This is a genomic window from Mycobacteroides abscessus ATCC 19977 (genome assembly GCF_000069185.1).
Lineage (GTDB): Bacteria > Actinomycetota > Actinomycetes > Mycobacteriales > Mycobacteriaceae > Mycobacterium > Mycobacterium abscessus.
Window position 1 is genome coordinate 1,132,664 of sequence record NC_010397.1, and the last position, 112,584, is coordinate 1,245,247.

Annotated in this window: 113 protein-coding genes and 2 tRNA genes (2 of these 115 only partly in view); 57 read left to right on the forward strand and 58 right to left on the reverse strand. The window is 65.1% G+C overall.

Translation table 11 applies throughout. The annotated features are described in order from the left end of the window. On the reverse strand, nt 1-1,232 hold the 5' portion of the coding sequence (locus tag MAB_RS05840) for a dolichyl-phosphate-mannose--protein mannosyltransferase (RefSeq protein WP_005109948.1). It extends 313 nt beyond the left edge of the window; the window shows 1,232 of its 1,545 coding nt (coding positions 1-1,232); the start codon lies at nt 1,230-1,232; the stop codon falls past the left edge of the window. Between the two features lie 48 nt (nt 1,233-1,280). Here MAB_RS05840 and rsmI point away from each other — a divergent pair, with 48 nt between their 5' ends. After that, entirely contained in the window at nt 1,281-2,117 is an 837-nt protein-coding gene (gene rsmI, locus MAB_RS05845; protein ID WP_005114051.1) for a 16S rRNA (cytidine(1402)-2'-O)-methyltransferase, read from the forward strand. On the opposite strand, the gene MAB_RS05850 is transcribed toward rsmI, so the two are convergent. From MAB_RS05850 to metG, 5 genes are all read right to left on the reverse strand, one after another. Continuing rightward, nucleotides 2,101-3,354, reverse strand: coding sequence for an aminodeoxychorismate synthase component I (locus MAB_RS05850; RefSeq protein ID WP_005092857.1), 1,254 nt, complete (start codon nt 3,352-3,354; stop codon nt 2,101-2,103). The genes rsmI and MAB_RS05850 overlap by 17 nt on opposite strands. Nucleotides 3,355-3,358: 4 nt before the next feature. Beyond that, nucleotides 3,359-4,177: a GNAT family N-acetyltransferase gene (locus MAB_RS05855; protein WP_005109951.1), complete on the reverse strand. Its 819-nt coding sequence runs from the start codon at nt 4,175-4,177 to the stop codon at nt 3,359-3,361. Nucleotides 4,178-4,218: 41 nt separating this feature from the next. Further along, a complete protein-coding gene (locus MAB_RS05860) occupies nt 4,219-5,124 on the reverse strand; it encodes an RNA polymerase sigma-70 factor (RefSeq protein WP_005109953.1) in 906 nt (301 codons plus the stop codon). 2 nt (nt 5,125-5,126) lie between these two features. Continuing rightward, nucleotides 5,127-6,284 carry an NAD(P)/FAD-dependent oxidoreductase gene (locus MAB_RS05865; protein ID WP_005109955.1) on the reverse strand — a complete coding sequence of 386 codons (1,158 nt, stop codon included), beginning with the start codon at nt 6,282-6,284 and terminating at the stop codon, nt 5,127-5,129. Nucleotides 6,285-6,374: 90 nt separating this feature from the next. After that, nucleotides 6,375-7,946, reverse strand: a complete 1,572-nt coding sequence (metG, locus tag MAB_RS05870; protein WP_012296388.1) for a methionine--tRNA ligase — start codon at nt 7,944-7,946, stop codon at nt 6,375-6,377. Between the two features lie 41 nt (nt 7,947-7,987). On the opposite strand from metG, the gene MAB_RS05875 reads away from it, so the two are divergent. The 3 genes from MAB_RS05875 (at nt 7,988) to rsmA (ending at nt 10,958) form a co-directional block, all read left to right on the forward strand. Continuing rightward, the gene (locus tag MAB_RS05875) at nt 7,988-8,887 is read left to right on the forward strand and encodes a TatD family hydrolase (protein WP_005115795.1); all 900 of its coding nucleotides are present in this window, start codon (nt 7,988-7,990) and stop codon (nt 8,885-8,887) included. Between the two features lie 83 nt (nt 8,888-8,970). After that, complete coding sequence (locus MAB_RS05880) at nt 8,971-10,098, forward strand: resuscitation-promoting factor (protein WP_005082874.1); 1,128 nt, start codon at nt 8,971-8,973, stop codon at nt 10,096-10,098. Beyond that, nucleotides 10,071-10,958, forward strand: coding sequence for a 16S rRNA (adenine(1518)-N(6)/adenine(1519)-N(6))-dimethyltransferase RsmA (gene rsmA / locus MAB_RS05885; RefSeq protein ID WP_005066428.1), 888 nt, complete (start codon nt 10,071-10,073; stop codon nt 10,956-10,958). The genes MAB_RS05880 and rsmA overlap by 28 nt, the downstream gene beginning before the upstream one ends. Nucleotides 10,959-10,993: 35 nt before the next feature. Here rsmA and MAB_RS05890 read toward each other — a convergent pair whose 3' ends face one another. The 4 genes from MAB_RS05890 to MAB_RS05905 are packed head-to-tail and all read right to left on the reverse strand — an operon-like array spanning nt 10,994 to nt 16,685. Continuing rightward, nucleotides 10,994-12,478, reverse strand: coding sequence for an amino acid permease (locus tag MAB_RS05890; protein ID WP_012296389.1), 1,485 nt, complete (start codon nt 12,476-12,478; stop codon nt 10,994-10,996). A gap of 19 nt (nt 12,479-12,497) precedes the next feature. Further along, nucleotides 12,498-13,301, reverse strand: a complete 804-nt coding sequence (locus tag MAB_RS05895) for a serine/threonine-protein kinase (protein ID WP_005092864.1) — start codon at nt 13,299-13,301, stop codon at nt 12,498-12,500. A gap of 46 nt (nt 13,302-13,347) precedes the next feature. After that, nucleotides 13,348-16,293 carry an MMPL/RND family transporter gene (locus MAB_RS05900; protein ID WP_012296390.1) on the reverse strand — a complete coding sequence of 982 codons (2,946 nt, stop codon included), beginning with the start codon at nt 16,291-16,293 and terminating at the stop codon, nt 13,348-13,350. Further along, nucleotides 16,290-16,685, reverse strand: a complete 396-nt coding sequence (locus MAB_RS05905) for an MmpS family transport accessory protein (protein WP_005118317.1) — start codon at nt 16,683-16,685, stop codon at nt 16,290-16,292. The genes MAB_RS05900 and MAB_RS05905 overlap by 4 nt, the downstream gene beginning before the upstream one ends. 238 nt (nt 16,686-16,923) lie before the next feature. Between MAB_RS05905 and MAB_RS05910 the strand changes: the two genes are divergently transcribed. Continuing rightward, on the forward strand, nt 16,924-17,580 hold the full coding sequence (locus tag MAB_RS05910; RefSeq protein ID WP_005084166.1) for a TetR/AcrR family transcriptional regulator: 657 nt from the start codon (nt 16,924-16,926) through the stop codon (nt 17,578-17,580). A 24-nt stretch (nt 17,581-17,604) separates the two neighbouring features. On the opposite strand, the gene MAB_RS05915 is transcribed toward MAB_RS05910, so the two are convergent. After that, nucleotides 17,605-20,646: an MMPL family transporter gene (locus tag MAB_RS05915; protein ID WP_012296391.1), complete on the reverse strand. Its 3,042-nt coding sequence runs from the start codon at nt 20,644-20,646 to the stop codon at nt 17,605-17,607. A gap of 141 nt (nt 20,647-20,787) precedes the next feature. Continuing rightward, nucleotides 20,788-21,675 carry a bifunctional helix-turn-helix transcriptional regulator/GNAT family N-acetyltransferase gene (locus MAB_RS05920; RefSeq protein WP_005109964.1) on the reverse strand — a complete coding sequence of 296 codons (888 nt, stop codon included), beginning with the start codon at nt 21,673-21,675 and terminating at the stop codon, nt 20,788-20,790. A gap of 49 nt (nt 21,676-21,724) precedes the next feature. Between MAB_RS05920 and MAB_RS05925 the strand changes: the two genes are divergently transcribed. Next, nucleotides 21,725-22,708 (forward strand): 4-(cytidine 5'-diphospho)-2-C-methyl-D-erythritol kinase, encoded by a 984-nt coding sequence (locus MAB_RS05925; protein ID WP_021269012.1) that lies wholly within the window; start codon nt 21,725-21,727, stop codon nt 22,706-22,708. Nucleotides 22,709-22,943: 235 nt separating this feature from the next. Next, nucleotides 22,944-24,593 carry a fatty acyl-AMP ligase gene (locus MAB_RS05930; protein ID WP_005084171.1) on the forward strand — a complete coding sequence of 550 codons (1,650 nt, stop codon included), beginning with the start codon at nt 22,944-22,946 and terminating at the stop codon, nt 24,591-24,593. Between the two features lie 97 nt (nt 24,594-24,690). Here MAB_RS05930 and MAB_RS05935 read toward each other — a convergent pair whose 3' ends face one another. The 6 genes from MAB_RS05935 to MAB_RS25295 form a co-directional block, all read right to left on the reverse strand. Continuing rightward, the gene (locus MAB_RS05935) at nt 24,691-25,713 is read right to left on the reverse strand and encodes a beta-ketoacyl-ACP synthase III (protein ID WP_005109965.1); all 1,023 of its coding nucleotides are present in this window, start codon (nt 25,711-25,713) and stop codon (nt 24,691-24,693) included. A 30-nt stretch (nt 25,714-25,743) separates the two neighbouring features. Then, nucleotides 25,744-26,334 carry an aminoacyl-tRNA hydrolase gene (pth, locus tag MAB_RS05940; protein WP_005059133.1) on the reverse strand — a complete coding sequence of 197 codons (591 nt, stop codon included), beginning with the start codon at nt 26,332-26,334 and terminating at the stop codon, nt 25,744-25,746. A gap of 12 nt (nt 26,335-26,346) precedes the next feature. Further along, nucleotides 26,347-26,994, reverse strand: a complete 648-nt coding sequence (locus tag MAB_RS05945; protein ID WP_005092871.1) for a 50S ribosomal protein L25/general stress protein Ctc — start codon at nt 26,992-26,994, stop codon at nt 26,347-26,349. Between the two features lie 163 nt (nt 26,995-27,157). Beyond that, nucleotides 27,158-28,042: an oxidoreductase gene (locus MAB_RS05950; protein WP_005109967.1), complete on the reverse strand. Its 885-nt coding sequence runs from the start codon at nt 28,040-28,042 to the stop codon at nt 27,158-27,160. A 51-nt stretch (nt 28,043-28,093) separates the two neighbouring features. Next, nucleotides 28,094-28,738 (reverse strand): LpqN/LpqT family lipoprotein, encoded by a 645-nt coding sequence (locus tag MAB_RS05955; protein WP_005084181.1) that lies wholly within the window; start codon nt 28,736-28,738, stop codon nt 28,094-28,096. Beyond that, nucleotides 28,731-28,862, reverse strand: a complete 132-nt coding sequence (locus MAB_RS25295; RefSeq protein ID WP_005092874.1) for a hypothetical protein — start codon at nt 28,860-28,862, stop codon at nt 28,731-28,733. The genes MAB_RS05955 and MAB_RS25295 overlap by 8 nt, the downstream gene beginning before the upstream one ends. Nucleotides 28,863-29,013: 151 nt before the next feature. On the opposite strand from MAB_RS25295, the gene MAB_RS05960 reads away from it, so the two are divergent. Beyond that, a complete protein-coding gene (locus MAB_RS05960; RefSeq protein ID WP_005084183.1) occupies nt 29,014-29,358 on the forward strand; it encodes a hypothetical protein in 345 nt (114 codons plus the stop codon). 22 nt (nt 29,359-29,380) lie between these two features. Here MAB_RS05960 and MAB_RS05965 read toward each other — a convergent pair whose 3' ends face one another. From MAB_RS05965 to MAB_RS05975, 3 genes are all read right to left on the reverse strand, one after another. Further along, nucleotides 29,381-30,367, reverse strand: a complete 987-nt coding sequence (locus MAB_RS05965; RefSeq protein ID WP_005059141.1) for a ribose-phosphate diphosphokinase — start codon at nt 30,365-30,367, stop codon at nt 29,381-29,383. Between the two features lie 156 nt (nt 30,368-30,523). Continuing rightward, nucleotides 30,524-31,972 carry a bifunctional UDP-N-acetylglucosamine diphosphorylase/glucosamine-1-phosphate N-acetyltransferase GlmU gene (gene glmU / locus MAB_RS05970; RefSeq protein ID WP_005084184.1) on the reverse strand — a complete coding sequence of 483 codons (1,449 nt, stop codon included), beginning with the start codon at nt 31,970-31,972 and terminating at the stop codon, nt 30,524-30,526. Nucleotides 31,973-31,988: 16 nt separating this feature from the next. Beyond that, nucleotides 31,989-32,060, reverse strand: a tRNA-Gln gene (locus MAB_RS05975). 148 nt (nt 32,061-32,208) lie between these two features. Between MAB_RS05975 and MAB_RS05980 the strand changes: the two genes are divergently transcribed. The 7 genes from MAB_RS05980 to MAB_RS06010 all read left to right on the forward strand — a co-directional run bounded on the left by MAB_RS05980 (nt 32,209) and on the right by MAB_RS06010 (nt 34,956). Continuing rightward, the gene (locus MAB_RS05980; protein ID WP_005084186.1) at nt 32,209-32,802 is read left to right on the forward strand and encodes a TetR/AcrR family transcriptional regulator; all 594 of its coding nucleotides are present in this window, start codon (nt 32,209-32,211) and stop codon (nt 32,800-32,802) included. 74 nt (nt 32,803-32,876) lie between these two features. After that, nucleotides 32,877-33,110 (forward strand): hypothetical protein, encoded by a 234-nt coding sequence (locus tag MAB_RS05985; RefSeq protein ID WP_005109971.1) that lies wholly within the window; start codon nt 32,877-32,879, stop codon nt 33,108-33,110. A gap of 93 nt (nt 33,111-33,203) precedes the next feature. After that, nucleotides 33,204-33,500, forward strand: a complete 297-nt coding sequence (locus MAB_RS05990) for a hypothetical protein (protein ID WP_005090863.1) — start codon at nt 33,204-33,206, stop codon at nt 33,498-33,500. Nucleotides 33,501-33,602: 102 nt separating this feature from the next. Continuing rightward, nucleotides 33,603-33,851: a hypothetical protein gene (locus MAB_RS05995; RefSeq protein ID WP_005122107.1), complete on the forward strand. Its 249-nt coding sequence runs from the start codon at nt 33,603-33,605 to the stop codon at nt 33,849-33,851. A 96-nt stretch (nt 33,852-33,947) separates the two neighbouring features. After that, entirely contained in the window at nt 33,948-34,217 is a 270-nt protein-coding gene (locus MAB_RS06000) for a hypothetical protein (protein WP_005109974.1), read from the forward strand. A gap of 94 nt (nt 34,218-34,311) precedes the next feature. After that, on the forward strand, nt 34,312-34,611 hold the full coding sequence (locus MAB_RS06005; protein ID WP_005066452.1) for a hypothetical protein: 300 nt from the start codon (nt 34,312-34,314) through the stop codon (nt 34,609-34,611). A gap of 33 nt (nt 34,612-34,644) precedes the next feature. Then, nucleotides 34,645-34,956: a hypothetical protein gene (locus tag MAB_RS06010; RefSeq protein WP_005084192.1), complete on the forward strand. Its 312-nt coding sequence runs from the start codon at nt 34,645-34,647 to the stop codon at nt 34,954-34,956. On the opposite strand, the gene lysA is transcribed toward MAB_RS06010, so the two are convergent. Then, entirely contained in the window at nt 34,953-36,299 is a 1,347-nt protein-coding gene (gene lysA / locus MAB_RS06015; protein ID WP_005109975.1) for a diaminopimelate decarboxylase, read from the reverse strand. The two genes, MAB_RS06010 and lysA, sit on opposite strands and share 4 nt — an antisense overlap. Nucleotides 36,300-36,517: 218 nt before the next feature. Between lysA and mfd the strand changes: the two genes are divergently transcribed. The 4 genes from mfd to efeB (MAB_RS06035) all read left to right on the forward strand — a co-directional run bounded on the left by mfd (nt 36,518) and on the right by efeB (MAB_RS06035) (nt 44,626). Next, complete coding sequence (mfd, locus tag MAB_RS06020) at nt 36,518-40,168, forward strand: transcription-repair coupling factor (protein ID WP_005109976.1); 3,651 nt, start codon at nt 36,518-36,520, stop codon at nt 40,166-40,168. Beyond that, on the forward strand, nt 40,165-41,217 hold the full coding sequence (locus MAB_RS06025) for a nucleoside triphosphate pyrophosphohydrolase (protein WP_005109977.1): 1,053 nt from the start codon (nt 40,165-40,167) through the stop codon (nt 41,215-41,217). The genes mfd and MAB_RS06025 overlap by 4 nt, the downstream gene beginning before the upstream one ends. Nucleotides 41,218-41,330: 113 nt before the next feature. Then, nucleotides 41,331-43,382, forward strand: a complete 2,052-nt coding sequence (gene efeU / locus MAB_RS06030; RefSeq protein WP_005109978.1) for an iron uptake transporter permease EfeU — start codon at nt 41,331-41,333, stop codon at nt 43,380-43,382. Nucleotides 43,383-43,399: 17 nt separating this feature from the next. Then, complete coding sequence (gene efeB, locus MAB_RS06035; RefSeq protein ID WP_005109979.1) at nt 43,400-44,626, forward strand: iron uptake transporter deferrochelatase/peroxidase subunit; 1,227 nt, start codon at nt 43,400-43,402, stop codon at nt 44,624-44,626. A gap of 5 nt (nt 44,627-44,631) precedes the next feature. On the opposite strand, the gene efeB (MAB_RS06040) is transcribed toward efeB (MAB_RS06035), so the two are convergent. The 3 genes from efeB (MAB_RS06040) to efeU (MAB_RS06050) are packed head-to-tail and all read right to left on the reverse strand — an operon-like array spanning nt 44,632 to nt 47,958. Continuing rightward, nucleotides 44,632-45,891 (reverse strand): iron uptake transporter deferrochelatase/peroxidase subunit, encoded by a 1,260-nt coding sequence (gene efeB / locus MAB_RS06040; protein ID WP_005073925.1) that lies wholly within the window; start codon nt 45,889-45,891, stop codon nt 44,632-44,634. A gap of 25 nt (nt 45,892-45,916) precedes the next feature. After that, nucleotides 45,917-47,071 carry an iron uptake system protein EfeO gene (efeO, locus tag MAB_RS06045; RefSeq protein ID WP_005090880.1) on the reverse strand — a complete coding sequence of 385 codons (1,155 nt, stop codon included), beginning with the start codon at nt 47,069-47,071 and terminating at the stop codon, nt 45,917-45,919. Further along, nucleotides 47,068-47,958, reverse strand: coding sequence for an iron uptake transporter permease EfeU (efeU, locus tag MAB_RS06050; RefSeq protein WP_005084203.1), 891 nt, complete (start codon nt 47,956-47,958; stop codon nt 47,068-47,070). Before efeU (MAB_RS06050) ends, efeO begins: the two co-directional genes overlap by 4 nt. A gap of 210 nt (nt 47,959-48,168) precedes the next feature. Between efeU (MAB_RS06050) and MAB_RS06055 the strand changes: the two genes are divergently transcribed. The 7 genes from MAB_RS06055 to MAB_RS06085 all read left to right on the forward strand — a co-directional run bounded on the left by MAB_RS06055 (nt 48,169) and on the right by MAB_RS06085 (nt 54,251). After that, nucleotides 48,169-48,888, forward strand: a complete 720-nt coding sequence (locus tag MAB_RS06055; RefSeq protein WP_005066466.1) for a lytic transglycosylase domain-containing protein — start codon at nt 48,169-48,171, stop codon at nt 48,886-48,888. Between the two features lie 47 nt (nt 48,889-48,935). Next, nucleotides 48,936-50,228 carry a phosphopyruvate hydratase gene (eno, locus tag MAB_RS06060; protein ID WP_005084206.1) on the forward strand — a complete coding sequence of 431 codons (1,293 nt, stop codon included), beginning with the start codon at nt 48,936-48,938 and terminating at the stop codon, nt 50,226-50,228. 109 nt (nt 50,229-50,337) lie between these two features. After that, the gene (locus MAB_RS06065) at nt 50,338-50,892 is read left to right on the forward strand and encodes an FtsB family cell division protein (RefSeq protein ID WP_005066469.1); all 555 of its coding nucleotides are present in this window, start codon (nt 50,338-50,340) and stop codon (nt 50,890-50,892) included. Then, nucleotides 50,889-51,371 carry a DUF501 domain-containing protein gene (locus tag MAB_RS06070; protein ID WP_005109980.1) on the forward strand — a complete coding sequence of 161 codons (483 nt, stop codon included), beginning with the start codon at nt 50,889-50,891 and terminating at the stop codon, nt 51,369-51,371. Before MAB_RS06065 ends, MAB_RS06070 begins: the two co-directional genes overlap by 4 nt. Next, entirely contained in the window at nt 51,368-52,312 is a 945-nt protein-coding gene (locus MAB_RS06075; RefSeq protein ID WP_005109982.1) for a Ppx/GppA phosphatase family protein, read from the forward strand. Before MAB_RS06070 ends, MAB_RS06075 begins: the two co-directional genes overlap by 4 nt. A gap of 206 nt (nt 52,313-52,518) precedes the next feature. Beyond that, nucleotides 52,519-53,397 (forward strand): alpha/beta fold hydrolase, encoded by an 879-nt coding sequence (locus MAB_RS06080; RefSeq protein WP_005090884.1) that lies wholly within the window; start codon nt 52,519-52,521, stop codon nt 53,395-53,397. After that, nucleotides 53,394-54,251 (forward strand): sulfite exporter TauE/SafE family protein, encoded by an 858-nt coding sequence (locus tag MAB_RS06085; protein ID WP_012296394.1) that lies wholly within the window; start codon nt 53,394-53,396, stop codon nt 54,249-54,251. The genes MAB_RS06080 and MAB_RS06085 overlap by 4 nt, the downstream gene beginning before the upstream one ends. On the opposite strand, the gene MAB_RS06090 is transcribed toward MAB_RS06085, so the two are convergent. From MAB_RS06090 to MAB_RS06105, 4 genes are all read right to left on the reverse strand, one after another. Next, nucleotides 54,196-55,365 (reverse strand): MAB_1171c family putative transporter, encoded by a 1,170-nt coding sequence (locus MAB_RS06090; protein ID WP_005059168.1) that lies wholly within the window; start codon nt 55,363-55,365, stop codon nt 54,196-54,198. The genes MAB_RS06085 and MAB_RS06090 overlap by 56 nt on opposite strands. Continuing rightward, nucleotides 55,362-55,880 carry an ImmA/IrrE family metallo-endopeptidase gene (locus MAB_RS06095; protein ID WP_005084215.1) on the reverse strand — a complete coding sequence of 173 codons (519 nt, stop codon included), beginning with the start codon at nt 55,878-55,880 and terminating at the stop codon, nt 55,362-55,364. The genes MAB_RS06090 and MAB_RS06095 overlap by 4 nt, the downstream gene beginning before the upstream one ends. Before the next feature lie 2 nt (nt 55,881-55,882). Beyond that, the gene (locus MAB_RS06100) at nt 55,883-56,362 is read right to left on the reverse strand and encodes a hypothetical protein (protein WP_005059170.1); all 480 of its coding nucleotides are present in this window, start codon (nt 56,360-56,362) and stop codon (nt 55,883-55,885) included. 83 nt (nt 56,363-56,445) lie between these two features. Then, nucleotides 56,446-58,287 (reverse strand): AMP-binding protein, encoded by a 1,842-nt coding sequence (locus MAB_RS06105; protein WP_005114064.1) that lies wholly within the window; start codon nt 58,285-58,287, stop codon nt 56,446-56,448. A gap of 319 nt (nt 58,288-58,606) precedes the next feature. Here MAB_RS06105 and MAB_RS06110 point away from each other — a divergent pair. Both MAB_RS06110 and MAB_RS06115 read left to right on the forward strand, forming a co-directional pair. Further along, nucleotides 58,607-58,680, forward strand: a tRNA-Leu gene (locus MAB_RS06110). A 69-nt stretch (nt 58,681-58,749) separates the two neighbouring features. After that, entirely contained in the window at nt 58,750-60,072 is a 1,323-nt protein-coding gene (locus MAB_RS06115; RefSeq protein WP_005109985.1) for an acetyl-CoA hydrolase/transferase family protein, read from the forward strand. A 2-nt stretch (nt 60,073-60,074) separates the two neighbouring features. Here the strand turns inward: MAB_RS06115 and MAB_RS06120 are convergent, their stop codons facing one another. Then, nucleotides 60,075-60,395 (reverse strand): DUF3060 domain-containing protein, encoded by a 321-nt coding sequence (locus MAB_RS06120; protein WP_307784791.1) that lies wholly within the window; start codon nt 60,393-60,395, stop codon nt 60,075-60,077. Nucleotides 60,396-60,893: 498 nt separating this feature from the next. Here MAB_RS06120 and MAB_RS06125 point away from each other — a divergent pair, with 498 nt between their 5' ends. Then, nucleotides 60,894-61,277 (forward strand): hypothetical protein, encoded by a 384-nt coding sequence (locus MAB_RS06125; protein WP_005092894.1) that lies wholly within the window; start codon nt 60,894-60,896, stop codon nt 61,275-61,277. Nucleotides 61,278-61,304: 27 nt separating this feature from the next. Here the strand turns inward: MAB_RS06125 and MAB_RS06130 are convergent, their stop codons facing one another. The 4 genes from MAB_RS06130 to MAB_RS06150 form a co-directional block, all read right to left on the reverse strand. Continuing rightward, complete coding sequence (locus MAB_RS06130; protein WP_005084245.1) at nt 61,305-61,919, reverse strand: LGFP repeat-containing protein; 615 nt, start codon at nt 61,917-61,919, stop codon at nt 61,305-61,307. 158 nt (nt 61,920-62,077) lie between these two features. Further along, nucleotides 62,078-62,554 carry a hypothetical protein gene (locus MAB_RS06140; RefSeq protein ID WP_005059284.1) on the reverse strand — a complete coding sequence of 159 codons (477 nt, stop codon included), beginning with the start codon at nt 62,552-62,554 and terminating at the stop codon, nt 62,078-62,080. Further along, nucleotides 62,547-63,134: a hypothetical protein gene (locus MAB_RS06145; protein ID WP_005073961.1), complete on the reverse strand. Its 588-nt coding sequence runs from the start codon at nt 63,132-63,134 to the stop codon at nt 62,547-62,549. Before MAB_RS06145 ends, MAB_RS06140 begins: the two co-directional genes overlap by 8 nt. A 212-nt stretch (nt 63,135-63,346) precedes the next feature. After that, nucleotides 63,347-63,829, reverse strand: a complete 483-nt coding sequence (locus MAB_RS06150; protein ID WP_005088665.1) for a lipoprotein LpqV — start codon at nt 63,827-63,829, stop codon at nt 63,347-63,349. A gap of 144 nt (nt 63,830-63,973) precedes the next feature. Here MAB_RS06150 and MAB_RS06155 point away from each other — a divergent pair, with 144 nt between their 5' ends. Both MAB_RS06155 and MAB_RS06160 read left to right on the forward strand, forming a co-directional pair. Beyond that, complete coding sequence (locus tag MAB_RS06155) at nt 63,974-64,546, forward strand: cysteine dioxygenase (protein ID WP_005073964.1); 573 nt, start codon at nt 63,974-63,976, stop codon at nt 64,544-64,546. Next, nucleotides 64,543-64,911 (forward strand): rhodanese-like domain-containing protein, encoded by a 369-nt coding sequence (locus MAB_RS06160; RefSeq protein WP_005059289.1) that lies wholly within the window; start codon nt 64,543-64,545, stop codon nt 64,909-64,911. The genes MAB_RS06155 and MAB_RS06160 overlap by 4 nt, the downstream gene beginning before the upstream one ends. 159 nt (nt 64,912-65,070) lie before the next feature. On the opposite strand, the gene MAB_RS06165 is transcribed toward MAB_RS06160, so the two are convergent. From MAB_RS06165 to MAB_RS06190, 6 genes are read right to left on the reverse strand one after another with little or no spacing between them, the layout of a single operon-like run. Beyond that, entirely contained in the window at nt 65,071-65,568 is a 498-nt protein-coding gene (locus tag MAB_RS06165; protein WP_005059290.1) for a MarR family winged helix-turn-helix transcriptional regulator, read from the reverse strand. Between the two features lie 4 nt (nt 65,569-65,572). After that, nucleotides 65,573-66,355 (reverse strand): enoyl-CoA hydratase, encoded by a 783-nt coding sequence (locus MAB_RS06170; protein WP_005066501.1) that lies wholly within the window; start codon nt 66,353-66,355, stop codon nt 65,573-65,575. Next, nucleotides 66,352-67,233 (reverse strand): 3-hydroxyisobutyrate dehydrogenase, encoded by an 882-nt coding sequence (gene mmsB / locus MAB_RS06175; RefSeq protein WP_005088663.1) that lies wholly within the window; start codon nt 67,231-67,233, stop codon nt 66,352-66,354. Before mmsB ends, MAB_RS06170 begins: the two co-directional genes overlap by 4 nt. Continuing rightward, nucleotides 67,230-68,261: an enoyl-CoA hydratase/isomerase family protein gene (locus MAB_RS06180; RefSeq protein WP_005109991.1), complete on the reverse strand. Its 1,032-nt coding sequence runs from the start codon at nt 68,259-68,261 to the stop codon at nt 67,230-67,232. Before MAB_RS06180 ends, mmsB begins: the two co-directional genes overlap by 4 nt. Next, a complete protein-coding gene (locus tag MAB_RS06185; protein WP_005084251.1) occupies nt 68,258-69,406 on the reverse strand; it encodes an isobutyryl-CoA dehydrogenase in 1,149 nt (382 codons plus the stop codon). Before MAB_RS06185 ends, MAB_RS06180 begins: the two co-directional genes overlap by 4 nt. 10 nt (nt 69,407-69,416) lie before the next feature. After that, complete coding sequence (locus tag MAB_RS06190) at nt 69,417-70,922, reverse strand: CoA-acylating methylmalonate-semialdehyde dehydrogenase (RefSeq protein WP_005109992.1); 1,506 nt, start codon at nt 70,920-70,922, stop codon at nt 69,417-69,419. A gap of 314 nt (nt 70,923-71,236) precedes the next feature. Here MAB_RS06190 and MAB_RS06195 point away from each other — a divergent pair, with 314 nt between their 5' ends. Beyond that, nucleotides 71,237-72,082: a Bax inhibitor-1/YccA family protein gene (locus MAB_RS06195; protein WP_005084253.1), complete on the forward strand. Its 846-nt coding sequence runs from the start codon at nt 71,237-71,239 to the stop codon at nt 72,080-72,082. Nucleotides 72,083-72,138: 56 nt separating this feature from the next. Here MAB_RS06195 and purT read toward each other — a convergent pair whose 3' ends face one another. From purT to MAB_RS06210, 3 genes are all read right to left on the reverse strand, one after another. Further along, the gene (gene purT / locus MAB_RS06200; protein WP_005084255.1) at nt 72,139-73,347 is read right to left on the reverse strand and encodes a formate-dependent phosphoribosylglycinamide formyltransferase; all 1,209 of its coding nucleotides are present in this window, start codon (nt 73,345-73,347) and stop codon (nt 72,139-72,141) included. Between the two features lie 133 nt (nt 73,348-73,480). Further along, nucleotides 73,481-74,698, reverse strand: a complete 1,218-nt coding sequence (locus MAB_RS06205) for an acetyl-CoA C-acetyltransferase (RefSeq protein WP_005066508.1) — start codon at nt 74,696-74,698, stop codon at nt 73,481-73,483. Between the two features lie 50 nt (nt 74,699-74,748). Next, nucleotides 74,749-75,756, reverse strand: coding sequence for an SGNH/GDSL hydrolase family protein (locus MAB_RS06210; RefSeq protein WP_005066509.1), 1,008 nt, complete (start codon nt 75,754-75,756; stop codon nt 74,749-74,751). Nucleotides 75,757-75,944: 188 nt separating this feature from the next. Between MAB_RS06210 and MAB_RS06215 the strand changes: the two genes are divergently transcribed. The 4 genes from MAB_RS06215 to MAB_RS06230 all read left to right on the forward strand — a co-directional run bounded on the left by MAB_RS06215 (nt 75,945) and on the right by MAB_RS06230 (nt 80,438). Continuing rightward, a complete protein-coding gene (locus MAB_RS06215) occupies nt 75,945-77,030 on the forward strand; it encodes an alpha/beta hydrolase (protein ID WP_005110002.1) in 1,086 nt (361 codons plus the stop codon). An 81-nt stretch (nt 77,031-77,111) separates the two neighbouring features. After that, on the forward strand, nt 77,112-78,521 hold the full coding sequence (locus MAB_RS06220; protein WP_005084259.1) for a cystathionine beta-synthase: 1,410 nt from the start codon (nt 77,112-77,114) through the stop codon (nt 78,519-78,521). Between the two features lie 108 nt (nt 78,522-78,629). Then, nucleotides 78,630-79,202, forward strand: a complete 573-nt coding sequence (locus MAB_RS06225; RefSeq protein WP_005084261.1) for an RDD family protein — start codon at nt 78,630-78,632, stop codon at nt 79,200-79,202. A 63-nt stretch (nt 79,203-79,265) separates the two neighbouring features. Further along, on the forward strand, nt 79,266-80,438 hold the full coding sequence (locus MAB_RS06230) for a cystathionine gamma-synthase (protein WP_005084263.1): 1,173 nt from the start codon (nt 79,266-79,268) through the stop codon (nt 80,436-80,438). Here MAB_RS06230 and MAB_RS06235 read toward each other — a convergent pair. Together MAB_RS06235 and MAB_RS25140 are read right to left on the reverse strand one after the other, a co-directional pair. Beyond that, entirely contained in the window at nt 80,435-81,106 is a 672-nt protein-coding gene (locus MAB_RS06235) for a GOLPH3/VPS74 family protein (RefSeq protein WP_005115227.1), read from the reverse strand. The genes MAB_RS06230 and MAB_RS06235 overlap by 4 nt on opposite strands. Next, nucleotides 81,067-81,282, reverse strand: a complete 216-nt coding sequence (locus MAB_RS25140) for a hypothetical protein (protein ID WP_005110006.1) — start codon at nt 81,280-81,282, stop codon at nt 81,067-81,069. Before MAB_RS25140 ends, MAB_RS06235 begins: the two co-directional genes overlap by 40 nt. On the opposite strand from MAB_RS25140, the gene ilvA reads away from it, so the two are divergent. Both ilvA and MAB_RS06245 read left to right on the forward strand, forming a co-directional pair. Further along, complete coding sequence (ilvA, locus tag MAB_RS06240) at nt 81,244-82,392, forward strand: threonine ammonia-lyase (protein WP_005110008.1); 1,149 nt, start codon at nt 81,244-81,246, stop codon at nt 82,390-82,392. The two genes, MAB_RS25140 and ilvA, sit on opposite strands and share 39 nt — an antisense overlap. 122 nt (nt 82,393-82,514) lie before the next feature. After that, the gene (locus MAB_RS06245) at nt 82,515-83,423 is read left to right on the forward strand and encodes an endonuclease domain-containing protein (protein ID WP_005092905.1); all 909 of its coding nucleotides are present in this window, start codon (nt 82,515-82,517) and stop codon (nt 83,421-83,423) included. 32 nt (nt 83,424-83,455) lie between these two features. Here MAB_RS06245 and greA read toward each other — a convergent pair whose 3' ends face one another. Next, nucleotides 83,456-83,950: a transcription elongation factor GreA gene (gene greA / locus MAB_RS06250; RefSeq protein WP_005059312.1), complete on the reverse strand. Its 495-nt coding sequence runs from the start codon at nt 83,948-83,950 to the stop codon at nt 83,456-83,458. A gap of 265 nt (nt 83,951-84,215) precedes the next feature. After that, entirely contained in the window at nt 84,216-84,635 is a 420-nt protein-coding gene (locus MAB_RS06255) for a DUF4307 domain-containing protein (protein WP_005059315.1), read from the reverse strand. Nucleotides 84,636-84,733: 98 nt separating this feature from the next. Between MAB_RS06255 and mca the strand changes: the two genes are divergently transcribed. From mca to MAB_RS06280, 5 genes are read left to right on the forward strand one after another with little or no spacing between them, the layout of a single operon-like run. Then, nucleotides 84,734-85,603, forward strand: a complete 870-nt coding sequence (mca, locus tag MAB_RS06260; protein ID WP_005059316.1) for a mycothiol conjugate amidase Mca — start codon at nt 84,734-84,736, stop codon at nt 85,601-85,603. After that, nucleotides 85,600-85,890 (forward strand): hypothetical protein, encoded by a 291-nt coding sequence (locus MAB_RS06265; RefSeq protein ID WP_005073999.1) that lies wholly within the window; start codon nt 85,600-85,602, stop codon nt 85,888-85,890. Before mca ends, MAB_RS06265 begins: the two co-directional genes overlap by 4 nt. Further along, nucleotides 85,880-87,856, forward strand: a complete 1,977-nt coding sequence (locus MAB_RS06270) for a thioredoxin domain-containing protein (RefSeq protein ID WP_005084267.1) — start codon at nt 85,880-85,882, stop codon at nt 87,854-87,856. Before MAB_RS06265 ends, MAB_RS06270 begins: the two co-directional genes overlap by 11 nt. An 11-nt stretch (nt 87,857-87,867) precedes the next feature. Next, a complete protein-coding gene (locus MAB_RS06275) occupies nt 87,868-88,242 on the forward strand; it encodes a nuclear transport factor 2 family protein (protein ID WP_005084268.1) in 375 nt (124 codons plus the stop codon). Between the two features lie 28 nt (nt 88,243-88,270). Then, on the forward strand, nt 88,271-88,852 hold the full coding sequence (locus MAB_RS06280; RefSeq protein ID WP_005084269.1) for a hypothetical protein: 582 nt from the start codon (nt 88,271-88,273) through the stop codon (nt 88,850-88,852). A gap of 7 nt (nt 88,853-88,859) precedes the next feature. Here MAB_RS06280 and trhA read toward each other — a convergent pair whose 3' ends face one another. Further along, nucleotides 88,860-89,600 (reverse strand): PAQR family membrane homeostasis protein TrhA, encoded by a 741-nt coding sequence (gene trhA, locus MAB_RS06285; RefSeq protein WP_005084270.1) that lies wholly within the window; start codon nt 89,598-89,600, stop codon nt 88,860-88,862. A gap of 98 nt (nt 89,601-89,698) precedes the next feature. Here trhA and MAB_RS06290 point away from each other — a divergent pair, with 98 nt between their 5' ends. Further along, the gene (locus MAB_RS06290; RefSeq protein WP_005059325.1) at nt 89,699-90,481 is read left to right on the forward strand and encodes an isoprenyl transferase; all 783 of its coding nucleotides are present in this window, start codon (nt 89,699-89,701) and stop codon (nt 90,479-90,481) included. Here the strand turns inward: MAB_RS06290 and MAB_RS06295 are convergent, their stop codons facing one another. Genes MAB_RS06295 through MAB_RS06330 form a run of 8 tightly spaced genes read right to left on the reverse strand, consistent with a single transcriptional unit; the run spans nt 90,482 to nt 97,356 of the window. Continuing rightward, on the reverse strand, nt 90,482-91,336 hold the full coding sequence (locus tag MAB_RS06295; RefSeq protein ID WP_005114066.1) for an SDR family NAD(P)-dependent oxidoreductase: 855 nt from the start codon (nt 91,334-91,336) through the stop codon (nt 90,482-90,484). Then, complete coding sequence (locus MAB_RS06300; protein WP_005110013.1) at nt 91,336-92,583, reverse strand: cytochrome P450; 1,248 nt, start codon at nt 92,581-92,583, stop codon at nt 91,336-91,338. Before MAB_RS06300 ends, MAB_RS06295 begins: the two co-directional genes overlap by 1 nt. Before the next feature lie 5 nt (nt 92,584-92,588). Continuing rightward, nucleotides 92,589-93,146, reverse strand: a complete 558-nt coding sequence (locus MAB_RS06305; RefSeq protein ID WP_005084274.1) for a Cif family virulence factor — start codon at nt 93,144-93,146, stop codon at nt 92,589-92,591. A gap of 11 nt (nt 93,147-93,157) precedes the next feature. Next, nucleotides 93,158-93,358: a ferredoxin gene (locus tag MAB_RS06310; RefSeq protein ID WP_005059330.1), complete on the reverse strand. Its 201-nt coding sequence runs from the start codon at nt 93,356-93,358 to the stop codon at nt 93,158-93,160. Then, a complete protein-coding gene (locus MAB_RS06315) occupies nt 93,358-94,719 on the reverse strand; it encodes a cytochrome P450 (protein WP_005088630.1) in 1,362 nt (453 codons plus the stop codon). Before MAB_RS06315 ends, MAB_RS06310 begins: the two co-directional genes overlap by 1 nt. Beyond that, entirely contained in the window at nt 94,716-95,543 is an 828-nt protein-coding gene (locus MAB_RS06320) for an SDR family oxidoreductase (protein WP_005059332.1), read from the reverse strand. Before MAB_RS06320 ends, MAB_RS06315 begins: the two co-directional genes overlap by 4 nt. After that, entirely contained in the window at nt 95,543-96,772 is a 1,230-nt protein-coding gene (locus MAB_RS06325) for a cytochrome P450 (protein WP_005110014.1), read from the reverse strand. The genes MAB_RS06320 and MAB_RS06325 overlap by 1 nt, the downstream gene beginning before the upstream one ends. Beyond that, nucleotides 96,769-97,356: a TetR/AcrR family transcriptional regulator gene (locus tag MAB_RS06330; RefSeq protein WP_005092909.1), complete on the reverse strand. Its 588-nt coding sequence runs from the start codon at nt 97,354-97,356 to the stop codon at nt 96,769-96,771. Before MAB_RS06330 ends, MAB_RS06325 begins: the two co-directional genes overlap by 4 nt. Nucleotides 97,357-97,526: 170 nt before the next feature. Between MAB_RS06330 and MAB_RS06335 the strand changes: the two genes are divergently transcribed. The 12 genes from MAB_RS06335 to MAB_RS06390 all read left to right on the forward strand — a co-directional run bounded on the left by MAB_RS06335 (nt 97,527) and on the right by MAB_RS06390 (nt 109,577). After that, entirely contained in the window at nt 97,527-99,005 is a 1,479-nt protein-coding gene (locus MAB_RS06335) for an aldehyde dehydrogenase (RefSeq protein ID WP_005084280.1), read from the forward strand. 19 nt (nt 99,006-99,024) lie between these two features. Next, entirely contained in the window at nt 99,025-99,777 is a 753-nt protein-coding gene (locus MAB_RS06340) for an SDR family oxidoreductase (RefSeq protein WP_005084281.1), read from the forward strand. Further along, nucleotides 99,774-100,640 carry an NAD(P)-dependent oxidoreductase gene (locus tag MAB_RS06345; protein WP_005084282.1) on the forward strand — a complete coding sequence of 289 codons (867 nt, stop codon included), beginning with the start codon at nt 99,774-99,776 and terminating at the stop codon, nt 100,638-100,640. Before MAB_RS06340 ends, MAB_RS06345 begins: the two co-directional genes overlap by 4 nt. Further along, the gene (locus MAB_RS06350) at nt 100,633-101,016 is read left to right on the forward strand and encodes a carboxymuconolactone decarboxylase family protein (protein WP_005084283.1); all 384 of its coding nucleotides are present in this window, start codon (nt 100,633-100,635) and stop codon (nt 101,014-101,016) included. The genes MAB_RS06345 and MAB_RS06350 overlap by 8 nt, the downstream gene beginning before the upstream one ends. Continuing rightward, nucleotides 101,009-102,232 carry a hypothetical protein gene (locus MAB_RS06355; RefSeq protein ID WP_005088617.1) on the forward strand — a complete coding sequence of 408 codons (1,224 nt, stop codon included), beginning with the start codon at nt 101,009-101,011 and terminating at the stop codon, nt 102,230-102,232. The genes MAB_RS06350 and MAB_RS06355 overlap by 8 nt, the downstream gene beginning before the upstream one ends. A 31-nt stretch (nt 102,233-102,263) precedes the next feature. After that, a complete protein-coding gene (locus tag MAB_RS06360) occupies nt 102,264-103,760 on the forward strand; it encodes a carboxylesterase/lipase family protein (RefSeq protein ID WP_005110016.1) in 1,497 nt (498 codons plus the stop codon). 95 nt (nt 103,761-103,855) lie between these two features. Beyond that, a complete protein-coding gene (locus tag MAB_RS06365) occupies nt 103,856-104,443 on the forward strand; it encodes a DUF5701 family protein (RefSeq protein WP_005110017.1) in 588 nt (195 codons plus the stop codon). A 144-nt stretch (nt 104,444-104,587) separates the two neighbouring features. Beyond that, the gene (locus tag MAB_RS06370; RefSeq protein ID WP_005110018.1) at nt 104,588-105,235 is read left to right on the forward strand and encodes an ABC transporter permease; all 648 of its coding nucleotides are present in this window, start codon (nt 104,588-104,590) and stop codon (nt 105,233-105,235) included. After that, nucleotides 105,228-106,388 (forward strand): ABC transporter ATP-binding protein, encoded by a 1,161-nt coding sequence (locus MAB_RS06375; protein ID WP_005110021.1) that lies wholly within the window; start codon nt 105,228-105,230, stop codon nt 106,386-106,388. Before MAB_RS06370 ends, MAB_RS06375 begins: the two co-directional genes overlap by 8 nt. Before the next feature lie 11 nt (nt 106,389-106,399). After that, the gene (locus MAB_RS06380) at nt 106,400-107,185 is read left to right on the forward strand and encodes an ABC transporter permease (protein WP_005110024.1); all 786 of its coding nucleotides are present in this window, start codon (nt 106,400-106,402) and stop codon (nt 107,183-107,185) included. Nucleotides 107,186-107,202: 17 nt separating this feature from the next. Next, nucleotides 107,203-108,144 carry a glycine betaine ABC transporter substrate-binding protein gene (locus tag MAB_RS06385; RefSeq protein ID WP_005110025.1) on the forward strand — a complete coding sequence of 314 codons (942 nt, stop codon included), beginning with the start codon at nt 107,203-107,205 and terminating at the stop codon, nt 108,142-108,144. Between the two features lie 35 nt (nt 108,145-108,179). After that, entirely contained in the window at nt 108,180-109,577 is a 1,398-nt protein-coding gene (locus MAB_RS06390; RefSeq protein ID WP_005110026.1) for a hypothetical protein, read from the forward strand. Here the strand turns inward: MAB_RS06390 and MAB_RS06395 are convergent. Continuing rightward, a complete protein-coding gene (locus MAB_RS06395; protein WP_005084293.1) occupies nt 109,560-110,471 on the reverse strand; it encodes an oxygenase MpaB family protein in 912 nt (303 codons plus the stop codon). The two genes, MAB_RS06390 and MAB_RS06395, sit on opposite strands and share 18 nt — an antisense overlap. Nucleotides 110,472-110,595: 124 nt before the next feature. On the opposite strand from MAB_RS06395, the gene MAB_RS06400 reads away from it, so the two are divergent. Then, entirely contained in the window at nt 110,596-111,030 is a 435-nt protein-coding gene (locus tag MAB_RS06400; protein ID WP_005084294.1) for a hypothetical protein, read from the forward strand. A 73-nt stretch (nt 111,031-111,103) separates the two neighbouring features. On the opposite strand, the gene MAB_RS06405 is transcribed toward MAB_RS06400, so the two are convergent. After that, a protein-coding gene (locus MAB_RS06405; protein WP_005084295.1) for a GMC oxidoreductase crosses the window boundary here: on the reverse strand, nt 111,104-112,584 show its 3' portion. The gene runs 202 nt beyond the window's last position; only the last 1,481 of its 1,683 coding nucleotides appear in the window; the start codon falls outside the window, past its right edge; its stop codon occupies nt 111,104-111,106.

The window sequence follows — 112,584 nt, forward strand, 5'->3', positions numbered from 1 at the left end:
CAGTCCCGGCGGACCACGGTCGCCCACGTGGCCCACAACAGCACCGGAACCGCCAGCCACCAGATTGCCGGTGTGCCGACCAACAACACCGCGCGCACACAGGAATTGGTGCCGCACCCGGAGATGTTCTTGTCCTCGATGGCGTACAGCAGCGGCCGCAGCGACATCGGCCAGGTCCACGGTTTGGACTCCCACGGATGGTGGTTGCCGTTCGAGTTGGTCAGCGTGGAATGGAACGTGTAGACGCTGTGGGTGTAGTACCAGAGCGAGCGCAGGGCATCGGGCATCCATCCGCCGACCCCGATCTGCCGACCTTCGGCATGCCGGTTGATGCCCGTCTCGGAGGCGAACCACGACCAGTACGAGGCCATATACACCAGGAACGGGATGATCAGTAGTGCGTACAAGGCGGGGCCCAGATCGCGCACCGCCGCACCGGCCCAGGGGCGCTGCACGCCGTAGGCGCGGCGTGCAGCGATATCGAACGCGATGCATAGCACGCCGAAGAATGCGATGAAGTACAGCCCCGACCACTTTGTGCCGCAGGCCAATCCGAGCAGGATGCCGGCCCCGAAACGCCACCAGCGCACACCCAGGCGAGGGCCCCACGGCGTGTCGCCGATGCGCCCCTCGAGATACGCGTTGTAGAGGCGCTGCCGGACCTGGTCCCTGTCGACGATCAGCGCGCCGAAGGCGGCCACCACGAAGAGCGCCTGATACACGTCCAGCAGCGCGGTGCGGGCGGTGACGAAGCTGACGCCATCGGCGATCAGCAGCACGCCGGCGATGGCGCCCACCATGGTGGACCGGCTGATGCGTCGCGCGATCCGGGCGACCAGCATGACCAGGATGGTGCCCGAGAGGGCCGCCGCGAACCGCCAGCCGAATGGGTCGTATCCGAACAGCCATTCGCCGATGGCGATCATCTGTTTGCCGATCGGCGGATGCACCACGAGCCCGTAGCCGGGGTTGTCCTCGACGCCGTTGTTGGTGACGACCTGCCAGCCCTGCGGCACGTAGTGCTTCTCGTCGAAGACGGGAGTGCCGCGATCGGTGAGCGCGCCAAGGTTGATGAACCGGGTCAGTGCCGCTATCGCTGTGATGACGGCGGTCATCACCCAGCCCCGGAAACGGTCGGTGGGCCCGAAGTCCGCGGGCGGTATCCGGGGCCCGGGAGACTGGAGATCCGACTCGGCTGCCGAGGTCGGCGGCAGGGTTGCGGGCGCGGTCACACGGTCGATCGTAGGGGAGGAGCCTGCTCGGCCATCTAAGCTGCCCGGATGGGGAACTTGCTGCTGGCGGCGACGCCGCTGGGTGAGCCGGCGGACGCCTCGCCCCGATTGCGTGAGGCGCTGGCCAAGACATCGGTGGTGGCTGCCGAGGACACGCGTCGTGTGCGGGCCCTCGCGAAATCACTGGACGTGCAGATCAGCGGCCAGATCATCAGTTTCTACGATCAAAACGAGGCCAGCCGCATCGAGCCGCTGCTGGCGGATCTGGAGGCCGGATACGACGTGCTGGTGGTGACCGATGCGGGTATGCCCTCGATCAGCGACCCGGGGTATCGCTTGGTCGCCGCATGTGTGAGACAGGGCATACCGATCACGTGTCTGCCCGGACCGTCTGCGGTGACGACGGCGCTGGCGGTCTCGGGGCTACCGGTAGACCGCTTCTGTTTCGAGGGCTTTGCGCCCCGTAAGCAAGGAGCGCGGAGCCGGTGGCTTTCCGAGTTGGTCGCCGAGCCGCGCACCTGTGTGTTCTTCGAGTCGCCGCGGCGGCTTGCCGAGACACTGGCCGATGCGGTGCAGGTGCTGGGCCCGGAGCGCCGAGTGGCGGTGTGCCGTGAGTTGACCAAGACGCATGAAGAGGTGCTGCGGGGAACGCTGCGCGAGTTGGCGGCGTGGGCCGAGGGCAACGAGGTGCTCGGGGAGATCACGGTGGTGCTCGACGGCGGTCGTCCCGCGGTCCCCGAGATCGAGACCCTGGTGGCCAGGGTCGAGGAATTGATGGACGACGGGATGGGGTTGCGTGAGGCCTGTGCGACGGCCATCGGGGAGTCCGGCGCCACGCTGTCGCGGCGCGACCTCTACGACGCGGTGGTCAAAGCGCGGGATTGAGTTCCGCGATCGCGGTGAGGCCGATGGTCGCGGCGGCCTTGTGCAGACATTCCTGCCATTCGGCGTCGGCGTCGGAGTCGGCGGTGATGCCGCCGCCCACGCCCAGCACGGCGCTGCCGTCCGGTGCGATTTCGACGGTGCGGATCGCGACGTTGAGTTCCAGGCCGGCCGCGGGTGAAAGCATGCCGATGGTGCCGCAGTACACCCCGCGGTGCTCTGCTTCCCATTGTCGAAGTAGTTGGCGTGCACGGGTTTTCGGGGTGCCTGTCACTGAAGCGGGTGGGAATGCGGCCGCGAGCAGATCGCCGGCGGTGGCCTCGTCGGGCACCTTGGCCGCCACGGTGGACACCAGATGCCACACGCCGGGCGCCGGATGGACGGCCAGCAGCTCCGGGACGGTGACCGTGCCGGTATCGGCGATGCGTCCCAGGTCGTTGCGCACCAGATCGGTGATCATCACGTTCTCGGCGACGTCCTTGATCGACGTCAGCAGCGCGGCAGGGTCTTCCGTCGCCGCCAGGGTGCCCTTGATGGGGCTGGAGCACACATCGGTGCCGTTGCGTCGCAAGAACAATTCGGGAGATAGCGAGGCGACGGCGCCCCAGATGCCGGCGAGGTAAGCGGCGCGGGCCGGTGCTGTCCGAGTGACGGCATCGGCGAAAAAGTCCAGCGCTTTCCCGGTCAGCGAGCCACGGAACTGCGTACATACGCAGGCTTGGTACACCTCGCCGGCCGCGATGGCTTCCAGGCAGCGGCCGACCGCGCCGCGGTGATGCTCACGGTCCGGGGCGGTCCAGTCGATGGACCACGGTGCGGGCTCGCAAGGGTGTGTCAATGCGTGCAGTATCCACTCCGGGCATTCTTGATCCAGAAGGCTTTCGTACCACCAACATTCGTCCTCGTCGAGACGCAGTACCGCGTTGGTCCAGCCGCCGGCCGCGGCCGGAAGCCGTTGAGCCCGCCCGGTTGCCGCCCGGTCTGGATATCCCAGATAGCCGATCCAGCCGCCGCCCACGGCGCCCGGCGCAACGGTGCCTACATGAGAGGCCTTGCCGCCGAATGCTTGTCGAGGCAGCACGGGGCGCGTAGCCAAGGACGGTGCGATGATCGCCCGCGAGCCATACCAAGAACCGATCAGTGCGGCGGGAGCCGGACGCTGCGTGTCGCGTGCGGCGGCGGCCAGCGATCGCAGCACGGCCGGCGGGTCGCCGAGATCGCCGAGCTGCTGGACGTGCATCGATCTAGTTTCGCAGACCCTTCACCAGTATCGCGCGGGTGTACAGCAGTGAGAAGCCCTGGCGCTGGGTATTCTGCTGGGATTTCGACCCCGGCTGGGTGGTGACAACCGCGAGATCTGCGCCCTCGCGCGCGGCTTCGTGAAGACGAGTGGTCAGCAGCGCGGTCTGGATGCCACGGCGGCGGTGCGGTGCGGCGGTTGCCGCGCCGTTGAGCTGGGCCACTCCGTCGAGCAGGCGCATGCTCGCACCCCCGGCGACGGCGCCGTCGCGCAGTGCGACATACCGCTGTTCGCCTTCCACCGTCGCCAGCGCACCGATCGCGCGGGAAAGCACCTCGCGGGGAAACGATTCGTGTGAGGGCACACCCTGCCCATCGGGTGCGGCGAACCCCTCGACCACCACATCAAGCCACGCCGTCAGTTCGTCGGTCCCGCTGTGACGCACCGTGATGCCGTCCGGAACCACGGGTGCGGGGGCTTGGGCCAGGGGGCGCCCGAGAACATCCTCGAATGACACGAGCAAGTACCCCCGGGCCGTCAGCAACTCGCAGATCGTGGGATCTGCCAGGCTGGCGACCTCGGCCTGCACCGGGGTGTCGCGCGCGGCGAATTCACGCTCGATGTCCGCAAGATCGGATTCACTGGGGACGCCGCCGAACCCGAGCCCGGCGATCTTGTTCATGGGGGAGTCCGGTCCGGCGTACGACGCGACACCGCCGGCCAACGGGAGCACGAGCCCGTCATCACACCTGGCAGTGCCGGCGGCAATGGTGTCGGCCTCGGCGCGTTCGATGCGCGCGGCCGTGTCGATATCACAGAACACGCCGGTGATTGTGTCCGATGACCCGCCGGGGCCGCCACCGGTTATCTGCTGATATGGCGTGTGATTTCGGCGGTGGCCAATTTGTCGGGGTTGCGGATGGCGAAGATGTGTTCCACCTTGCCATCCTCGATCGAGACGGCGAGCACCACGTCTAGGCGCCCTTCGGTGTAGATCAGCAGTGCCGGCGTGCTGTTGAACGTGCTGAATTCCATCCGCACATCGGGGAACTCCGCGGCGGCACGCGATAGCCCGATCGCCACGCGGGCCACCCTGTCGGCGCCGTATACGGGCCGTCGCGCCGCACTGACCTTGCCGCCGCCGTCGGACGTCCAGACAGCGTCCGGGGCGAGCATCTCGACCAGCGCGTCGACATCGCCACCGGCGGCGGCGAGCAGAAACTTGGTGGTCAGCTCCTCGGCCTGCCGATCGGTGGGCGTGAATCGGCGTCGCCGTGATTGCACATGCGCGCGGGCACGGTGCGCCATCTGGCGCACCGCAACCTCGGATTTGCCTACCGTCGAGGCGATTTCGGAGTAGTCGAAGCCGAACACTTCGCGCATCACGAACACGGCACGCTCGTCCGGGGCCAGGGTTTCCAACACGACGAGCATGGCCATGGAGACCGATTCGGCCAGCACCACATCGGTCGAGGCGTCCTTGTCGCTGTCGTCGTAGGCCACCCGTACTGGCTCGGGCAGCCACGGCCCCACATACTCCTCGCGACGACGGCTGTTGGTGCGCAGGGTATTCAGGGCCTGGCGGCTGACAATTTGTGCCAAATAGGCCTTGGTGTCGGTCACGGTGTCCAGGTCCACCTGCGCCCACCGCAGATAGCTCTCCTGCAGTACATCATCGGCTTCCGTTGCGGAACCGAGCATTTCGTATGCGATGGTGAACAGCAGCGGGCGCAGGTGGGTGAACAGCTCGGCATGATCGGTGCCGGACACCGCTACACCTGTGCTCTGAGTGCCTCGGCACGCTTGCCGCCCTGCGGCCAGTAGTACCAGGTGGGGTGTTTGGCCGCGGTTGCCAGGATGGAAAGTGTTCCCTTGCAGACCATTTCCTTGATGGCGGCGCCGGTGCGTCCGCCGATATACAGCGTGCGCGGCGTGTCGTCGGTATGGCCTACCTGGATGACCGCCGCGCGGCGGCCGATGCTGACGTTTTGCCCGGTGAAGATTTGTGTGCGCGCCTCGGGCCGCAGACCGTCGACCAGGGCGAGCACCGTCTTGACGGCGCGAGCGGCCAGCGGCCCCGCGGCCTGGCAGCTCATCCGCAACGGCACCCCCGACGGGCTGGCGGCGTCTCCGGCGGCGATGATGCGGGGGTTGTCGAGGCTCACCAGGGTTTCATCGGTGAGCAGGCGGCCCAGGGCATCGGTGCGCAGCCCGCTGTCGATGGCCAGTCGCGGCACGCCGAAACCCGCGGTCCACACCGTCAAAGCGCTCGGTAGTACCCGGCCGTCGGACAGGGTCACCGAATTCTCGTCGACCCGGATCGCCGTCGCCGGCGCCTGTACGTCGACGCCGAGCTTGCGCAGTCGCTTGGCCGCCGCCCGCCGGGCTGGTTCGCCGACGGACGGCAACAGCTGCGTGCCGCAGATGAGGGTCACCCGGCGCCCGGCTTCGGCGAGTTCACCGGCCAGCTCGACACCGGTCAGGCCCGCGCCGACCACCACGATGGGCGCGTCCGGCGCCAGCCTTTCGTATCGCGTACGCACCTGTTGGGCATGCTCGAACTCGTTGATGGACAAGGCGTATTCGGCCACTCCAGGGACATCGGGGGTGCTGGTGGTGCTCCCTACGGCGTAGACCAGATAGTCATAGGGCAGCACCGCGCCCGAGGCGAGTTCCAGTTTCTGGGCGCCGGCATCGATGTAGGTCACCTTGTCGACGACGAGGCTGACCGCCGGATTGAGCAACTTGTCGTAGCCGGCGGTAGCGGTGGCATTACCGGCGACCAGTTGGTGCAGGCGAATCCGTTCCACGAAGTGCGGCCGGGGGTTCACGAGGGTCACGGTCAGGTTTTTGTTGGCCAGCAATTGGTTGGCCGCCAGGGTTCCCGCGTAACCCCCGCCGATCACGATCACTGTGGTGTTCTCGGTCATTTCGGTGACTTCCTTTCCGTCGCTGATGCCCTTAAGACACCGGGGCGACGAAATCTGTGACGGACCGTGACCGGGCTCACATTCGGCGGCCTACTTGGGCACCTGATATTTCGGGAACACACCCGTCGGCGCGGGCAGGCTCACGCCGGGCTTCAACCGTGTTCCGATGGCCGCGAAGTCCCGCTGATCGTCGGCCTGGCCCAACAGATCCAGCAGCTTGGCTGCCGACTCGGGCATCACCGGCTGCACCAACAGCGCGACAATTCGAACCACTTCCAGCGTGGTGTACAGCACGGTGCCGAAGCGCTCTTGGTCCGCCGCGGATCCGTCTGTCTGGAAGCTCTTGGCCAGCACCCAGGGCTCCTGTGCCGAGAAGTACCGATTGCTCGCCCCCAGCACCTGCCAGATCGCTTCCAGCGCCAGATGCATGGCGGGCACCTCGAAATGCGTCCGGGCCTGCTCCAGCAGCGTGTCGGCGGCGGCGAGGAGTTCGGTGTCCTCGGGGGCGAATTCACCCGGCTCCGGCACGATTCCGCCCAGGTTCTTGGCCACCATCGACAGTGACCGCTGCGCCAGATTGCCCAGCTCGTTGGCCAGGTCGGCGTTGATCCGTCCGATCAGGCCTTCTTCGGTATAGCTGCCGTCCTGCCCGAACGGCACCTCGCGCAGCAGAAAGTAGCGCACCTGATCCAGGCCAAAGGTGTTGACGAGGTTGATGGGGTCGACGACGTTGCCGATCGACTTGCTCATCTTCTCGCCCTTGTTGGTCAGGAAGCCGTGCGCGAAGACCCGCTGGGGCAGCGCGATCCCGGCAGACATCAGGAAGGCGGGCCAGTACACGGTGTGGAACCGGATGATGTCCTTGCCGATCATGTGGATGTTGGCGGGCCAGTACCGCCCGAACAGCTCCGAATCGGTATCCGGGTAGCCGACCCCCGTCAGGTAGTTGGTCAGCGCGTCCACCCACACGTACATGACATGTTCGGGGTTGTCGGGGACCGGCACGCCCCAGTCGAAGGTGGTCCGTGAGATGGACAGGTCGCGCAGCCCGCCGGAGACGAAGCTGACCACCTCGTTGCGTCGCACATCGGGGCCGATGAACTCGGGATGTGCCTCGTAGTGCGCCAGCAGCTTGTCCTGGTACGCCGAGAGCCTGAAGAAATAGGAATGCTCCTCGGTCCAGTCGACCGGAGTCCCCGTCGCGGTGGCGGTGCGGGTGCCGTCGGGGGCCACCGTGGTCTCCGCGTCGGTGTAGTACGCCTCGTCGCGCACCGAGTACCAGCCGGAGTAGGTGTCCAAATAGATGTCACCGTTATCGGCCATCTTGCGCCAGATGGCCTTCGAGGCCTCGTAGTGATCCGGGTCGGTCGTGCGGATGAACCGGTCGAAGGAGATGTTGAGTGTGCGCTGTAGCGCCTCGAACACATCGGAATTGTGCCGGGCCAGCTGCGCGGTGGGGATTCCGGCCGCGGCGGCCGTCTGCGCCACCTTCAAACCGTGCTCATCGGTGCCCGTGAGATAGCGCACGTCGAAGCCGTCCAGCCGTTTGAAGCGGGCGACGGCGTCGGTCGCGACGTACTCATATGCGTGTCCGATGTGCGGTTCGCCGTTCGGATACGCGATGGCGGTGGTGATGTAGAACGGATCCAATGATTCAGGCATGGTGGGAGCAACTGTATCTATCCAAATAGAATGGATACCTGATGACGCCCGGCAATAACAGGCAGGCCCCACCCGACCGCATTCGTTCCCGCCCACCCGACCCTGAGCCGCTCGCGCCTCTCATTGACGCCCACACCCATTTGGACGCGTGCGGCGCCGTCACGGCAGCGGATGTGCGCGCCATGGTCGACCATGCGGAGTCCGTCGGTGTCGGACGAGTCGTCACGGTCGCCGACGACCTGGACTCGGCCCGGTGGGCGGTCTCGGCGGCGGCCGCCGATCCACGTGTCTATGCCGCGGTGGCGTTGCATCCCACTCGCGCGGGGAACCTCACCGACGAGGCCCGTGCCGAATTGGAGACGTTGGCGGCTCATCCCCGGGTGGTGGCGATCGGGGAGACCGGTCTGGACCTGTATTGGCCGGGTCGTTTGGAGGGGTGCGCGGAGCCGTCGATTCAGCGCGAGGCATTTGCTTGGCATATCGAGCTGGCTAAGCGGACGGGCAAGCCGCTGATGATTCACAACCGTGATGCGGACGCGGACGTCCTCGATGTGCTCAAGGCGGAGGGCGCGCCAGGCTCGGTTATCTTCCACTGCTTCTCGTCGGATGCTGACATGGCGAAAAAATGCATCGCTGAGGGCTGGATTCTGAGCCTGTCAGGGACGGTCAGCTTCAAGAACGCCCGCGCTCTGCAAGAGGCTGCCGCTCTCATTCCCGACGAACAACTGCTGGTAGAGACCGATGCGCCCTATCTGACACCCCACCCGCACCGGGGTGCGCCCAACGAGCCGTACTGCCTGCCGTACACCGTTCGCGCCCTGGCGGAAATAACTGGGCGAACCGCTGACCGGTTAGCGGAAGCCTCGTCTACTACCGCAATCGCGGTGTTCAAGATCGTTGATGAGTTGCCCCCACGCGATGCTTTCGTTACCGTGTCGTGATCAATGAGGATGATTATCAGCCGAATTTCGCCGTGTGAAATCCGGTATCGAGGCTCCGAAACGAACGCAGGAAACCCCTACTCGTGAATGCACTGACGAAGCTCAACGCAACGCGATCGCCCTTGCTACGCGCCCTCGTGGCCGCCCTGCTGGTGGTGATCGGCGCGGGCGGCGGCTACGCCATCGCTGCGCACAAGACGCTGACTCTCAACGTCGACGGAAACGCCATGACGGTCACGACCGTGAAATCGCGGGTGTCCGAGGTCCTCGCAGACTATGGATACGCGCTGTCCGACCGTGACGATGTCGCCCCCGCCAAGCACGATTCGGTGCGTGACGGCGACACCATTGTTCTGAAGCGTTCACGTCCGCTGGACATCTCGGTGGACGGGCAGGACACCCAGCAGGTGTGGACCACCGCCAGCACGGTGAACGACGCGCTGTCGCAGTTGTCGATGACCGATACCGCGCCGACCGCCGCCACCCGCGGCAGCCGCCTCCCGTTGGAGGGCATGTCGCTGGCCGTGGTGAGTGCCAAGACCGTCCAGCTCAACGACGGCGGCGTGATCAGCACCCCGCGTATCGCCGCCCCCACCGTGGGTGCGCTGCTGGAGGCCACGGGTAACCCGCTGCAGCAGTTCGACACCGTCGATCCGGCGCCGAGCACTCCGGTGACCGCGGACATGCCGATCACCGTGACGCGCATCCGCGTCAGCAAGGTGACCGAGCAGGCCCCGCTGGCGCCGACCCCGCAGAAGATCGAAGACCCCGAGATGAACATGAGCCGCTCGGTGGTTCAGGATCCGGGCGCCCCCGGTACCCAGGACATCGTCTACTCGGTGCTGTCGGTCAACGGCCGCGAGACCGGCCGCATGCCGGTGTCCAACAACGTGCTGACCCCGGCGCGCGACTCGGTGCTGCGTGTGGGCGCCAAGCCCGGTACCGAGGTACCGGCCGTCACGCGTGGTTCGGCCTGGGATGCGCTGGCGCAGTGCGAGGCCGGTGGCAACTGGGCCATCAACACCGGCAACGGGTTCTACGGTGGCGTGCAGTTCGACTACGGCACCTGGCTGGCACACGGCGGCGGCAAGTACGCGCCCCGCGCCGACCTCGCGACGCGCGAGGAGCAGATCGCGATCGCGGAGAAGACACTGTCGGCGCAGGGGTGGGGCGCTTGGCCGGTATGCAGCGCGAGAGTTGGTGCCCGCTGACCATCAGGCTGCTCGGCCGTACCGAGATCCGACAACTGGCCAAGGATCTCGATTTCCGACCGACGAAGACGCTGGGCCAGAACTTTGTTCATGACGCCAACACCATTCGCCGGATCGTGTCGGCCTCGGGTGTGGGTAAGGGCGACCACGTCATCGAGGTCGGGCCCGGGCTCGGCTCGCTGACGCTGGGTCTGCTCGATAAGGGCGCCGCGGTGACCGCTGTCGAGGTCGATCCCGTGCTGGCGCGGCGCCTTCCGACCACTATCAAGGAACACTCGCACAGCGAGTTCAACCGATTCTCGGTGATACACCAGGACGTGCTGAACCTCACGCCCGCCGATATTCAGGGCGAGCCGACGGCGATGGTGGCGAACCTCCCGTACAACGTCGCGGTGCCCGCGCTCCTGCGAATCCTGACCGAATTCGACTCGGTGAAAACCATTTTGGTGATGGTTCAGTCCGAGGTCGCCGATCGCCTGACCGCGGAGCCGGGTTCGCGGATCTACGGGGTGCCCAGCGTCAAGGTGCGCTACTTCGGCAAGGTGAAGCGTCTGGGCACGGTGTCGCCGGCGGTGTTCTGGCCGATCCCGCGGGTGTACTCGGGACTGGTACGCATCGATCGCCACGCGGATGCGGCATGGCCCTCCGACGCCGGGTTCCGCAAGGAGCTCTTCGATCTCATCGATATCTCGTTCGCGCAGCGCCGCAAGACATCTCGTAATGCCTTCGCCGAATGGGCGGGCTCGGGTGACGAGTCGGCGCGTCGGCTGCTGGCGGCCAGCATCGACCCCGCGCGCCGCGGCGAGACGCTGGATGTCGCCGATTTCGCGCGGCTGCTGGAACGTTCGGCAATCAGCTAATTCCCGCCCGTCATCTCTCGGCGCTGAGTGGCGGGCTATTTGTCGCCGAGATTGGGCGGGTCGTCCATCATCGGGGTCTCCGCGATGACGGGGTACGCGCCGGTGTAGCCCACCCGCTCCTGCGCGAGCCGCATCACCCGGTCCCGCTGCAGGTACCAGCCGATGATGAGCAGTGGCGTAAAGATCCCGATGGCCACCAGGTTCCAGTAGTTTTCGTAACACATGAGAAGTAGCACGGCGATCAGGAAAACGACCGTGGCGTAGCCGGTGTAGGGAGCACCCGGCATCTGGAACTTGCCGCGCTTCAAGATGCCGTGTCGTGACCACTGATAGAGCCGCAACTGACAGATCACGATGGTGGCCCAGGACGCCAGAATGCCGAGCGCGGCGACATCGAGCGCGGTCTCGAACGCGCGGGCGGGGATGACCATGTTCATGAACACACCCAGGACGGTGAACGAGCCGGTGAGCAGGATGCCCGGATAGGGCACGCCGCCGGAGGACATCCGTGAAAGAAATGACGGCGCACTGCCGTTCATGGACATCGACCGCAAGATGCGCCCGGTGCTGTACAGGCCGGCGTTCAGGCTGGACAGCGCCGCGGTGAGTACCACGAAGTTCATGACGTCGCCGGCGTGGGGAACTCCCACCCTGGCGAAGAAGGTGACGAACGGGCTCTCGCCGGCCTTGTATGTGGTGTATGGCAATAGCAATGCCAGCAGTACGAGCGAGCCCACGTAGAAGATGGCGATGCGGAATACGACGGCATTGATGGCCTTGGGCATCACTTTTTCGGGGTTCTCGGTCTCGCCGGCAGCGGTGCCCACCAGTTCCACTGAGGCATAGGCGAACACCACGCCCGAGGTGATCAGCACCATCGCGAGCAGTCCATTGGGGAACAGGCCACCGTTGTCGGCGATCACGGAGAGGCCCGTGGTAGAGCCGTCGACGGTGAAACGTCCGGCCAGGAAGACGATGCCGAAGATCAGGAAAGCTACCAGGGCAACGACTTTGATCAGTGCTGCCCAGAATTCCATTTCGCCGAAGAGCTTTACGCTGATCATGTTCATGGTCAACACGATGATCAGGGCGATGAGCGCGATGACCCATTGCGGCACCGCCTTGAAGGCTCCCCAGTAGTGCATGTACAGCGCCACCGCGGTCACGTCCACGATCGAGGTAGAGGCCCAGTTGACAAAACACATCCAGCCCGCGACGTATGCGGCCTTCTCTCCGAGGAATTCACGAGCATAGGAGACGAAGGAGCCGGAGGAGGGGCGGTGCAGCACCAGCTCGCCGAGCGCGCGCAGCATGAAGAAGACGAACAGGCCACAGATCGCGTACACCACGAACAGTCCGGGCCCGGCACTGTGTAGGCGGCCGCCGGCGCCCATGAACAGGCCGGTGCCGATGGCGCCGCCGATGCCGATCATTTGGACTTGGCGGTTCTTCAAGCCTTTGTGATACCCCTCGTCCTCACGAGTGAGGGCCGACACATCGTAATTAGCTGGAGACGCCATGGAGCGACGGTACCGGGGATTAGGTCATCGCGTGTGTCAAAAGTGTTATGAACTCCGTACATGTCGGGTAGCGACTTAACGGATCCTTGGACATTGCCTTGGCGACGATGGAATCGAAAGCACGGGGGATGTATTTATGGCGGTATGAGATTGGCCACGGCGCGGCGTTGAGGTGCATATCGGCGAGTTTGAGCATGGTGCGCGCGGTGAACGGAGGTTTGCCATCGAACAGTTCCACCGCGGTGCAGGCCAGCGCATACTGATCGGTGGCGGCCGTCACAGGTTGCCCGCGCAGTACCTCGGGTGCCGCGTAGGGCAGCGATGTCTGCACAACGGGCCGCCGTGGCCCATCGGCATGGGCGAGTTCCTGGGCGATGCCGAAATCGGTGAGTACGGCGCTGCCCGAGCGCGTGCGCATGATGTTGGACGGCTTGACGTCGCAATGTACGACCTGTTCGTCGTGGATGAAGTCCAGGGCTCCGGCGATTTGTTGCAGCAGAGTCAGTTTCAGAGGGATGATCCAACTCTGGTTCGTGCCCACCAGGTCCTTGGCGGAGCCGCCGGTGAGCGCCTCCATGGTCAGCCAATCCTGGCCGCGTTCGAAGACCGTGACGATGCGCGGATGTGAAAACCGTTGGGCCAAATCGAATTCCCGGTGCAGCCGGTCAATGTTCTCCGGGTTCCGATGCCGCAGTTCGAGCACCTTCAGGGCAACCTCAAATCCGTCGTCGACGCGGTGTGCGAGATACACCTGCGCCGTCCCGCCACGGCCCGCGAGGGAACCGACGACATAACCGTGGAACTCTTCACCCGGAACCGGCATGTACCGAGGGTGTCACGAATCGCCCAGCCTGGTGGAGTGGTTCGGTCTAGTACGACGCTCTGGGGAACTCCGTTGTCGCCGGATCCGGTCCCGCGCCGACGGGTGCCGGGGCCGGGGGAGGCGGTGTGGTGTCCGGCTGCGGAGTTCTCGGCGGTGGCAGCGGCCGGGTACGCACATTCAGCGGCCACCAGAACCAGCGACCGAGGATGGTCGCGATGGCCGGCGTCATGAACGATCGCACCACCAGGGTGTCGAACAGCAGACCGAGGCCGATCGTGGTGCCCACCTGACCGATGATGGTCAGGTCGCTGATCGCCATGGCCATCATGGTGAAGGCGAAGACCAGGCCGGCCGAGGTCACCACGCTGCCGGTGCCGCCCATCGCCCGGATCATGCCCGTCTTCAGGCCGCCCGGGAGTTCTTCCTTGAGCCGGGAGACGAGCAGCAGGTTGTAGTCCGAGCCGACGGCCAACAGCACGATGATCGCCATCTGCATGACCATCCAGTGCAGTTCCTTGCCCAGGATGTATTGCCAGATGATGACCGATAGGCCGAATGATGCTCCCAGGGAGAGCAACACGGTTCCGACGATCACCAGCGAGGCCACGAAGCTGCGGGTGATCAACAGCATGATCAAGAAGATCAGGCACAGCGCGGAGATGCCGGCGATCATCAGGTCGTAGCGGGCGCCGTCGGCCATATCGTGGAATGTCGCTGCGGTGCCGCCGAGTTCGATCTTGGCATCTTCGAGCGGCGTACCTTTGACCGCCTCGATGGCCGCTAGCTTGATCGGCTCGATATGCGAAAGACCTTCCGGCGATGTGGGATCGCCGCGGTGGGAGATGATCATGCGCAATGTCTTGCCGTCAGGCGACAGGAACATCTTGAGGCCGCGCTTGAAATCCGGGTTGTCGAAGATCTCCGGCGGTAGATAGAACGAGTCGTCGTTCTTGGCCTTGTCGAATGCCCGGCCCATGGCGGTCGAGTCCTTGCTGGTCTCGTCCTGCAGGTCGTACATGCCGGCCATGGTGCTGTGCATCGTCAGCATCATGTTTTGCATCGACTCCATGAGCGGGATCATGTCGCGCATGTCCTCGACCATCTTGGGCATGATGACGTCCATCTGCTCCATCGAGACGATCATGCCGTCCATGTTCTCGGTGAGTTCGTCGATCTTGTCCAGCACCTCGAAGATCGACCGGAACGCCTGACACACCGGGATGTCGAAGCAGTGCTTCTCCCAATAGAAGTAGTTCTTGATGGGGCGGAACCAGTCGTCGAAGTTCTCGAGACTGTCGCGCATGTCGTGGATGGTGCCTTGCAGGGTGTGCATGTCGACGATCATCTGGTGCATCACGCCGGTGAGCTCGGTCATGTTGGCCAGCATCTTCTTCATGGTGGTTACCATGACGCCCATCTGATCGGCCTGGACCTTCATATCGGCCATGCGATCCTTCATCAGCTTCAGGTTCTGCACCTGGCCGACGCCTTGGGCGCTGATGAGGAACGGGATGGAGCTGTGCTCGATCGGTGTGCCCTGGGGGCGGGTAATCGCTTGCACGCGTGCGATTCCCGGCACGCGGTAGACAGCCTTGGCGAGCTTGTCGATGACCAGGAAGTCCGCGGAGTTCCGCATATCGTGATCGGACTCCAGGATCAGCATTTCCGGATTCATCCGGGCCGGATCGAAGTGCCGGTCGGCGGCTTGGAAGCCCTGATTGGCGGGGATGTCCTTGGGGATGTACTTCTTGTCGTCGTAGCTGGTCTTGTAGCCGGGCAGGGCGGCCAGACCGATGATGGCGATGGCCATCGACGCGGCCAGGATGGGGCCGGGCCAGCGCGTGATGGCGGCGCCGATGCGGCGCCAGGTGCGAATGCGCATGGCGCGCTTGGGTTCGAACAATCCGAACTTGCTGCCGATGGTGATCAGCGAGGGGCCCACGGTGAGGGCGACGGCGACCGCAGTCAGGACCGCGACGGCACAGGGCACACCCAATGTCTGGAAGTACGGCATGCGGGTGAAGCTCAGGCAGTACATGGCGCCCGCGATCGTCGACCCGGTGCCCAAGATGACATGCGCTGTGCCGTGGAACATCTCGTAGTAGGCCGCCTCGCGATCGAGCCCGTTGACTCTCGCCTCCTGATACCGCCCGATCAGGAAGATGGCGTAGTCGGTTCCGGCCGCGATGACCAGGACCACCAGGAGGTTCACCGCGAAGGTGGACAGCCCGATGATGTGGTTGTCGCCCAGCACCGAGATCATTCCGCGTGCGGCGCCCAGCTGGATGCCCACCATGAGCAGCACCATCAGCACGGTGAAGATCGACCGGTAGAAGAACAGCAACATGATGATGATGACGATGAACGTCAGCCCGGTGATCTTGAGCATGCTGCTGTCGCCGGCGTGGCCCATGTCGGCCTGGAGGGCGGCAGCGCCGGTGACGTACACCTTGAGGCCGTCCGGCATGGCCTTGGGATTGCCGTGTTCGTCGGTCGTGAGTTTCTTGACGATGTCGCGGACGGCTTCGATCGATTCGTTGGCAAGCGTCTCGCCCATGTCACCGGAGAGGTTCACCTGGACGTAGGTGGCCTTGCCGTCGGTGCTTTGTGCGCCGGACTCCGTCAGCGGATCGCCCCAGAAATCCTGAACGTGCTGAACGTGTTTGGTGTCGGCACGTAGTTGCGACACCATCTCGTCGTAGAACTTGTGCGCGCCGGGTCCCAGCGGTTGGTCGCCTTCGAGCACGATCATGGTGACGCTGTTGGAGTCGGACTCCTGGAACAGCCGCCCCATGTTCTTCATCGCCTTCATGGAGGGCGCGTCGGAGGGGCTCAGCGAGACGGCGTTTTCCTGGCCCACCTGTTCGAGCTGGGGAGCCGCCAGGGCGAGGATGACGACGAGTGCTACCCAGCCGACGACGATGGGGACCGACAGGCGGCGGATCCATTTGGCCACGAAGGTGGGCTCTCCGTTTGCGTGCGACCCGCTCATGCGGACTTCACAAAGCAGTAGACGTAGGCGCTCACCTCGTTGGTATACCTCTCGTCTTTTTTCTCGTCATTGGCCGTGATGCGGCAACCCAGCCCGTCGGCATTGCGCGTCTGGGCCAAGATGTTGCCCGTCATCGACGGCGCGGTGGTGATGATCTCGATCGACCACGGTAGCGTCGCCCCGTTGATTTGGTGGGGCTCCCCTTCCTTGTCGATGTAGTTGATGTCCGCAATGGTGCCGGGCGGGCCGAAGATCTCGTAGAGGACATGCTTGGGCTTGGAGTTGTTTTTGTCGTCGGTCATGCTGCCGGCGTAGGTGGGCAGCTGATGCGAACCGAAGATGCCGCGAATCCGCCATACCGCGAAGCCCGCGATGACCAGGACCAGGACCATGACCACCGGGATCCACGCCCGCTTCAGAACGCCAAAAATCGCAGGACCCCTTCACCCGTTGCTGTAGATCAGATCGCTTACTGCGGACTAGCTGAACAGCAATGCTTCACCTGCAGGGCATGCTGACCAAAAAACATATGAAGCATTCAATTCTTAACGCATGGCATGTGCGTTATGGGCAACCTACCAGCGGGTTCATGTGCCCGCAAGTCACACGCCGTGCGTTATCTTGGGGGAGATGACATCCCTGAGTTTTCGGCGCGCCCGCTCCGAGGAAAACAAGCGTCAACGTGCGGCGACGATCGTGGAAGCCGCACGTGCCTTGGCGCTGGAGTCGGGTGTCGCGTCGGTCACTCTCACGGGATTGGCCAATCGTGCGGGTGTCCACCACTCCGCCGTGCGCCGTTACTTCAGCTCCCATAAAGAGGTGCTGCTGCGGCTGTCGACCGAGGGCATGGCGGCGCTGGCCGAGTCGGTCTGTGCGGCGCTGGAGGGCTCGCAGGAGCGATCGCCTATCGAGGTCGGCGCCATACTTTCGGGCGCCCTGGTGGATGCGCCACTGTTTTGCGACCTGTTGGGCAGTCACTACGTCCACTTCGAGCATGAGGTGGTGATCGACCACGTCCGCGAGGCCCAGCGGGTGAATCAGGCGGCCGCGATGACCATCGTCGAGGCGATCGAGCGGTCGGCACCGCAGATCGATCGCGAAGGTGCGCTCGACATCGTCATATCGTCCTTCGCGCTCGCGGCGATGTTGTGGCAGTTCGCACATCCCCCGAAGGGGCTCGAACACGACTTCAGTAACGAACCCGGCATTCCCGACGACTGGGACACCGACTTTGGCAGCACCCTCACCCGGCTGCTGACCGCGACGTGCATTGGTGCGGCCAAGTAGCCCTGTCCGCGATTGAGACGGCAGCTATAGCGTGCTGGGCCACCAGATTTTGTTGCCGATGATCGACATTGCCGCCGGAACCAGGACGGTGCGCACGATGGTGATGTCGAGTAGCAGTCCAACGCCGATGGTGAAGCCGATCTGTAGCAGGTTGATCACGCTTCCGCTCATCAGTGCGAACATCGTCAGGGCGAAGACGAGCCCCGCGGTGGTGATCTCGCTCCCGGTGCTGCCGAAGCCGCGGAGAATGCCGCGGACCATGCCGTCGTGCGACTCCTCTCTGATTCGGGCCGCGAACAGCATGCTGTAGTCGGCGCCTACCGCGATCAACGCCATGAACGACACCGGGAAAACCGACCAGTCGACGTCGACTCCGATGATGTGCTGCCAGAACAGGATTGTGATGCCGGCGGCCGCGGCGAACGACAACGTGACCACGGCCACCATGAACAGTGGTGCGAGCAGGCTGCGCAAGAGGACGGCCAGCACCAGGAACACTCCGAGCATGGCTACGACACCATAAGTGGCGAAATCGCGCCACACCTGATCACGCATGTCCGCAGACAGCGATGCCAATCCTGTGCTTGCAAATTGCGCGTTCCGCAGGCTCGTGCCGACGGCGGCCTGGGTGGCGGCCGAGGCAAGCTGATGTGCGGTATTCAATGCCCGATAGCTGTCGGGTTCGACGTCGAATACCACGAGCATCCGGGCGGTCTTGCCGTCGGGAGAGAACAACAGTTCCTGCCCGGCGACAAACTGTTTGTCGGTGAAGCCTTGTGGCGGTAGATAAAAGCCGGCCCCAGGACCGGCGGAGGTATGCGCGCCGATGTTATTGAGGTAGCCCGAGGCTTCCTCCAGCCCGTTGTTGAGTTCACCGGTGAGACCGGAGATTTGATCGACGCCGCCCTTGACCTGGGCGATGCCGCCGGAGAGTCGCGATACTCCTTGAGCGAGTGTCGCCGCTCCCTGGACCAGTTCGTCCAGCTGTTTGCGAACTTGCGCCGGCGATTGACTTCCGAGTTGCTTGGACAGCGATTGGAGCCGAGCGAGGGCGTCTTTGACCCGAGGCAAAGCCAACCGTGCGCTCTGAATGCCTTCCTGGGGGACGGCCGTCGACGCCAGGAATTGTCGCAGCACCCGGGTAGTGGCGCCGTTGGAGATCGAGTCGAGTTCGTCGAGCTGCGCCCGGGCGTGTGCGCAGATCGGGTTGGTGGTGCATGCCGGAATCGGTTCTGGAGTCAGTGCGGGACCGAGCACCGATCCGAGTGTATTCACCGCATCTGCCGTGAACGCATTGGCGCTCAAGGCTTGTAAGGAACGATCGAGAACGTCCACCAGCCCGGTCAGGTCGGCAAGCGTCTGTGGGATATCGGCCGTGCTGTTTGTCGCGGTCGATAGGGCTTGTCCCGCCGACTCATAGCTGCTGATGATGGTGCGTGCGAGTTCGACGACCTGTCTGGTACCCGCCACCAGTCGTGGCGCGTTGGCCGCCGCAGTATCGGCTCCGCCCTGCAGCTGTGCCAGCCCGGATGCCAGTCGCCCCAGATCGGGGCGGGACTGGGCAATACGCTGCTGTGCTTCCTCCAGGCGTTTGCCGATGACACCGGCCTGATAGCCGGTGGTCGTCTCCGTGAGGGGCTTGCCTGCGGGCCGCGTTATCGATCGGACGTAGGCGATATCGGGCAGCGTGGATATGGCAGTGGCGATGTGCTCGAGGGCTGCCAGGTCGTCGGTGTTGCGCATGTCCGTGGCAGAAGTGACGACCAGGTATTCGGGGGCGGCGTCGTTCACCCCCCAGTGGGCGCGCACCTTTGCGTACCCGGTGGTGCTTTCGGTGTCGTTCAACAGCATCGAACTCTCGCGGAAATTCACGCGGAAAGTGGCGACGACCGAAGCGGCGGCGAGCAAGAAGACTACGCACGCGGCACTGAGCGCCCCGGCATGGCGGATAATCCTCGCGCCTGTGCGTCGCCACCTGAGCTCGTTGAGGTGCCGAGGTTCGGCGTACCCGCGTGTGCCCAGGATCGACAGAATCGCGTACGGCACAGTCAGGGACACGGCGAGTGCCAACACGATGGCGATGGCGATCGGGGGGCCCGCGGCTTTGAACATGCCCAGCTCGGTAAAGGCCATGGCAGACGCCGCTACAGCGATGGTCAATGCGGACGCGGCGAGGATTCCGTTGACCTTGCTGCTTCCGTGACGCAGGGCCTGCGAAACGGAGAGCTTTGCTCGGCGTCCCTCGTGGTAGCTCGCGACGATGAAAATCGCATAGTCGGTGGCGGCGCCGAGTAGTAGTGCTGTCATCAGCGAGATCGTGAAATTCGATACCAGCAGAACTCCATGCTCACCGAGCAGCGATATCACCGGGCGCGCCACGCCGAGGGCGATGCCGATGGTGATCAGCGGCACCATCGCCGTCACCAGCGAGCGGTACACCGCCAACAGCACCAGCGTGATCAGGACTATCGAGACGGCGGTGATCACCAATAGCGAGGAGTCCATCGCGCTGAACATGTCGGCCAATGTCGGTGAGGGCCCGGTGAGATAGATGTCGAGCCCCGGCGGTTTGGGCAGACCGTCAATCATCTGACGGATGCGCACGGTGTTCTCGTGGGCTTTCGTCGTTCCGATGTCGCCGGTGCCGGCGAGGGCGAGGTTGATCGCCTTGCCGTCCGGGCTCAACCCAATATCACGCAGATTTTCGCTGGTGTACGCGTCGAGCATGTACGCGACGTTCTCGGTATCCGCGCGCAGGGCATCAACGAGCTGTCTGTACACCCGCCGATCGCCTTCGTTGATGCCTTGCTCATCTACCAGCACGATGCTGCCGATGGCCGAGGAGGCCGGCACGCCAAAACGTTCCGACATGTACTGAAAGGTGTGTGCAGCTTGGGTGTTGGACGGCATGAAGGGCGCGGAGTGCTTGGCTACCGTCGTTTCGAGCTGGGGTATCCCGAGGTTCAGGATGACGAGGACCGCCAACCAGGAGCCGATGACCAGCCAAGGACGCCGCCACGAGAACCGGCTGACCGTGCGAAGCGCCGGGTGATCACTGTGCGCCATATAAGCCACCTTCGTTGCGACACCCCAGGGGGTAGACCGATCGGTATACGTGGGCAGCATATAGACCGATTGATCTATTGCCAAGCCTGGTGCCGTGCGCGGTGTGCAGATGCCTGAACAGCGGAGCAGGCTCGATGGCGGTCAGCTCAGCTGTTTCTGGAACCAGAAATGTGCGTACTTCTCCTGGTTGAACGCGGCGACTTCGTCATAACCCGCCGACCGGTACATGGCGATCGCCTCGGTGAGTGCCCGATTGGTGTCCAGGCGAATCGTGTGAGCACCGTGATCCACCGCTAGCCGCTCCAGTTCGGCGAGAATTCGCTTTCCGAGTCCCAGGCCGCGGACATGGGGGGCGATCCACACGCGTTTGATTTCGGCCGTATCGGTGTGTGGAGGCAGCTTCAGCCCGGCGCACCCGACAGGCTCCTCGTGCAGGGCGGCGACCAGAAACAGGCCGGCGGGGGCGCAGAGCTCAGCATCACCGGCCGGCAGGGTGAGTGCGGGATCGAATCCGTCCTCAAACCTCGCGGAGATCTCCTCGAAGTAGGCGCGAATGCAATACCGGGCTTCGGGCGTACGGGTATCCATGACGGCGATCTGAACCTGCGAGGCGACGAAGAGCCTCTCGACCTCGGCCATGGCGTCGGCCAGCCGTTGCCGCTGATTCACGCTCAGGGGTTCGAGGATCGAATGCGCCAGGTCATCGGAGCGGCGGTCGAGCTCGGCCAGTTCGGCGCGCCCGGCCGCGGTGAGGCGGGCGGTGCGCACCCGGGTGTCGCCGTCGGCCGCGGTGACCTCGATCAGCCCGGCGCCCTCCAATGCGCGCAGCAGCCTGCTGAGATACCCCGAGTCCAGGCCCAAGCGCGCCCGCAATTCTCGGATATCGCAGCCGCTGTCCCCGATTTCCCACAACACCCGCGATTGCCCGAGTGGGCGGTCCCGGGCGAGGTATTCGCTCTCCAGGACTCCTATCCGCTGTGTGACGGTGCGGTTGAAGCTGCGCAGGCCATCGACCAGGGCATCGGTCATTTCCCTGACTTTAGTCAGAGAAGGCCTCGATGTCTGCGTTGTGTGATGGATGAGCGCCATTCGCGCCGCAGAACGTACCCTCAGGGGCGTGTCCGAGACCGTCTCCGATTGGGTTCCTACCGGCGCGGTGACTGTCCGGGCACCCGGCAAGGTCAATCTGTACCTGGCCGTAGGTGACCTCCGTGACGACGGCTATCACGAGCTGACCACGGTTTTTCACGCCGTTTCGCTGGCCGACGACGTGACCGTGCGGGACGCCGACGTGTTATCGATCGATGTGGTCGGGCAGGGCGAGGGCACGGTGCCCACCGACGAACGCAATCTCGCCTGGCAGGCCGCCGAGCTTTTCGCCGATCACGTGGGCCGCGCCCCCGACGTCTCGATCTTCATTAACAAGGACATCCCCGTCGCGGGCGGTATGGCCGGCGGATCCGCCGATGCCGCTGCGGTGTTGGTGGCGATGAACGAGCTCTGGCATGCCGGTGTGCCGCGCCGGGACCTGCACCACCTGGCCGCTCAACTGGGCAGCGATGTCCCCTTTGCCTTACATGGCGGCACCGCGCTGGGCACTGGCCGGGGTGAGCAGCTGGCGACCGTATTGGCGCGCAATGTCTTTCATTGGGTGTTCGCCTTCGCCGACGGGGGACTGGCGACGCCTCAGGTCTTCAAGGAGATCGACCGGTTGCGTGAGAACGGCGATCCGCCGCGGCTCGCCGAGGCGGATGAGCTTTTGGGTGCGCTCGCCGCCGGGGACGCGCGCCGGCTGGCGCCGCTGCTCGGTAACGAATTGCAGGCCGCGGCGGTCAGCCTGAACCCCGAATTGCGGCGCACGCTGCGGGCAGGGGAGTCGGCCGGCGCCCTGGCTGGAATCGTCTCCGGATCGGGCCCCACCTGTGCGTTCTTGTGCACCTCGGCCGACGATGCGGTGCAGGTGAGTGCGGAGCTGGCGGGCGCGGGGGTGTGCCGCACCGTGCGGGTGGCCAGCGGACCCGTGCACGGCGCACAGGTCATCCAGGGCCGCAGTGACGGCTGACCCGACACGCCCGCGACCGCGACACGCCGAATACCAAGATCACGGTGGGTTTGGCCGATGATTAAGAAAAGCCTAAGATGCTAGCGGATTGTTAGAAGGCATCCGGACTGTCACCTGAACGATACGAATCCGCTGCTACAGGCTCCGCGCGCGCCTACCGCACGTCGCGGCCTAGGTGGCGGACCATCCGATAAGGAAGCGTGACTCGCCCAGCAGGCCTAGGCCAGGAGGAACTGTGAGCAGGTTTACCGACGAGCTGTACGCCAACGCGCTGTCAAGCAGCAAGGGCATGGTCACCGGCGAACCCGATACTCCGGTCCGGCATACCTGGAAGCAGGTCCACGAGCGCGCCAAGCAAGTTGCGGGTGGACTCGCTGGAGCTGGGCTTGGCCCTGACGATGCCATCGGCATGTTGGTCGGCATGCCCGTGGAGATCGCTCCGGCGATCCAGGCCGTGTGGATGCGCGGTGCCTCGCTGACAATGCTGCACCAGCCGACCCCGCGTACCGACCTCGCCGTATGGGCCGAGGACACCCTCAAGGTCGTCGACATGATCGGCGCCAAGGCCGTCATCGTGTCCGCTCCGTTCGACGCCGCCGCTCCGGTTCTGGAGGAGAAGGGCGTCATCGTCGTGCACATCAAGGATCTGTGGGACGCCGACCCGATCGAACCCCTCGAGGCCGATGAGGACTCCGTCGCCCTCATGCAGCTGACGTCCGGCTCGACCGGATCTCCCAAGGCCGTCAAAATCACCCACCGCAACCTGTACGCCAACGCGCACGGCATGTACGTCGCCTCCAAGTACAAGCCCGAAATCGACGTCATGGTCAGCTGGCTGCCGCTATTCCACGATATGGGCATGGTCGGCTTCCTGACGGTGCCCATGTTCTTCGGCGCCGAGCTCGTGAAGATCACCCCGATGGACTTCATGCGCGATGTTTTGTTGTGGGGCAGGCTGATCGACAAGTACAAGGGCACCATGACGGCCGCTCCGAACTTCGCGTACTCGTTGTTCGCCAAGCGGCTGCGCAACCAGGCCAAGCCGGGCGACTTCGACCTCTCGACGCTGCGGTTCGTGCTTTCCGGTGCCGAGCCGGTGGACCCCGCCGTGGTCGAGGACCTATGTGATGCTGGAAAGCCGTTCGGCTTCAAGCCTTCTGCGATGGTGCCCGCCTACGGCATGGCGGAAACCGCGCTGGCCGTGTCCTTCTCGGAGGTCGAGGCCTCCGGTCTGGTTGTCGACGAGGTCGACGCCGATCTGCTGGCCGCCCTGCGGCGAGCCGTTCCCGCCACCCGTGGCAACCTGCGCCATTTGGCCACGCTGGGCCCCCTGCTGCCCGGTATCGAGGCACGGGTTGTCGACGAGGACCTGAACGTGCTGCCTGCGCGCGGCGTCGGTGTCATCGAACTGCGTGGCGAGTCGGTGACTCCCGGTTATGTGACCATGGGCGGATTTTTGGCCGCGCAGGACGAAAACGGTTGGTACAACACCGGCGACCTCGGCTACCTGACCGAGAAGGGCCACGTTGTGGTGTGCGGTCGCGTCAAGGACGTCATCATCATGGCGGGCCGCAACATCTACCCGACCGATATCGAGCGTGCCGCAGGCCGCGTCGACGGGGTGCGCCCCGGCTGCGCCGTCGCCGTGCGGTTGGAGGCCGGTGTGGACCCCAAGAACCAGCGCGAGACCTTCGCGGTTGTGGTGGAGTCCAACGCCTTCGAGAATCCGGACGAGGTGCGGCGGATCGAGCAGCAGGTTGCCCACGAGGTGGTCGCCGAGGTAGACGTACGGCCCCGCAACGTGGTGGTGCTCGGCCCGGGCAGCATCCCCAAGACCCCGTCGGGCAAGCTGCGCCGCTCGACGTCGGTGGCGCTCGTCATCTAGGGCCTACCGCAAGGCGTCGAACGACCAACGCCGAACGTAACGCCACGCACTGAATCGACGCAGATCGTATGTGTGCGGTTACATTCGCGCAGCGACATCACTCGAACGGCACAGGAGGCATCCTGACCACCTGTGCGGCGTAGCTGAGCCCGGCGCCATAGCCGATGAGCAGCGCCAGATCGCCCGGCTTGGCGGCGCCGGTGGACAGCAGTGTCTCCATGGCCAACGGCACCGATGCCGCCGAGGTGTTGCCGGTGTGCTCGATGTCATTGGCAATGACCGCATCCGCGCGCAGGTGCAGATTCTTGGCCAGCAGCTCGTTGATCCGGGTGTTGGCCTGATGCGGTACGAAGACATCGATCTGCTCGGGCCCCACCTTCGCGGCTTCCATGGCTCGCTGTCCGACCTTACCCATTTCGAATGCGGCCCAACGGAATACCGACGTACCCTCGATACGTAAGTAGGGGCGCGGGCCCTCCGGATCGGGTGCCGCCGCGAAGTCCATCCAGTCGATGTCCTGCCGAATGGCGTTGGATTGGCTGCCGTCGCTACCCCACACGGTGGGGCCGATACCTTGTTCGGCGGTCTCGCCGACGACAACCGCGCCGGCCCCGTCGCCGAAGATGAAACAGTTGCCGCGATCGGTCATATCCAGTGCGGGGGAGAGTTTTTCCGAGCCGATCACCAGCACCTTGCTGGCGCTGCCGCCCCGGATCATGTCGCCCGCCACGCCCACGGCGTATCCGAATCCGGCGCAGCCGGCCGACAGGTCGAAGGCGGGGACACCTTGGGCGCCCAGCGCGGTGGCCACGGCCGGGGCCGAGGCCGGCGTCTGCAGGTAGTGCGTGCTGGTGGCGACGATCACCGCGTCGATCTCGGCACCGGTCAGCAAGGCATTGGCGATCGCCTTGCGCCCGGCCTCGATGGCCAGCGTCTGAGCGGTTTCCTCATCGGCGGCGAACCGCCGGGTTTTGATGCCGGTGCGGGTGTAGATCCACTCGTCCGAAGACTCGATGCGCTCGCAGATCTCGTCGTTGGTGACCACGCGCTCGGGTCGGTACGCCCCCAGGCTGAGTAGGCCGATCTTGTTGATGCCGGTGATCTCCGCGATATCGGTCATGAGGAGACCATAGCGGGCACATCCAGGGATCTAACCCCAGGCATGCACCTGATTCTGTGCTGCCTCCAGACCGAGGCGAATCAGCAGCTCGGCGGCGTCTGCGCCCTGCTCGCACAGCAGCGGAACCTGATCGGTCTCCGCCTTGGCAAAGTTCTCCAGCACAAAGGCCGCCGGGTCCTTACGGCCGGGCGGGCGTCCGACGCCCAGCCGAACCCGTAGATAGTCCTTGGTGCCCAGCGACTGCGATACCGAGCGCAGCCCGTTGTGGCCGCCCTCGCCGCCGCCGAGCTTGAGTCGCACGGTGCCGAAATCCAGATCCAGCTCGTCGTGCATGACGATGACGTTCGCCGGCGGTACCGAAAAGAACTTGGCCAGCGCGGCGACCTGCGGGCCGGAGGTATTCATGAACGTGCGCGGCTTGGCCAGATTTACGGCCCGGCCGCCGAGGCGAATCGTTGTCGCCTCGGCGCCGGACTTCTTGTGCGGCTTGAAGGTTGCGCCGTCTTTGGCCGCCAACAGATCGGCGACCATGAATCCGAGATTGTGCCGTGTCTTGGCGTAGTTCGGCCCGGGATTGCCCAGGCCGACCACGAGCACGGCGTCGTCGGATAAAACCGGCACGGAGTGCTCCGCCTACTCTTCGGTGGAGCCCTCGGCGGCCTCGTCGGCGGGAGCCTCGGCACCCTCCTCGCCGGCGCCCTCGGACTCGAGGTCGGCTGCTGTCGGCGCGGTGACGACGTTGACGACGAGGGTCTCCGGGTCGGAGATCAGCGTGACGCCCTTGGGCAGTTCGATCGAACCGGCCGTGATCTGGGTACCGGCCTCGAGGCCCTCGACCGACACAGTGAGGCCTTCGGGGATCGACAGCGCCTCGGCCTCGATCTCCAGGGTGTTGGCGTCCTGAGTCACCAGGGTGCCGCTGGCGGCGTCGCCCTCGATGTGGACGGTGACCTCGACGGTGACCTTCTCGCCCTTGCGCACGACGAGCAGGTCGGCGTGTACCAGGTTGCGGCGGATCGGGTGGATCTCGATGGTCTTGGTGAGGGCCAGCTGCTCGCGTCCCTCGATGTTCAGGGTCAGGATCGCGTTGGTGCCCGAGTGGCGCAGTACGGCCGCGAAGTCGTGGGCGGGCAAGTTCAGGTGCTCGGGGGTGGTGCCGTGGCCGTAGAGAACGGCGGGAACCTGGCCGTCGCGGCGAGCGCGGCGGGAGGCGCCCTTGCCGGTGTCCGTGCGGACGGTCACATCGAGGTTGTTGCTGGTGGGGGTGTTCTTCTTGGACATTCGGTCAACTCCTTGCGGTCTCGTGAGGCACGGCGCAGGGAGGACATCGCAGGCATTCCAGAGGAAATCCATGATCCCGTCGATAACGGTGGGAGACCCACCCTCGCCGTGACAGCCTGCTCAGGGTAGCCGAGCGTGAACGCAAAAGGCCAATCAGCGCTGGTTAAAGCGGGAAAGAAACCCCGGTGAGCTGCTCGGACAGCCGCCAGAGGCCCTTGGCGGTCTCGGTGTCCTGCGCCCGACCGCTGCGGCCCACCCTCGTGGGGTAACCCTTGGCCTCGAACGGCCCGTCGGGCCCGATGTATGTGTCTCCCGGCAGGTCTTGGGAGGCGGCGTACAGCGTCGGGAGGGCGCCGTGCGCGGCATTCTGGGCGAAGAGGTTGCCGGTCTTCAACGCCAGTTCGAAGATCGGGTTCCCGCTGTGCGACTGCAGCTCGGTGGCGGCGACTCCGGGATGGACTGTCAGTGCGCGTACCGGTGATCCGGCTGCGCTCAGGCGGCGCTGTAACTCCTTGGTGAACAGCAGATTGGCCAGCTTCGAGGCGCCGTAGGCGCCCGCGCGGGTGTATCGGCGGCGCTCGTAGTTGAGGTCGGTCAGGTCGATTTTCCCGGCACGATGCGCGACGGACGACACCGCGATCACCCGGTCGGTGAGCTTGGGCAGTAGCAGGTTGGTGAGCGCGAACGCGCCGAGATGGTTTGTCCCGATTTGGCTTTCGAAGCCATCGACAGTTTTCGCCGGTGGCACCATCATGATGCCCGCGTTGTTCACCAGGATGTCGGCGCCCTCCACGGTGTCGGCGAAGGCGCGCACCGAAGCCAGATCTGCCACGTCGACCTGACGCACCTCGGTGCTTCCCTTGATCGAAGCCTGGGCGGCGTTGCCCTTCTCGGTGTTGCGCACCGCCATGATGACGTGCGCGCCCACACGTGCGAGCTCGCGCGCGGTCTCCAAGCCGAGTCCGCTATTGGCTCCGGTGATGATGACGGTGCGGCCCTCGAATGAGGGCAGCTTGGCGGCACTCCATGTGGCAGTTGACTTACTCACGGGAGCTGACCCTAACGGTCGGGGCCATCACCGTCGAGAGGCTGAGCGGCTTCAGCGCTTCGTGATCTTCAGGCCGCCGGTGAGCGCGGCGACATCCTGGGACAGCGCCGCGGACTGGGCCTCGGTGGTCGTCACGGTGAACTGCACCAGGTAGTGCAGCGGCCCATCGGGCACGATCACGTCCCGGTTCCAGGCGTGCACCCGCACACCCTGGTTCTCGTAGGTGCCTTCGATGGCAGCCGATGGGTATCCCTGGTAGTCGTCGAGGGACGAGGCGATCTTCTGAAAGTTCTGGGTGTTCTGCGCGTCGGCGAATCCATGTTCGGAGATGACCTTGCGGGCATCCAAGGGGCCGCCCAGTTTGATGAGATAGACCACCGCGCTGGGCGTTCGGCCCTGATCGGCACCGCTGGGCTTGTCGGCGATCAGATAGGCGGGGTCGAGTGCGCCCAGATTCTCCCAGCCCTGGGGTAGTGGTACGTCGACCCGCACATTAGCCGGGCTCTCCGGTGACACCGGGGTGACCGTGACGCCGACGCTGTGCAGGTACTCGTTCATCGACGCGGGCTTGGCGGGAGGTGCCGCCGATTCTGGCGTGCTGCTTGCGGAACCGGTGGGTTGCCCGGGGTTGTGACTCCCGCATCCGATCATCGCGAATGCGGCCACCGCTGCGGCCGCCAGCGCGGCGCTACGCATTCTGGCCGAGAAGTGCTGTCACCGAATCGTTCTCGAAGACCTCGCAGATGGTGCCGACCCTCGGTAGCACGCGGGGACCCCCTGCCGGCTGGACGGGCGGTGGTCCTTGCAGCGCTTTGGTCACGGAACCGACCCTATGGGTTGTCACGCCCGTTCGCCAGAATCGGTCGAACGACCCGCCGACGCTGGTGGGCAATTGGCGCAATGGTTTTGGATGTTGAAAAGCACACAGATTTTCATGTTCACATCCATGGAAACCCCTGTACCTTTACTGAATGCTACTTGTGAAACTTTCAAGAACACGAGCGGTTGCGCATCGTTTCTTGCCGGCGCTTGGTCTCGTCGTCTTCGGTGCTGTCGGACTGGGTTCCGCGGAGGCGACGGCGGTTGCCGATCCGCTTGCCCCCGCTGCCGTGATCTCGGATGCGCCCGTCAATCCGGGTGATCCCGGCGATGACGGTCCCGACTCGGATATCTCCGGTCCCGAGGACACCGATACCGACAATGTCGCACCACCGGCCCCCGCCAGCGGCACCGGGGCCGAATGCGAGAACGCGGGTACGGCGTGCGGCGGAGATGAGAGTGGAACCGTCCTGACGTCGGACAACGACGAGGTCTAAGCTCGATCGGTTCGGGGCAGGGCTAGGCGTTTCCGTCGAAAAGCCCTGTCACCGAACCGTTCTCGAAGACCTCGCGGATGGTGCTGGCCAGCAGCGGTGCGATCGACAGCACGGTCAGCTGCGGGAACCGCTTCTCCTCGCCGATCGGCAGGGTGTTGGTGACCAGCACTTCACGGGCGCCGCAGTTGGCCAGACGCTCGGCGGCGGGGTCGGAGAGCACGCCGTGAGTGGCGGCGATCACCACGTCCTTGGCGCCCGCCTCGTGCAGCAGGCCGACCGCACCGGCGATGGTGCCGCCGGTATCGATCATGTCGTCGGTGATGACACAGGTCTTGCCGGTCACGTCGCCAACGACGCGATTGGCCTTGACCTGATTGGGCACTCGCGGATCACGGGTCTTGTGGATGAAGGCCAGCGGCACCCCACCAAGGGAGTCGGCCCACTTCTCGGCAACGCGCACGCGGCCGGAGTCGGGGGATACCACCACGACATCTTCACCATTGCTCACGTAGTGCTCGGCGATGTAGCCGCACAGCAGTGACTGGGCGCGCATGTGGTCCACCGGTCCGTCGAAGAAGCCCTGGATCTGGTCGGTGTGCAGGTCGACGGTGACGATGCGGTCGGCGCCGGCGGTCTTGTACAGGTCGGCCACCAGGCGGGCCGAGATGGGCTCGCGACCGCGGTGCTTCTTGTCCTGGCGGGCATAGGGGTAGAACGGCAGGATCGCGGTGATGCGCTTGGCGCTGCCCCGCTTGAGGGCGTCGATCATGATGAGCTGTTCCATCAGCCAGGTGTTCAGCGGCGCCGGGTGCGATTGCAGGACGAACGCGTCGCAGCCGCGCACCGATTCCTCGAACCGCACGAAGATCTCGCCGTTGGCGAAATCGCGAGCGGTTTGCGCGGTCACCTGCACGTCGAGTTCCTTGGCGACCTGTTCGGCCAACTCGGGGTGTGCACGACCCGAGAACAGCATCAGATTCTTGCGGTTGTCCGTCCAGTCGGTGCTCACGGCGCAGCTAGTCCTCTTGGTTTGGGTCGTATCGTGGGCTTTGAATCGGGCGGATCGGGTACCGCCCGTCGGGGTAATGGTACGGACCTTTCCCGGAAGACCGGGAGGGGGTTGCCGGAATTTGAACGCGAGATGTCCAACCTGGGTTCCCGACGGTCAGGAACCCTTGGATGCTTCCTCGGCGGCCTTGGCCGCGTCCGAGCCCGGACGCTTCTGCGCCACCCAGCCTTCGATGTTGCGCTGGCGTCCGGCGGACACCGCCAGCGCGCCCGGCGGCACATCCTCGCGGATGACGGTCCCGGCGCCGGTGTAGGCGCCGTCGCCCACGGTGACCGGTGCCACGAACATGGTGTCCGAGCCGGTTTTCACGTGCGAGCCAATCACGGTGCGCCGCTTGGTCTCTCCGTCGTAGTTGACGAAGACGCTGGAGGCGCCGATGTTGCTGTGTTCGCCGATGTCGGCATCGCCCACGTACGTCAGATGCGGCACCTTGGTGCCCCGGCCCACCGTTGAGTTCTTCACCTCGACGAAGGCGCCGAGCTTGGCGCTTTCGCCGGTGACGGTGCCGGGCCGCAGATAGGTGAACGGTCCGATGACCGATCGTGCACCGATGGTGGAACCTTGACCGTGGGTGCGGATCACCGTCGCCGAGTCGCCGACGGTGACATCGATGAGGGTGGTGTCCGGGCCGATGTGGCAGTGGCCGCCGATCACGGTGGCCGAGTGCAGCTGGGTGCCGGGGGCGATGGTCGCGTCCTGGCCGATGTGGACGTCGACGTCGATCCAGGTGCTCGATGGGTCGATGATGGTGACGCCGTTGCGCTGATGGTGGCGGATGATCCGCCGGTTCAGTTCGGCACCGAGCTCGGAGAGCTGCACGCGATCGTTTACCCCGGCCACGAGTGCGCTGTCGTCAACATGATTGGCGTGCACCACTTTTCCGCTCTCGCGGATGATGGATACGGCATCGGTGAGGTAGAGCTCGTGCTGTGCGTTGTTTGAGCGCAGCCGCGAGAGGGCCGCGTGCAACGGCTCGATGTCGAAGGCGTACACCCCGGCGTTGACCTCGCCGATGGCGCGCTGACTCTCAGTGGCATCGGTCTGTTCGACGATCGCGATAACCTCGCGGTCCTGGGTGCGCAGGATGCGTCCGTAGCCGGTGGGATCGGTCAGTGTGGTGGTCAGCAGAGTGGCGGCGGCGGGCTCGCTGGTGTGGCTGCCGATCAGACCGGCCAGGGTGCCCCCGTCGAGCAGCGGGATGTCGCCCGAGGTGACGACGACGGTGCCCGCGAAACCCGCGGGCAGCGCCTGCAGGCCGCAGGCCACCGCATGTCCGGTGCCCAATTGCTGTTCCTGGACCGCGATCTCGATTCGCCTGCCGAGGGACTCGGCGAGGATGTCGACGGCGGTGGCGATCCGCTCGCGTTCGTGCCCCAGCACGATCACCAGATGCTCGGGATTCACGCTGGCTGCCGCGTATACGGCGTGTGCCAGCATGGAGCGGCCCCCGAGGGTATGCAGCACCTTGGGGATATCCGAGCACATGCGCGTGCCGGCGCCCGCGGCCAGCACGATTACGGCGGTCCCAGCGGTATTGCCTGGCATTTCCTACTCCCTACTGCTCCGTCGCCAGGACTCGAACCTGAACTATCTGAACCAAAATCAGAGGTGCTGCCGATTACACCACGACGGACTGTTACAGAATGAAGACTGTAGTCGACCACGGAGCAAGGCTTGTCCGGGCGACTCGGCAGGCTGGCGCGAGGCGCGTCGTAGGAAAGTGATGGCAGATGGCGGTACCTAGTAGGCCGGATGTCCCCGGGCGGACTCCGCGGGTCCGGATGGCTGGCTCCGAGCGTCGCCGTCAGCTGATCGATGTGGCACGGTCGCTCTTCGCCGAACGCGGGTATGAGGCAACCTCCATCGAGGAGATCGCTCAGCGCGCGGGGGTGTCCAAGCCGGTTGTGTACGAACATTTCGGCGGCAAGGAGGGGCTTTACGCCGTTGTGGTGGATCGCGAGATGTCGGTGTTGTTGGACGGCATCACCTCGTCGTTGACGAGTTATCGCTCGCGGGTCCGGCTCGAGCAGGTGGCGTTGGCGCTGCTGAGCTACATCGAAGAGCGCACCGACGGCTTCCGGATTCTGATTCGGGATTCGCCGCCCGGGGTCAGCTCGGGTACCTATTCGAGTCTGCTCAACGATGCGGTCAGCCAGGTGTCGAGCATCCTTGCGGGCGACTTCCAGCGCCGCGGTCTGGACGCCGAGATGGCGCCGCTGTACGCGCAGGCTCTCGTCGGGCAGGTGTCGATGACGGCCCAATGGTGGCTCGATGCCCGCGAGCCCAAAAAGGAAGTCGTTGCGGCCCATATCGTCAACCTGTGCTGGCATGGGTTGAAGCACCTGGAAGCCGATCCGCAGCTGCACGAGGAATGACGCCCCGCGCAGGAACATCTGCGCACTGCGGACCGTTCGACTTAACGGATGGTTCGTAAAGGTGGTGGTCGGTTGTGACCGGGTCTCGAGTGTTTGTTGGTGTGGCCGCTGTGCTGGCGCTCGGTGTCCTCGGCGCACCTCCCGCGGCGGCCGACAACTGCAGCGGACCGCTTACCGCGCGGGTGTGTGTGAAGCCGGGCAACGCCGAATTGCATTCCACGCCGAATCGGCAGTTCATCCCGGATGTGCCGCAAGCGTCGCCGTGGCTGGTGGTCGGCGGCACCGGCTCGGGCATCTGGCTTCCGTGACCGGACGCGCTGTCAACCCGAACCAGCGCGTGACATGCGTCGATCACCTAGAATTTAAGTTGTTGGGGTTGACCACAAGGTGAGGTGTTTGTCATGACGTCAGTAGTTGTGCGATGGGCTGTGGTTGGTGCCGCAGCAGCCGCGCTGGGCGCGTTGCCCGTGTCGCTGGCGCCGGTCGCCGGGGCGGAACCGCAGTGTGCCGACCCGGCCATGTGCCAGTCGGAGCCGGCCAACCCCGAGGATTGCAACGGTGGACCCGACGACATGGTGTGCACCCGTGCGGGGGACGCGGAACTGCATTCCTCGCCCAACCCCGCGGACATTCCCGAGGTGCCGCAAGCCGAGCAGCCGCCCTGGGTGGTTTTCGGTAATCCCGGCATGGGGCACTAGTCCCTCGTCGCCTGGCGTAACACCCCAGGTAGTTGCTTTCAGATCCTAATGAGTCTAATTTTGACTTGTTAGGAAATCTAAGCAGTTAAGGGGTGTTGTGCCATGCCTGGCCTTCGGTACGCCATGGCGGTGGTGACAGCGGGTCTGCTGGCGGCGGTTCCGGTTGTCCTTGATACGGGGGATGTGGGGGTTTCGGCGGCGCCTGCTCATGGCGGGCACGGTCATTGCGTGCAGCCTCGGACCGGTTCTGAGGTGTGTGTGACGCCGGGCGACGCGGAGCTGCGGTCCTGGCCCGATCCGGCCGATCTCCCAACCCCTCCCGACGTTCCGGTGCGCCCCGACAACTTGTGAGCCGGCTTGGCCGAAAAGCTGTGAACTCGCTGTGTGCCGTGCGCAAAGCGCCTAAAATCATGCCCCTGGGGCTGATTGATAGGCGAGGTGTTGGTCATGACGTCAACAGTGCCGAGGTGGGTGATCAGCGCCGCGTCCGCGGCCGCTCTGGTCGCGATGCCCGTCGTCCTGATTCCGGTGGCAGGAGCCGAGCAGCCGTGCGCGGATCCGGCCATGTGCCAGGCCCCGCCGACGCCGGCGCCGGTCCACGAGGATGCCGAACTGCACTCCAAACCCGATCCCAATGTCATACCGCAGGTGCCCCAGAGCGGGATGCCGCCGTGGCAGGCGATCAACGCTCCCGGCGAGGCGCGGAATCATCCCTGAACGCGAAGCGGGCTCGTGCAACGGTCCGTTGAGTGCCGCTGTGAATTCGCTGGGAAGTGGTGCCAGGCCACACAATCGGGCTTATCGTCGGCTCATGATGTTCGTCCTGATGCGCCGCGCCGCATTGCTGGTTGCTGTCGGCGTCACCGTCGGTACGCCGCTGGCACTTGGCGTGTCGCACGCGGATCCACCCTGTGCACCGGGTGCGGCCGCGTGTGCGTTGCCCACCGCGGTGGTGCCGCCGGCCGGAGCGCACGAGAAGTGCAGTGCGCCCAAACCGGGTGAGCAGGTCTGCTCCGAGCCCGGGGACGCCGAACTGCACTCCACCCCGACAGCCCACATTCCGGCGCCGCCGCTGACGGTCGCGCCGACCAAGGGCGGTGCCGCGCTCTAGACGGATGCGTGCGGTGGCTTCTACGGTGGGGTAATGCGCTTGTCGCTGACGCGCGCCGCGGTGTCGGTAGCGGTGACGGGCCTCGTGGTCGGAGGTTCGGTGGTGATCGGTGCCTCATACGCCGATCCGTGTGCACCGGGTGCGGCTACCTGCTCGTTGCCGACGACGTCGGAGGCGCCGCCGACGAGCGGCCGTCCTGCCTGCCGGGAACCCGCTCCCGGTCAGCAGGAGTGCTCGAAACCGGGAAATGCCGAGATCCACTCGACTCCCGATCCCGAGCATGAGGCCACACCGCCGCTGACGGTAGAACAGACCAAACCCATGCCCACCGCTCACTGGCCCTAGCGCGCGCCGCGGTCCCGCGAGAGCAGATCGGCAATCGTCTCGCGGCGTACCAGCTCGCGCACGCGTCCATCGCGTACGGCGACCACGGGCGGACGCCCGACCAGGTTGTAGGACGAGGCCATGCTGTGGTGGTACGCGCCGGTGCAGGCGACGGCAAGAACGTCGCCGGGGCGCACATCGGAGGGCAGACTGACATCCCGGGCGATCTCATCGCCGGATTCGCAGTGCCGCCCGGCCACCGTCACCAGCTGTGGCGGGGCGGACGGGTGGCGGTTGGCCAGCGCGACACTGTATTTCGCGCTATACAGGGAAACGCGGGGGTTGTCACTCATGCCACCGTCGACGGCGACGAAGGTGCGGCCACCGGGCTGGGTCTTGACCGATACCACCCGGTAGAGCGTGACGCCCGCGCGTGCGGAGATCGCGCGGCCGGGCTCGACGACCACACGCGGGCGCGGGAAGCGCTCGGCCGCGCAGGCGGCGTCCAGGGCGTCGTCGATGAAGTCGCGCAGCTCGGCGAGATCGAGTTCGGGGTCGCCCGAACGGTAGGGAACGCCGTGGCCGCCACCGATATTGAGCTCACCCAGGATCACGCCGTGCCTGGCCCGGATGTCGGCCATCGCCGCGATCATGCGGCGGATGGTCTCGCCGTACAGCGCACAGTCGGTGACCTGCGAGCCGATGTGGCAGTGCAGGCCCACCAGGTTCAGCAAGGGCTGATCCAGCACGCGGCGGGCAGCTTCGATGGCGTGGCCCTCATGCAGCGGGAAGCCGAACTTCTGATCCGTGACCCCCGTCGTCACCGCCGCATGTCCGTGGATGTCGATATCGGGGGTGACCCGCACCAGCACGCGCTGGCGCTTCGCGAGGCGGGTCGCCAGGAACATGATCTCGGTGTAGGAATCCACCACGATCCGGCCCACGCCCACGGCAGCCGCGTCACTGAGTTCATCGGGGGTCTTGGCATTGCCGTGCATGATGATTCGTTCCGGATCGAAACCGCCCGCGAGGGCGGTGGCCAGCTCGCCGGAGGAGCAGACATCCAGTGACAGGCCCTCTTGTGCCACCCAGCGCGCGATATCGGCCGTCAGCAGCGCCTTGCCGGCGTATGCGACCTCGATCTCGCGCAGGGTGCTGCGGTAGCGGCGGGCGCGATGACGGAAATCCTCCTCGTCGAGCACGTACGCGGGGGTGCGGAATTGGTCGGCGATCTCCGAGAGCGCCGTCTCTCCGACGCACATCCGGCCCTGCTCATCCAGGTGTGTGGTGACCGGCCACACGGCCGGGTCGACGCGTGGGCGAGCCACATTGTGTAAGGACGGCAGGAGGTCCAGAAGTGTCATGCATCCACCGTGCTCTCGTGGCGACCTGGTGCGGAGTTTCTTGACGTGGCCTTGACGGCGATGGGCCCGATTTTGTCGGGATCTGGGCGCCGTAGCCCTATGCGCCGACACGCCGTGTTTGGCGGCGCCGACTCGCAAAATGCATCAAAAACCGTAGTCTCGACGGCTCGAGCCCGCCCAGCAGCCGGCCCGGTGGCTGCCGATAGAATGGGTGCACCATGACTGCGACTACCCCGCCTCTCGCCGGGGTGATCCGGACAGCCTTGCGGGATCCCGCATTCGATGTTCTTGCTCCGGCTATCGCCGCCAAGACCGGCCTCGATCTGACCGCTCCGACATGTGCACGCGCATTTGTCGTGACGGGTATGGCCGATGCGAGCGATGCGCCCGTCTTGGTTGTGACGGCCACCACCCGCGAGGCGCAAGATCTCACCGCCGAGCTACGCGACGTGTACGGCGACGCGGTGACGCTGCTGCCGTCCTGGGAGACGCTCCCGCATGAGCGATTGTCACCCGGGGTGGACACGGTGGGCGCGCGGCTGCAGGTGCTGCACCGGTTGGCCCATCCGGAGGATTCGCGTATGGGGGTACCGCTGCGCGTGGTGATCACCACCGTGCGCTCGCTGCTACAGCCGATGTCTCCCGAGCTGTTCGACCTGGAGCCGGTGGAGCTGGCCGTCGGGGCCGAGCTGGAGTTCGACGGGGTGATCGCGCGTTTGGTCGAGCTCGCGTACACGCGGGTGGATATGGTGGCTGGCCGCGGTGAGTTCGCGGTGCGCGGTGGCATTCTCGACGTGTTCAGTCCCACTGCCGACCATCCGGTGCGCGTCGAGTTCTGGGGCGACGAGGTCAGCGAGATGCGCTATTTCTCCGTCGCCGACCAGCGTTCGATCCCGGAGCTGCAGGTCGACTCCGTGCTCGCTATGCCCTGTCGCGAACTGCTCCTCACCGACCAGGTGCGGGCCCGGGCGGCCGAGCTGGCCTCCGCCGCCGGAGTTTCCGGTAGCGAGGAGGGGCACCGGCTCGGCGCCGGGGTGGGGGAGATGCTCGCCAAACTGGCAGACGGAATCTGTGTCGACGGGATGGAATCGCTTCTGCCCGTGCTGCATTCGGGTAAGCTCACTATGCTGGTCGACCATCTGCCAGACCATGCGCCAGTTCTGGTCTGTGACCCCGAGAAGGTTCGGACGCGCGCGGCGGACCTGGAACGCACCGGCCGGGAGTTCCTGGAGGCGTCGTGGTCGGTTGCCGCGATCGGTTCGGATGCGCCGATCGATGTTGAAGCACTGGCAGATTCGGGATTCCGCGAACTCGACGACGTCAAGCACGCGGCCGGTGAGGCCGGATATCCGTGGTGGTCGCTGAGCCCGTTGGGCATGGACAACGATCAGGCGATCGGGCTGGCGGTGCGGCCGTCGCCCTCCGCGCGTGGCCATAAGGAGGGCGCGGCGGAGATCTTCGCGATGCTGCGTGCCCATGTGATGACCGGCGGGCGGGCAGCGGTGGTCGCCGCCGGAGCCGGAACCACACACCGGATCATCGAACAGTTGGCGGAAACCGAAACTCCCGCAACGCTGTTGGAGCCGGGTGCGGAACCCGCCGAGGGCGTGGTCGGAGTGCTGCGCGGTCACCTCACCGACGGTGTCGTGCTCACCGGGGCGAACATCGTCATCGTCACCGAGACGGATCTGACCGGTAGCCGGGTCGCGGCCACCGACGGTAAGCGGCTGCCGGCCAAGCGCCGCAACCAGGTTGATCCGCTGGCGCTTTCCGCGGGTGACCTGGTGGTGCACGATCAGCACGGTATCGGGCGATTCGTGGAGATGGTGGAACGCACGGTCGGCGGAGCCCGCCGGGAGTACTTGGTGCTGGAGTATGCCTCCGGCAAGCGCGGCGCCGCGGCCGGTGGGCAGAGCGACCGCCTGTACGTGCCGATGGATTCCCTGGATCAGCTGTCCCGGTATGTGGGTGGTGAATCGCCCGGCCTGAGTCGGCTGGGCGGTAGCGACTGGACCAACACGAAGACCAAGGCGCGCAAGGCGGTTCGTGAGATCGCGGGCGAACTCGTTGCACTGTATGCGGCGCGCCAGGCCGCGCCCGGACATGCCTTCGCTCCGGACACCCCATGGCAGCGCGAGATGGAAGACGCGTTCGGATTCGTCGAGACCGTCGATCAGCTGACCGCCATCACCGAAGTGAAATCGGATATGGAAAAACCGGTCCCGATGGACCGCGTGGTGTGCGGCGATGTGGGTTACGGCAAGACCGAAATCGCGGTGCGTGCGGCGTTCAAGGCCGTCCAGGACGGTAAGCAGGTGGCGGTGCTGGTGCCCACCACGCTGCTCGCCGACCAGCATCTGCAGACGTTCACCAATCGCACCGCCGGCTTTCCGGTGAAGGTGGCGGGCCTGTCGCGGTTCACCGATCCGTTGACCTCGAAGCTGGTCGTCGAGGGAATGGCCGACGGTTCGGTCGACATCGTCATCGGCACGCACCGGCTACTGCAGACCGGCGTGCGGTGGAAAGACCTCGGCCTGGTGATCGTCGACGAGGAACAGCGGTTCGGCGTGGAGCACAAGGAGCACATCAAGGCGCTGCGCACCCATGTGGACGTGCTCACCATGAGCGCGACCCCGATTCCACGCACCCTGGAGATGAGCCTGGCCGGTATCCGCGAGATGTCGACCATCTTGACCCCGCCCGAGGAGCGTTATCCGGTGCTCACCTATGTGGGCCCGCACGACGACAAGCAGGTGGCAGCGGCGCTTCGTCGTGAGTTGTTGCGCGATGGCCAGGCGTTCTACGTGCATAACCGGGTAAGCACCATCGACAAGGCCGCCGCGCGCATACGCGACCTCGTTCCGGAGGCCAGAGTCGTTGTCGCACATGGCCAGATGCCGGAAGAGATGCTGGAGCGCACCGTACAGGGATTCTGGAACCGGGAATACGACATCCTGGTGTGTACCACCATCATCGAGACGGGGCTGGACATCTCCAACGCCAACACCCTGATCGTGGAGCGGGCCGACATCTTCGGTCTGTCCCAGCTACACCAGCTGCGTGGTCGTGTCGGCCGCAGCCGCGAACGCGGGTACGCCTATTTCTTGTATTCACCCGAGGTGCCGCTCACCGAGACCGCGTACGACAGGCTTTCCACGATCGCGCAGAACAACGATCTGGGTGCCGGCATGGCGGTGGCCATGAAAGACCTGGAAATCCGTGGCGCCGGCAATGTGCTCGGTGTCGAGCAATCCGGGCACGTCGCCGGGGTGGGTTTCGATCTGTACGTGCGTCTCGTCGGCGAGGCCGTCGAGGCGTATCGCGCTGCCGCCGACGGGAAGACGGTGCTGACCGCCGAGGAGCCCAAGGAGGTGCGCATCGATCTTCCGGTCGACGCGCATCTGCCCACCGACTACATCGGCAGCGATCGGCTGCGGCTCGAGGCATACCGTCGGCTGGCGGCTGCCGCGGACGCCGCACAGATCAATGCCGCGGTCGAGGAGCTCGCCGACCGCTATGGACCGCTGCCGCTGCCCGTGCAGCGGCTGGTCGCGGTCGCTTCGCTGCGTTTACTGTGCCGCGAGATGGGAATCACCGATCTTTCCGTGGTCGGTACCAATATTCGGATACAACCGTTGCCACTTCTTGATTCGGCGCAGCTGAGGCTGAAGCGTTTGCATCCGGCCGCGCAATATCGCGCGACGACTTCCGTTGTGCAGGTGCCCATCCCGCGTGCCGGTGACGGCGGTGTGGGTTCGGACCGGATTCGGGACCTAGAGCTTGTGCACATGATCGCCGAGCTGTTGGTCGCGTTGTCCGGGCGCCCGGCGGGCAGTGTTGATATAACACCACTGGAGGTGAGCAAATGACCGTCATACTCGTCGACCCACGCCATCCGTCGATGGTTCCGGTCGAGGCGGTCGCGTTGCTCGCCGGTGATCTGCAGTACACGGAGGAACTGCCGGTGCGGCTGGCGTGGTCGCTGTCGACGGCGCGCCCGGTGTACATCGGCGAGGACGCTCCCGCCCTGTTGTCCTCGGATCCAGACCATCCGGAGGTGCGCGCGCGGGTCAAGGCGGGCGCCGCGGTCATCGCACCGCCGGCACGGCAAGGTGAAAAGCTCATCGACGCGGTAGCGGTGATGGACAGGCTGCGGACGAACGGGCCGTGGGAGAGCACTCAGACGCACGATTCGTTGCGTCGGTATCTGCTCGAGGAGACCTACGAGCTTTTTGATGCCGTGCGCACCGGGGACGCCGACGAGCTTCGTGAGGAATTGGGCGATGTATTGCTACAGGTGCTCTTTCACGCGCGTATCGCCGAGGACGCCCCGGAGCACCCGTTCAATATCGACGATGTGGCCGAGACGCTGCTGAGCAAACTGGGCAACCGCATCCCGGTCCTGCTCGGTGCCGGTGGTGATTCCGCCTCGATCTCACTGGAAGAGCAATTGGCGCAGTGGGAAGAACGCAAGGCCGAGGAGAAGAAAGACCGGGACTCCTGCCTGGATGGCATATCCAGTAGTCAACCCGCGCTTGCGCTTACTCAGAAGGTGCTGGGCAGGGTGACGGCCGCGGGTCTGCCCGCGGAGCTGATTCCCGCACAACTGTTGTCGGTGCGCATCGACCCCGACGGTGACGCCGAAAACCAGCTCCGTGCCGATGCTTTGGAATTCATGGACACCGTGCGGCGCGCCGAGAAGGACATCCTGCGGGGACGTCGCGGCGACGACGTGGCCTCTGAGCTGGATGTCAGCGATCTGCGCGAGGTGAGCACGGAGGAATGGCGCGCGCACTGGCGGCAGGCCCCCGCAGACCCCGCGGCGGCCACGGAGACGGATCTCACCGCTGAAGAGCAGCAGCCTGACGTGCATGACGACGAGGAAGCCGCGGATTCCGGCCGGCCGAAGAGTGCCTAGCTCCGGTATCTGTAGCTAAATTCACGGCGGACGGGACTTTATGCCCGTCGTGTCGGGACCATTGCCCGTGAGGGTATTTGCACTGCGTATTAGGGGTGCCATACCTTATCTGCGTGGTCTTGTCAGACGCGATTCCCAACTTGCTCATCGGCCTGCGCGAGGGGCTTGAAGCCGGACTGGTGGTGAGCATTTTGCTTGCCGCCGTCCATCGATCCGCGCTGGCGGAGCAGGGCCGTCGCGTCACTGCTCCGATATGGCTGGGTGTGCTCGGCGCTCTCACGGTGTCCGCCAGCTTCGCGGCAGTACTCAACTCCACCACCAGTTCCCTGAGCGCCATCGGCCAGGACGTGGTGGGCGGGTTGCTCAGCATCCTGGCGGTCGGACTCGTCACCGCGATGATCTTCTGGATGTCGCGCACCGCGGCCAACCTGTCGGGTGAACTGTCCGGAAAGGTAGAGCATGCCCTGGTCCTCGGCGCGGGGGCACTCGCGCTGACCGCGTTCCTCGCGGTTGCCCGCGAGGGCCTGGAGACCACCCTGTTCTTCTGGACCGCGGCCAAGGCGGCCGGCGAGACCACTGGCCCGGTGGTCGGTGGCGCCCTCGGTCTGGCCATTGCCGTGGTGCTGTGCTGGCTGCTGTACCGGCGCGCGGTTCGCCTGAATCTCAGGGTGTTCTTCACTCGGACCGCCATCGTCCTGATCGTGATCGCCGCGGGCATCCTGGCCTACGGTGTGGGGGATCTGCAGACCGCGGGCTGGCTGCCCGGACACTCCTGGTACGCCTTCGATCTGAGCCCACGGATATCCGCGGACTCCTGGTGGGTAACCATCATCACCGGCATCACACAGCTCACGCCCAGGATGACGGTGCTTCAGGTGCTGGCCTGGGTCGGATACCTGGTCATGGTCATTCCGGCGTTCATGAGGGTCTCGCGGATGGCGCCCTCACCCGCCGGGCCTGAGGAGGACCAGGCGCCATCGGCCTTTGCGCGCCTGATCGGCCAGCGTCCCGTCGCTGTCGCGGCTGCCATTGTGGTGGTGCCCGCGCTGTTGGCCGCGGCCGTTATCGCGATCTTGCCCGCGGCCAACCACGATGCCGGCGCCCAGGTGACGGTGACCGCCGAGGGCTGTGCCGATGACTGGAAATCGGCACGGTCCGGCTTGCAGACGTTCACCGTGATGAACAGGTCAGGCAAGACGGGGGAGATCAATCTCGTCGATACCAATAACGCGGTCGTTGCCGAGATCGAGACTCTGGGCCCATCCACGAGCGCTACTATGACGGCCGCGTTGTCGAATGGAACCTACAAATTCGTGTGCCTCATGGCCGGTGAGCCCGCCAAATACTCTGCGGCTCAACAAGTCAGTGGCGATTCGGTCCCCGGCGCTCCGCAACCGGTGGTGCGTGTGACCGACGAAGATCTCGCGGTGCCGATGGCGGCATACCAGCGGTACGCCGATGGCTTGCTGGGTGTTCTCGGTGGTCAGGTCCGGGCCGTGCGCAACGACCTGGGGTCCGGCAACATCGAGGCCGCCAAGAAGGATTGGGTGCCGGCGATTTTGACCTGGAACCGGATTGGCGCCGCCTACGGCAGTTTCAAGGACTACGGAGACGCCATTGCCGGGCTGCCCCACGGGCTGCCCGACGGGGTCGACGATCCCGATTTCAAAGGCTTGCGCCGCCTGGAATATGGGTTGTGGCATGGTCAGTCGGCGTCCACGCTGACTCCGGTCGCGGACGAGCTGGGGGCCACCATCGATACGTTGCGTGCCAACCTGTCGGATGTGATGACCGATCCGGCCGACCAGACCAAGCGTCCTCACGAAATCCTGGAGGACACCTTGCGTTTCCAGCTCATGGGCTTCACTGATCAGGGCGCGGGTACCGAATACCCGGAAGCGGCAGCGGCCGTCGATGCCACCCGGGCGGTGCTCGAGCAGTTCGCGCCGCTGGTCACCGCTCGTGCGCCGAAGCTGTTGGGGGAAAGCATGTCCCGGCTTGACGTGCTGGACGCCGCGCTCAAGGCCACGCAACGGGATGGCCGCTGGCGCCCTCTCGCGCAGGTGCCGCTGCGCCAGCGACAGTCGGTAAACGCGGCGCTCGGCAATGCGGTCGAGAAGCTTGCCTCGGTACCGCTGCTCATCGAACTTCCGCCGAGCCGTTGACCAAGGAGTCGCGCAATATGGATGTCAATCGCAGGAACTTCCTTCGTGGTGCCGCCGTCGGAGCCGCGGGTACCGCGATCACGGGTGCGGCGCTCGTCAAGGGTGCCGAGGTCGATGCGAACGCGGCAGCGGTGGCTGTCCCGCCCAGCCGGTATCCGTTCCATGGGGTGCACCAATCCGGGATTCTGGTTCCGCCCCCGGCCGAAAAGCAGAACTTCGCCTGTCACGTGGCCTTCGATGTGATCTCGAAGGACAAGGACGCGGTGGTGGCCGCCTTCAAGACGCTCACCGCCCGTGCGCGGTTCCTATGCGATGGTGGCACCCCGCCGGACTTGGGCATCGGTGAGCCCCCCGCCGACAGTGCGGTACTGGGCCCGGTGGTCGAATCGGATGGATTGACGGTGACGGTCGCCGTTGGTTCGAGCCTGTTCGACCGGCGGTTCGGGCTCGCGGATCGCAAACCCGCCAAGTTGAAGCCCATGACGGTGTTTCCCAACGACTTTCCCGAGGCGGCCTGGTCGCACGGGGATCTGTTGGTACAGCTGTGCGCCCACAACCCGGACACGGTGCATCACGCATTGCGGGATATCACCCGCGCCGTCCGGGGTGATCTACAAATGCGTTGGCGCATAGAGGGATACAACTCGCCGCCGCGCCCGTCCGGGACGGGCCGCAACCTGTTGGGGTTCAAGGACGGTACCGCCAACCCGGTATCCGATGACGCCGAGAAGCTGGTATGGACCGGCGACGGTGAACCCGCCTGGACCGCGGGGGGCACCTACATGGTGGTGCGCTTGATCCGCATGATGGTCGAGTTCTGGGACCGTGTCTCCATCAACGAGCAGGAGCGCATGTTCGGCCGCCGCCGCGACAGCGGTGCGCCGCTGGACGGCAACAACGAGTTCGATACGCCCAACTATGCCGCCGACGCGGACGGCAAGACGATTCCGCTCGACGCGCACATCCGGCTGGCCAATCCGCGCACCGGCGACACCGACAACCAGCGGCTGGTGCGCCGCTCCTACAACTACGACCTGGGCGTGGATGCGAACGGCAACATGCAGTCAGGCCACGTCTTCGTCTGCTACCAACAGGATCTGGAGCGTCAGTTCGAGACGGTGCAGAACCGTCTCAACGACGAGCCACTCATTGATTACGTGCAGCCGTTCGGGGGCGGCTACTTCTTTGCGCTGCCCGGTATCGCTGATGAAAAGGACTGGTACGGCAGGGCTCTACTCGGCTAGCACCATCAGCCGAAAAGCGCCTGGCCCCAGTACTCCTTGGGTCCCAGGCCCGGTGGGCAGGCAAAGATGGCCGAACCGGTGTGCAGGATGTATTCGTTGAGCGCATCCTCGGTGGCGAGCTTGCGCTGCATCGGGATGAACTGGGTCTGCGGATTGCGCACGAAGGCGATGAAGAACAGCCCGGCGTCCAGATGTCCGAAGCCGTCCGATCCGTCGGTGAAGTTGTAACCGCGGCGCAGGATTTCGATTCCGCCCAGTTCCTCCGCCGAGGCCAGCCGCACATGTGAATCCACATCGAGCAGCGGTTCCCCATCCGGCTTTTTGCCGGTGAAATCGAGGGCCGCGAACTCGTCGGCCTGACCGATGGGCGCGCCGGACCCCTTGGCGCGCCCGATGACCCGTTCTTGCTCGGTGAGCACCGTGCGATCCCAACTCTCGATCAGCATCCGGATGCGCCGCGCCACCAGGTAGGTGCCGCCGGCCATCCATGCGGGATCGTCACCCTTGGCCACCCAGACACTGGAGTCCACCTTGGCGGTGTCCTCGGCCTTGATGTTGCGGGTTCCGTCCTTGAATCCGAACAGATTTCGTGGCGTCACCTGCGATCGACTGGTCGATGAGGTGCGCCCGAATCCCAGCTGTGACCACTTGACCGCGACCGTGCCGAAGCCCACCCGAGCCAGATTGCGGATGGCGTGCACCGCGACCTGCGGGTCGTCGGCGCAGGCCTGGATGCAGATATCACCGCCGCAGCGGGCCGGATCCAGCTTCTCGTTGCGGAACTTGGGCAGTTCCTGCAGTGGTGGGGGCAGTTTGTCGGCGATACCGAATCGGTCCACCCCGTCCTTGCGGAAGAAAGAGGGGCCGAAGCCGATCGTCAGGGTTAGCGCCGAGGCAGCCAGGTCCAATGCTTCGCCGGTGTCCGTGGGCGGCGAATAGGGATTGCCGTCCACCGCACCGCCGGATGTGGTCTCCTCGCCCCGAGTCATCCGATCGGCCATCTCGGTCCACTGGCGCAGCATGGCCTGTACCTCGCCGCGGGTCGCGTTGGGCATGACATCGAAGGCGCAGAAGTGCATCCGGTCCTGCGCCGGGGTCACGATCCCGGCCTGATGGTCGCCGCGGAACGGGACCTTGACGTTGACCGGTCCGGTGCTGGCCGCGCTCGCGCGACCACCCAACACCCCCGCCCCGGCGGCTCCGGCGACGGCGGCGGTGACTCCTGCCGCGCCCAGCAGCTTGCGGCGGTTGAGCCCCGTGCTCACGCTGGGCTCTCTGCGTGCACGCCGCTCATCGTCCGGCGATGACACCTTGTACCTCGCTGACCTCCTTGGACAACGCGTCAATGGCATGTGCCAATTCGATGCGCTGATCTTGAGTCACCGTGTCGTAGAAGACGAATCCATCGCCCTTGCGGTACTTGCCCAGGAGGGCGTCGACTTCCTTGAAGCGCTTGTCGATCGCTTGTCCCAGTTCAGGCTTGCGTTCATCGAGAATCGGCCGCACGGTCGCGACGGCGTTCTGTGAGCCGTCGAGGTTGGCCTGGAAGTCCCACAGGTCGGTGTGGCTGAAGGTCTCTTCCTCGCCCGAGATCTTCGTCCTGGCCACCTCGTCGAGCAGAGTCTGCGCGCCACCGGCGATCTTGGTGGTGTTGATGTCGAAATCCTTGGCCCGCACTCCGTCCGAGAGTTCCTTGATGTCCTTGAGCAGCTGATCGGCGATCGCATTGGTGTCCGGCTGTAGGCCGGTCACCCACAGGTCCTTCTCCAGTCGGTGATAGCCGGTCCATTTCTCGCCGGGCTGAAGATCGGCCTCGCGCAAGTCGATTCGTGGGTCGAGATCGTTCGGGAAGGCTTCGGCCACCGGCTCGATCCGTTCGTAGTACACGCGGCTGGTCGGGTACTGAGCCTTGGCGGAGGCGATGTCCTTGGCTTTGACCGCGGCCACGAACTTGGCTGCGGCCTCGCTCAGGGCGTCGACCTGGCTGATCACGTAGCCGCGGTAGCGGTCGGTGGCGTCCTTGAACTTGCCTTCGGCGTCCAGTTTCACCGCGGCTCCGGTGATCGTGAGGTCGCCGCGGATGCCGTCGCCGATCATGCCTGGCTTGCAGGCGGTCTGGTATGTGCCGGGTTCGGTGAACTGCACGATGAGCTTGCGGCTGATGCCCGAGCCGATGTTTTCGACCTCGCCGAGGGCACGGTCGCCCTTGTCGTAGACGTAGAACTCGGTCACCTTCGAGCCATTGTTGGTCACGTTGAAAGTGACTGGGCCCGTGGTTCCCTCGGTCTTGGACAGCTGGCAGCTGGAGTCGGTCGCGGTGACCGTGATCTCCTGGCCACCGCCCGCGGCACCGCCCTGGGCAGGCTCCTTGGGAGTGCATCCGGCCAGCGTGGTGCCGGCGGCCACCGCAAGTGCGGCACCAACATAGGCAAGTGACGGTTTCATCCAGCGGTCCTCTCGGGTTGGGCTTGGGGAGTATTGGCCTTGGGCGCGACGGCCACCGGGCGCAGGAACAGGCCGAGCACGAGCACCAGATAGATGATCCAGCCCGCCAGCTGTAGCACCGTCGGGGTCGGGGTCACGTTGAAGATTCCGCGCAGCAGTTCCCCGTACCACGCGCTCCAGTCGAACCAGTCGGTGATGTCAAAGGCCTTCTGTGACAGGCCTGGCAGCCATCCGACTGTCTGTAGAGCGCCGATGCCATAGGAGAGGATCCCGGCGGCGACAATCACCAGGAAGGCGCCCGTGTACTTGAAGAACTTGCCCAGGTTGATCTTGATCGCACCGCGGTACATGCCATAGGACAACGCCGCGGCGACAGCGACTCCGGTGACCAGTCCTGCCAGGGGCCAGGCGGTTTCGGCCTTGGCGTAGCCCACCATGAAGAGTGCGGTCTCCACGCCTTCGCGTCCGACGGACAAAAAGGCCACGGTCAGGACGGCGAGTGCGCCGGCCTCGAGCGCCTGGGCCATGCCGTGGCGTAGGTCCCCGGCGATGCTGGCCGCCGCGGTGCGCATCCACAGCACCATGGTGGTGACGATGGCGACCGCGACCAGCGAGGCCACTCCGGCAATGGCTTCCGCGCCCAGATCGCTGATGGTGTTGCTGCCAAGATGGATCGTCAGGAAGATGATCAGTGTCATCGCGACGGCACCGGCCACACCGAGCCACACCCAGCGCAGCGCATCGCGACGGTTGGACTTCACCAGGAACGCGACCAGGATCATCACGACGATCCCGCATTCGAGTCCTTCGCGCAGTCCGATGAGACCGCTACTGAAGTATTGCGAGAAGCTTGTCGGCCCGTCGGCTAGGACGCCGATACTGCGCATGTCCAGGGTCCTTTTCCTCCATTGGACTTTGGCTAGCCAACGCTTGCCAAGGTGCGGCTGACCTTACCTGAAACAGGGGCGGGAGAGCAGCGGCTGCGCGGGCAAGTGGCCAGCTCATGCGACGATGGAGGGCAATCCATCGCACCGTCTAGGAGTTCTGTCGTGTCGTCCGTCGCTGTGCGCTCCCTCCCGGCGCGCTTTGGACGAATCATGCTCGTCGTCTCCATCTCGGTGTTTCTGCTGGCAGCAGGCTGTTCCTGGCAGTTGGGCGGCCGCAATCCGCTGCCGCAAGGCGTGCCGCCGCCCGCAGGTGATCCGGTGCCCGACATCGCGACGCCGCCCGCACACATCCAGGGCCGCCCGGCCGATCAGCTCCGTGAGTGGTCGACACCACGCGCGGAGAAGACGGGAATTCCCGTCATCGCGCTGGAGGCCTACGCCTACGCGGCCAAGGTTGCCGAGCGGGAGAACCCGCGCTGCAAGATCGCGTGGACCACACTGGCCGGAATCGGCACCGTCGAGAGCCACAACGGCACGTATCACGGGGCCGAACTGCAACCCAACGGCGACGCACTGCCGCCGATTCGCGGCGTGCGGCTGGACGGGTCCAACGGAAACCTGCGGCTCCCGGACACCGACAAAGGTGTGCTAGACGGCGACGCGAACCAGGACCGGGCGATGGGTCCCATGCAGTTCATTCCCGAAACCTGGCGTATCTACGGCGTGCGCGCGGCCGGCGACGGCGAGCCCAGCCCCGACAACATCGATGACGCGGCGCTGTCGGCCGCTGGCTACCTGTGTTCGCGCGGCGGTGACCTGAGCACCACCGACGGGTGGATCAAGGCGCTGTGGGCCTACAACATGTCGGACGTGTACGCCGAACAGGTACGGGACTGGGCAACGGCCTACGCCAAGGGTGCGACGCTGTAGCACTAGTCTGTTACCCGACCACCGGAGCACCCCCCGAAGGAGAGACAGTGCCGATTCTTGAGCAGGTAGGCGCCCGCGAGATCCTCGACTCACGCGGCAACCCGACCGTCGAGGTCGAGGTCGCCTTGACCGATGGCACGTTCGCACGGGCGGCCGTCCCCTCCGGTGCTTCCACCGGCGAGCATGAGGCCGTTGAGCTGCGCGACGGCGATGCCCGGTACGGCGGCAAGGGTGTCACCAAGGCCGTCAACGCCGTGCTGGACGAGATCGCCCCGGCCATCATCGGCGAGAGCGCCGACGATCAGCGCCTCATCGATCAGGCCCTACTGGACCTGGATGGCACTCCGGACAAGTCACGGCTGGGTGCCAACGCCATCTTGGGTGTCTCGCTGGCCGTGGCCAAGGCCGCTGCCGATTCGGCCGGGCTGGCCCTGTTCCGCTACCTGGGCGGGCCGAACGCACACATCCTGCCGGTGCCGATGATGAACATCCTCAACGGTGGCGCGCATGCTGATACCGGGGTGGATGTGCAGGAGTTCATGGTGGCGCCGATCGGTGCCCCGAGCTTCAAGGAGTCCCTGCGGTGGGGCACCGAGGTCTACCACTCGCTGAAGTCGGTGCTCAAGAAGCAGGGCCTGTCCACCGGCCTGGGCGACGAGGGCGGGTTTGCCCCCGACGTCGCCGGGACGCGGGCCGCGCTGGACCTGATCAGCACCGCCATCGAGGCGACCGGCCTCAAGCTGGGCGCGGATGTGGCGCTGGCGCTGGATGTCGCCGCCACCGAGTTCTACAGCGCCGCAGACGGTTACAGCTTTGAGAAGGAGAAGCGCACCGCCGAGCAGATGGGTGCGTTCTACGCCGAGCTGCTCGACGCTTACCCGCTGGTGTCCATCGAGGACCCGCTGTCGGAGGACGACTGGGACGGCTGGGTCGCGCTCACCACGGCGATCGGCGACCGCGTGCAGTTGGTGGGCGACGATCTGTTTGTCACCAATCCGGAGCGCCTGGAAGAAGGCATTGAGCGGGGTGCGGCGAATGCCTTGCTGGTCAAGGTGAACCAGATCGGCACGCTCACCGAGACGTTGGACGCGGTGACGCTGGCGCACAGCAGTGGCTACAAGACCATGATGAGCCACCGCAGTGGCGAGACCGAAGACACCACCATCGCCGACCTGGCGGTCGCGGTGGGCAGCGGTCAGATCAAGACCGGCGCTCCGGCGCGTAGCGAGCGAGTGGCCAAGTACAACCAGTTGCTGCGTATCGAGGAAACGCTCGGGGACGCTGCCCGTTTCGCGGGAGACCTTGCCTTTCCCCGTTTTTCGATCGAGCCCGCCAACTAGCCGGTTCTGCTGAGGCCGATCCATGGCGGATTCGAAGCGCCGCCCCGCGTCCGGTAGGTCGCGGGGGCCGGCCCCGGCTGCGCGTAAGCGGACGCCGGTCAAGCGTCCGGTGCAGAAGGTTGTCCGGGGGCCTGCCCGTAGCGGCCCCGCGGCGCCGGCCAAGGCGACCAAGTCCGGCGGGGCCTCCAGCGCGGTGGCCGCCTCGATCGAACGCAGTGCCGAGCATCAATCCGAACAGCGCCTCGGTTCTACCGCGCGGCGCGCGGCCATCTTGGCGGCGGTGGTGTGTGCCTTGACCTTGACCGTTGCCGGTCCGGTACGCACCTACTTCTCCCAGCAGGCCGAGAAGAGTCAGCTGGCCGCGGCGGAGGCCCAACTGCGCGACCAGATTTCCTCCCTCGAGGACAAGAAGCGCCGGCTGGCCGATCCGGCCTATATCGCGGCCCAGGCGCGTGAGCGGCTGGGTTTCGTGATGCCCGGTGAGGTGCCGTTCCAGGTGCAGCTGCCGAACACCCCCGTCGACGTCAAGCCGCAGGGCCAGGGGCCGGTGGACACCGGCAATCCCTGGTACACCAACCTGTGGCACAACATCGCCGACTCGCCGACTGTCGTCCCGACCCCACCGCCCGCCGTTCCGCCCGCACCCCCGGCGCCGCACCCGTGATCTCAGACGACGATATCGCGGCGGTCACAGCGCAATTGGGCCGCGCGCCGCGAGGAATGCTGGAGGTCTCGTACCGTTGTCCCAACGGTGAGCCCGCCGTCGTGAAGACGGCACCGCGGCTACCCGACGGCACGCCGTTCCCCACGCTCTATTACCTGACGCATCCAGCGCTCACGGCTGCGGCCAGCCGGCTGGAGTCGGGCGGCCTGATGCGTGAAATGACCGAACGCCTTGCCGTGGACGAGGAATTGGCGGCCGCCTATCGGCGGGCGCACGAGAGCTACCTCGCCGAGCGTGATGCCATCGAACCGCTCGGAACCACCGTCACCGCAGGTGGCATGCCCGACAGGGTCAAGTGCCTGCACGTGTTGATCGGGCACTCGCTGGCCGTGGGCCCGGGGGTGAACCCGTTGGGCGACGAGGCGATTCGTGAGCTGGCGGGCACCATGCCCGGTGTGCTTCCCGAGGCCTGGGAGTGACGCGGGTTGCCGCCGTCGATTGCGGTACCAACTCGATTCGTCTGCTGGTCTCGGATATCGACGACTCCGGGCGGCTGACCGATGTGCACCGCGAGATGCGGATTGTGCGCCTCGGTCAGGGTGTGGACGCGACAGGGGAGTTCGCGCCGGAGGCCATCGAGCGCACCCGGGCGGCACTGGCCGCGTACACCCAGCTGATGACATCGCTGGGGGTAGAGCGGGTCCGCATGGTCGCCACGTCCGCCGCGCGTGATGTCTCCAACCGTGACGTATTTTTCGCGATGACTGCCGAGCTGCTCGGGGCGGTGATTCCGGGCGCCATCGCGGAGGTCATCACCGGCACCGAGGAGGCGGCGCTGTCCTTCGCCGGCGCGGTGGGGGAGCTGGATCCGGCGGCGGCACCCTTCGTGGTGGTCGATCTGGGCGGTGGGTCCACCGAAACGGTGATCGGTGACAGTAGCGGCGTCGAGGCCAGTTTTTCGGCCGATATCGGTTGCGTACGCCTCACGGAACGGTGTCTGCATTCGGATCCCCCCGTCGCCGACGAGATCGCGGCGGCACGCGAGGCGGTCCGTGCACAGTTGGCGCGGACCTTCGAGGTGGTGCCGGTGCGGACGGCACACACCTGGGTGGGGGTGGCGGGCACCTTCACCACCTTGGCGGCGCTGGCACACCGGCTCGACGTGTACGACCCTGCCGCGATCCATCTCTCGCGAGTGCCGCTAAGCCGTCTGGCCGAAGTGACGTCTTCGTTGATCGCGATGCCCCGAGCGCAGCGGGCAGCTCTCGGGCCCATGCACGAGGGCCGTGTCGATGTCATCGGGGGCGGCTCCATCGTCGTGGAGGAATTGGCGCGCGAGTTGTCTGAGCGTGCGGGGATTACCGAGCTGGTGGTCAGTGAGCACGACATCCTCGACGGCATCGCGATATCTTTGCGGTAGCTCGCCCGATTCCACCCCTTGTGAGCTGAGTCACAGTTGACATTCTTCATGCTCCACGACTTGACGCATGAGGAAAATCAACTGACAGTTGAGATATCAACTCAATCTCATAACGGTTGGTTGAAGGGACGCAGCGCCGCGTACGAGCCCGGATCAGCAAATGTTTGATTAGGTGCGGAAGGTTTGGTTTCCTCGTGTCAACTTCCATGTCGAAGGCCGAAGTACGCGAAATCGGCGTTTCGGAGACGGGTTTCGTCCGGCGGCCCGACCCCGATGGGGCCGCGGTCGCTTACCGCACCTATGGGCGTTCCCGGCCCGGTGTGGTCGACGTCGTGCTGGTGCACGGCAGCTTGCAGAACTCGGCGGTGTGGTCCAAACATGGCTACATCGCGCAGCTGTCTCAGCAGTACCGGGTGACCACCATCGATGTGCGCGGCCACGGCGCCAGTGAGAAGCCGGACCACCCGGGTGGGTATGCCATCGCGTCCTCGGCGCGGGACGTCTGTGCCGTGCTGGACCATCTGCAGGTGCATCAGGCGCACTACCTCGGGTACTCGTTGGGCGGTCGAATCGGTCTGACCCTGGCGGCCACTGCGCCCGAGCGCCTCACCTCGTTGGTGGTGGCAGGTTCCTCGCACCGCCCGCAGCGTGGTGCGGTGGATGTCTTGATCTTCCCGAATGCCATTCGCGTGGTAGAAGAATCGGGGCTCCCCGCCTTCATCGACGGTTGGGAATCGCATCGCGGGCAACGCATGGCGTCGGGTTTCCGGGCGACGATCGAGGCATTAGGGCAACGCGGACTGGCTGCCTTGCTGCGTCAGTGGGACGACGAGCCGGGCGTCACCGAAGAGGCTCTGCTCCAGATCGAGACGCCCACACTGTTTTTCGCAGGCTCCGAGGATCCCATGCGGCTGGCCGAATCGCGGGAGGCCGCGGTGCGGATGCCGCGTGCGTACTTTGCCCTGTTGGAAGGATGCAATCACGGCCAAACGGTGACGATGCGCGAGCGGATTCTGGACCGTGCCGAGGCGTTCTTCCGCCTGTCTGAGTTCTCTGATATCGAGAAGCTTCGGGTGGCCGGATGACCGAGCGCCCCGGAGTGGGGACCCTGGCACGGATCGGCGTGCTGGGTGGTATGTCGGGTGGCCTGCTCGGTGGTGGCACGGGCGTGATCACCGTTCCGTCGCTGGCGCGGGCAACTACCTTGAGCCGGGCGGTCATTCATGGCACCGCCACGCTGCCCAATGTCTCTGCCGCGATTGCGGGCAGCACCGTCTACGCGCTACACGGCGCCAAGGTCGACGTGGTGGCAGGCGCCGGGTTGATGGCGGGCGGCGTGATCGGTGCGGTGGTGGGAGCCAAGCTGGTTGCCCGCATCCCGGAGTGGATTCTGAAGGCGCTGTTCGTCTTCGTCCTGCTTGCCACCGCCGCGAAACTGCTGTTGAGTGCCGCGGGAATAGATCCATCCGCGGGTGAGGCCTTGTTGCCCGAGGGGGTGCTCGCACACGTGCCGTCGGTGATCGCCATCGGGGCGGTGGTCGGCTTCGTGGTGGGTGCGTGGTCGGCCGCGCTGGGATTGGGCGGCGGCCTGCTCACGGTGCCGGCAATGCTGGTGCTCTTCGGCTCCGAGCTGCATGTGGCAGAGGGCACCTCGTTGATGGTCATGTTGCCCAATGCGCTTGTCGCGGCGACCACGCACCTGCGACAGGGCACCGCCGATGCCCCGATCGGGTTCCGGTTGGCGGCCTTCGCCTTGCCCGGCACTGTGATTGGGGCGCTATTGGCACTGGCGCTCAACGCGCGCTGGTTGGCGCTGGTCTTCGGTTCTTATCTGGTGTTCATCGCGGTCCGTGAGATCGTGCGGGCCATCCGGACCGCGGCGGCTAAGACGAAGAAATCAGGTCCGGCGCCGGTGCCGCAGGTGTGCGTCGGCGGTTGATCTGCTGGAGTTCGCGCGAGACGTCTAGCAGCCAGCGCAGTTCTTGCTTGCGGTTCGCGCCCGGAACTTCGCCGATGATCTTGGCGCCCGAGCTTTTCTCTGCCCGCGGTGCCGTGCGCTGTTGTTCGATGGCCGAATGGATCTGTCCCGCCGCCGAGGTCGACGAGGTGTCCTCGGCCACGTAGGGGCGAATGGCGCTCAGACCGTCGCGAATCTCGACGATTCTGCGGTAGAGCCGATAGTTGTGATCACCGATCGCGGCGCTGGGGGGTGCCAGCGCGATCTGGGTGTTGCCTTCATACAGTGCGGTCCACAGCGGTTCGAGCTGGCGGTGCCAGCGGTAGGTTTGGATGCGTTGGCGTGCCGAGGAGACCAACTGCGAGAACGACGGTCCCGCAAGCCCTATCACGATCAGGATCTGCCCTATCGTGGCGGCCAGTGGGGCCAGACGCTGCCAGGAGTAGCTGTCGTTGGTGATCATGCCGTAGATCGCCGAATGTGCCCGCATGATGCAGAACGCCAGGCACATGGTGGCACCGGCCGCGGTGAGGAGCATGCTGCGCCGCAGCCACGCGACGTCGTGAAAACGGGCGTACTGCAGGCATTTGATGATGATCAGCAGTGCGCCCAAGCCGTAGGTGATCAGATAGATCAGCATGTACGCGACCCATGCGGGCTTGTTGCCGTGCGAAGCGTAGAAGTCTTGTGGCAGTTCGGAAGTGGGGGCCACAAACCAGCAGAGCGTGAGCGCGCCGCCGATGGCTACCGCCATGCCGACCCATAGCCGTGCGCGCTGCACCGCCCGGGGCCCGGATTCACCCCAGAAGGTGATGACCGTGAGGACGCATGCGGTCCAGGCCATGCCGCCGGAAAGGTTCAAGACGAGCCGGCCCATGTTGTGCACGCCGACCAGGTTGTCGAATTTCTCGTACAGCGGTGGGGTGGCCAGGGTGACGGCGATCCCTTTGAAGAGGAACGACAACAGCAGTGCCACGGCGGCCGGCGGGCGCACCCGGGAGCGCAGCATGGCGGCGGCAACCACCACCACTGCGCCAAAGCTGAAGACGGCCGCGACCGAGTACGCCGAGGCGGAGTCTTCGAAAACTGACGTCACGGCGCCGCCGGCACGCCTTCCAAGGTCAGCGATGCCAGGATGCGCCGCAGGTTGGCGTTCGTGACGGCGATGGGGCGGTGGCTGTCCGGACTCACCCGCTGTCCCATCATGGAGGCCAGCATCTCCGCTTCCACTTCTTGGTCGTCCAGATACGTTTCACGACAAAGGACTTCGGCCAGCTCACGCTTGCTCGACGCTGTGTGCCCACACATCACGTGACTTAGCTCGTGCAGGATGATGTGCTCGCGATGCATGGTGGTCGTGTCGCTGTCGTACACCACGTAGTCGGTGGCATCGGTGCGAACCAACAGGCCGTGCACTCCACTGCCCGAGAGGGAGTAGGGGACGAGCTGGATATCGCGCCTGCTGAGCTCACTGGCGCGGGCGCGGATGTCCTCGACCGTGGTCAGCGAGTCAAGCCCCAGGTCTGAGAGTTTGCGTGCGCACTGCTGGTGGATCGCCTGAAGTTGGCGAGTGGACCGCAGATCTGTTGTCGCACAACGCATCTTCGGCATGATTACTGCCCGTTGCTGACCGAGTTGTCCACCGTAGGCAGGCCCTGGAGTGCGCGTACGTGATCGAGCACGGCGGCGACGGTTTCCAGGCTCTGCTTGTTCAAACCGATCGCCCGCAACGCGATGAGCTCCACTTCGTCGCGCGTGGTCTCGTCCAGTGCTCCGAGGCGCTCATCGAGCGAGTACGTGCGCTCTGGATCGGTGAGTGCCGAGAGCGGAACACGGAAGAAGTCGGCCAGCGCGCCGAGTAGGTCGATGGCCGGGCGGGCACGCTTGCCGGTGCGCAGCGCCGAGAGGTACGCGCCACCGACTTTGATGCCGGGATTGGCCTTCTTGATGCCACTGGCAACCTCGTCGTTGGTCCACATGCGCCCGTCGGGCCGACGATGCGACTGGAACAGTGCATTGATGCGGTCAGCCAGATTCGCATCGGCGGATTTGGCGTCTTGGGGAGGCGCCGACGGGGGGCTCGAAGTGGCCATTACATAAGTCAAACACCGATGCGGTGCGCCCTCAACGCGAAGGGGCAGACTCTCAGTGTGATTCAACCCACAGTTGAGGTGGGCTACCGGTACATCCCCGCGAGGTATTCGGTTTGGCAGGCGCGGCGGGCGAGTTTTCCGCTGGTGGTGCGGGGGATCGCGCCCGCGGCGACGAGCCGGATGTCGGCTACGGGTAGGGCGTGGGTGCGCGAGATGGCGGCGCGGATGGCCTCGATGACCGGGGCTTGCTCGACGCGACCGGAACCGGGGGCGCGTTCGGCGACGATCACCAGGCGTTCACTGGTATCGGCGATGGCGGCTTCGGCGAGTTGGTTGGCGGCCACGGGGAATGCGGCGACGTATCCGGAACGCACGGCCGGGGAGGCTTGTGAGGCGGTGGCCTCGATGTCCTGGGGGTAGTGGTTGCGTCCGTCGATGATGACGAGGTCTTTGATGCGGCCGGTGACGTAGAGGTTGTTGTTCAGATACACCCCGAGGTCCCCGGTACGTAGCCACCGGCTGTCCTCGGCGGTTCCGGTGGCGTGGCTGTTGTTGTCGAGGCGTGAGTGCAGCCGGTTGTGGAAGGTTGACGCGGTTTCGCGGGGTCGGCCCCAGTAGCCGGCGCCGATGTTGTCGCCGTGCAGCCAGATCTCGCCGATTTCTCCTTCGGGGAGCTCGGCTCCGGTGCGCGGGTCGACGATGACCAGCCACTGGCTGGCGATCACCTGACCGCAGGACACGTGGGGTACCGCGGTGGGCGCTTCGGCGGAGACGGGCACGGCGCGGTCCTCGGCGAGCTGTTCACGGTCCAGGTAGATCACGCTGGGACGGTCCTGGATGCCGATGGTGGCCACCGACAGGGTGGCTTCGGCCATGCCGTAGGAGGGTTTGATGGCCGACGGGGGAAATCCGTAGGGGGCGAATGCGTCGGTGAATTTCTCGATGGCGGCGATGGTGACCGGTTCGGATCCGTTGAGCAGGCCCGCGACATTGGACAGATCCCAGGTCTCGCCGGCCGGTGGCAGTCCGCGCTGGGCGGCCAGGTCGAACGCGAAGTTGGGCGCGGCGGCGAACACCCGCCCGTACGCGGATTCGGTGGCCAGTTGTTTGATCCAGCGGCGGGGGCGCCGCACGAACGCCAACGGCGACATCAAGGTGATGTGTCCGCCGCACAGCGGCGGAAACAAGATCATGATCAGGCCCATGTCGTGATACAGCGGCAGCCAGCTCACACTGCGGATGTCCATGTCCAGGCCGCCGGCCAGGATCATCTGCAACACATTGGTGCAGGCAGCGCGGTGCGTGATCTGTACGCCCGCCGGAGTGCGCGTCGAGCCCGAGGTGTACTGCAGATACGCCAGATCGTCGGTGGCCAGGGCGGCGGGAACGAACGTGGCACCCACCGCATCGGGAACCGCGTCGATCGCGATCACCCGTGGGCGGCGCGCACGAGGTAGCTTGCGCAGGAACGCGTTCACCGATTCGGCGGCGCCGTCGGTGGTGAGAATGACGGACGGGGTGGCATCGGCGAGCACCGCGTCGAGGCGCTCGGCGTGGCCGGGCAGCTCGGGGGCGAACAACGGCACCGCGATGTTTCCGGCCTGGATGGCCGCGAAAAACCCGATCACATAGTCCAAGCCCTGCGGCGCCAGGATCGCCACCCGATCCCCCGGCGCCGTGACCTGCTGCAAGCGGGCCCCTATCGCCCTCATCCGGGTATTGAGCTCATCCCAACTCAACTCGATCGCCACGCCATCGTCATCACGGGTGAAGTCGAGGTACCGGTAGGCCGCGGTGGAACCGAACTCGGCGATATTGCGCTCAAAGTTGGACAGTAGCGTTGACCCGGGAGGCAGATCGATCAAACCGTCGACGTCGAGATAATCCTCAATCCCGCTCTGGCGAACGGCCACTCCGTCTGACATATCCAGCTCCCGACTCACGATGGAAAACACTACCTGCGCTAACTAAGTAAATTCTTAGCTCGCAGGTGACCCGCCGTGCGAGGGGCGGGCGGCAACTTCCAAGGTCGTCGATCGCGCAGTCTGGTGACGAATCAACATCAGAGTTCTGTGAAATCTGGTGTCCTTCAAGGGGTATCACTACATGCCGGATAGTTTCAATGTGACGCAAGAGGTGTGTCGCCTGCGGGTGTGAGCTTGGTTGTAAACAAGCGGAGCCGCGCGCGGTGGGATATCGGAGTTGGTGTTGGCGGGCGCGCCTAGTAGAACTAGGTGATCTATGGCCCCCATAGCCCAATTGGCAGAGGCAGCGGACTTAAAATCCGCCAAGTGTCGGTTCGAGTCCGACTGGGGGCACGTCTCTTCACGTGAGCCGTCGTGCGCGGGCCCCAACCACTGAGTATCTCCTGATGCAAGATTGACCCCATGCCGCTGGAGCTCACCGCAGAACAAGCCGCTGCCCGGTTGAACCCCGTCGACACATTGGGCATCCCGTTGGGACCCGGCCAGCCCCCGGCCTTTCTGCGCGCACTTGGTGTCCGTAAGGACTGGACGGATCTGCGGGTGTACGGCGCGCTGCTGGCTGTCGGCACCGAACTGTTCTCCCGGCCGGGCGTGCACTATCTGTCGGGCTTCTTCGGGCCGCTCGAGCGCGCACTGCGGGACATGGGCGCCGATATCGAGTTCGCGGCAGCTGACTTCCGCCGCTTCGGGCCGCTGCTGGAGCGCCAGTCGCCACGGGTGATGACGACGGTCGCGACGCCGCCCGGCCCAGACGGTTGGTGTTCGCTCTCGCTGCACGCGGGCGGGACGATCGGTGAATTACGGCGTGCGGGAGCCGATCCGGAGCGCCTGCTCATCGTCGAAGTCTCGGAGGCATATCCGCGCACTTTTGGTGTCGGGGAGCAGCATCGCCACGCGCTGCACGTCGACGAGATCGATGTCCTGGTGTCCTCGACGGACGCGCCGCTGGCGCTGCCGGGAGGCGATGCGGCACCGTCGGATGTCGATCGCGCCATCGCGCGGCACGCCGTGGGTTTCATCGGCCCCGGGGCGACGTTGCAGACCGGAATCGGTGCCATTCCCAACCAGATTGCGACGTTGTTGGCAGAAGGCGACGGCGGTGGTTACGGGCTGCACAGCGAGATGTTCACCGATGGCTGCATGAAACTGCATCGCGCGGGCAAGGTCACCAACACCGGCAAGGGCCAGTACGACGGCGTGAGCGTGACGACTTTCGCCTTCGGGTCACCGGATCTTTACGCCTGGCTGGACGGCAACGCCGACGTGGCGTTCCTTCCGGTCGAGATCGTCAATGCCCCTGAGGTTATCGGCGCCAACAACGACATGATCTCGATCAACGGTGCGCTCTCCATCGACATTCAGGGGCAGGTTGTCGCCGACACCATCAATGGTGGGCAATTCAGCGGAATCGGCGGCGCCGAGGACTTCGTGGCCGGCGCAGGGCTCGAACTGTCGGACCGTTCCTTGATTTGCCTGCCTTCGACTTTCGAGAAGGGTGGTGCGCTCCAGTCGCGCATTGTGCCGTGGTTCGGGCCGGGCGCCGTCATCACCACACCGCGTCATCAGGTCGACGTGGTGATCACCGAATACGGGGCTGCGGAGCTGGAAGGCAGGACGGTTCGGGAGCGCGGCGAGGCGCTGGCGGCCATCGCGCACCCGCAGTTCCGGGATGCGCTGCGGGCCGCGGCCACGCGTGCGGCGAACGGTCGCTCACCGGTCAGTTGAGTTCAGCTCTGTTCCACGGTGTTGTTGTTCCCCGACTTGGCGACCTGCGGCTCCCCGGTGCGATACGTGACCTGGTTGTCGATACCCGAAACCCCGATCTTTACCGCGGTCTCGACGGTCACCGTGTTCTCGACACCGGAGACCGTGAGGGTGTCGCAATTACCCAGTATCTCAACGGTATGGGAGACCCCGCTGACGCTGACCGAGCAGCCGTCGCAGCTGATTGCGACGTTCTTATGAGTGCCGGCGACACTGAATGTCGATCCCGCGGGCACGAACGTCGGCCCCGGTGCCGCGGTTGATGACGGCGTTGCTCTGGGAATTTTCACCACGGTTGATCTTGCTGGCCGCGTGCCCGACGGGCCCGAAACCGTTGGCCCACCTTGCCGAATCGTGGGTTCGGCCGCATAGAAGACGAGCCCCGCGGCTCCTGCGGTAATCACGGCCAGAAAGACAAGGAACCGTCGGCGAAACGTGCGGACGGGAGACCGAGAGATCTGGGTCGTGTCATACGCAGGGAGTGGATACGGACTTTGGCTCGGGGCACCCAACTCTGAGCGCTGCGCCCGCTCGCTGAGAGGGCGTTCCAGCTCCCGAATTCGGGCCTCGGGGTCACCGTCGGGCTCCACTTACCGATGGTCGCACACCACGTGTCCTACAGCGATAGCCTTCGGACATGAATGATGGGGGGGGACCGTCCAGCGAACGTGCGTTGCACCCAGTGCGGCACCGATATCGGGGACCCCGACGGCAACCTGATTCTGTTCTGCGGTGCCGAGGCATAAAAGAACCTCTCGCCATGGACGCCGATGGCGACCACAATGGGCGACATGCAATTGCCAAGTTCGTTCGATGGACTCGTGACCGACGGTGGTAAGTCGATCGTCTACGGCGAGCCGTATACGACAGCCGACGGCACCTTGGTCATCACCGTCGCCAAGGTGCGAAACCGCGGGCGTGGCTCTGAGGGCGAACCGCTGGAAACAGTCGCCAAACCCCTGGGCGTATTCGTCATCAAGGACGGCGATGCCCAGTGGCGCCCGGCCTTCAATGCCGACCGGGCCTCAACATTGGGCATCCTCACCGGCATGCTCGCGGCGGCCCTGGGACTGCTGGCGATCATCCGTCGACCACCCTGGCCCGATCTGACATCGCCGGGTTGGTCTCCCGCGGAGAACCCGCAGTGGTGGCGCGGCAGGCGCTGACCGTACAGCGCCCGCCGCAGCCAATCGCTACTTCTGGGTGACGGTTTCCTTGAAGGTGCCGTCGCCCTGGTTCAGCCAGGTGATGGTGCCCTTCTGGAATTCGCCGATCCAGCCGCCCTTGGCGACATCGGGTCCGCCAGCCGTCTCTTCTTCGTCGGCGGTGGGGAAGCCGAGCGCGCCACCGGCCCCACCCTGCGCGGTGTACACCTTCAGGATTTCGCCCTGGACCAGGTGTGCGCCAGTGGAGGGCGAGCTGAAGATGGTGCCCTTGGCGAACGCCTGCACCGTGCCGTCACCAACCTTTTCCGGTTGTCCGCTCGGTGCACCGAGCTTCGCTTCGCCACCGGCCTTGGTGTAGGCCTCGGCAATGGGCGGCTCCAAGACCACCTCGCCGCCACCCGGCACGGTGACCGTTGACGGTGCTCCCGCAACCACGGATGACACCGCGCTGCTGGCCGATGAGGCCGCGCTCGAGGCGGCGCTGCCACCCGCACTGATCGCGGACGATGCCGCGCTAGTTGCACTCGACACCGATTCCTTCGCGGCATCTTTGTCCTGCTGTGAACAGGCGACAGCTACCGCTGCGGAGATCGCAACGATGGAAACCGCGCCTGCTGCTCGTTTCATCAGATTGGTATCCATGATTCGAACGTAACAATTTAGCCGCGCCATTTAGGCGAGTTTTTAGATGTTCACCAATTGTCGGGGGAACGGCCATTAATTCGGCAAGCGCGTACTGCATACACACAATTCATGTGAAATGCGTGCGCCGGGTATGCGCGCGGCACCAAAGGGCGCGGTCAGGAAGCTGGAGTCAGCTCGCAGACGTAGTCGCCGACATCGATGTGCACCTCGGCCGCCTCCGGAACGGCCGGCGTGGGCACGACGTTGAGCTGGAATTGCTCGCGACCGAAGTCGTCGCTGGTTCCCGGCCACTGCTCCTGCAAGATGTCGCTGATCAGACCGGCGACCGCGGGCTCGGTGACACGGTAGGTCTCGGCCTGGCAGAACTTGGAGTAGACCTCGGTGACGCGGATGCGCGCCTTCTCGATGGGCAGCGTTCCCAGGTCTTCGCCGGTTTCCGGATCGCGCACGGCGGTTCCGGTGGCGCCGATGACCGAGAAGATCATCCCGACCTCCACGCCTGCCTCGTCGCCCTTGTTGACCAGTACCGAGTAGCGGTCGACGATATCGGCGACCTTCCCGATGATCGGGTCGACGGGCTCCAGCTCCGGCTCACCAACCGATTGCTCCGCCACCGTGGTCTCTTCAGGCATTGCCGACACCGACGGTGTAGTTGTTGGGGCGCGACGCCGACTCGATCTTTTGCCGTTCGGGTTGTCCGGCGTTCTCGGCCGTCGCGAAATCGGTCTTGGCCTTGGCCACCGCGGCACTCGAGACATTCTCCGACTCGCGCAGCGCCTGGAAGGCATGACGCAAAGTCAGCCGGCTGATCGTCAGGGCCAGGTTCAGGGCGCTGGAAGCCGACTGCTTGTTGCCCTCGTTGAGGTCGTTCGACGCGGCCGCAAGGTGCTTGTCCACGTCCATCATGCCCTGCAGCGTCACCATGGTCGCGTAGGCAGACTGCCCGACGTTGCGGTCAAGCTTGTTGCTCTGCTGAATGCGGTGATACAGGTCGGCAATCAAGATTCCGGAGACCAGCGCCAACAGTGGCGTGACGATGCCCTGGACGAATCGGGTCAGTTCGGCGTCGCGTGCCGTAAAGCCGACAACCGCCGCGACGATGGTTGCGACAATCGCCGCTCCGACGATCGTCCAATGAACCAGTGTGGGCTTCGGGGGAAGCTGATCTGAATTTGCCAACGTCGTTACCGTCCGTTCGGTGAGTGGACACATTCACTGCATCCATGACCCCATGAGCACTGACCGCAGCATGTTAACACCGCGCTCGGCTTCCTCCAAGGTCAGGTTACGCGCAGCACTTCAAGTTTGCTGGATGTGGCATATCCATCGATTTGCCCGAATTGAATTGAATGAGAAAGGCTTCCAGCGATTGCCGGCGACCGCGCCCCTACTGGTGTGTTCGTGTCTACCCGCTGAGGAGCGGGTTACCCGCACTGCTGTTCGGCAGCGGCATTGGTCGCCACGATGACCGCGGCCTGCCGATCTGCCGTCAGCTCATGCCAGGACTTGTGGAAGGTGCCGGGGCCGATGTTCCCGGTGCTCTGTATGGACTGTAGGTACCCCTCCACCAGCTGGTCGGGCCCATCGTGCTTGCCGGTCATCCAGTCGGCAGCCGCCCGGCACGCCTGGTAGTACTCCTCCTCCAAGGATGAGGGGGCGGCGTTCACGGACGTTGTGACGCCCGCTGGGGACACTCCTGAGCCGGCGGCCGGCGGCTGGGCTGCGGGAGCCCCCAGCGACGTCGTGGTGGTGCCTGCGGTGACGGAGGGGCTGGGAGCCGCCTTATCGTCCGATGCGGACGAGCACGCAGCGCCGATCAGTGGGACGCAGCAGGCCATCAGAGTCGCAGCGATGCGAGTTGGGGCGGTCACCACTCCAAAGTAGCAAGTGCCTACCAGCCACGACATTTACTCACCTAGAGCTTTTGCCCGGGGGCCAAAACCGCTGGAAAACGCCGGTACCATTTCAGCTGTGATGGGACACAGGGGTTTTCAGGGGTGTTGTCGCGGCTAGCCGTGTCCACCCCTGCCCCTTCCATCGATTGAGCCTTCATGACCACTGCATCTGTCCTGGATCTGCGCCGTCCTTCCTCCGCAGGATCCCTGCCCACCCGACTGCGACTGCCGGACCTGCTCCGCATCACCGATGAGGGTGCCGATGACGCCCTGCACGGCCGCTTCGACCACCTGCTGCCCGCGGGCGGCCTACCGGTCGACGAGCGCTGGGCCACCCGCATCCACGCCGACGACGAGCTCGATGTCTGGCTGATCAGCTGGGTGCCCGACAAATCCACCGAATTGCACGACCATTGCGGATCATTGGGCGCGCTGACCGTGCTCAGCGGTTCGTTGCATGAATATCGCTGGGATGGCAGCCAACTGGTGCGCCGCAGGCTCGACGCCGGCGATCAAGCGGGGTTTCCGCTCGGCTGGGTGCATGACGTCATGCGGGCTCCCCTGAAATTGAGCGGTGCGCCGGTTCCTGCCGAAAGCGGGCCCACGCTGAGCGTGCACGCTTACTCGCCGCCGCTGACCGCGATGTCGTATTACGAAGTGACCCAGGCCAACACATTGCGACGCAGCCGCACCATCCTCACCGACGAGCCAGAGGGGCCGGCGGCATGACGATTCACGATCTGCTCGCGTCGGCGCGGGGGCGCCTGCGTCGTCTGCCTGCCGACGAGGTGCCGACCGCGCTCGGCCGTGGTGCGTTCCTGGTCGACATCCGTCCTGCCGCGCAACGTGCCGAAGAGGGCGAGGTGATCAATGCCCTCGTCATCGAGCGCAACGTGCTGGAATGGCGGCTGGACCCGGAAAGCGATGCCCGGATCCCGCAGGCCGGCAATCACGATGTGGAATGGGTGATCCTGTGCCAGGAGGGGTACACCTCCAGCCTTGCCGCCGCCTCGCTGCAGGACATCGGTCTCTACCGTGCCACCGACGTCATCGGCGGATACAAGGCCCTCAAGGACAAGGGCATCCTGATCTAGCTCCCTGCCGCAGGGCCTGGGCATGACATGCGGATAAGCGCCACCCGGGTACGTGTACGCACTGCCCGCGTCTATGCGACAACGATCCGGCCGAGCTGGCCTACACCGCGGTTGTCGCATAGAGGTGGGCACCAACGGTGTGGGGTGGGACGCCTGGCTCTAGCTGAAGTCCCCCGCGTCACGGCGCAGATGCGTCAACACCGACACCAGCGTGCGGGTGCGTGAGGGCGACAGCCCGATCTGCGCGAACACCTTGGCGTTCAAGTCGGCAGTGGCCACCGAACCGAGATCTCGTCCGGCATCGGTGATCTCGACTAGCGTGCCGCGGCCGTCGGCGGGATTGGGCACGCGGCGCACCAACCCCGCCTCCTCCAGCCGGTCCACCGTATTGGTCACCGAGGTGGGGTGAACCTGCAGGCGCGCGCTGGCCTTGGCCATCGGCATGGAGCCCGCGCGGCTGAAGGACAGCAGCATCAGCAGTTCGTAGCGCGAAAAGGTCAGACCATGCGGGCGTAAGACGTCCTCGACCCGCGCCAGCATGATCTGGTGGGCGCGCATCACCGACGTGACGGCGGCCATCCCGTCGGCGACCTCGCCCCAGCCGTTTTCCACCCAATGGCGATGGGCATCGTCGACGGGATCGAACGGCAGGGTCATGCGCTCAGCGGTGAATGAAGTTGGCGGGGCGCTTCTCGACGAACGCGGCCATGCCCTCGGACTGGTCGGCGGTACCGAATGCCGAGTGGAAGATCCTGCGCTCGAACAACAATCCCTCGGCCAGGCTGGATTCGAAGGCCCGGTTCACGGCTTCCTTGGCCATCATCGAAGCCGACAGTGACATCTCCGAGATGGTCTTGGCGACGGCCTTGGCCTCGTCGAGCAGGCTCTCGGTGGCGACCACGCGCGAGACCAGGCCGCTGCGCTCGGCTTCGGCGGCGTCCATATTGCGGCCGGTGAGGATCATGTCCATGGCCTTCGCCTTGCCAATGGCGCGGGTGAGCCGCTGGGAGCCGCCCATGCCGGGCAGCACGCCCAGTTTGATCTCGGGTTGGCCGAACGTGGCGTTCTCGGCGGCGATGATCACGTCGCACATCATGGCCAGCTCGCATCCACCACCGAGGGCGTATCCGCTCACCGCCGCGATGGTCGGGGTGCGCACCGCGCCCAGCTTGCCCCAGGCGGAAAAGAAGTCGGAACCGAACATGTCACTGAACGACTGCTCGCTCATCTCCTTGATATCCGCGCCCGCCGCGAAGGCCTTCTCGCTACCGGTGATGATGATGGCGCCGATACCGTGATCGGCGTCGAATTCGGCTGCGGCGGTGGTGACCTCGTTCATCACCTGCGAATTCAGTGCGTTGAGCGCCTTGGGCCGGTTCAGCGTGATGACCGCGACACGGTCGATGCGCTCGGTGAGGATGGTTTCGAAATTGTGTGAGGTCATGACGCTCCTTGGATTCGCGAGAAGATCGCCGAGAAGTCTAGGCCGGAGCCTCCGGTGGAATTGAAGTCGTCGTAGATGTGTGCCGCGGCCAGGCCCAGCTGTGCGTCAACTCCATTGGCGCGCACCGCATTGGCCGCCAGCCCCAAGTCCTTGGCCATCAACGCGACGGCGAAGCCGGGGGCGTAGTCGCGATTGGCAGGGCTGGTGGGCACTGGGCCGGGCACCGGACAGTTCGAGGTGAGCGCCCAACACTGGCCCGAGGCGTTGGCCGCAACATCGAACAGGGCCTGATGGGACAACCCGAGTTTCTCGCCGAGCACAAACGCCTCGCTGATGGCGATCATCGATACGCCGAGGATCATGTTGTTGCAGATCTTCGCGGCCTGCCCGACGCCGGGACCACCGCAGTGCACCACGCGCTTGCCCATGGCATCCAGAATCGGTTCTGCGGCTACGAATACGGCGTCGTCGGCACCCACCATGAACGTCAGAGTCGCCGCGGTGGCCCCGGGCACCCCGCCGGACACGGGGGCGTCGGCGAAGCGGTGTCCCGCGGCGGTCGCAGCCTCATGCGCGGCGCGGGCATCGGCCACGTCGACGGTGGAGGAATCGATGAACAGGGTGCCGGGACGCGCGGCGGGCAGCAGATCCTCGTAGGCCGCCAGCACGTGCGCGCCCTTGGGCAGCATGGTGATCACCACATCGGCGGTGCTGGCAGCCGCGGCGCCCGACTCGGCCAACGGCACACCGGCCTGGGTGGCGGCGTCCCGGGCCTGCTCGGAGAGATCGAAAGCCGCCACGGTGTGTCCGGCCTTGGTGAGATTGACCGCCATCGGTAATCCCATGTGGCCCAGGCCGATAAAGGCGATATTGGTCACGGCCACTCCAAGTCGTCGCTGACTGGCTGGAAGAACTCCTCGACATCGGCCTTGGTGACCTCGGCGAGTGTCTTCGGAACCCACTGCGGGTTGCGATCCTTGTCGACCAGCTGAGCCCTGATGCCCTCGACCAGATCATGCGAGCGCACCGATTGGCTGGACACTCGATATTCCTGGGTGAGAACCGCTTCCAGCGACGGCAGTTCGCGAGCCCTGCGCACTGCCGCAAGCGTCACCGACAGTGCGATGGGGGAGCGGGTCAGGATTTGATCGGCTGCCGCGCGTGCCCGTTCGTCACCACGGGCCTGCAGCGCGGCGACGATATCGGCGACGGATTCACCGCCGTAGCACTCGTCGATCCAATTGCGTTGAGCCAGCAGATCACTCGACGGTGCGTTGGTGCCGTGGACCGCAAGCGCAGTGGCGATATCGCTATCGATGATGGCCTTGGTGAACTTCTCGAGCCGGTCATGCGGCACGTAGTGGTCGGCGAAGCCCAGCGCGATGGCGTCGGCTCCGGAGAAGGGTGCACCCGTGAGTGCGGCGTGCAAGCCGAGCTGGCCGGGGGCGCGCGAGAGTAGGTAGGTACCGCCCACGTCCGGGATGAAGCCGATGCCCACCTCCGGCATCGCCACCTTGGAGGTATCGGTGACAATGCGGATGTTGGCATGCCCGCCGACTCCGACACCGCCGCCCATCACGATGCCGTCCATCAGCGCCACATACGGTTTCGGGAAGCGCGCGATCTGTGCGTTGAGCACGTACTCGTCGCGGAAGAACCTGCGGGCTGCCACGCCGTCGATCTTGGCGCTGTCGTGCACGGCCACCACGTCGCCGCCGGCGCACAGACCACGCTCGCCGGCGCCCGAGAGCACGACCACGCGTACCGCGTCGTCCGCCTCCCACTCCGCCAGGACGGCGTTCATCGCCGCGATCATGTCGTAGGTGAGCGAGTTGATGGCCTTGGGACGGTTCAGCGTCAGCAGGCCGACCCCCTTCTCGACCCGGGTTTCGATCTGATCCGTCACGCCGGAAGCCCCTGTTCTATCAACTTGCGGGACACGATGACTCGCATGATCTCGTTGGTTCCTTCCAGGATTTGGTGTACCCGTAGGTCACGCACGATCTTCTCGATGCCGTACTCGGCCAGGTAGCCGTAGCCGCCGTGCAGCTGCAGCGCCTCGTTGGCCACCGTGAAACCTACGTCAGTGGCGATGCGTTTGGCCATGGCACACAGTTCGGCCGCGCGCGGATCGCCCTCGGTCACCGCGGCCGCCGCACGCCACACCATGGTGCGGGCGGCCTCCAGCTCGGTGGCCATGTCCGCGAGCCGGAACTGCAGCGCCTGGAACTTGATCAACTCCTCACCGAACGCCTTACGGGTGCGCAGGTACTCGATGACCTTTTCCAGTGCCGAGCGGGCCCCGCCCAGTGAGCAGGACGCGATATTGAGCCGGCCGCCATTGAGGCCGCGCATCGCGATGGTGAATCCGATGCCCTCCTCGCCGATGCGGTTGGCCACCGGCACCCGGACATCCTCGAAGACGACCTGTGCGGTGGGTTGGGCGTGCCAACCCATCTTGCGTTCGGGAGCGCCGAAGGACAGGCCGGGAGTGCCCTTGGGCACCACGATGGTGGAGATGCCCCGTGGTCCGGGGCCACCCGTACGGGCCATCACCACGTAGAGGTCTGCGGCCCCGGCGCCGGAGATGAACTGCTTGACGCCGTTGAGCACGTACTCGTCACCCTGGCGAATCGCGCTGGTCCGCAAGGCAGCCGCGTCACTGCCGCATTCGGGCTCGGTGAGGCAGTACGCCCCGATCGTCTCCATCGTGCACATCGAGGGCAACCAGCGTCGGCGCTGCTCCTCGTCGCCGAATTCGTCGATCATCCAGGCGGCCATGTTGTGGATGGAGATGAAAGCCGAGACGGCCGAGCACCCGGTGGCCATGGCCTCGAAGATCAACGACGCGTCCAAGCGGGTGAGCCCGGAGCCACCGACATCGGGGTTGACGTAGATACCGCCCATGCCCAGCGCCGCTGCCTTGGGAAAAATCTCGACCGGGAAGTACTTGTCACGGTCCCAGTCCAGCGCGTGCGGCGCGATGTGGATATCGGCGAACTCCCTTGCCGTATTCCAGATTTCACGCTGTTCTTCGGTGAGATTGAACATGGATGTTCGCTCAATCCATGGTCGGGATCACGAAGGAGGCGCCCTCCTTGATACCCGACGGCCAGCGTTGCGTCACCGTCTTGGTCTTGGTGTAGAACCGGATGGAGTCGGGCCCGTGTTGGTTGAGGTCGCCGAATCCGGACGCCTTCCAGCCGCCAAAGGTGTGGTATGCCACGGGAACCGGGATCGGGACGTTGACACCGACCATTCCGGTGTTGACTTTGGCGCAGAAGTCGCGCGCGGTGTCGCCGTCGCGAGTGAAGATGGCTACACCATTTCCGAACTCGTGTTCGGACGGCAAGCGCACCGCCTCGTCGTAGTCCTTGGCGCGCACCACCGACACCACGGGACCGAAGATCTCCTCCTTGTAGATGCGCATCTCGGGTGTCACGTGATCGAAAAGCGAGGCACCGATGAAGAATCCGTCTTTATGGCCGTCGACCGTGAGATCGCGGCCGTCCAGGACCAGCTCGGCCCCCTCGGCGACGCCGATGTCGATGTAGTCGCGCACCCGCTTGAGGGCGTCGGCACCGACCAGCGGACCGAAGTCGACACCTTCGTCCAGCGAGGCGCCGACCACCAGCTCGCGGGCACGCTTGGTCAGGCCGTCGACCAGCCGCTCGGCGGTGGCTTCGCCGACGGGTACCGCAACGGAGATGGCCATACAGCGCTCACCGGCCGAGCCGTATCCCGCGCCGATCAGAGCATCGATCGCCTGGTCGATATCCGCGTCCGGCATGATGATCATGTGGTTCTTGGCGCCGCCAAAGCATTGGGCGCGTTTACCGTTGGCGGTGGCGGTCTCGTAGATGTACTGCGCGATCGGCGTGGAGCCGACGAACCCGACGGCGGCGACGCGCGGATCGTGCAGTAGCGCGTCCACCGCGGTCTTGTCGCCATTGACGACGTTGAAGACGCCGGGCGGCAGACCTGCCTCGAGGAACAGTTCGGCCAGCCGCAGCGGCACCGACGGGTCGCGCTCGGACGGCTTGAGGACGAACGCATTTCCACATGCCAGAGCCGGACCGGCCTTCCAGAGCGGAATCATGGCGGGGAAGTTGAACGGGGTGATGCCCGCGACAACCCCCAGGGGCTGGCGGATGGAGTACACGTCGATGCCGGTGCCGGCGCCGCTGGTGTACTCACCCTTGATGAGGTGGGGGATGCCGGTCGCGAATTCGCAGACCTCGAGCCCGCGTTCGATATCGCCCTTGGCGTCGGCGAGGGTCTTGCCGTGTTCCTGGGAGAGCATCGCGGCCAGGTCGTCGATCTCCGCGCGCACCAGGTCGACGAACTTGGCGAGCACGCGGGCACGTTGCTGAGGGTTGCGGGCGGCCCAGCCCGGCTGGGCCTCGGCGGCGTTCGAGATGGCCGCCTCGACCTCCGAAACGTCGGCCAATGGCACCTGCCGCACCGGCTTGCCCTGCGTCGGGTCGTACACGTCGGCAAAGCGGCCAGAGGTGCCGGGAACGGGCTTTCCGGCGACGAAATGTGTTAATTGCGGTAACGAACTCATGGTGTAGCCCCTTGGGAAACGGTGGAAGATCAGGGAGGTCGGCACTCCCAAATCTAGTTGGACATCCATGTAATGTCTAGTAGGACTTCCAGGTATAAATCCGAGTGTTCACAGGGATCTCACAGGGATTTGCCACAGCAGCGGCATGCGGGCGGTAGTGTGAGCCCACGACGTAGCCGGACAGTTCGGGGATCATTCGCGAAAGCGCGGAACTCTTGCACTTGCCTGCTCGTTAAAGGTCCAGTTGACTTGTTAGACGTCATCCGCGGAGGTCGCATATCGCGCCGCCGCACATCCAGGAGAGGATCACGACGGTGCGAACCACCAGCAATCCCATTCTTCGGACGCTGCCCGGTAAAGAGGGCGGCGGCTATGCGCAGTTCGGAGCGGGTGCGGCAGGCGCTGGTGCCATGGCGGCCCAGCAGATGCGCCAGGACCCCTACACCGCGTACCCGGAGGCCCAGGCGGGCGTATCCCGGCCGCTGACCATCGACGATGTGGTGACCAAGACCGGCATCACCCTCGGTGTGATCGTCGCCGTCGCCGTTGCCTCCTTCTTCCTCGTCAGCACCAACCCGGGGCTGGCGCTGCCGTTCCTGCTGGTGGGTGGCTTCGGCGGTCTGATCATGGTGGCGATCGCGAGCTTCGGGCGTAAGCAGGACAACCCGGCCATCGTGCTGAGCTATGCCGCGCTGGAAGGTCTGTTCGTCGGCGCGATCTCCTTCGCCCTGACCTTCCAGGTGGCGGGGGCCAACGCCGGCGCCCTGATCGGCCAGGCGATCCTCGGCACCGTGGGCGTGTTCATCGGCATGCTGTTCGTGTACCGCTCGGGTGCCATCCGCGTCACCCCCAAGTTCCAGCGGATGCTGCTGGCCGGTCTGGTCGGCGTGCTGGTGCTGGCGCTGGGCAATATGGTGCTCGGATTCTTCGGCATCGACATGGGGCTGCGCAGCGGTGGCCCGATCGCGATCATCTTCTCGCTCGTTTGCATCGGTCTGGCCGCGTTCAGCTTCCTGATCGACTTCGACGCCGCAGACCAGATGGTGCGCGCCGGTGCCCCGGAGAAGGCGGCCTGGGGCATCGCCCTCGGCCTGGCCGTCACCCTGGTCTGGCTCTACGTCGAAATCCTGCGACTGCTGAGCTACTTCCAGAACGACTAGCACTAAGCAACGAAAAGGGGCGCTCCGGAAGGGGCGCCCCTTTTTAATGCGAATGTTCAGCCGGAAACGCGGACCCGGCCCGCGGCCTCGGCGGCGTTGCGCCGGGCCGTGTCCACATCCTCGTCGCGGGCCAGCGCCACGCCCATCCGGCGGGTGATGAAGCTTTCCGGCTTGCCGAACAGCCGCAGCTCGGTCCGCGGGACGCGGAGCGCCTCGTCGACACCATCGAACACCACGCCTTGCGCCTCGACCCCGCCATAGATCACCGCGCTGGCCCCCGCAGATTTCAACGTCGTATCGACGGGAAGCCCGAGAATGGCGCGGGCATGCAACTCGAACTCGTTCTGCCACTGCGTGATCATGGTGACCATGCCGGTGTCGTGGGGGCGCGGACTCACTTCGCTGAAATACACCTGATCGCCCTTGATGAACAGCTCGACACCGAAAATTCCCTGGCCGCCCAGGTTCTCGGTAACGGATCGGGCGATGTGCTGCGCGCTGCGCAAGGCGGCCTCCGTCATGGGATGCGGCTGCCAACTCTCGACATAGTCACCATTGGCCTGCCGGTGCCCGATGGGCGCGCAGAAGCTGGTCTCGACTTCGCCGTCGTCGCCTAGCGCCCGCACCGTCAAAAGCGTGATCTCGTAGTCGAAGTCGACAAACCCCTCGACGATCACGCGGTTGTTGGTGACCCGGCTACCCGCCATCGCGTAGTCCCAGGCCTTCTCGACATCGGCCGGTCCGTCGAGCTTGCTCTGCCCCTTGCCGGAGCTGCTCATGAGCGGCTTCACCACGCAGGGGTAGCCGACGCCCCCGGACTCCGGGTCGATCGCCGCCTGGAGCTCATCGAGTGAGCCGCAGAATTGGTAAGGGCTGGTGGGCAATCCAAGTGTCTCCGCCGCGAGCCGGCGGATACCCTCGCGGTCCATGGTGAGCCGCGCCGCGCGGGCTGTCGGGATCACGCGTACCACGCCCTCGGTCTCCAGGGCTTCCAGGGTGGCCGTGGCGATGGCCTCGATCTCGGGCACCACCAGGTCGGGCTTCTCGGCCTCGATCAGGGCGCGCAACTGTTCGGGGTCGGTCATCGAGATGACGCGCGCGTGGTGGGCGATCTGGTGGCCGGGGGCGTTCTCGTAGCGATCGACGGCGATGGTCTCGACGCCCAGACGCTGCAGGGCGATCAGGACCTCGCGGCCGAGTTCGCCGGAACCGAGCAGCATGACACGGGTGGCGCGCGGTGACAGGGGAGTTCCGATAGTGGTCATCGCGACGGAAGTCTAGTGAGCGGGCGCCTGCCGCCCGGCCGGCAGGCGCCCCAAACGCCGACACGCCGTGTCGTGGCGGGAACGTGCGATACGAACCCGCCGCAACACGGCGTGTCGACGAAAAAGGGGAGAACTAGGCGAGCCGCTCGATGACCATCGCCATACCCTGGCCGCCACCCACACACATGGTCTCGACACCGAAGGTCTTGTCGTAGGTGGTCAGGTTGTTCAGCAGGGTGGCGGTGATGCGGGCACCGGTCATGCCGAAGGGGTGACCCAGCGCGATCGCACCGCCGGAGACGTTCAGCTTGTCCTCATCGATGCCGAGCGCGCGCGCCGAGCCCAGCACCTGGACGGCGAACGCCTCGTTGATCTCGAACAGATCGATGTCGCCAATCGACTTGCCCGCGTTGGCCAGTGCGCGCTTGACGGCCTCGATCGGGCCCAGGCCCATGATTTCCGGCGACAGGCCGGACACACCGGTAGAGACGATGCGCGCCAGCGGGGTCAGGCCCAGCTCCTTGGCGCGCACATCGCTCATCACGACCAGCGCGGCCGCACCGTCGTTCAGCGGGCAGGCGTTACCGGCAGTGATGGTGCCGTTGGGGCGGAACACCGGCTTCAGCTGGCTGATGGCCTCGTAGGTGGTGCCGGCGCGGGGGCCGTCGTCCTTGGCCACGACGGTACCGTCGGCCAGCGTCACCGGGGTGATCTCGCGCTCGAAAAAGCCATCGGCAATGGCCTTTTCGGCCCGGTTCTGGCTGCGCACGCCCCAGTGGTCCTGGTCCTCACGGCTGATGCCGGTGTGCAGTGCCACGTTCTCGGCGGTCTGGCCCATCGCGATGTACACGTCGGGGGTCAGGCCGTCGTTGCGCGGGTCGTGCCATTCGGTGGCACCCTGTGCCGCGGTCGCGGTGCGGGCCTCGGCGTCGGCGTACAGCGGGTTGTGGCTGTCCGGCCATCCGTCCGAAGTGCCCTTCGGAAAGCGCGAAACCGTCTCCACACCAGCGGAAATGAATGCGTGACCCTCGCCGGCCTTGATGGCGTGGAACGCCATGCGGGTGGTCTGCAGCGACGACGAGCAGTAACGGTTGACGGTGGTGCCGGGCAGGAAGTCGTAGCCCAGCTGTACCGCCACCGCGCGACCGATGTTGAAACCGGCCTCGCCGCCTGGCTGACCGCAGCCCAGCATCAGGTCGTCGACATCCTTGGGGTCCAGTGCGGGCACCTTGTCGAGGGCGGCGCGCACCATCTGCGCGGCCAGGTCATCCGGCCGCATGCTCACCAGCGAGCCCTTGCCGGCTCGCCCGATCGGGGAGCGGGCAGTGGAAACGATCACGGCTTCGGGCATGAAAACTCCTGAATATAGGGGATTTAGTACTGGTTCTACTCCCCAGGAATCTAATGCAGCGATGCGACGGGCAGATTGTCGGGCCGGTCTGCGGGCTCGGTAATGCTTGTCGCGATCTCCGTAGCGTTGCGCCGCCAGATGCGGCTCAGGACGCGTAACCGGGCGCTCATGGTCTGTGACTCGGCGGCCGCGGACACCCACGGCAAATCCGGGATGGGCCCGCCGGTCCATTCGCCCAGGGCATGCGCGACCGCCGGCAGCAGCAGCCGTGCTGCCAGCGCATACCCGGCGGCCGAGGGGTGGTAGTGGTCGTCGGCGAACATCTCTTCGGGCGCCTGCAGAAACTCCGGCGCCAGCAGGTCGGCAAGCGGAACGGGAACACCACCGGTGGCCCGCACCGCGGCGGCCTGGAAATGCGCCAGGCGCAGTCCGCGGGAACGCACCACCGCGCGCAGCGGCTGCGGTATGGCGGTGATCACGCCGAAGTCGGGGCAGGTGCCCACCACGACGACAGAACCGGCCGCGCGCAATCGCCGCACCGCGTCACCCAGGCGCTGGGCGGAAGCCCGCACCGCGTTGAGCGAGGTCACGTCGTTTGCGCCGATCATGATCACGGCAGCGTCCGGCGGTGGGCCGATGATCGACATGGCATCGATCTGTGCGGCCAGTCCCTTGGAGGTGGCACCGGATATCGCCTTGGTGGACAAGCGGATTCGCTTGCCTGACTCCTCGGCCAAGCCGCGTGCCAGCAGCACCCCCGGTACCTCGTCGGGTATGTGACAGCCGTACCCGGTGGCTGTGGAGTCGCCGAAGATCGCCAGGTGCAGGTCGTACTGCACGCCACGGGTGTATCGGGTGACCGGGCCACCACCGCGCTCGTACACCCCATCGGCCACCGGGGGAGCGTCGTGAGTCTTCGGGATGACCCGGCGAACCTGCCTGGCCTGCGCGTTCAGGAAGCTGTACGCGCCCCAGACGCCGGTACCCATCGCCGCGCCTGCGGCCCCGGTGCTCAGGGCCGCCCAGATCGTCCGTCTCCGTGTGGCGAGGATGCTCACGGTGGCTATTTTCAACGACCACGACACACGGCGCCAGTCCTCTGACCAGCATCACGGGAAATGAGGCGTGGACGATGCGGTATCGAAAGCGGTTTGTTGCTTGTTGATAGGTATAGTCCATCGGACGCTAGCTGGCAGCTAGCAGTTAAGCGTCACAGGACACTGGCTAGGCAAAGGAGCCTGAACAGATGACCGCACCGAAGCGCGCACCCGAATACGGGCCTGCGGGGTCTGCTAGATCCTCGCTGAGTGCCGTGAATACGCTGGTCCGCGGCCTGCCGTTGAGTGACGGCGCCGCCGTCGAAGTGATCGAGGACGCCGCCAGCCTGGCCGGACGGCTCCTTGGCTTCGGTGTCCGGATGACGGTGCGCACGGTACTGCAGATCGGCAGCCACGCGCCCACCTTCCCCTACCCGTTCGGGTTGATCGAGGAGCTCGGCCGGGTGCTGGTGCCGCCGCGCGGCACGGTCAAGGCGACCGTCACCCTGCCGAACACCAACGCGCGGCTGATCCGCGCCAAGGGTGTGGGGCCGGCCGACGGAACCGGACGCGTGGTGCTGTATCTGCATGGCGGCGCGTTCATCGTCGGTGGCCCAAACACCCACAGCGCCATGGTGTCCACCATCTCTCAACATGCCGATGCGCCGTGTCTGGTGGTCAACTATCGGATGCCGCCCAAGGCCTCGCTGGATCAGGCCATCGACGATTGCCTCGACGGATACCGCTGGCTGCGCGCGCAGGGGTACGCGGCCGAACAGATTGTGCTGGCCGGCGACTCGGCAGGGGGTTTCCTGTCCGTCGCGGTGGCCGAACGTCTGTTGGCCGAAGACGGTGAAGCACCGGCCGCGCTGGCCCTCATCTCGCCGCTGATCGAACTGGATCCCGCGGCCAAGGTCGCCCATGAGAACGCCAGGACCGATGTCATGTTGCCGCCCAACTGTTTTGAGGCGCTAGAGAAGATCCTCACCAAGGCAGGCGGTGGAATACCGCCACAGGAGATCATCGACAAGGTCGACGGCCGCATGCCACAGACGCTGGTGCACTGCTCAGGGTCGGAGGTGCTGCTCTACGACGCCCGCTTGCTGGGGAAACGCCTCGCCGAGCAGGGTGTGCCCGTGGAGATCAAAATCTGGCCCGGCCAGATGCACGTCTTCCAGGTGGCCACCAAGGTGGTCCCCGAGGCCAAGAGATCGCTGGCACAGATCGGCCAGTACATCCGCGACGCCGTACCCGGGACTTTCCCGGCCGAGTTCGCCGCGCCCGCGGCGGTCTGATCGGCGTTCTGGGCCCTCGCCGGATGCCTGTGTGGGAGCCTCTGCGCGCGGGACACTCATCGGTCTAATAGCGTTACCTGCATGCGCATCGCCCAGCATGTCTCGGATCTGATCGGCAACACCCCTCTCGTCCGGCTCAACTCGGTGGTGCCCGAGGGCTGCGCGACGGTGGCCGCCAAGATCGAATACCTCAATCCCGGCGGCAGCTCGAAGGACCGCATCGCCGTCAAGATGATCGAGGCCGCCGAGGAGGCGGGGCTGCTCAAGCCTGGCGGCACCATCGTCGAGCCCACCTCGGGCAATACCGGGGTTGGGCTCGCGCTGGTCGCGCAGCGCAAGGGATACCACTGCGTGTTCGTGTGCCCCGACAAGGTCAGCGAGGACAAGCGGAATGTGTTGCGGGCCTACGGGGCCGAGGTCGTCGTGTGCCCCACGGCGGTTCCGCCGGAGCATCCCGACAGCTACTACAACGTCTCGGACCGCCTGGTGCGTGAGATCGAGGGCGCCTGGAAGCCCGACCAATACTCCAACCCGAACGGCCCCGCCAGCCATTACGAGACCACCGGCCCGGAAATCTGGGCCGATACCGACGGCAAGATCACCCATTTCGTCGCCGGGGTGGGCACCGGTGGCACCATCACCGGCGCGGGCCGATACCTCAAAGAGGTCTCCGGCGGCCGCGCAATAGGCGAGGTCAAGATCGTCGGTGCCGACCCGGAGGGGTCCGTCTACTCCGGCGGCACGGGCCGTCCCTACCTTGTCGAAGGTGTGGGAGAGGATTTCTGGCCCTCTGCTTATGACCCCAGCGTGGTCGACGAGGTCATCGCGGTGTCCGATGCCGACTCCTTCGAGATGACCCGGCGGCTGGCGCGAGAAGAAGGGTTGCTGGTCGGCGGATCCTGCGGCATGGCCGTGGTGGCGGCAATTCGGTTGGCAGAGAAGGTGGGCCCCGACGGACTGGTCGTGGTGCTGTTGCCGGACGGTGGCCGCGGATACTTGTCCAAGGTGTTCAACGACGCCTGGATGTCTTCGTACGGATTTTTGCGTAGCCGTTTGGACGGCAGCGTCTCCGAGCCCACCGTGGGTGACGTGCTGCGTGGAAAGTCCGGTGCGCTACCTGATTTGGTACACACCCATCCGTCGGAGACGGTGCGCGACGCCATCGAGATCTTGCGCGAGTACGGGGTGTCCCAGATGCCCGTGGTGGGGGCCGAGCCGCCCGTCATGGCGGGCGAGGTGGCCGGATCGGTCTCCGAAAGAGAGCTGCTGTCAGCGGTATTCGAAGGCCGGGCACAGCTTGCCGATGCCGTCGCTCAGCACATGAGCCCACCATTGCCGCTGGTCGGCTCGGGTGAGCCGCTGAGTACCGCCGGATCCATGCTGCGCGACACCGACGCGGTGATGGTCGTCGACGAGGGCAAGCCCGTTGGTGTCATCACCCGCCATGACCTGCTGGGATTCGTCTCATCCGGTAGGGGCGTACGGCACTGATTTTCGCGCCAAATCGTTTCGCAGAAGCCAACCTGTGGAAACGCTGAACGCGTAATGTCCTCTGTTGCTCGACGCTGATGCGTGTCATACGAAACTGGAGGACATATCGTGACCGAAGTTCCACCACCCCCGCCGCAGGGTCCGGGCGGCTACCCGCCGCCGCCTCCTGCTGCCGGTGCGCCGGCGCTGCCGGGCGGTAATTTCGAAATCTGGATCCGGCGTGTCGGTGCGTACATCATCGACGTCATTCCCGTGGCTCTGCTCAGCGGAATCGGCGGCGGGATCGCGGGCGGCACCGCTACGACCGCTGATTGCGTCGGCGACTCCTTTGGTGACCCCATGACGGGCGGGATGAGCTACGTCAGCTGCCAGCCGGAGTACACCGGCGTGGGCTGGGCGGCCTACATCCTGTTCAGCCTCGCGGCGCTTGCGTTCGCGGTGTGGAACTGGGGTCTCAAGCAGGGCACCACCGGATCGAGCATCGGCAAAGGCCTGCTCGGCATCCGGGTCCTCGGTGAGGCCACCGGCCAGCCGATCGGTTTCGGGATGTCGGTTGTCCGCCAGATCGCGCACTTCCTCGACGCTGTCATCTGTTACATCGGCTTCCTGCTGCCGCTCTTTACGGCCAAGCGTCAGACGATCGCCGACATGCTAGTGAAGACCGTCGTCGTTCCCAAGTAGAAGTAATCGTCAGGCGGCGCTGGGCTGTCTCACTCCTATCGGTCCGGTATAGGCTCGGACCCGATGAGTGAGCAGCGCAGCGCCGCCGACGCGTCTCGGTGGCAAGGGTTTTCCACAAGGGCCATCCACGGCGGTTTCCATGCCGATCCGCAGACCGGTGCGGTCAACGTGCCGATCTACGCCAGTTCGACCTTCGCCCAGGACGGCGTCGGCCAGCTGCGTGGAGGATTCGAATACGCACGCACCGGCAATCCCACGCGTGCTGTTCTCGAAGCCTCTTTGGCGGCATTGGAAGACGCCCACTTCGGCAGGGCGTTCAGTTCCGGGATGGCGGCCACCGACTGCGTGTTGCGCGCGCTGCTGAGGCCGGGCGATCACCTGATCATCCCCAATGATGCCTACGGCGGCACCTTCCGGCTGATCGACAAGGTCTTCTCGCAGTGGGGGATCAGACACACTCCGGTGCCGGTGGCGGACGTCGATGCCATCCGCGCGGCAATTACCCCCACCACCAAGCTGATCTGGCTGGAGACGCCGACCAACCCGCTGCTGAGTATCGCCGATATTGCGGCGGTCGCCCAGGTGGCGGCGGAGCATTCCGTGAAGCTGTTGGTGGACAACACTTTCGCCTCACCGGCGCTACAGCAGCCGCTGAATCTCGGCGCCGATATCGCGCTGCACTCCACCACCAAATACATTGGCGGACATTCCGATGTCGTTGGGGGAGCCTTGCTCACCAACGACGAGGAGCTGGACACCGCCTTCGCGTTCCTGCAGAACGGGGCGGGTGCGGTGCCGGGCCCGTTCGACGGCTACCTGACCTACCGGGGTATCAAGACCTTGGCGTTGCGCATGCAGCGACACAGCGAGAACGCGCAAGCGGTGGCCGAGTACCTGGCCGGCCACTCCGCCGTCGCGCAGACGATCTACCCGGGGCTGGAAAGCCACCCGGGGCATGCCGTGGCCGCCAGGCAGATGCGTGGCTTCGGCGGCATGGTCAGCGTGCGGTTGGCCGGAGGACGCCAGGCGGCACTCGACTTGTGCTCGCGAACAGAGCTTTTCATTCTGGCTGAGTCCTTGGGCGGGGTGGAGTCCTTGATCGAGCACCCGGGAGCCATGACGCACGCGTCGACTGCGGGATCGCTGCTGGAGGTGCCGGACGATCTGGTGCGGTTGTCGGTGGGCATCGAGGAGGTCGGCGATCTGATCGGCGACCTCGAGCAGGCGTTGCGTTAAGACATCGAATGTAGGGCCGCCGAGATCACCGCGGCGGTCACCGCGAGATTGACTGCCGGGCCCCGGTTGTCGCGGGTCTGGGCCGCCCACCCGCCGTCGGCGATCGTTTGCGACCAGCGAGAAACCTGCTGCTTGCCGATGGGATCCAGACTCAAGATCGCGTCGAATCCATTGACCCCGTGCAGCACCGCGATGATCGCGGCAGTGCTGGGTGAGGGCGGAGCGTAGTGGAACAACACATCGGTAACCCCCTGGCGTACGGCGTTGGCGCGCTCGTTGTTGGTCACCGGCCAGTACTTGTCCGGGAACAGTCGGCCGCCCATGCGGACCGTGTGGATGTCTCCGGTGATCTCCAGCCGGTGCAGCATTTGGGACTCGACCCCGCGGCCCACCTTGGCGATCGCCTCGGTGGGATCCATCGGCCGCCGCCGCAGTCGGTGTATCGCTCGGTCGAGTACCGGATCCCCGATGTCGGGTGCCTGGAGCACCAGCAGATGGCCTGCCTTGGTGGGTTCCCCGTGCGTGGCGGGCCGAATGCGTTGCGCCAGAGCAAGATCCAATACGATCGCGGCAGCCAGGGCCTGCGAGCGTCGATTCTTGTCCAGCAGGGGCCGTCCCGACGCGTTGTTCAGCAACAGAAGCAGGAGGTCCTCCGCAATCTGTGGCATGAGGGGACAATAGCGGCAGAACTGGTGACATGATGCCTGGCATGGCCATGGAGACATCGGGAGCAATAGGGTTGGTAACGGTCCAGGAGATCCAGGAGGTAGCCGAGCGGCTGGCCCCTGTGATACGGCGCACACCGATGGTGGCCTTCCGTGCGCTGAGTGACCGCTGCGGGCACGAGGTGCGGCTCAAATGTGAAAACCTGCAACGCACAGGATCTTTCAAACCGCGTGGTGCCTACAACCGGATCAGCCAGCTGCCCGGCGAGCAGCGCGTCAATGGTGTGGTGGCAGCCAGCGCGGGCAATCATGCCCAGGGCGTGGCCTGGGCGGCGACCACCCTGGGCATCCCGTCGACGGTGTTCATGCCGGTGGGGGCGGCGTTGCCCAAGATCGTCGCCACCCGTGCGTACGGCGCGACCGTGCACCTCACCGGCTCCACCATCGACGACGCGCTGTTGGCCGCGACCGAGTTCGCGGCGGAAACCGGTGCGGTGCTCATCCATCCGTTCGACCATCGCGATGTGGTGGCCGGGCAGGCCACCGTCGGGCTTGAGATCCTGGAGCAGCTTCCGGAGGTGGGCACCATTGTGGTGCCCGCGGGCGGCGGCGGCTTGGTGGCAGGGGTCGCCGCGGTGGTCAAGGCGGCGCGACCGGCGGTTCGGATCGTCGCGGTGCAGGCCGCCGGTGCGGCGGCCTGGCCGGTGTCGCTCAAAGCCGGGCACCCGGTGGCACTGGAATCCATGGACACCATGGCCGACGGCATCGCCGTCGGTAAGCCCGGGGCGGTGCCCTTTGAGCACGTGGCCGCCCTGGTCGACGACGTGGTCACGGTCAGCGAGGAAGCGCTGTCGCGGGGCCTGCTGTTGTGCCTGGAGCGCGCCAAGCTGGTGGTGGAACCTGCCGGCGCCGCCGCGGTAGCGGCGCTGCTCACCCTGTCCGCCGAGGAATTGGGCCTCACCGGGCCGGTGTGTGCGGTGCTTTCGGGCGGCAACATCGACCCGTTGCTGCTTACCCATGTCATCACCCATGGATTGCGGGCCGCCGGTCGCTATCTGACGGTTCGGGTCACCGTCGCCGACGCGCCGGGCGGACTGTCGGGTCTGCTGGATGTCTTCCGGGCCTCCGGTGCCAGCGTCGTCGACGTCACGCACTGGCGGAACAGCGAGCGGCTGCGTCTGGGCGAGGTGGATGTGCTGGCGACCGTCGAGACGCGGGGGCCCGAACACCGTCAGGCGGTCCTCGACGCAATTGTCGCGGCCGGCCTGACGGTCCAAGAAGAGCGGTAGCCCCCGCCCCCAGCCCTCAACGAGTGCGAGCCTGACGCGGAAATCTGCCCTGAAACCCGCGTGAGGCTCGCACTCGATCGGGGGCGGATGGGTTGTCGGTCGTCGGTGTGATGCTGACGGCCATGGGGGATATTCCATGGCCGTTCCGCTCGACCGAGATGCTGTCCACGGGCGCTGTGACGGAGCACTACATACGCACCCGCTACCGGCAGCTGTATCCGGGCATCTGCGTTCCGCGTGAGGTGGAGGTGAGCGCAACGCAGCGCGCGTACTCGGCGTGGTTATGGACCGGGCGACGTGGTGTGATCGCCGGGCTGGCGGCTTCGGCAGTGCATGGCGCCAAATGGGTCGAAGCCGGGGTAGTAGTCGACCTGATCCACCGTCACCATAAGACGGCCAGAGGCTTACGGATCCATCGAGACACGTTGATGGACAACGAGATTGATCGCATCGAGGGGATTGCTGTCACGAGTCCGGCGCGCACCGCCTTCGATGTGGGTAGGTGGCTGCCGCAGGCTGGAGCCGTCGAGCGGATAGATGCTCTTATGGCTGCGACGGGCTTGGTAACTGAGCAGGTCGAGGACGTCATGAAGAAGCACAAAGGGGTGCGCGGCCTGGCTCGGCTGAGGAGCGTGTTGGCGCTGGTCGACGGAGGTTCCGAATCGCCGCAGGAGACCAGAACTCGGCTGCTCTTAGTGAAATCGGGTTTTCCGCCGCCCCAGACGCAAATACGGGTGTTCAATCGCTACGGCGATTTCATCGCCCGTATCGACATGGGCTGGGAGGACTTGAAGGTCGGTGTCGAGTTCGATGGAGCTCAACACTGGTTGGACGCCCGCCAACGATCGCACGACATCGATCGGGCCTCGGAGTTGGCGGCGCAGGGCTGGGCCATCGTGCGGGTGAGTGCCGAGATGCTGCGGCACCGCGCGGGCACGGTGGTCGCCCGTGTCGATGCGGCCCTCAGAAATGCCGCCCGGCCCACAACGAGTGCGAGCCTCACGCGGATTTCAGGTCAGATTTCCGCGTGAGGCTCGCGCTCGATCGAAGGACTATGAAGGAATCACTCGTGGTACGGCTCGGCGCTGACCAGCGTCACCTGCACCTCGGTGCCGTTGGGCACCGTGTAGCTGCGGGTCTCGCCGACCTTGGCGTCGATCAGGGCACCACCGAGCGGTGAGCTGGGGGAGTACACCTCGAGCTTGCCGTCCTTGACGCCCTCCTGACGGGTGGCGATGAGGAAGGTCTCGGTGTCGCCCTTGTCGCCGTCGTAGTAGACCTTGACGACGGAACCGGGCAGCGCGACGCCGGACTGGGTGGGCGCCTCGCCCACCTTGGCGTTGTTGAGCAGTTCCTGCAGCTGACGGATGCGCGCCTCCTGCTGGCCCTGCTCCTCGCGGGCGGCGTGATAGCCGCCGTTCTCGCGCAGGTCTCCCTCTTCGCGGCGCTCGTTGATCTCGGCGGCGATGACGGGGCGGTTGGCGATCAGTTGGTCGAGTTCCGCCTTGAGCCGATCATGTGATTCCTGGGTCAGCCAGGTCACCTGGGTGTCGGTCATGGTGCAGGTACTCCTTGTCTCAGGCCAGCAACGTCCACTGGCGCTCATCTATCGGGTGCCGGGTCGGGTGCATTGCTGCGGGTTTGACTCTCCAAAATGCAGCAATACACGGTCCCAGCAGGGATCCGTGTATCCGCTCAGCATACCACTGTCGCTGTGATGTTCAGCCCATTTTTGGTGGAGGTTTGCCGGATGTGAACGTTGCCGACGTGTGGTTGATGGCCCCCGGCGCGGTTCGGCGGCGCCGCCGGCGGAAAGTTTTAGGTCAGGACGCCACCAGATAGGACGGAATGGCCAGGCTGCATCCGTAGACGTCTCCGGTCACCGGGGGCCGTGTTGTCTTCACCAGGGCTGTGACCGGCACGGATCGTTCGGCCGACGGTGGCACCAGCACCTCGCGCCGTCCCGTCTCGCTGCCGTCGATGGAGCGTGCCCGCAGGATGCAGACCGCAGGTTTGGATGGGTCCTTCCGTTCCACCGAGGCGGTGACGGAGACCGTCGAGGAGTCCACGAGTTTGTAGGCGGAAAGTTCGCCCTTCACGTCGCCAGGGCCCAAACGGTTATATCCGATCGCGGCGATTGCGACCCCGGCCACGATCACCAATGCGGTCAGTGCGATGGCGATCCAGCGTCCGCGGCCGGGCGTCGCGGGCTTGGTGCCGTATCGGTCCTCTGGTCGCTGCACGGGTCAACGGTATGCCGGGTATACCCGAGATGAAACGATGGGGGAGGTGAGTCCTCTCCCGAGGGCAGTGAACGGACCAGAAAGAGGCGGGCGCACGGGTGACCGGATTGCGATTGATGGCGGTGCACGCCCACCCCGATGACGAGGCCAGTAAGGGCGCCGCCACCACGGCGCGGTATGCCGCCGAGGGCAACGAGGTCATGGTGGTGACCCTCACCGGCGGTGAACGCGGCGACATCCTGAACCCGGCCATGGACCGTCCCGAGGTGGCCGCGAACATCGGTGCCATCCGCCGCGAGGAGATGGCCAAGGCCGCCGCCGAGCTCGGCGTGCGGCACCGCTGGCTGGGTTACGTGGATTCGGGACTGCCGCAGGGCGACCCGCTGCCCCCGTTGCCGTCGGATTCGTTCGCCCTGGTGCCCATCGAGGAACCGATCGCCAAGCTGGTCGCGGTTGTCAGGGAGTTCCGCCCGCACGTCATGACGACCTACGACGAGAACGGCGGCTATCCGCATCCGGATCACATCCGGTGCCACGAGGTCTCGATGGCGGCCTTCGAGGCCGCGGCGGACCCGGAGCAGTTTCCCGAGGCGGGTGAGCCGTGGACGGTCAGCAAGATCTATTACAACCACGGATTCATGCGAGCGCGTATGCAGTTGCTCAATGACGAGTGCAAGAAGCACGGGTACAAGGGTCCGTTCGACGAATGGCTTGAGCGTTGGCCGGCCGATGACGACACCTTTGATCGCCGGGTGACCACGCGGGTGCCGTGCGCAGATTTCTTCGATGCCCGCGACGCGGCGCTGCGTGCGCATGCGTCGCAAATCCCGCCCGACAGCAGCTTTTTCGCGGTCCCACGCGAGTTCGAGCGGAAATTGTGGCCCACCGAGGACTTCGAGCTGGCGAAGTCACGCGTGCCGACGAGCACGCCCGAGGATGATCTGTTCGCAGGAGTTGAAACCAAATGATGTTGATGGACGCCGTGCTGGTGCTCGCCGACGAGAAGAGTCCGACCAATATCGGACCGGACTTCGGTAAGGCCGGTCCCTTCGGTTTGACGGTGGTGGTGCTGCTGATGGTGGGTACCTTCTTCCTGATCCGGTCGATGAACTCGCATCTGCGCAAGCTGCCCGAAACCTTCGATCCGGAACATCCCGAGGCCGATCAGGCCGTCGACGACGGCACGGTGGGCGCGTCCGCCGAAGAACCCGAAACATCTTCGGATTCCGCCGACCAGCGGGGCGATGACCGTTAACAGGCTCGGCGAGGCGACCAGCCCATACCTGCGCCAGCACGTCGACAACCCGGTGCACTGGCAGCAGTGGACCCCGGAAGCGTTGGCCGAAGCGCAGTCTCGCGATGTGCCCATCCTGTTGTCGATCGGGTATGCGGCCTGCCATTGGTGTCATGTGATGGCTCACGAGTCCTTCGAGGACGACGAGGTCGCCGCCGTCATGAACGCCGGTTTCGTCAACATCAAGGTCGACCGGGAAGAGCGTCCGGACCTGGATGCCGTGTACATGAACGCCACCGTCGCGATGAACGGCCAGGGCGGATGGCCCATGACGTGCTTCCTCACCCCGGACGGGCGGCCCTTTTATACGGGCACCTACTACCCCAAACAGGGCTTTCTGCAGCTACTTTCCGCGGTGCGGGAGGCCTGGGAGCGGCGCCGCGATGAGGTGGAAGAGGCGGCGTCGAGTATCACCGGACAGCTGCAAGCGATGTCGGGCCGGCTGCCCGCGGGACCGGGCGTGGACATCGCACTGTGCGATACCGCGATTGCCGCGATCCTCCCGGCCGAGGACGTGCGTTTCGGGGGTTTCGGTGGGGCGCCCAAGTTTCCGCCGTCGGCTCTGCTGGAGGCGCTGTTGCGGGGGTACGAGCGCACCGGGGATGCCCCCGTGCTTGCCGTGGTGGCCCGCACCGCCGCGGCGATGGCGCGCGGTGGCATCTATGACCAGTTGGCCGGAGGTTTCGCGCGATACAGCGTGGATGCGGCCTGGGTGGTGCCGCACTTCGAGAAGATGCTCTACGACAATGCGCTGTTGCTGCGTTTCTACGGGCATCTGGCACGCCGGACCGGAGACGCGCTGGCGCGGCGAATTGCTTCGGAAACGGCCGATTTCTTGCTGAATGAGCTACGGGTGGGAGAGCTGTTCGTCTCGTCCCTGGATGCCGATGCCGACGGCTCCGAAGGCTCCACCTATGTGTGGACCCCGGAGCAGCTGGCCGAGGTTCTCGGGCCCGAGGATGGTGCCTGGGCGGCAACACTTTTCGAGGTGACGCCGACGGGAACATTCGAGCGCGGCAGCTCGGTGTTGCAGCTGTTGCGCGACCCCGAAGACGCGGCGCGGTGGCAGCGCGTCCGTCAGGCGCTGCTGGCCGCTCGCCTGGTGCGCGTGCAGCCCGGCCGCGACGACAAGGCCGTGACCGCCTGGAACGGGCTGGCGATCACCGCGCTCGTCGAAGCCTCGGTCGCTCTGGACCGCGATGACCTGCTGGAGGCGGCGGGCGGGTGTGCCGCCGCGCTGCTGGAGCTGCACCTGCGCGACGGCCGGTTGCGGCGCGCGAGCCTGGGCGGTCAGGTATCCGAAGGCGACGGCGTGCTGGAGGACTACGGCACCCTCGCGACGGGCCTGCTCTCGCTGTATCAAGTGACGGGCCAATGGCGTTGGCGTGAGGCCGCCGCGCAGCTGCTGGACGCCGCGCTGGATCATTTCGCCGACCCCGAATCGCCCGGCGCCTGGTTCGACGTCGCCGACGATGCCGAACAACTGGTACTGCGGCCCAGTGATCCGCTGGACGGCGCGACCCCATCCGGGGCATCGTCGGTGACCGAAGCCCTACTGACCGCCGGGTACCTGCTGGAGGACCCTCGCTACCGCGAAGCCGCGTATGCCTCGCTGGCAGCGGCCTCCATGGCGCTGGCACGCGCACCGCGATCGGCCGGGCACTGGCTGGCGGTGGCCGAGGCCGCCGTCCGTGGCCCGATCCAGGTGGCGGTGGCCTGTGACGCCGAGACCTCTGCACTGTTGAGGAGTGCCCGGCTGTTGGCCCCCGGTGGCGCGATTGTGGTTGGCGGGGTGAAGGATTCGAGCGAGTTGCTCCGCGACAGGGGACAGATCGGCGACGCCGATGCCGCCTATGTGTGCCGAGGTACCGTCTGCGATCTCCCGGTCACCGGGACCCAACAATTAGACGCCGCGTTGGGTAGGTAGCGTCCGGGAGTATGACCGTAACCCGCGAACACGTTCTCGCCGTCGTCCAGAGCTACTGCGACCTGCTCACCTCCGGCACCGCGGCGCAGATCGCTGACCTATATGCCGACGATGCGACCGTCGAGGACCCACTGGGCGCCGACGTGCTCAAGGGCCGCGAGGCGATCCAGGGCTTCTACGCCACCATCGAGCCGCTGGATCGTCACGGCGAGCTGAAGCTGGTGCGGGCCACCGATAACGAGGCCGCGTTCAACTTCGAGCTCACCATCAGACATGACAACGGCGGCATGGTGATCGCGCCGATCGACGTGATGACCTTCAACGACGAGGGCAAGATCACCTCGATGCGGGCCTTCTGGACCCAGGACGACATCAAGCAGCTCTAGACCGCTTGCGGCGCTGTATGTTCGCCGCATGATTGCCTCTGCACGCGACCAGCTCGAGGGGCTGGGCTTTCTGTACAGCTATCTGCAGCGAGTCTTCGTCTTCACCAGGACGATGCAGATGCTGGACCCGCAACGCCCTGTCGACGTGAACGCCGACGAGCTCAAGGCGGCCCTCGACCTCGTCGGCGATACGGTCCGGCAGTTCGATTTCGAAAGCGGGCTGAGCGTGGCGCGGCGTGCGGCGCTCGGCCCGATCATCGCGGCGGTGCGTGGCTGGATCGACGGGAACCGGCCACAGCCGAATGACTCGCGTGCGCGGGCGATCGCGCACGCCGCGAGCGCGGCCTACTTTGACGAGCACCTGAACTCGGCTCGTATTCACCTTGGGGACCACTACGACGCCGACTACGCCGACTACTGCAGGCAGCGCGTCCTGCTGCTCCAGGCTTGGGTTCGGCAGGTGAGCTCGATCGTCGGGAAAACCGCGGACGGGGTGCCGTTAACGGGTGACGAGGAATCGGCACTCGGCCGCGTCGTCCACGCGATGGCTGCCGACGACGCCGAATCCGTTGTCCGGAACTTCGCCACGGTTCAGGCAGTGCTCGCGTGAGGAGTCGTTACGCGAAGACGGCGAACCACACCGCGATGTAGTGGCATGTCGCCGCGATGACCGTTGCGGCATGGAAGAACTCGTGGTGCCCGAAGTGCAGTGGCCATGGGTTGGGCCACTTCGCCGCGTACAGGATCGCGCCGATGCTGTACAGGGCGCCGCCGACGATCAGCAGCACCACCGCGGCCACCCCGGCGCCGTTCAGCAGCGTGGGGAAGAAGCCGACGGCTACCCAGCCCAGCAACAGATACAGCGGCACTCCCACCCAGCGCGGAGCCGTCGGCCAGCACATCTTCAAGATCACCCCGGCCAGCGCGCCACCCCACACGATGGCCAGCACCAGATTGCCCTCCGACGGCGGCATAGCCAGCATCGCGAAGGGCGTGTAGCTGCCCGCGATGAAGACGAAGATCATCGAGTGGTCGAGCCGTTTCATCCAGGTGCGGGTGGTCGGTGATGTCCAGTTCACCCGGTGGTAGGCGGCGCTGACCCCGAACACGCCCAGCACGGTGAGGCTATAGATCGCGGTTGCCAGGCCGGCTTTCGGTGAGCGCAGCGACCACGCGACCGAGACCAGCACGATCCCGGTCACGATGGCGATCACGCAGGCATAGAAATGTATCCAGCCGCGTGCCTTGGGTTTGATGGGAAGCGTTTCGATGCCGCCCACCAGTGCGGCCATCGGGATGGAGAGTTCGGACGTCGGTGCTTCCGGTGCTTCAGGTGCAGGAGACTCATCGGTCTGCATGCGTCACAGTATCGCGTTCCCAAAGTCAGGTTTGTGAAGGTTGTGTGCAGATCCATATCCGCTGCTCCGGCCCGCGTGCGGCTCGCTAGGCTGGATCCGTGGAGATCATCCCGCCGAGACTGAAGGAACCGCTGTACAAGCTCTACGAAATGCGGCTCCGCCAGGAGTTGGTCAAGGCGTCGAAACCGCGGCATATCGCCGTTCTGTGCGACGGAAACCGGCGTTGGGCGCGGTCCGCGGGCTATACCGACGTCAGTCACGGGTACCGGATGGGGGCCCGCAAGATCAGCGAGATGCTCGGCTGGTGCCAGGATGCCGGTGTCGAGATGGCGACCGTGTATCTGTTATCGGCCGAGAATCTGACACGCGACCCCGACCAGCTCACCGAGTTGCTGGAAATCATCACCGATGTCGTCGAGGAGCTGTGCGCCCCGCAGAACAAATGGAGTGTGCGCAGTGTCGGTGATCTGGATCTGCTGCCCGATGAGGTGGCGGAGCGCATGCGGCAGGCCGTCAAGTCCGCACCTTCGGATGCCGGTTTCCATGTCAACGTGGCGGTCGGTTACGGGGGGCGGCAGGAGATCACCGATGCGGTGCGCACCCTGCTGAACAAAGAGCTGGCCAACGGCGCCTCCGCCGAGCAGCTGGTGCAGGCGGTGACCGTCGACGCCATCTCCGAGAACCTCTACACCTCGGGGCAGCCCGACCCCGACCTGGTGATCCGGACCTCGGGGGAGCAGCGGTTGTCAGGGTTCCTGCTCTGGCAGAGCGCCTATTCGGAGATGTGGTTCACCGACGCCTATTGGCCCGAGTTCCGGCGGGTGGACTTCCTGCGCGCGCTGCGCGATTACGCCGCGCGAAACCGGCGGTTTGGGCAGTAGTCAGCGTCTGCCCATCAGGTCGTCGATCTCCTCCATCGACCACGGTGCGTCCAGCGCGTGATCGCGGTATCCCAGCGGTACCGGCGTCTGGCGCTTGAAACGTCCGATGAAACCGCCCGCGGCAAGAAAGATCTGTCCGGTGACGCGGGCAGACAGATCGCCTGCCAGGTAGGCGTACAGCGGTGCCACGCACGCTGGCGGTGCCGGCACCAACGACGCCTGCAGGGTCATGTCGTCGAGCAATCCCCGGGTGTGCAGATCGTGCAGGTGCGCGGTGTACTCCGGTCCCTCGGACAACCGGGTGCGGGCACCCGGGCAGATCACGTTGGCGCGCACGCCGCTGCGTTTCAGCTCGGCGGCGATCGCCAGCGTGAGTCCGTTGACGGCCGCCTTGCCCGCGGGATATCCCGTGCCGCCGTAGATCCCTAGGGAAGCAGTCGATCCGGTGTTGATGATGGCCCCGTGTCGCTGCTGAACCATGAGCGGCGCGACCACACGGCAGGTGTGGAACACGGTGCCCAGATGTGCGTCGATGAGCCGGTGGAAGTCGCCGGAGGTGATGGTGAGGATGGACGAGCCGGTGGGTTCGGGTATGCCCGCGCAGTTGATCAACGCATCGATGCCACCGTACTGGGTGCGGCAGGTGTCGATCAGATCCGTGGCCGTCCGCTCGTTATCCGGCGCGCCGACAAAGCCGACCGCCGTGCCACCGCTCGACGTGATCGCACCGACGGTGTCGTCGACCACGTCGGCATGACGGCCGTTCACCACCACATTGGTGCCCAGCTCGCCGAGTAGCAGCGCCACCGCACGGCCGATGCCCCGGCTACCCCCAACGACAACACAATTGGGCATCAGTGCGTGACGGGGCAGTACGCCGTGTCGAACTTCTTGATCCCGTTGATCCAGCCGGAATGGAACCGGGGCGCATCCCCGATCCGCGAGATGTCCGGCATGCGGTCGGCGATCTTGTTGAAGATGATCTCCAGTTCCGCCTTCGCGAGGTTGGCCCCCAGGCAATAGTGGGCGCCGGTTCCGCCGAAGCCGAGATGCGGATTGGGATCGCGGGTGATGTCGAAGGTATGCGGGTTCTCGAACACCTCTTCATCGAAGTTGGCCGACGGATAGAGCATGACGACGCGTTCGCCCGCCCTGATGCGTACATCGCTGATCACGGTGTCCTGCAGTGCTGTTCGCTGTTGCGATATCAATGGCGAGGTGTACCGGACAATCTCGTCAACCGTAGTACTCGGGCGGGCGGACTTGAACAATTCCCATTGGCCGGGGTGTTCCAGGAAGGCCATCATGCCCATGGTGGTTGCGTTGCGGGTGGTTTCGTTGCCGGCAACCGACAGCATCACGACAAAGAACCCGAACTGTTCCGGGGTGAGTTGCTCACCGTCCACGGTCCCGGTGAGCAGCCGGGATACCACGTCATTGCCCGGACAATCGCGGCGCTGCTCGGCGAGCTGATACGAATATCCGAGTATCTGGGCGGCGCCGACGCGCGGGTCGATCTCCACATCCGCCTCGTCGTACCCGGTCATCTGGTTGCTCCACTCGAAGAGCTTGACACGGTCTTCTTCGGGGACACCGATCAATTCGGCGATGGCCTGCATGGGTAGCTCACTGGCGACCTCGCGCACGAACTCGCCGTGCCCGCCTTCCAGGGCTGCCCGCACGATACGTTCGGCACGTTCCTCCAATGTGATACGCAGCGCGGCGATGGAACGAGGGGTGAACATGCGTGACACCAAACCGCGCAGCTGAGTGTGCTCGGGAGCGTCCTTGTTGATGAGGACCGAGAGCGTGGCCTGGAACTCCTCTGGGCTGATGTGATCCTCTAGACGGGGGATGGCGCCCTTGCGGCCCGACGAGAAGGTATCGGTGTGCAGCGAAACCTCCCGTACATCACGGTGTTTGGAAATCACCCAGTATCCCTCGTCGGCGAATCCGCCGACCGTGCGCGGCTGCGGGTTCCACCAGACGGGCGCCTCGCGGCGTAGCGTGGCGAACTCCTCATGCGGCATCCGGTTCCCGTACAACTCGGGATCGGTGAAGTCAAAGCCCTCCGGCAGGCCCAGCTCCGCAGCGGTCTTCATGGCGGTCACCAGAGGGGTACCGGGGTCTTGCCCAGGGGGTAATAACCGGGCACCTTCTCGCCCGACAGGCCGCGCTGGATGCGCTTCTGCATGCCCTCGCTGAGCTTGCCGGCCTTGATGAGGTCCATGTACAGGGCTGAGACATGGCCGAAGTCGAAGAAGTCGCGTTGCCAATTCCATTGGCCGTTACCGGCATACCGGAACCAGCTGCCGCCGATGCCGTAGACGCTCAGATCGTCACCGCCGGCTTCATCATTTCCACCGGTGACCACTTGTTTCCAGAACCCGATCACCTCGCCCTGCTTATCGTCGACGATCACCTTCTGATACGGGTATGTCCAGCCCTCCAGGCCCTCCATCTCCTGGCCGAGTGCGATATCGCGGATCTCGTCGATGCCGACGCACATCACGTCTTCCTTGGGGCCGATGTTCCAGCCGTAGGTGGCATCATCGGTGTAGAAGCGTGCCAACGGTTTCCAGTCGCCTGCTTTCTCGGCGTCCAGGTTGGCCTGCAGCCAGTCCGCGACGACATCGTCGAGTTCCTGGCGGGGGAATTGCGGCATCGTTGACGCTCCTATTTTTCGGTGATGAACAAAGCTCTGGCAGGGCATTCCTCGACCGCTCGCTCGATCTCGTCGCGGGCGTCGTCGGGCGGTTCGTTGTTCAGAATTTCGACGGTGCCGCGCTTGGGCACACGGAAGTAGTCGGGGGCTTCCAGCTCGCACATGGCGTGTCCCTGGCACAGATCGGTGTCGACGTCGACCCGGTAGGCCATCAGGCGCTCCGCTTGCGGTAACGAACCTTGGCCGGCTGCGCCAGCTGGACCACCATCTTCGAGTGGTCGTTGTGATACGAGTCGGCGGGTTGGGCCATCTCAAACTCGTATTCGCGCAACAGCACCGAGAAGATCGCCTTGATCTGCATGGTGGCGAAGGCGGCCCCCACACAGCGATGCCGGCCCGCGCCGAACGGTATCCACGTCCAGCGGTTGACGATGTCTTCCTGGCGTGGCTTCTCGTAGCGATCGGGCACGAAGCCGTCCGGGTTCGGGAAGTCCTCGGCTATCCGATTCGAGACGGCAGGGGAGGCGGCCACCATGTCCCCGTCGTGAATGGGGAATCCGCCCACCTCGAATTCGCCCTTGGCGACACGCATCAGGATGATCAGGGGCGGGTGCAGCCGCAGCGTCTCCTTGAGTACGTTCTCCAGCTTCGGGATCTGGCGCAACGCATGGAAACTCACCTCGCTGCCGTCGGCGTACAGCTCGTCGAGCTCGTCGATCACCTGAGATTGGATATCCGGGTGCCGCAGCAGTTCGATGAGTACCCAGGATGCCGTCCCCGAGCTGGTGTGGTGGCCCGCGAACATCATCGAGATGAACATCCCGGTGATCTCGTCGGCGGTGAAGCGCGGATTGCCGTGCTCGTCTTTGATCATGATCAGCACATCGAGCATGTCGCGCTGGCTCTTGTCCGTCGGAGAATCAGCGGACCGTTGTACTCGGCCGTTGATTATCTCTTGAACCAGCGCCACCAAGCCTGTTCGCGCCTCGTCGCGCTGGCGGAAGCTCTCGATCTCCAGGTAGGGGTCCACGTAGCACAGCGGATCGGTCCCCTGCTCCAGCTGGTGGTACAGATGAGCGAACCGGCCGTCGAGTTCGTCCCGAAACTTCTTGCCGATCAGGCACGCCGAGGAGGTGTAGATGGTCAGCTCGGCGAAGAAGTCCAGCAGGTCGACTTCACCGCTTTCACCCCAGCGCGAAATCATCTGCCGGACTTCATTTTCGATGGTTGCGGCATGGCCCTTCATCTGCTCGCCACGCAGCGCCGCGTTATGCAGCATCTCCTTCCGGCGTTCGGGATCGGCGTCGAACACCACGCCCTTGCCGAAGATGGGCGTCATGAACGGATAGGCCTCGGCCTGGTCCAGGTCTTCGTCGCTGGAGCGGAAGAAGAACTCGTTGGCCTCGGCGCCGGAGAGGAAGACGACCTGCTTGTCGGCGAGCTGGAAGGTGCCGACGTTCCCGCATTCCGCACGGATGCGCTTCATCAGTGCGATGGGATCGGTGCGGAACTCTTCGAGGTGGCCGTATTGGTCCTCGCCGCCGGAGACCCGGGGAACGGTGGGCGTGGTCATGAGGGCATTCCTTCCTCGCCGAGCTCAAGCTTCTGTTTGTCCGCCGGTGCATCCTTGAGTGGTGCTTCCGGCTGCACTTCCATCTCCGGGATATGTGCGCCCCGTGGTGTTTCGGCCACGAAGGTCACCGCACGCGCGATATCGGAGGGGCGCAGGAAGTAGGAGTGGCGGGCCTGGCCCCAGCTCTTCCAGTCCTCCAGCATGGGACCAACCTGCTCGGCGGACAGCTGCCAGCCCATCGAGGTCAGGGTGGGCCCCGGATGCACGATGGACGCCCGGACGCCGGTGCCTTCCAGTTCCATGCGCATGGTGTTGACCATCGCCAGCAGTGCGGCCTTGGCGGCCCCGTAGGCCCCCATATGCGGGCGCTGATGCAGGGCGACATCGGAGCCGATGAAGACAACATCACCCCGTCGCCGCGACACCATGTCGGGTACCACCTCGGTGGCGAGCTGATTGGCGCCCAACAGATGCACCTGGATCTGCGCGGCAAAGGTCGCGGCACTCATCTCGTGTACCCGGCCGGGATACATGTCCCCGGCACCGGATACCAACAGATCGATCTCCCCGAGTGCGTCAATACTTTCCGCGACGAAGGATTTCACGGAATCGGCATCGGTGACGTCCAGCGGAAACGCGACGGCCTCACCGCCGTCGGAGCGGATCTTCTCGACGAGCTCGGTCAACTTATCCACGCGGCGGGCGCCCAGCGCGACCGGAAAACCCCTACCGGCCAGTTCGATTGCGGTGGCCGCTCCGATGCCCGACGAAGCCCCGGCGATGATGGACGGTCGCCGGGCCGGATGTGGCTCGAATCGGGGCATCAGCGTCCCTCTCTCAACTGCACTGTCATGGGCAGATGGGCGAATCCGCGGACATTACTGGAATGCACACGTACGGAATTTCTTTCGTCGATCTCGTAGCCGCTGATCCGGGTGAACAGTTCGGTCAGGGCCACCTTGGCCTCCATGCGGGCAAGGTGCGCGCCGAGACAAAAATGTGCGCCACTGCCGAAGCTCACCAGTTTGGCGCCGATCTCACGGCCGATGCGGTACTGGTCGGCGTCGTCGAACACCCGGTCGTCGCGGTTGGCGGAGCCGGGGAGCAACAGCAAGATATCCCCGGCGGGAATCTTGGTGTCGTACACCGTTATATCCTCCGCGACCGTGCGGGCCAGTATCTGGCTGGAGGTGTCGTAGCGCAACGACTCCTCCACCCACAGCGGTATCCGGTCGTGATCGGCGTGCACGGTGGCGAGCTGGTCGGGATTGCGGTGTCCCCAATAGACGGCGTTGGCCAGCAGTTTGGTGGTTGTCTCGTTGCCGGCGATCACCATCAGGAACAGGAAGGCGAGCACCTCCTCGTCGGTGAGCCGGTCGCCGTCGATTTCCGCTTGCAGCAGGGCCGATGTCAGATCTTCCGTGGGCCGGCGCCGTCGTTCTCTGACCATCTCGATGTAGTAGGTCATCAGGTCGAACGACGCCTGGATGGCCTCCGGCGGTACGTCGGCCAGACCGTCCTCGCGATGCATGACGCCATCGGCCAACTCCCGAATGCGGGCCCGGTCGGACTCCGGAACGCCCATCAGCTCGGAGATGACGTCCATGGGCAGCTTGCCCGCGTACTCGGCGATGAAGTCGAAAGATCGATCGGAAGCGTTGGCCAGTGCTCGATCCAGGTGTGTGCGGGCGAGTGCGACGACCTGCCCCTCAAGTTCACGGATTCTCCTGGGGGTAAAGCCCTTTGATACCAGCGCGCGCAGCCGAAGGTGCTCGGGGTCGTCCATCGCCAGGAACGACATGACCAGTTTGGCGTGTGGCCCGAAGGACGCCTTGTCCATTGAGACCCCATTGGCGTTGGAAAGTGCTTCGCTGTTCCGGAAGCCCTGTAGCACATCGTGGTGTCGCGACAGCGCCCAGAACTTCAGGTCGTCGTTGCGATAGAGCGGTGCCTCGTCGCGCAATCGCCGGTAGTACGGGTACGGGTCTTCGTGGAAGTCGTAGTCGTACGGGTCGAAAACCAGTGGTACTGCTGACGTTTCGGCTACTGTCATTCCTTCTTCCCCAACATGAGATCCACGACGAAGGTCAGCTTGTCCGCGATCTGGTGATACGTGAAGGTGCCGCTTCCCGCGTGCATGAGGGCGCCGAAGAACGTCATCTCCAGGGCCGACACCACACGAGGGTCTGCGTCCGGTCCCATGGCAGAGCGGATCCTGCGATGGATTTCCAGCCCGATCTTGTCCCGGACGGCACGCACGGCCTCGTCGTTGTTGCTCAGCAGGGCGGTGGTGCAGCCGGTCGCGATCTCGGGTTCATCGGCCACCACCAGCGCCAGGCTCCGCAGTGTTTTGGTCACTCGTGCGGCCTGGGTGTCGTTGACGTCGGTGAAGTAGGGCGCCTCATGAATGAGGTCGAGGTAGATCTCGGCGACGAGATGGCTCTTTGAAGAGAAATACGTGTATGCCGTGGCGGGGGCGACCTTGGCGCGGGCGGCGACGCCACGGATGGTCATGTCCGCATAGGTGGTCTCGCCGAGCATCTCGCGGCCCGCGGTGACGATCTTGCGGATCGTCTCTTCTTGCCGCCGGTTCCGTGGCGTTTCTTCTGTGAGGGGCACCACAACTTCACTGGACACGTGTCCAGATTAGCGCGGAGCGCATGGGCCGGCAAGGTTGAGTTTGAAAAATGCTGTCCAACACCAATTATTTGTCCCGTTCTGATGGCGGCCTTGCCATGCTGGGATTTCCATGGTTATGGTTCCGGGATATGGAATGGACAAGTGTCCAGATTGGGAGACGAGCTGATATGACCGTTCTGTCCGATGGCGACAGTGAACTGTTCATCGACGGAAAGCTGCTCCCCGGCGGTGCGGGGCGATTCCCGACGGTGAACCCGGCTACCGAGGAGGTGCTCGGAACCGCGGCGGATGCCGACAGCGACGACATGAGTGATGCCATCGAGGCGGCGCGCCGCGCCTTCGATGACAGCGGCTGGTCGCGCGACGTAGCGCTGCGGGTGCACTGCATTCGCCAGCTCCGCGACGGGATGAAGACCCACATCGAGGAGTTGCGGGAATTGACCATCGCCGAGGTGGGTGCGCCCCGGATGCTGACCGCCGGCGCACAGCTGGAAGGACCCGTGGACGATCTGCAGTTCGCCGCCGATACCGCCGAATCCTTCGATTGGACCTCCGACCTCGGTGTCGCCTCACCCATGGGCATCAAAACCCGGCGCACCCTGGCACGCGAGGCGGTTGGCGTGGTCGGCGCGGTGACTCCGTGGAATTTTCCGCATCAGATCAATCTCGCCAAGGTGGGCCCGGCACTCGCAGCGGGTAACACCCTGGTTCTCAAACCTGCCCCGGATACCCCATGGTGCGCGGCGGTACTGGGGCGAATCATCGCTGAACACACCGACTTTCCACCGGGTGTCGTCAATATCGTCACGTCCAGCGACCATCGAATCGGCGCACAGTTGTCGACGGATCCCCGCGTGGACATGGTCTCGTTCACCGGCTCCACGGCCACCGGACGTGCGGTGATGACCGATGCCGCCGCCACCGTCAAGAAGGTGTTTCTCGAACTCGGGGGCAAGTCGGCGTTCATCGTGCTCGACGACCTGGATGAGGCGGCCCTCGGATCCGCATGTTCGGTCGCGGCATTCACGGCGGCTATGCACGCCGGGCAGGGCTGTGCCATCACCACCCGACTGGTGGTTCCGCGCGAACGATACGACGACGCTGTCGCGGCGGCCGCGGCCACGATGGGCTCGCTCAAACCGGGGGACCCCGCCAAGCCGGGCACGATCTGTGGGCCGGTGATCTCCGCACGCCAGCGTGATCGGGTGCAGTCCTATCTGGATTTGGCTGTCGCCGAGGGTGGTTCCTTCGCCTGTGGTGGCGGCCGTCCCGAAGGCAAAGACCGGGGCTTTTTCATCGAACCTACCGTGGTGGCCGGTTTGACCAACGCCGCGCGGGTGGCGCGCGAGGAGATCTTCGGTCCCGTGCTCGTGGTGATCGCGCACGACGGAGATGAGGACGCGGTCCGGATAGCCAACGACTCGCCATATGGACTGTCCGGCACGGTATTCGGCGACGACGATGAGCGTTCGGCACGGGTGGCATCGCGGCTACGGGTCGGAACGGTAAACGTCAACGGCGGTGTCTGGTATTCGGCCGACGCACCCTTCGGCGGATACAAGCAGTCGGGCAACGGCAGGGAGATGGGTGTGGCCGGTTTCGAGGAATATCTGGAAACCAAAGTCATTGCGACGGCAGTGAAATAGGAGACTTGAGGAGAGAATTATGGGTGAGTTTGATAACAAGGTCGCCATTGTCACCGGCGCCGCACAGGGCATCGGCGAGGCATACGCGCACGCGCTGGCCCGCGAGGGCGCCGCGGTGGTGGTCGCCGATATCAATGCCGAGATGGGTGAGGGCGTCGCCAAGCAGATCGTCGCCGACGGCGGTAGGGCCATCTTCGCAGGTGTGGACGTCTCCGATCCCGATTCGGCGATCGCCATGGCAGACAAGGCTGTCAGCGAGTTCGGCGGCATCGACTATCTGGTGAACAACGCCGCCATCTACGGCGGTATGAAGCTCGACCTGCTGCTCTCGGTGCCCTGGGATTACTACAAGAAATTCATGAGCGTGAACCAGGACGGGGCGCTGGTGTGCACCCGCGCGGTGTACAAGCACATCGCTCAGCGCGGCGGCGGCGCCATTGTCAATCAGTCGTCCACCGCCGCGTGGCTGTACTCCGGCTTCTACGGATTGGCCAAGGTTGGCATCAACGGCCTGACGCAGCAGTTGTCCCGAGAGCTGGGCGGGCAGAAGATTCGCATCAACGCCATCGCGCCGGGGCCGACCGACACCGAGGCCACCCGCGGCACCGTGCCCGAGCAATTCCGCAGCGAGTTGGTCAAGAACATTCCGCTGAGCCGCATGGGAACTGTTGACGACATGGTGGGCATGTGTCTTTTCCTGTTGTCGGATAAGGCGTCGTGGATCACCGGCCAGGTATTCAACGTCGATGGCGGACAGATCATCCGGTCATGACGCAGCAAGCCATGAAACTGGGATACATCGGCCTGGGCAATATGGGGGCGCCCATGGCCCGGCGGCTTGTCGATTGGCCAGGCGGCCTCACGGTCTTCGACCTGCGGGCCGAGGCGGTGGCGCCGCTGGTTGAAGAAGGCGCCGTGGGTGCCTCCGATGTGGCCGATATCGCGGATGCCGACCTCATCAGTGTCACCGTGCTCGATGACGCACAGGTGCGTCAGGTAGTGGGGCAGGTCGCCCCGAAGGCAAAGCCCGGCACCATCATCGCGATCCATTCCACCATTAGCGATACGACGGCCGTCGAGCTGGCGCAGGCCTGGAGGCCGCGCGATATTCACGTCATCGACGCACCGGTGAGCGGCGGTGCGCCGGGTGCGCACAAGGGTGAGCTGGCCACCATGGTGGGTGCCGACGGCGAGACCTTCGCGCGGGTCAAAGAGGCCTTCTCGAAGTGGGCGTCGTTGGTGATTCATGCCGGTGCCCCGGGCGCAGGCACCCGAATGAAGCTGGCGCGCAACCTTCTACATTTTGTGGCCTTCACGGCCGCGGGGGAGGCGCAGCGCTTGGCCGAGAGCTGTGGATTGGACATCACCGACCTGGGCAAGGTCGTGCGGCACACCGATGCCATCACCGGTGGGCCCGGTGCCATCATGCTGCGCGACACCACCGAGCCGGTGACGCCGGACAGTTTCTGGCTGCCCATCTTCACCCATGTACGGGGCCTGGGCGAGAAGGACCTGAGCCTGGCGCTGGCGCTGGGCGAGGAGCAATCCGTCGACTTGCCGTTGGCGACGCTGGCCCGTGAGCAGCTGGCGGCGAGTCTTGGTGTGCCACACGAGGAAGGGGCAAGTAATGGATGAGTTGCGCCGCCAGGGTCTGGACAAGATGAAAGAGGTGTACGGCTGGGACATGCCCGACATCCCTGGTGACTACTTCAAATACACCATCGATCATCTCTTCGGCACCATCTGGACGCGCCCCGAATTGTCCATGCGGGACCGTCGGCTGTTGCTTCTCGGCGCGGTGAGCGCCCTGGGGCTTGACGAGATTCTGGAGATCCAGACGAGCGCGGCGTTGAAGAATGGCGAGCTCACCGAGGCCGAGCTGCGCGAGGTGGCCATCTTCATCACTCACTATGTCGGATGGCCCTTGGGGCAGCGGGTGAACAAGCATGTCGAGATGGCCGTGGCAAAACAGAATGAAGCTAGGCGCACGAAAGAATCCTCGGATGACTAGCCGATTTTCCGGGCTGTCCCGGGACCAGTTGGCGCTCCTGGTCCCGGAGCTGCTGTTGATCGGTCAGCTCATCGACCGATCGGGAATGGCTTATTGCATACAGCATTTCGGACGTGAGGAGATGCTGCAGGTCGCCATCGAGGAGTGGGCTTCATCCAGTCCGATTTATACCCGGCGCATGCAGAGGGCACTGCGGTTCGAGGGCGACGACGTGATCACCATCTTCAAGGGCATGCAGCTCGATATAGGAGCGCCGCCGCAATTCATGGACTTCCGCTACACCGTGCATGACAAGTGGCACGGGGAGTTTCACCTGGATCATTGCGGTGCGTTACTTGATGTCGAGCCACTCGGGCCCGACTACGTCACCGGCATGTGCCACGACATCGAGGACCCCACCTTCGATGCCACTGCCTTCGCGACCAACCCGCATGCCCAGGTGCGGCCGATTCACCGCCCGCCGCGCAACCCCGCCGATCGGCATCCGCACTGTGCGTGGACGGTGACCATTGACGAGTCGTATCCGGCAGTGTCGGGAATCCCCGCTCTGGATGTGGTGGGTCGATCCATCGCTGCGGGTTGGGAGTTGGACGATATCGACACGTCAGAGGTAGGTGCCTCGGACTATGCCGGCCCGCTGCTATCGGATCTGGACTTCGGTGCGTTCTCGCATTCGGCGCTGGTGCGCATTGCCGACGAGATCTGTGTGCAGATGCATCTGCTGTTCCTTGGGTTCTCGATCGCGGTGCGCAAGAGGGCGGCCGATGCGGAGCTGGCTCGTACCGTGTGCACCCAGCAACTTATTGGGCTAGCCGGTGTCGCGGCCGCAAGGATCAAGAAGGCATTGGGGCTTTCGTCTGGCGTCGAGGGAGTGCTGCAGGTGGTGCAGCTGCATCCGCTGCTGAACCCGGCCGGATATGTCAACGCCGAGATCTCGGGCGGACAGCTTCATGTGTGGAGATCACCCGCTCATGAGGACTCAGCCTGGATTTCGTTGTGCGGCCCCGCCGAGACGCGGCCGCTGCAGGCGGTTGCCACGGCCGTTGATCCGCACGTCGGCGTGCAGATTGCCGGAGATGCACAGGACTGGACGGCATCGTTCGTCGAGCATGAGGGCGAAGACAAACTGCTACCCGAGGTGATGATCGCCAATGTCAGCGGGGGATCGCGGTTCGTGTTCGAGCCCCGCAAGTCGCTGCCGCTGACCGTGGTCTGAGGCGCCGATGAGGAAAGGACCATCATCTGCGGTGCGTGTGCACACCACCAACGGTGTCGTCGAGGGTTTCCTCGACGATGACGTGCGTCGTTTTCGGGCCATACCCTACGCAGAGCCTCCGCTGGGTGCACTGCGGTTGCGAAGCCCAGAGCCCGCGCAACCGTGGGCAGGTGTGCTGGCGTGCGATTCCTGGAAATCGGCGTCGCCGCAAAAACGGGTCTATGTGCCGCTTTCACTCACCAATTTTCAGGAGGTAGGCGAGGACTGTCTGACCCTGAACGTGACCGTGCCGGCGGCTAATTCATCCGATCCGCTGGCGGTGATGTTCTATATCCATGGTGGCGCCTACGTTTTGGGTAGTTCGGCTTTGGCCTTGTACGACGGAGCCGACCTCGCGCGTCGCGGATGCGTCTTCGTCTCCGTGAACTATCGCGTCGGAGCCTACGGGGCAATGGACCTGTCGTCCCTGTCGGATGCGCGGCACACCATCGACAGCAATCTGTACCTCCGTGATCTGGTACTGGCACTGCAGTGGGTGCGCGAGAACATAGCGGCCTTCGGAGGAGACCCTGGCAGTGTCACCATCTTCGGTGAAAGTGCCGGGGCGCATTGCGTTCAGATGCTTTTGGCGGTTCCGGCAGCGGCCGGATTGTTCCATCGTGCGATCTGTCAGAGCACCGCCAGTGGGATGATCCATACTCGGGACGAGGCGGCGGCCAACGCGCGGCGGCTCGTCGAATACTTGGGGGCCGACGCTCGCAGCCCCGCCGAGGCCGTGGTCAATGCCAGGCCGCGTGCACTCGTGTCCGCGACGCACCGGCTGCTCACCGCGAAAACCCGAGAATCGGCCTTCTCGCTGGGTGTAGGACCCAGTATCGATGGTGATGTGGTACCCGATGACCCGATCGCCATGATGGAACACGGTGAGGCGCATAGGGTTCCCCTCATCATCGGGTACAACGCCGAAGAGATCCGGTTGTTCAACAGGCTGCTGACGCGGGTGATGTCACTGTCCCGATTCGACACGCGTGCCGTGGCGCGCGCTCTCGTCCAGTTGCGTCCCGAGCATGCACAGCGGGTGATCGATTGTTACCAGGGGTATCCAGCCCGGGATGTCCTGGTGCGTCTCATGGGTGATGCGATGTTCGGCTCGGAGGCTTGGCGGGTGGCGCAGGCACATAGTCGGCACTCGTCGGTCTACTTCTACCGGTACGACTACGCACCGCGACCGTTGCGGCGATTCGGCCTCGGAGCCGCGCACGCGACGGAGCTGTTCGCGGTCTTCGGCTTGTTCAAACGCTGGCCAGCGCTGGCTGGAAAGAAGGACCGGCGGCATGCGTTGGCGCTGACCGAGGACATCCAGAGTCGATGGCTCGCGTTCTCACGCACAGGCGTTCCGGGCACCGGCTGGCCGGCCTATGGGGAGCCGGAGCGTGCGGTCATGGTGTTTGATCAGGAGCGGCGTATCGAGCTGGATCCGCATTGCGCGCAGCGTGAGCTGTGGCGTGATATCGGACGGGTCGCCTAAGAGGTCGCGGTGACACTTGTGCGTGGCGGCCCGGCGCAAATTCCCTGAATGTCATCGCGCGGGAACTCGGCGGTGCGGTGACGCGTTGAGCAGCAATGCTCGCCACCCAGGATGAATTCGACCGCCAGTTCACCCGTCTTCGAGAACTTGGATATCCCGTCACCGAACATGCCACCGCGCTGCGGGCCCGGGCCACAGATCCCGGCCCCTCGCACGTCGACCCCGATGATCACATCCCCTTCGTCCTCGTGGTGCCCGGCACTGACTACGAGCAGACCGCGCCGCTGATGAGTCTGAACGAGCGCAACGGCTTTCATGCCATGGATGACGGCGATGTCGATGTGTACCGATCGATTGTGCAGATCCCGGAACAGGCCTATTTGCTTACCGATATCGATACCGGCACCGAGTTCCGCACCGTGACACCGGAGACGGCACTGAAGACGATCCTTGCGCGCGGCCGCACGCCGCTGACCATCGATGAAGGCATAGCGCTGGTCGTGGTGCGGCCGGACATGTTGCGCAAGAACAAGTGTTTCTCGCTGGCCGCGTCCCGCGGAAAGGGTCAGCGCGTGCCCGCGATCTGGATATCTGATCGGCGCCCCAAGCTCGGCTGGTGCTGGGATCGCAATCCGCATACCTGGCTGGGAACCGCATCGTGTGGGGGACGGATCGCCGTATAGCGGTTGGCGTAAATAGCTGGAGTTCTCGTCTGGCTACGTATGTGAAAAGTAGCCTCCGGGGCCGTCATTGACATATGGTGGGTTGGCGGTGCCCGGTGAGAGCGGGTGTCGGTATCTGTTTTCTATGGAGGCACCAGCGGATTTATGGGTTTTGTCGAGTTTGTGAAGGACCGCTGGGCGGTCCTGTCCTTTCTCGCCTATCAGCACATGAGTCTGGTCCTGCAAACGCTGGTTGTCGCGGCCATGTGTGCCGTCTTTCTTGGGGTGCTGATCTACCGGTCGCCTTGGGGTGTGGCCAGCGGTAATGCGCTGGCCGCCATCGGCCTGACAATCCCCTCGTACGCCCTGCTGGGAGTGTTGGTCGGCGTCGTCGGTATCGGTGTTTCGCCGTCGGTCATCATGCTGGTCTTCTTCGGCAGTCTGCCGATTCTGCGCAATGTGTTGGTGGGGTTGACCGGCGTTGATCAAACACTCGTCGAGTCCGCTCGCGGGATGGGCATGAGCCGACTGGCAACGCTGGTGCGGTTGGAGCTGCCGTTGGCGTGGCCGGTGATCATGACCGGCATCCGGGTATCGGCGCAGATGTTGATGGGTACCGCGGCAATCGCTGCGTTCGCGCTCGGACCGGGCCTGGGCGGATACATCTTCTCCGGTATCTCGCGCATGGGCGGCGCGAACGCGACCAACTCCGTTATCGCCGGCACGGTCGGCATTCTCATTTTGGCGGTGATTCTCGACTCGGTGCTCAACGTCGTTACCCGCCTCACGACACCAAGGGGGATCCGTGTCTGACGTAACGGAAAACGCAACCATCACCGGCGGTGCGCGCATCCTGCTGGACGGTGTGACCAAGCTATATGACGGAAAGTCCACTCCAGCAGTCGACAACGTGACGATGGAGATCCCCGCGGGCGAGACGGTCATGTTCGTCGGTCCGTCCGGATGTGGCAAGACCACCACGATGAAGATGATCAACCGCCTCATCGAACCCACCAGTGGACGGATCTTCATCGGCGACGAGGATGTGACGGACAAAAACCCCGACGAGCTGCGGCGCCACATCGGATATGTCATCCAAGGCGCCGGGCTCTTTCCGCACTTCACGGTCGGCGACAACATCGCGATCGTGCCGAAACTGCTCAACTGGGATAAACAGCGCATCGACGAACGTGTCGACGAGCTCCTGGATCTGGTGAATCTCGATCCGGCCCAATATCGCAACCGTTACCCGCGCGAATTGTCAGGCGGTCAGCAGCAGCGTGTCGGTGTGGCCCGGGCGTTGGCGGCAGATCCGCCGGTGCTGCTGATGGACGAGCCCTTCGGTGCGGTGGACCCTATCACCCGGCAGCGCCTGCAGGACGAATTGCTGCGTCTACAAGAGGAATTGAGCAAGACGATCGTATTCGTCACCCATGACTTCGATGAGGCGGTCAAACTCGGTGACCGGATCGCGATCCTTCGCGAGGGATCGCAGATCGTCCAATACGACACTCCCGAGGTGATTTTGGCCAACCCGGCCAACGATTTTGTGCGCGGATTCGTCGGGCACGGGGCCGCGCTCAAACAGCTCACCATGACCCGGGTGCGCGATGTCGAGCTGCACGAGGCGGCCGTCGCACATGTCGGCGATGATCCCGCGCAGGCGATCGAGGCCGCCGAATCGATCGACCGCGAGCATGTGATCGTGCTCGATTCGCATGAGCGCCCGTTGCGCTGGTCGTCCCTGGACGAGCTTCGCGCGCCCAATGCCCTGCAGCGGGTCTCTCAGGATGAAGACCTCGAAAAAGTGAGTTTGGCATCGACTCTCACCGACGCGTTGGAAGACATGCTGACCTCTTCACACGGCGTGGTGGTGGTGACGGGGCGCCGCAACACCTATCAGGGCGTCATCAGGGTCGAGACAATCATGGACGCGATGGCCGAGATGCGGGCCGCGGCGCAATAGGGGTATCCCAGATGACGGCATCAACCATCACCGCGACCGGGGCGGCGCAATCGGCTCCGGCCACCGCCAGGCGGCCCGCACTGGCCGCCAGGCAGTTGCTACAGCCATCGGCATGCATTGTGGCCGTGATGGTTTCGCTGGCATACGTCAACCTCGCGGACGTATCGGCGTCGGAGAAGCGCTCGTTGGGGATGTCGAACCTGCTGGTCCTCCTGGGACAGCACATGGCGATCAGCGTCGCCGCGACGGTGCTCACGTGCGCCGTCGCGATCCCGCTAGGCATCGCATTGACGCGAGGGCCCGTCCGGAGGTACGCGAAGACGATCACCACGTTGGTCGGGTTCGGCCAGGCCGCTCCGGCCATCGGACTGATCGCACTCGGGGCGGTGCTGTTCGGCATCGGTGGTATCGGTGCGGTACTGGCCCTGACCGTCTACGGCGCGCTGCCCATCGTCGCCAATACCGTGATCGGTCTCGACGGTGTCGATACCCGCCTGGTGGAGGCGGCACGGGGGATGGGGATGTCGGCGCGCTCGACCCTGATCCGGGTGGAATTGCCATTGGCGTTGCGGGTCATCGTCGCCGGAGTGCGCACCGCGCTGGTGCTCATCGTCGGCACGGCGGCACTGGCATCGTTCACCGGAGCCGGCGGGCTGGGTCAGCTCATCACCACGGGCATCAAACTTCAGCAGCCGGTGACCCTGGTGGTGGGCGCCATCCTGGTGGCTGCTCTGGCCTTGTTCATCGACTGGCTGGCCCGCGTCGTCGAGATCATCGCAGCACCAAGGGGGCTGTGATGCGAAGGCGTCGACTTGTGGTGCTTGCCTGCTTGGTGATGATGCTGCAGGCAGGCTGCGGTCTCCAGTCCGCGAGCGGCGCGGTACTCGCCGCCAAGCCGGGCCTGATCCGGCACTACGATTCGCTTCGCGATGTGAATATCACGGTAGCGGCAAAGGATTTCACCGAGCAGCTGGTGCTGGGTAACATCGTCGCGATCATTCTCAATGCGGCCGGCGCCAGTGTCACCAATATGACCAACACCCCAGGAAGTTTCGGAGTGCGGCAGTCGATGCTGAAGAGGGTGGCCAATGTCTCGCCCGAGTACACCGGAACCGGATGGATCAATTATCTGGGGCACGCCGACCCCATCAAGGATCCCGTCGCGCAGTGGAAAGCGGTCAACGAGGAGGATGCGGCCAACCGGCTGGTCTGGTTGCCTCCCGCGCCCATGAACAACACCTACGCGTTCGCCATCCGGGAGTCGGAAGCCGAACGGCTGGCGGTGACCAAGCTGTCCGATTTGCGCGGCCTCGCACGCAACGATCTGACGTTCTGTGTGGAAAGCGAATTCGCCAGCCGTAACGACGGGTTCGTGCCGATGCTCAAGACGTATGGTCTGTCCACCGGGCAACTGGGCCGGATCACCAACCTGGATGTAGGAGTGGTGTATACCGCCACCGCCAAGGGCGATTGCAACTTCGGCGAGGTATTTACCACCGACGGTCGCATCCCGGCGCTGAAGTTGCGTGTCCTGCAGGACGACCGGCACTTCTTTCCGCTCTACAACCTGACCGAGGTCATCGATGCCGACCTGTTGGCGGCGCACCCCGAGTTGAGCGAGATCTTCGCCCTGCTGAACCCGCGGCTGACCAACGACACCATGTTGGCGCTGAACGCCAGGGTCGATTCGGCCGGCGAAGATCCGGCGATCGTGGCACGCGACTGGCTGATCGACCAGGGTCTGCTCAGCCGCTAGCACGTGACGATCCGGCACCTGTCACACTGTTGTTAATGGTGGCGATGTCGGCACTGGTCTTCGGGCTCAGCTGGTGGTTGGGTCTGTACTTACTCGCGCGAAATCCCCGCAAGCCGGTCCTGGTGCTGGCGGCCATCGGCCTTATCGGCTACTCCGTCGTGGTGGCGCTCGACGCCATCCGCGTGACGCCGGGCTCCGATGCCGAACTGCTGGGCCGCATTGAGGTTTTCACCGCGATCATTCCGAGTGTCGCCTGGCTGATGGTGCTGCTTGAGCTCACCAACAGCGGTGATCGGTGGCGCGATCGCGCCGCCATGGCGGTGCCCGGGGTGGTGCTGGCCGTGGTACTGCTGGTGGGCGCGTCGCTGGCGGGTACCATCGCGGGGCCCGCACGGCTGGGGCATTGGATCATGTTCTGCGCCAACGGGACTGCCGCGATCGGAGCGGCCATTCTGCTGTTCCGCCGGCGTGCCTCGATACCGGGCTCGGCGCGTGGTGTCGTGCTGGTGGCCACCATGTTCTTCACGCTCGGCGATGCTCAGCTGATCATCCCGCTGGGGATCGTGCCGAGCTGGCTGGCCTTGGCATCGACGGGCTTCGACCTGGTGCTGCTCGGTCTGGGCGTAGCGCTCTGGGACGCCTTCGACGAAGGCCAGGCGCTGCGCGGTGACATGCTGCGCTCCTTTGTCGCCTCAATACTTGTGGGCGCGTTGTTCGGTGCGCAGGCGATGATCGGCATCGCTGTCGTCGGCCAGTCGGTCGCGTTGGTGGTGCTGCTGTTCACCAGTATCGGCCTGGCCATCTGCATCCAGGTGCAGTCGGGCCCGTTCGCGGATTTCCTGGACCGATTGGCGTTCTCACGGTCTCCGCAGCTGCGTCAGGAACGTTCCGAACTGCGCAGTACCGAGGCGGCATTGCCGCTCAAGTCGGCGTCGCCGATCGCCGGAGTCGATGACGAGAGCTTCATCAGGCTCACGCGCCGCGCGCTCAGCCACTACGGCGACCTCGCCAAACTCGTCGCCAGTCCGCTGGCCGCACTGCCCGTCATCGATGAGCGGCTCGCCGGTCGCGGCGCCTCGGACCAGCCCGTCGAACGCGCCAATGAGCTCAGAGCGGTACTCGCCGAGTCCATCTCACGGCTCAAACCTCGCAATGACGGCGACTTCGGTACCACCGATCAATGGCGCTACTACAACGCGCTGTACTTCCCGTACGTCATGGGTGTACGGGCATATGCCCAGGGGGCCACGGCTGCCGGCTTGGACCCGGTATCCCGTCAGGCGTGGCAGTGGCTGGTCACCGAGGTACCCCAGCGTTCCTTGCACAACTGGCAGAACGCGGCGGCGAAACTTATCGCGGCGGATCTGCGTGCACAGATCGCCTCGATGCCGAATGGGTTGAGCACCAACGGCTCCTCACCAGTTGCGCGGTAGCCGGCCCCGCTCGCGGCGCCATCCGTCGTGGCTGGCCGGATGCCAGCGCCATGATGTCGGGATGAACGGCCACGCTAGCGGCACCGCACGCAGCAGCGTGCGATAGGCGGTCTCGTCCGCCAGATTCCACCGGATCCCAAAACGCTTGCGCACCTGGGGAGGCAGGCCGCCGTAGATGGTCAGCCGAAGCGGAGGAGCCAATGCCATGCGCAGAGGAGCGGTGGGCAAGGCGAGTTTCGCCGCGGGCTTCAGGTAAGCGGCCACCGGGAGATGCGGCGACTTGCTCATATCGGGAACCGAGCGTCCCTCGATGACCTTCATCAGATAGTCAGCGGCCGGGTTGGGGGTGAGTACCTCGTCGCAGTAGCGATCCCACTCCTGTTGGAAGGCGGCTCTATTCGGGGGCAGCGGCTGCTCACTCATGGCGTAGCGGCGATACCACTCGACGCCCTCCTGGTAGAGCTGTTCGCGTTCGGCGCCGGATAGTCGATATCGGGAGTACCTATCTATGGTTTGTTCGACCATCACCTGGAAGGTGGCGTGTGCCCACCAGAACGTCGTGGGGTTCAGCGCGTGATACCGGACGCCGTCGGGCTGCACCCCTTTGATGTCGCGGTGAAAATCTCGCACCGTCACTCCGGTGCCGGCGGCGGGATCGTCGTACACCGTCCCGAGAATCGGTGGCAACGATCGAAACACCCTGTCGACGGGGTCGGCGAAGAAGTTTGAGTGTTCGATCAACGCGTAGCCGATCGCGGGATCCATCGTTTGCAGCAGTCCGGCGGTGCCGCCGGTGAAGGCTATCCGCATATCGCCGGCCCAGCGCCACAACAGAGACCGGCGGCCCAGCTGGGCGCCGAGCGCGGTGGAGATGACATCGGTTGTTGTCATCATTAGATGATGGCACATCGCCGGGGGAATTGGCAGAAATTGGCAGTGCCGACCGTGGAGCTGGCAGTGCCTGTCGAGCAGAGTCTCCGGTATCAGCTTTTCCCCGGAGCTTTCCAAGGAGTCACCAATGTCCATCGCCTCACAGAACGCCTCGGTACTGCGTACCCGATTTGCCCAACCCGATGCACTTCTGCGCTTCGGGATCGGTTTGGACGGCGTCGCCACCGGTACGGCTGCCGTCGGACTGTTGATCGCGGCAAAATGGCTCGTGGAGCCGCTCGGCCCCTCGTTGCAATTTCAGGTCGGGCACGCCGCCGCCCTGATCGGATACGGAGTACTGGCCTTTGCCTTGAGTCGCGCCGACCGGTCGAGGCTCGGCACCATCGGCGTCGTCTACATCGCCGCGAACCTGCTGGCGACCGTGCTGTACGTGATGGCCGGCGTCATGACATGGGTACCGCTGACCACCGCAGGGGTGACTCTGTGCATCGCCTTCGGGGTCTATACCGCCGTGATGGCGGACATTCAGTTCCTGGGACTACGGCGGCTGCGCTCCGCGTAGCCGCTCACATGGCTCACCTGCTGAGAGTGAGCCGGTGCCGGGCCATCCGCTTGGTGGCCCGGCACCTTCATGTTCAGACCGGTGTCAACGGCAAGCGCAGCGCACCGGGTGCGGACTCGGGAACCGTCGGGTGATTCGGCTGCACTGGCGCGACGCGCCGGTATGCCGAGCCCAGCGCCGGGCGTGGATCGGCCTCGCCCTTGTTGGGCCAGAACGCCATGGCGCGCTCGGCCTGTGCGGTGATGGTGAACGACGGGTTCACTCCCAGGTTCGCCGAGATCGCCGATCCATCGCAGATATGTAGACCGGGATGGCCGTAGATTCGTTGGTACGGATCGATCACTCCCGTCTCGGGCGAATCGCCGATGGGACAGCCACCGATGAAGTGCGCCGTCAGCGGGATGTTCATCGAATCCAGATGCGTACTGCCCGCGTATCCGTCGACCTTGTCGGCCATGCGGCGTGCGACATCGTGGGCCACCGGGATCCAGTCCGGATTCGGTTCTCCGGAACCCTGTTTCGCGGTCATCTTCTTGCCGAACATTCCGCGTTTGAGGTAGGTGGTCAGCGAGTTGTCCAGCGACTGCATCACCAACACGATGATGGAGTGCTGCGCGGCACGGTAGGGGAACATCGACCGCAACATCATCGCGGGGTGCCGCAGGTTCGCCAGCCAGGTTCGCGCGAAACGCCACGGGCCGCCGTCGACCATATTGGTACCCAACATGCTCAGGAAGGTCGATCCCTCCCCGTACCGAACCACTTCGACGTGGGTGTTGGGTTCGGGGTGAATTGACGATGTGATGGCGACTCCCTGCGAGAAGTCGTCACGGGTGGGGGAGTAGACGATAGGCACTGATTCAGAGTTGGTGCGCGTCTGTTCGCCCAGACGTTCCGACAGATTGGGCAGCGACCCCGAATCCTTGAATTTGTGCAGCAGTCGCTGGGTGCCCAGCGACGCCGCCGAGAACACCACATGCTGCGCGGTGAACGTGCGCTTCTTCTTGCGTAACAGTCGCCCGGTTTGCTTGGTACTGACCGCGTATCCCTCACCGTCTTCCAGCGGGCGGACGTCGAGAACCTGGGTCAACGGATGGATCTGTGCGCCAGCGTGTTCGGCCAGATAGAGATAGTTGGTCTCGGTGGTGTTCTTGGCGTTGTGTTTGCAGCCGGTCATACAGGCCGCGCATCCGATACAACCCGTGCGCTCGGGTCCGGCGCCGCCGAAGAACGGGTCGGGCACCGTCTTGCCGGGCTCGTCGCCGAAGAAGACGCCCACGTTGGTGGGGTGATAGGTGTCCTCGACGCCCAGATCCTTGGCCACCGCCAACAGCACCTCATCGGGCGGGGTGGTGTGCGGAGTCTGTGCGACGCCCAGCATGCGGCTGGCCTGGTCGTAATACGGGGCCAGCTCGGACTTCCAGTCGCTGATATGCGCCCACTGCTTGTCGACGTAAAACTGCTCCAACGGCTCGTAGAGGGTGTTGCCGTAGATCAGCGAGCCACCACCCACACCCACCGCGCTGGCGATGAAGGTCTTGCCGAGAACCGTGA

Excerpts from the sequence above, each read along its gene's own strand:
- MAB_RS06170 (WP_005066501.1), bottom strand. The coding sequence starts at position 66,355 with ATGACCTCACACAATTTCGAAACCATCCTCACCGAGCGCATCGACCGT.
- MAB_RS05945 (WP_005092871.1), bottom strand. The coding sequence starts at position 26,994 with ATGTCCAAGAAGAACACCCCCACCAGCAACAACCTCGATGTGACCGTC.
- MAB_RS06270 (WP_005084267.1), top strand. The coding sequence starts at position 85,880 with ATGACCGTTAACAGGCTCGGCGAGGCGACCAGCCCATACCTGCGCCAG.
- trhA (WP_005084270.1), bottom strand. The coding sequence starts at position 89,600 with ATGCAGACCGATGAGTCTCCTGCACCTGAAGCACCGGAAGCACCGACG.
- MAB_RS06335 (WP_005084280.1), top strand. The coding sequence starts at position 97,527 with ATGACCGTTCTGTCCGATGGCGACAGTGAACTGTTCATCGACGGAAAG.
- MAB_RS05850 (WP_005092857.1), bottom strand. The coding sequence starts at position 3,354 with ATGCACGTCCAGCAGCTCGGCGATCTCGGCGACCCGCCGGCCGTGCTG.
- MAB_RS06265 (WP_005073999.1), top strand. The coding sequence starts at position 85,600 with ATGATGTTGATGGACGCCGTGCTGGTGCTCGCCGACGAGAAGAGTCCG.
- MAB_RS06125 (WP_005092894.1), top strand. The coding sequence starts at position 60,894 with ATGGGCGACATGCAATTGCCAAGTTCGTTCGATGGACTCGTGACCGAC.
- mfd (WP_005109976.1), top strand. The coding sequence starts at position 36,518 with ATGACTGCGACTACCCCGCCTCTCGCCGGGGTGATCCGGACAGCCTTG.
- MAB_RS06355 (WP_005088617.1), top strand. The coding sequence starts at position 101,009 with ATGACTAGCCGATTTTCCGGGCTGTCCCGGGACCAGTTGGCGCTCCTG.
- MAB_RS06315 (WP_005088630.1), bottom strand. The coding sequence starts at position 94,719 with ATGACCACGCCCACCGTTCCCCGGGTCTCCGGCGGCGAGGACCAATAC.
- MAB_RS05915 (WP_012296391.1), bottom strand. The coding sequence starts at position 20,646 with ATGGCGCACAGTGATCACCCGGCGCTTCGCACGGTCAGCCGGTTCTCG.
- MAB_RS06230 (WP_005084263.1), top strand. The coding sequence starts at position 79,266 with ATGAGTGAGCAGCGCAGCGCCGCCGACGCGTCTCGGTGGCAAGGGTTT.
- MAB_RS06305 (WP_005084274.1), bottom strand. The coding sequence starts at position 93,146 with ATGCCGCAATTCCCCCGCCAGGAACTCGACGATGTCGTCGCGGACTGG.
- MAB_RS05900 (WP_012296390.1), bottom strand. The coding sequence starts at position 16,293 with ATGAGCGGGTCGCACGCAAACGGAGAGCCCACCTTCGTGGCCAAATGG.
- lysA (WP_005109975.1), bottom strand. The coding sequence starts at position 36,299 with ATGACACTTCTGGACCTCCTGCCGTCCTTACACAATGTGGCTCGCCCA.
- MAB_RS06205 (WP_005066508.1), bottom strand. The coding sequence starts at position 74,698 with ATGCCCGAAGCCGTGATCGTTTCCACTGCCCGCTCCCCGATCGGGCGA.
- MAB_RS06300 (WP_005110013.1), bottom strand. The coding sequence starts at position 92,583 with ATGAAGACCGCTGCGGAGCTGGGCCTGCCGGAGGGCTTTGACTTCACC.
- MAB_RS05865 (WP_005109955.1), bottom strand. The coding sequence starts at position 6,284 with ATGACCGAGAACACCACAGTGATCGTGATCGGCGGGGGTTACGCGGGA.
- MAB_RS06365 (WP_005110017.1), top strand. The coding sequence starts at position 103,856 with ATGCTCGCCACCCAGGATGAATTCGACCGCCAGTTCACCCGTCTTCGA.
- MAB_RS06400 (WP_005084294.1), top strand. The coding sequence starts at position 110,596 with ATGTCCATCGCCTCACAGAACGCCTCGGTACTGCGTACCCGATTTGCC.
- MAB_RS06185 (WP_005084251.1), bottom strand. The coding sequence starts at position 69,406 with ATGTTCAATCTCACCGAAGAACAGCGTGAAATCTGGAATACGGCAAGG.
- rsmI (WP_005114051.1), top strand. The coding sequence starts at position 1,281 with ATGGGGAACTTGCTGCTGGCGGCGACGCCGCTGGGTGAGCCGGCGGAC.
- MAB_RS06085 (WP_012296394.1), top strand. The coding sequence starts at position 53,394 with ATGACCGAGCGCCCCGGAGTGGGGACCCTGGCACGGATCGGCGTGCTG.
- MAB_RS06310 (WP_005059330.1), bottom strand. The coding sequence starts at position 93,358 with ATGGCCTACCGGGTCGACGTCGACACCGATCTGTGCCAGGGACACGCC.
- greA (WP_005059312.1), bottom strand. The coding sequence starts at position 83,950 with ATGACCGACACCCAGGTGACCTGGCTGACCCAGGAATCACATGATCGG.
- MAB_RS06000 (WP_005109974.1), top strand. The coding sequence starts at position 33,948 with ATGACGTCAACAGTGCCGAGGTGGGTGATCAGCGCCGCGTCCGCGGCC.
- MAB_RS06155 (WP_005073964.1), top strand. The coding sequence starts at position 63,974 with ATGACCACTGCATCTGTCCTGGATCTGCGCCGTCCTTCCTCCGCAGGA.
- MAB_RS06080 (WP_005090884.1), top strand. The coding sequence starts at position 52,519 with ATGTCGAAGGCCGAAGTACGCGAAATCGGCGTTTCGGAGACGGGTTTC.
- MAB_RS06010 (WP_005084192.1), top strand. The coding sequence starts at position 34,645 with ATGCGCTTGTCGCTGACGCGCGCCGCGGTGTCGGTAGCGGTGACGGGC.
- MAB_RS06350 (WP_005084283.1), top strand. The coding sequence starts at position 100,633 with ATGGATGAGTTGCGCCGCCAGGGTCTGGACAAGATGAAAGAGGTGTAC.
- MAB_RS06005 (WP_005066452.1), top strand. The coding sequence starts at position 34,312 with ATGATGTTCGTCCTGATGCGCCGCGCCGCATTGCTGGTTGCTGTCGGC.
- MAB_RS06165 (WP_005059290.1), bottom strand. The coding sequence starts at position 65,568 with ATGACCCTGCCGTTCGATCCCGTCGACGATGCCCATCGCCATTGGGTG.
- MAB_RS06025 (WP_005109977.1), top strand. The coding sequence starts at position 40,165 with ATGACCGTCATACTCGTCGACCCACGCCATCCGTCGATGGTTCCGGTC.
- MAB_RS06275 (WP_005084268.1), top strand. The coding sequence starts at position 87,868 with ATGACCGTAACCCGCGAACACGTTCTCGCCGTCGTCCAGAGCTACTGC.
- MAB_RS05955 (WP_005084181.1), bottom strand. The coding sequence starts at position 28,738 with ATGCGTAGCGCCGCGCTGGCGGCCGCAGCGGTGGCCGCATTCGCGATG.
- MAB_RS06100 (WP_005059170.1), bottom strand. The coding sequence starts at position 56,362 with ATGGCCACTTCGAGCCCCCCGTCGGCGCCTCCCCAAGACGCCAAATCC.
- MAB_RS06220 (WP_005084259.1), top strand. The coding sequence starts at position 77,112 with ATGCGCATCGCCCAGCATGTCTCGGATCTGATCGGCAACACCCCTCTC.
- MAB_RS06115 (WP_005109985.1), top strand. The coding sequence starts at position 58,750 with ATGCCGCTGGAGCTCACCGCAGAACAAGCCGCTGCCCGGTTGAACCCC.
- MAB_RS06190 (WP_005109992.1), bottom strand. The coding sequence starts at position 70,922 with ATGAGTTCGTTACCGCAATTAACACATTTCGTCGCCGGAAAGCCCGTT.
- MAB_RS06150 (WP_005088665.1), bottom strand. The coding sequence starts at position 63,829 with ATGTCGTGGCTGGTAGGCACTTGCTACTTTGGAGTGGTGACCGCCCCA.
- ilvA (WP_005110008.1), top strand. The coding sequence starts at position 81,244 with ATGGTGGCCTTCCGTGCGCTGAGTGACCGCTGCGGGCACGAGGTGCGG.
- MAB_RS05895 (WP_005092864.1), bottom strand. The coding sequence starts at position 13,301 with ATGCCGGTTCCGGGTGAAGAGTTCCACGGTTATGTCGTCGGTTCCCTC.
- rsmA (WP_005066428.1), top strand. The coding sequence starts at position 10,071 with ATGCAGCGCGAGAGTTGGTGCCCGCTGACCATCAGGCTGCTCGGCCGT.
- MAB_RS05910 (WP_005084166.1), top strand. The coding sequence starts at position 16,924 with ATGACATCCCTGAGTTTTCGGCGCGCCCGCTCCGAGGAAAACAAGCGT.
- MAB_RS06235 (WP_005115227.1), bottom strand. The coding sequence starts at position 81,106 with ATGCCACAGATTGCGGAGGACCTCCTGCTTCTGTTGCTGAACAACGCG.
- glmU (WP_005084184.1), bottom strand. The coding sequence starts at position 31,972 with ATGCCAGGCAATACCGCTGGGACCGCCGTAATCGTGCTGGCCGCGGGC.
- MAB_RS06055 (WP_005066466.1), top strand. The coding sequence starts at position 48,169 with ATGCTCGTCGTCTCCATCTCGGTGTTTCTGCTGGCAGCAGGCTGTTCC.
- MAB_RS05990 (WP_005090863.1), top strand. The coding sequence starts at position 33,204 with ATGACGTCAGTAGTTGTGCGATGGGCTGTGGTTGGTGCCGCAGCAGCC.
- MAB_RS05905 (WP_005118317.1), bottom strand. The coding sequence starts at position 16,685 with ATGGTCCTGGTCCTGGTCATCGCGGGCTTCGCGGTATGGCGGATTCGC.
- MAB_RS06280 (WP_005084269.1), top strand. The coding sequence starts at position 88,271 with ATGATTGCCTCTGCACGCGACCAGCTCGAGGGGCTGGGCTTTCTGTAC.
- MAB_RS06160 (WP_005059289.1), top strand. The coding sequence starts at position 64,543 with ATGACGATTCACGATCTGCTCGCGTCGGCGCGGGGGCGCCTGCGTCGT.
- MAB_RS06140 (WP_005059284.1), bottom strand. The coding sequence starts at position 62,554 with ATGCCTGAAGAGACCACGGTGGCGGAGCAATCGGTTGGTGAGCCGGAG.
- MAB_RS05875 (WP_005115795.1), top strand. The coding sequence starts at position 7,988 with ATGACGCCCGGCAATAACAGGCAGGCCCCACCCGACCGCATTCGTTCC.
- MAB_RS06295 (WP_005114066.1), bottom strand. The coding sequence starts at position 91,336 with ATGCCCAATTGTGTTGTCGTTGGGGGTAGCCGGGGCATCGGCCGTGCG.
- MAB_RS06395 (WP_005084293.1), bottom strand. The coding sequence starts at position 110,471 with ATGATGACAACAACCGATGTCATCTCCACCGCGCTCGGCGCCCAGCTG.
- MAB_RS05890 (WP_012296389.1), bottom strand. The coding sequence starts at position 12,478 with ATGGCGTCTCCAGCTAATTACGATGTGTCGGCCCTCACTCGTGAGGAC.
- MAB_RS05925 (WP_021269012.1), top strand. The coding sequence starts at position 21,725 with ATGAGCGCCATTCGCGCCGCAGAACGTACCCTCAGGGGCGTGTCCGAG.
- MAB_RS06390 (WP_005110026.1), top strand. The coding sequence starts at position 108,180 with ATGGTGGCGATGTCGGCACTGGTCTTCGGGCTCAGCTGGTGGTTGGGT.
- MAB_RS06130 (WP_005084245.1), bottom strand. The coding sequence starts at position 61,919 with ATGGATACCAATCTGATGAAACGAGCAGCAGGCGCGGTTTCCATCGTT.
- MAB_RS06215 (WP_005110002.1), top strand. The coding sequence starts at position 75,945 with ATGACCGCACCGAAGCGCGCACCCGAATACGGGCCTGCGGGGTCTGCT.
- MAB_RS05995 (WP_005122107.1), top strand. The coding sequence starts at position 33,603 with ATGCCTGGCCTTCGGTACGCCATGGCGGTGGTGACAGCGGGTCTGCTG.
- MAB_RS06380 (WP_005110024.1), top strand. The coding sequence starts at position 106,400 with ATGACGGCATCAACCATCACCGCGACCGGGGCGGCGCAATCGGCTCCG.
- MAB_RS06370 (WP_005110018.1), top strand. The coding sequence starts at position 104,588 with ATGGGTTTTGTCGAGTTTGTGAAGGACCGCTGGGCGGTCCTGTCCTTT.
- efeB (WP_005109979.1), top strand. The coding sequence starts at position 43,400 with ATGGATGTCAATCGCAGGAACTTCCTTCGTGGTGCCGCCGTCGGAGCC.
- MAB_RS06320 (WP_005059332.1), bottom strand. The coding sequence starts at position 95,543 with ATGCCCCGATTCGAGCCACATCCGGCCCGGCGACCGTCCATCATCGCC.
- MAB_RS06345 (WP_005084282.1), top strand. The coding sequence starts at position 99,774 with ATGACGCAGCAAGCCATGAAACTGGGATACATCGGCCTGGGCAATATG.
- MAB_RS06325 (WP_005110014.1), bottom strand. The coding sequence starts at position 96,772 with ATGACAGTAGCCGAAACGTCAGCAGTACCACTGGTTTTCGACCCGTAC.
- efeU (WP_005084203.1), bottom strand. The coding sequence starts at position 47,958 with ATGCGCAGTATCGGCGTCCTAGCCGACGGGCCGACAAGCTTCTCGCAA.
- MAB_RS06095 (WP_005084215.1), bottom strand. The coding sequence starts at position 55,880 with ATGCCGAAGATGCGTTGTGCGACAACAGATCTGCGGTCCACTCGCCAA.
- MAB_RS06145 (WP_005073961.1), bottom strand. The coding sequence starts at position 63,134 with ATGTGTCCACTCACCGAACGGACGGTAACGACGTTGGCAAATTCAGAT.
- MAB_RS06105 (WP_005114064.1), bottom strand. The coding sequence starts at position 58,287 with ATGTCAGACGGAGTGGCCGTTCGCCAGAGCGGGATTGAGGATTATCTC.
- MAB_RS05960 (WP_005084183.1), top strand. The coding sequence starts at position 29,014 with ATGCTACTTGTGAAACTTTCAAGAACACGAGCGGTTGCGCATCGTTTC.
- MAB_RS06245 (WP_005092905.1), top strand. The coding sequence starts at position 82,515 with ATGGGGGATATTCCATGGCCGTTCCGCTCGACCGAGATGCTGTCCACG.
- purT (WP_005084255.1), bottom strand. The coding sequence starts at position 73,347 with ATGACCACTATCGGAACTCCCCTGTCACCGCGCGCCACCCGTGTCATG.
- MAB_RS05980 (WP_005084186.1), top strand. The coding sequence starts at position 32,209 with ATGGCTGGCTCCGAGCGTCGCCGTCAGCTGATCGATGTGGCACGGTCG.
- MAB_RS05935 (WP_005109965.1), bottom strand. The coding sequence starts at position 25,713 with ATGACCGATATCGCGGAGATCACCGGCATCAACAAGATCGGCCTACTC.
- efeO (WP_005090880.1), bottom strand. The coding sequence starts at position 47,071 with ATGAAACCGTCACTTGCCTATGTTGGTGCCGCACTTGCGGTGGCCGCC.
- metG (WP_012296388.1), bottom strand. The coding sequence starts at position 7,946 with ATGCCTGAATCATTGGATCCGTTCTACATCACCACCGCCATCGCGTAT.
- MAB_RS06340 (WP_005084281.1), top strand. The coding sequence starts at position 99,025 with ATGGGTGAGTTTGATAACAAGGTCGCCATTGTCACCGGCGCCGCACAG.
- MAB_RS05920 (WP_005109964.1), bottom strand. The coding sequence starts at position 21,675 with ATGACCGATGCCCTGGTCGATGGCCTGCGCAGCTTCAACCGCACCGTC.